Below are 115,343 nucleotides of genomic sequence, written 5' to 3' on the forward strand. Positions count from 1 at the left end.
GTACGCCTTTTTTCGAGAATTACTCGGAAAAGGCAGCTGAAATCGGCGGCGATAGGGCCGCTAACTTGGGATTATCCCACTTTATTATTTATTGGGATGATAAAAAACGTTATTAATCAGTGGTTCCTAAGGTCTTTTAAAGGTGCTCGTAGGCTGCTGACGAATGCCGAACTGTTATCTACGACAGAAAATTCTGGAGGTGCGGAATGAATGATATCGGGCAGGTTATCAACGCTATGATCCATTATTTTATGGGTGACGCGCGGCGCATCAACCATTTTATTAAGGTCTATGGCTTTGCCAAGACCATTGGCGTGCTGGAAGGGCTGGATGAAAGCACGCAGGAAATTCTTGAAATTGCGGCTGTCACTCATGACATTGGGATAAAAAACAGTGAAAAAAAATACAACAGTGCTTCCGGAAGTCATCAACAAGTCGAAGGACCTCCTGAAGCCAGAAAGCTATTGGAAGATTTAAACTTTCATCCTGCGGTCATTGGTAGGATTTGCTGGTTGATTGCGCATCACCATACCTATGATAAGATTGACGAACTTGATCACCAGATATTGATAGAGGCTGATTTTATTGTTAATGCTTTTGAAGATGACCTGTCAGAGATCGCCATTCAAAATGTTTCTGAGAAAATATTCAAGACTGAAACCGGACGAAGATTCCTGAACAAACTATATTTTTCAAAATAGCTTGATGATCATAGATGTACTGTAATTCTCATTCAGCTCGATAATATTTGAATGTCAATTAAGGGAAGAGTTAACGAACTCTTCCCTTCTAGCGCGAGCAAGGGCGAAAAAGAAATATCCGGGAATGATCTAGAATAACCAATCCTAGAAATATTCTAATGTGTTATAACTGTAAATCCCGTTTTAACCTGTTTAATATTCTTAGGTAATGATTAGCTTCTCTCAATACATGATCTGCTAAGAGTGGAATGATTATTGATTTTATCTTACACGTTAGTATCCCTTCTGTACCGGCTGCTTTAAAATCTCTAAACGCTCGGGTCGCCGTAATCGTTGACCGTGTTAAACCGCCAATATCTGTTTTAGTTAGGGATGCTTCCGGCACCTTTTGTTCAAGTGTATTGAATTGCTTGTCAAAGCCTTCTGCTTGAACAATTAGGCCAGATTCAGTTGGATCTAATAATTGACGAATAAACTGTGCGTGTTCCGCCATTTGCCTGTTCCAGAACTTTTCTTCTTCAATAGCCTCCTGAATAAAATCAACCGCCATGTGCCTTTGCAATCGCTCTAAATGATTTATGTAAAATAATGCTTCTCTTCGGATATGGATTATTAATAAAGGAAAATTAAAAGTGAACAATTTACATTGAAGCATTCCGTTAAGTATATTGGTTTTAAACTGGACCAAAGCATTGGTCAAACCAATGGCTTTCTGATTTAAGGCAGTGACTTGTGCCTCAAGTTGTGCTGGATTTACTCCGCCATTTGGGGTTAGTCCGAATTCTTCATTAGTAATAACTGATTCAATCGTGATCCCAGATAGCTCCTCAGTAACTTGTTCAGCTCGTAGCGTTTTATCTGTTATGGATTCCCCTGATCTTAATGTTTCTTCGCTGACAACCCCGTTTGCCAAAAATACAGCCTCCCTTAATACTTCAGCAAATTGGGTCTTAAACATATCCGCTTGTTGCGCAAATGCTGCATCCTTCGTCACAAAACCAGCTTCGAGGAATATAGAATGCTCCTTCATAATTCGTCCAAAAAACAGGTGTAATTCCAAGGACTCCCGAACAAAATCTCCAGGCAGTAATATTGCTTTCAATTAAATCCCTCCTTCGTTAACGCTTACGCTAAAACGTATTTTTAAAAGAACTCATTTATTCCATTATCTCTAGAAATCTACTCACGTCTCTATTAATGTTAGCCCTTCTTAACTACGGATGAGAGTTTAACCGGGTCATGTTCAGTTCGTTATAATATTCAGCGCCATTATTGCCAACGATATATTTTTAACGTCCAGCGGTGTTCTGACCGATATACCACAAAAATCAAAACCACTAAATGCTGTAACATAGCATTTAGTGGTTATTAAAATGGACAATCGGACAATGGGCAATAGCCGATCCTATGAGAATTCATCACTCGGATGGAAGAAGTCAATATCGCAGCGCTGCCTTGCTTTAATAAGGATTTATCGAGTATAAATACGAATATACTATCCAAATGATTGCAATAATAATCAATGCAATAACTGAAGACACTATTAGGGGTTTTTTCTTATTTATTATTCCGTAAATTAAACCTGTAAGCGAAGCTACAATAAGAATAATACCCAAGGCCATACCGTTACACCTCCGAAATTTAAATATCCCTCATAATTTTACCTCTTGAAGTTATAATATTCTACTACTACGAAGGAATAATACATCAATTCCTTTCACCCGCGATTGCCTATCAATAACATTAAAACACCAATAAGAAATACAATGCCAAGAGGTATTGATAGATAGACCAAAACAGAGTGTTCATTATGTTTTTTGACAGCTATTAGTCCAATGGCAGAAGCAATGATTATTGCTGAAAACATAAGATAAATGACCGTTCCCAGAAATGGACTATTAATAGGATTCGGATATTCGAGCGTGTTCCCCTGTGTTGAAGAAATTATACCCCCTGCTACTGCTAAAGCAATAAAAGCAATAAATAATCCTACTGACCATCTCCCAGCACGAGTTTCGGGCAAAAGTACCGTTTTCATGAGATACACCTTCTTTCAAATTTAGATTGCATTAGTTTGCAATTGTATACTAATGCGAAGAAATATCCGACTATTTTCGTCCGCACCAGGAGGGCGCGGTTGCGTCCCAACCGCATGCATATCGGCAAAGTCGAGGTAATGCCGTGTTAGACGACGTTCCGGTTCCCCAAAGCATCCTCTAGAGCAGACTTTAAATCAGGAAATTTAAACTCGAAACCAATATCACTAATTTTTTGGGGAATAGCCCTTTGACCATGTAATAACATTTCAGACATCTGGCCTAATGCGATTTTCAATACAAATTCGGGAACTGGAAACCATGATGGTCTCTTTAAGACTTCTCCTAAAATCTTTGAAAAGCCTTTCATTCTTACTGGTTCTGGTGCTGTTCCATTTACAGGACCAGTAACCTCATCATGTTCGATTATAAATCTAAACATCCTGATTAGATCTTGAATGTAAATCCACGGAAGCCACTGATTTCCTTTACCTAATGGACCACCGATGTAATATTTAAAGGGTATAACCATTCTTGTAAGAGCACCTTGACTACCCAATACTACCCCAATACGAATAGTAACGACTCGTGTAAATTCATTTTGGACCTTGTAAGCTTCATCTTCCCATTTCTTGCAAACTTCCGCAAGAAAATCCTGTCCAGGACCTTCACTCTCGGCTATCTTATCATCCTGACGAGGCCCATAGTATCCTACAGCTGAAGCATTTATTAGAACTTTTGGATTCATAGTCCCATCGTTTATAGCGTTAACAATGGAACGAGTAGTATTTATCCTACTATTCAATATCTCTTGCTTAACTAAATTGGACCAACGACGGTTACCGATTGATTCTCCTGCAAAATTAATAACTACATCAAATTCCTTAAAATCATAAATTGCAGATAGAGGAGAAATGTTATCCCACTCTATTAAATCAACATTACTTTCAACTTTGTCTGCTGTGAATTGCCGATTTCTTGTTATAACAGATACTTTATAACCACTAGACATTAACTCCTTGGTTAAGTTCCTTCCTAAAAAACCTGTTCCACCAATAATCAAAACATTCATATTTCATACCTCCGGAATGTCGTCTAATGTCCAGCCGTTCCCGAAGCGTCATATTACATTTATATATTCTAAGTTTTGGGAACGGCGTGTTATCTGCCGTGTGGCACCCTCAAGCTGGGTTGCCATGGACGGCAACCGACCGCAACAACTTCTTAATGCAATTGGCATATCCTCCATTTTATGTTACATTTTACCACGTCCTAGACAATAAATCATTATATTATGAATATTATCAGGTTAAGCCTTCCAGCCTCATAGACAGTTTGATCCGAAGCATTGTAAACAATATTGTTAAGGGTTCGCTGTTTGGTTAGCGGAGCGCCGGATGATGCTGAAACAACGGCCATTCCCATCATCCCCTTTCCCTTTTATTGGACAGCTTACGGCTGTCTTATACATACTATGCTTGGCTTGTCCAAAGGTTCCAAAAAAAAATCAGGAATTAACTCTAAGCGGCTTCTTGGGGGGCGGCCACTCTTTAATCGTCCCTGCCATATATTCAATCAGCCGGTTAGCCTCTTTTCTTTTCTCTTCTTTCAGCTTCGGATCGATATGGGTCAGATTGGTGAGTGCTGTTGTCAGATCGAAGAAGGTATCGGCGATCGTTTTGCAGCAAGCGTCGCATTTTTCTACATACTTGATGTGAGCGTCCGGGTCATGTTCGGTTTTAAGGTTGTGGGTCGGCAGGGCGGGTTGACCGGCAGAGAAGGCTTCTGCTTTGACATTCTCCGGATTTGTTGGCATTGACGGGGTCTTAGCCTGCTCCTTTTTTAATTCGGAGATGGTGCTGTCGATCGCCTTCAGTCCTTTTTTAAATGCTTGATTCTCCTGAAGCGCCTGTTCCTTTTCCTGATTGGCCTTGTCTCTGTCCTGAAGTGCCTGCTGCAGCTTCTTGGTGGTCATACCGCCGACATCATTCTGCTCGATGAATTCCTCCCGCTCCTCTGCCGGTAAACCCAGAAGGAGGAGGGCCTGGGTGTAAGTCATATTCGACATTGATGTCGATTTTGACGTGTCCAATCCGTCAGAGAAGTTTGGCCCGTACTCTTGGTAGAGCTTTATCAGTCTTTCGGCAGTTTTCTGGGAATAGCTCACAGACTCTGCCAGCCAATTACCCCATTCCCCGTGTTTGACCAAATCCTTGGCTTCCAGCAAACGACGGCCGATTTCAATGGCACCGGCAAGCAGGATTTTTTTGGTTTGGCAAGTTATCATATTTATTTCAGCCGCAATGATAAGCGGCGTGCGTTCGGTGACCGGATTATCCATACCGCCCATCCTTTTATTATTCGTCTAAATACAGCATACGCAGATAGGCTTCAGATGGTGAGGGCTTAGTTTCTACTTATTAATGAAGCAGAACCCCGGCCAATTTTGATATGCTCCTCCTTGCACTAAACAGTTTTTGTTATTTGAACTGTCTACTACGAAGGGAGCATATCAATTGGGACGGTCTTTTTATTGCAGGAAAATACTTCCTTTCATCGAATATTAACAGAACAAGGGAGGGATTTATCTTGTTGTGCGAAAAAGATTATTTTGACGCTGCCGCAGTAATCTTCGCAGGTATGCTAAAAAATGATGCTATCGAAATGGAGTTTGTGCAAAACCCAAATCATCAACTCGAGATAAGATTTAAGACTGAAGGTTCAAAAGATTTTGTTTCATCAAGCGGAATTATGTCGGCGATTATTCGAAGCATAAAAACAACTGAAACCTAAACGGAAAATAAGAGCTTTCGGGCTCTTATTTTTATTTCTCCAAAACAAACGAAGACCTCAGAGATACAGTATTAAATTATAAATATTAATATACTAACGAATGAAATCTTTTTGAATAAATCGAATGGTAATTAGTTTAATATCAAATCTATACCAATTATTTGATTATTTTTTTTGTTTTTAATTAAGATTATATCGTCGCATTTTTTAATAAAATACCTTATTGCAATTGATTCACGTAACTTGTCTGTGTATGTCCAACCATATGGAGTGAGGCAAATTTTTCGTTCTCTCGCATAACATCTCAGTAAAAGATCCCAAGTTGAATCAAAGGATGGGCAATTGATAGGTTTTATCATCTCAGGATTAACTTTATAACAAAGTGAGCCTTCGGTAGGCGGATCAGGATAGGCTGGATTATCCAGATACAAGTCCAAAATAGTCGGTTCTAAATTGCTATTTTTAAATAATAATTGCATTAATTGGGCAGAATCGGGCTTCACTTGCCGAAAAATTAAAGTTCTGATCTCTCCTTGTTTACTTTTTATTGCTTGAACCTTTTCATAATGAGGCGCCAATTCCGTCAAAACATACTGACAAATTTCCTCGTCAGGAACTGGGATAGACGTATATAAATTTAATATACCAGCTGCAGTTGGGCCGAGAAAAAATTGACAAAAAGGAGAGAAGGATTCTGGTACTTCATTTTGATTAATTGCTAAGTCAACTAGATCTCTGGAATCGCTAGTATTAATTACGTTTTTCATAAGAGTTTCTTTGTCTATCTCAACTGTCCAACTCATATAATTAAACCTCCGCAATCTGCCAGGCTAGGATATTAATCTAGCCTGGCAAAAATTATATCCACGTAGTATAAGTATATACTATTAATTGACGTAAACGGGACTTAAATCTACCAGTTGGATTAACTCATAATTAGCATACCTACCCATAGCTATACCACCAAATGTCGCTGTGTAATATCCTCCTGATGATACCGTGGTTGATACTTGGTCTAAAAATTGAGACACAGATGGATTAAACCATAAAGTATTAGCTCTTGTTACTAATGGTATTTCAAGTTCTAAGTTAGGATTTACATAATAGAAGGTAGCAGCCCATTCCGCGTAACTTACCATATCAATGAAAAAATGAGCTGTAATGTTACAATTCACGGTTCTGCCAGAGTGAGTCATGCCTCCGGTAACATATCCTCTTACTCCACTTAACGGTAGCGAGGCAAGAGATTTTACTGGATCGCTAGACTCTAACGAATTAGTTGATGTTGTTGTGTCTTTTTCAACAATAAGGGCTAACCCTTCGTTGGGATCTAGTCCATACTTCTTTAATACTTTACGGTCTTTTGTCTTGGAGTAATCTTCTACTAATTGAGTAACTTGATCTTGTGTTAAGACTGCATGTTTTGATGACGTATCAACAGTTTGTGCACTTGCAAAACAAGGTATAGAAAGTGTGAATATAAGAGTTAAAACTACAGCGATAAACTTTTGGGAAAACATTTTAGGCATAATGGAACCTCCTTAATTGGATAACTCATACTACGTTGATAATAGCATTAATTGGTGGTGAAGGTGTGGCAAAAGAAAAAAATCCTCTAAGAGGTAAAGCTCTTGAGATATTCCAAGAGTCTGAAGGAAATATAACCAATCGTGAGATTGCAAATATACTTGAGATACCCGAACGTACCGTCAGCGTATGGAAGCTACGGGACAAATGGAACGATCAAATAGGTTGTAGTACTTCAATTTCAAAAAACTGTAGTACTACAAAATGTAAGCACGGCGGCCAGCCGAAAAATAAAAACGCCAAAGGCCATGGGGCTCCGGTCAAAAACAAGAATGCGGAGACTCATGATTTTTTTAGTAAATACCTCCCGGATGAGACACTGGAGATCATGCAGGTGATCCAGGAGAAGCACCCGCTGGACATCCTTTGCCAATCTGGCCGATGCCAATAAACAAATTGAGGCCTTTAAGGGCATGGATATTGAGGGCATTAAGGGTGCAGCTGACGAGTGGAAAACCAAGTATGAGACTTCCAAGACAGAAGCAGACAAAGAGCTTAATAAGCTGAGGTTGGACGATGCGGTCGAACGAGCTCTAATGGCCGCAAAGACCAAGAATCCGAAGCTGGCCAAGGCGGCTCTGGACATGTCTCTTATTAAATTGGACGGGGAGACCATCCTCGGGCTGAATGAACAGCTTGAGAAGCTTAAAGCGAGTGACGGGTACCTCTTTGAAGAAGTCGGCAATGAAGACAAAGGCGGCTCATCCTTCAGGGTTGAAAGTGGCGGAAAGAGTACAGCTTTGGAACAGCCAGAGTAGAAGTAAAAAAAGCCTCGAGGGAGAGATCCTTCGGGGCTTTTTTGCGTTTATGGCTACATTTAGGGCTGTAATATCTTATTTTATGCTTTCAACATCTAATGAATAACCAATTACTTCTCCAACATCGGTAATAGTTCCAATCACGGTGACTTTTTGTTTGTTTGTAAATTTGGCTACTGTAGCTTTCTGTTCTTCAGTTATGTAACACATGACATTGAATAACGAATAACTATCATCCAAAGGGCCAATGGAAAAATATTTACCACTACTATCAATATTCGATAATTGACCGGTTATCTCAACATATTTTCCTTCCTGTCTAGTTCTCATCATACTAGACTTTACGCTCTGGGTGTACTGATCAATATCAAGGCCATGGTTGCCGGTTGCTCGAGTTGAGAATACCCTTCAAGCCTTGCCTGTATAACCGCGCGCTGTCGTTCCGGAAGCGTTGAAATGATCTCATGTAGTACAACCTTTAGCCGATTTCTGACCATTTCGTCACTGATTTCATCTTCGAAATTGGCTGTCGGGTCCGGAAGCGTATCAATAAGCAGAATTGTATTTCCGTCGTTCCTGTTTATGGGGGTGTCAAGGCTGATCATACCCTTTTCGTGTTGGCTTTGTGCGGTTCTGCGGCGGTCTTTATAACCCCATATAATTTGTTTAACGATGTATGTCGCCAGGCTGGCCGAACCTTCTTCACGGAATTTGTTTACCTTTTTTATCATCATAAAAAAGGCTTCCTGCATTTCATCATCAAAATCTTGTTCACGACCACGACATAAACGGCGGACAGTATAGCGAATCAGTCTATGATTTTGCAAATACAGAGCTTCCAGGGCGGAAGGATCGCCATCATGGTACAGCTTGACCAGTTCTTCGTTCGTCAGATAGTTTTCACGATCCCGACCCCCTTCCTGTTTATGGTGAAGCACCACCTGACCCCAGGAAGTCTTCGTCGTCGTCATAGTCCTTAAATATGGGAACGGCTGTCTTTGTTGCTTTATAGCCGCCGCGATCCCGTTCCTTTGACAGCCAGTTATTTACAAACCTAAGAATCCCGCTTCTGGTCTTTCTCTTTGAAGGATTGGCGTCCAGCCATCCCTTCATTTTCCGAAGCTCCTGTTGAACATCTACGGCAGGATACAGCTTCGACCATTCCGCGATTTTTGCTTCCGCGATCCCGTATTCGCTCTTATCATTTAAGATCAAGGAAATAACGTGATCAGGCGCCGGCCGGCATGAAGCGGCTTCCGCTCCGTGCAAACATTCTTCTTCTGGTTCGGAATCCTGATTTCTGGTTTCTGGTTCTTTATTCGGGAACCCTTTCGGGAATCGTTTCGAAACTATTTCAGTAAGGGTTTCTAAAGGCTTTTCAATGCTTGTATGCCTCTCAGAACATCCTTTTGGTACGGTTAAGTGGTACCATGGAGCCCATTATCTTTTATGCAAGGGTATAGAAAAAACCACAGGCGAGCTGGGGCTTAGTTTCCTTGCATATAATTTGAAAAGGGCAATTAATATGGTAGGAACAAAGAAATTAGTGGCAGCAATGAAGGCTTGATGGCCTTCTTTTTTTTGTATTTTTCTAACTATAAACAAAAAAACGGTCAGAAAACCGTTAAAAATTTGCTCCGGAAAATTTCAAACCCGCATGAATAGCGGGTTTTTGGACGAATTTTGGTGGAGGCGAGGGGACTTGCACCCCTGTATCGAAAGACAATACCAAAAGCATCTACGTGTGTAGCTCTCATTTTAATTCTCGCTTCGCGGGACTCCTGAAAGCGGGATTCCTTTGAAGCCAGTCTGGTTAATCCTTGTTTTGGCCTCAGACGGTGGCCGCACAAGTTTTCCTGCTAATTTGACACCCTGGCCCTTCCCCGCAGGTTAAGAAGGCAGGATGTAGCAGCTTAAGCTGCTAAAGCGTAATTTGTTTTGTCAGTTATTGTTTGTCCGCTGTTTAACGAGGTCAAGCGGGATCTCGACACGCGACTCTTGCCATTGCTCCCCCGAGCGAGTCTAAAACGCCCCCGAGAAAGTGTAGCGATATCATTATACCATATCTCAACATTTTGACTAGTACCAACTTGAAAATCTTATTTAATGTTTACAGAAAATACAAATATCTTTCTTAAGAAGCATGATTCAGCCTATAGAACTTTATTTTTAATTTTAATTTAATTCTCTACTTAACAATTAATTTAAAAAACGATCTTAATTGTTAGATTTTTATTTTTGTCATCTCATGCTATCTTAAGCATCTTATTTTAAGGTATAATATTAGATGGTAATTTAACCATAGAGACTATGAATTTGTATAAAATTACTCGAGCAAAAATTCTTAAAAACACATTTTGCTGAGCTTAACTGAGGTAATATGAAAAAGATCTTGAAAAGAAGAATTTTTCTGGCTGCTTCGACTCTGATTATTGTATTCGCATTTGTCTTTATCCTATCGGATCAGATGGTTGCCAATTATATGGTCGACACAACTCCGGAGCATATCGATGCGCCTGGGGCGGGCTCCCGGGTCCTGATCATTGCGCCGCACCCCGATGACGAGACGCTGGGGGCGGGTATGCTCATCAAAAAGACGCTGGCTAACGGAGGTAAAGTAAAAGTGGTCCTTATGACCAATGGTGATGGTTATAGGGTTGCAGCCCATTTAGACTATACAAAAATAACGCTTACACCAAAAGAATATATCAATTTTGGCTATACGCGCCAGCAGGAATCAGTGAAAGCTTTGGCATCATCGGGAGTTTCTGAAAGCGATATTATCTTCCTGGGTTATCCTGACGGCGGACTTGCCTCACTATGGTCTTCCAACTGGAATTCAACGAATCCGTACACCAGTCCCTATACCCAAGCAGACCGGTCACCCTATACCGACAGTTTTAAGAAAAACCGCCTGTATTGCGGGCAAAATGTTGTCGCTGATTTATCACAGATTATTCACGATTTTCAGCCAACCGATATTGTCATGCCGCACCCGAATGATAAACATCCGGATCATTGGGCTAGCAATGCTTTCACGAAATATACGCTGACTGTGCTGAACTATTCTCCGCAGAAAGAGTGGCTTTATCTAATTCACCGCGGTTTATGGCCTAGCCTGGAAGCCGGCTCACAGCATAAAAAGGATCTTGCGCCGCCGGCCAAACTGCTTAAAACCGGCACCAAGTGGTATGCACTCGACCTAACTGATCAGGAAATAAGATTAAAGACCGAAGCGATCAAGCTGTATCATTCGCAGCAAAAAACACTGGGATTCCAGATGTCCTGTTTTGAAAAGCAGAGCGAATTATTCGGTCAGTATACAGATGCTAAACTAATCAGCGGCATGCGTATGGATTCGGACATTACGCCAAATGCCGGCAATATATTGATTCAGGACCCGGTTCAGGATAAACTGCTTTTGGATGTAGACAAAGGAGGCGATATCTTAGCTGTCCATGCAGAAATCTCCAAGGAAGGCAATTTGCATCTTATTATACAAACAGATCAAAAAATGATTAAGGAATTAAATGAATATCGTTATAATCTGGTCTTTATTAATAAAGAAAAGTCCTCGCACCTGACCCTCATCGTCAAAGGAAATGAGGTCTATGCGCAGGACCCAACTACAAATACAATCACAAGGGAGACTGTAAATATTTGTGTTTCAAATCAGGGCGGTATGTCTCATCTTATTATTAATCAATCAGCATTTCAGCAATTAGAATTTGGCCATTATGATCATGTCTTTATGGATGCGGAGTCCGCGTTTAATAACCACCTGATAGACAAAACTGCCTGGCGGATGATCGATACACGCTAGCTGCCGCTGGATGCAGCCGTTGCGGCACACGCAGCGCCGATCATTGCTGCGTTTTGAGCTGCGATGAGTGCTTCAATCGTCACAAAAGCATTGGTATAGATCACATCATTGCTGTTTTTGAGGCTTTCCAACATCGTGCAAGAAACGAGCGACGCTGCTGTAAGAAAAATAGTCTCCTTGCCCAACCAGCGGATATTTCGGTCTTCTCGGAGAACTTCACTCATTCCGAGCACCTCACGCGCAGCTCTCTGGCTTTTATCTTCAAGCAAGGTAAGCAGACCGAGTGTTCCATAGTTATTGGCGTAGACTTTTAATTTATTTTGACCGAAGAAATCATACAGGATGCGGCATCTTGCAGCTTTTGCCTTACTGTTCTCCTCACTCAGACTTAAGATGTGCGACAAGAATTGGAGTCCGTTTCCACGGCTAAAACCACATTCATGAAGTTCTTTGTACAGCTCTTCCATTTTAGCTATGATACTCTGTACGGGTTTATCCGAAGCTGCAAGCAGGATTGAGACAGCATAGTCGTCACCGGAAGTCAGCCAAGGGTGATGTTTCTTCATTTCGGTGAAAATCTCATAGGCTTTGGCAATCCGAATATCGGCTTTGCGCGGTTCGCAATTCAAGAGCAGTGTATAGGCGGTCACAGGCCTGTATGTGTAACTGCGAAACCCGTTTTCTTTAAGTCTTTCATCATAAGCAAGAAGAATATCCAGTTTTGTTTCCGGATCGGGAGAATTGACGAGCAGCAAGGCTGAATACAGAATGGATCTTTGTCTGAAACTCGAAAAAGAACCCAAATTCTTTTTGATATAGTCATTGACCCTTTCGATTTCTTTCCTGTCATAAACCTTGTCTTTGGCTACATAAGACAAAGCAATCAGCGTATTGATACTGCTTGAATTTTTCCAGCGAAAGTCCTTGGCAACCTGCTGATAGATGCTGATCAGATTTTCAGCTTTTTTCCGAAGATTACTGTCCATTTCCCCATCCCCTTTCCCGCGAACTAACCCTTGTTTCTGTCTCTTAAATCCCGTTCCATTTGCCTTTTGGCATCCCGCTCAGCCAGATCATCCCGCTTGTCATAAGTTTTTTTGCCTTTACACAGCCCAAGTTCAATTTTGGCCATGCCGTGCTTGAGATAAATCTTTAACGGGACAAGGGTCATTCCCTGTAGTTTGACCTTATCCCCCATCTTAATAATCTCGGTGCGATTAAACAGCAGTTTTCTCTTCCGCAGCGGATCATGGTTGAACCTGTTCCCTTGTTCATACGGGCTGATATGCATCTGATTCAGCCAGACCTCACCCTTGATAATTTCAGCATAACTGTCTTTGAGATTCACACGGCCGGCCCGGATTGACTTTATCTCGGTCCCCGTTAAGATGATCCCGGCTTCATAACTGTCCTCGACAAAGAAATCGTGCCTGGCTTTTCTGTTTTCAGCGATGACCTTAATTCCCTCAGCCAATCTATTTCCACCTCGCTGCTTTATCTATTAATAATATTACCCGTTGTTGACCGCTCAGGCAATGGGTATTTCCTTTAGATTATTTTGAAAAAAATCAGTAAACCGACCTATGGGACCAGCAGCTGACGCTTTTCTATAAATTCCCGTATTTTTTGGGCCAATTCGTCCCGCGCTGCGCTCAACGGCAGATAGTGATCCTCATCTTTCCAGTAAACTGCATCGCAATAGCGGTCTCCGATGTTCTTCTGAATAAATTCACCGCTGGACGGATGGACTGTCCCGTCAGCCATGCTCTGGACCATAAGCGTCGGACAGCTGATTTGGGGCAATTTTCCTTTCATTCGTTCAATGGCTTGGTTTAAAGAAATAAAAGATATCACCGGTACCTGAATATAGGAAAAATGGGGGAGTCCCTCGCTGTTCAGGCTGATCTCAGCGGTTTTATGCGGTTTGCCAACATATTCTATTTTTCCTATCAAGCTTTCGGCCTGATGCAGCTTTTCATCAACATAAATAATCGGGGCATTGATGGAGACTGCACCGTCGATCCTGCCCTGAGCAGCCAGAGACAGTGCCAGCAATCCGCCCATGGAATGTCCGACGGCAAGGACTTTCTGATACGTTTTCTTTAATTGCTCAGCTGCTTCGGCAACAGCTCGCTCCCAATCCTGCCAGGATGTCTTCTTCAAGTCTTCTATTGAAGTTCCATGGCCGGGAAGAAGCGGGGCCTGGACTGTATATCCCCAATTTTTCAATCTCTCACCAAGTGGCTTCATATCAATCGGGCAGGCTGTAAAGCCGTGAATCAGAAGGATCGCCGTGCTTCCGCCTGAAAAGTAAAAAGGTTTGGCCAGCTCTTCTCGTGTAAACATGCTTCTCCCTTCCACTTGCCAACATCAGGCAATAATGTCCTTATCGGTTTATTTAAACAGATTTTTTTGCCGAATGCAATGTCTTTGATTTTATGATGGTAAATTAAGCTTTGATGATAGTCTTAAAGAATAAATAAAAAGATTTAAGATAAATAAAATTCATACAAAAATAGAAATGGAGATGCTTTAAAGGCATCTCCATATATTTCACTTGAAAACGATGTTTGACGGACCTAACCTCTTAGTGAAGGAAAGGAGCAATGATCAGGGAAATCGTTCCCATAACTTTAATCAAAGCATTCAGGGACGGACCGGCAGTATCTTTGAACGGATCGCCAACAGTGTCGCCGATAACAGCTGCAGCGTGAGCAGGAGTCCCCTTGCCGCCATGGTGTCCGGATTCAATATATTTCTTGGCATTGTCCCAGGCCCCGCCGGCGTTGGCCATGAATACGGCCATCAGGAAGCCGGCAAATGTACCGCCTGCGAGCATTCCACCCATGGCACTCTTGCCTAAAATAAATCCAACAAGTACCGGTGTGCATACGGCCAGTAAACCAGGAGCGATCATTTGTCTGATTGCCGCTTTGGTCGAAATATCAACGCAGGCCGCATAATCAGGTTTCGCTTTGCCTTCCATCAGTCCGGGGATTTCTCTGAACTGACGGCGGACTTCAGCAATCATGTCAAACGCAGCTCTTCCGACCGCCTGCATCGCAAAAGCGGAGAACAGGAACGGCAGGGCAGCACCAATAAATAGACCGATAATCGTCGTCGGCACAAGAATGTCAATGACCTGAAGGTCGGCAAGTTCAGCAAACGCGTTGAACAGAGCCAGCGCGGTAATTGCAGCTGATCCAATCGCGAAGCCTTTAGCTACGGCAGCTGTGGTATTTCCAACAGCGTCAAGTTTATCTGTTGTTTTACGCACACTCGGATCGAGTTCAGCCATTTCGGCAATACCGCCGGCATTGTCAGCCACCGGTCCGAAAGAGTCAATCGCAACGATGATTCCCGCTGTGGAAAGCATCGCCATTGCAGCCATCGCAATGCCATATATACCCGCAACCTGATAAGCCACCAGGATCGCAGCACAAATCGTAATGACCGGCAAAGCTGTACTTTTTAGACCGACAGCCAAACCCGTGATGATGTTCGTAGCTGCTCCGGTTTCGGAGGCCTTGGCAATCGACTGGGCCGGTTTCTTTTCATTGGATGTGTAGTACTCCGTGATCAAACCAATGATAATATTTACTGCAAGACCGCAGATAATGGCTAAAAATATCCTGTTTGGTGTGAGTACGAGTCCGGATTCTGTGACATAAGTTGCCGGCATCAGCAGATGGACTGCGGCAAAAGAACCAATAGCTGTAATCACATTTGTTCCCCAAAGGCCCATGTTCAGAGCCATCTGTGGATTGGCCTTTTCTCCTGTGCGCACAAAGAAGCTGGCAATAATCGAGGCAAGAATACCGATCGCACCGATAATCAGGAAGATAGACTCCCCAATGCCATGACCGCCGAAGACCGAAAAGCCGATCAGCATGCCGGAAATGGCGGTTGCAGCATAAGATTCAAACAAGTCGGCACCCATACCTGCTGTATCGCCAACGTTGTCACCGACATTATCAGCAATAACTGCCGGGTTACGCGGATCATCTTCTGGAATTCCGGCTTCAACCTTCCCTACAAGGTCAGCTCCAACGTCAGCAGCCTTGGTAAAGATACCTCCACCGACACGGGCAAACAGTGCAATCGCACTTGCGCCAAAAGCAAAGGAGTTGATTGTTTCAGCATCACCAAAGATCATAAACAGCCCGGCAACACCTAACAGACCCAGACCAGCCACCGAAAATCCCATAACTGCGCCTGCGCGGAATGACACGCCGAGTGCTTTGTTCAAACTGGTACGGGCAGCTTCTGTTGTACGGGCATTGGCTCTGGTCGTAATCCCCATGCCGACATAACCTGCAGCACCTGAAGCTACTGCACCAACCAAGAAGGACAGTGGTGCCGCAGCGTTACCTTTTAACGCAAATAAAGCAATAAAAATAATGATAACAATCGGAATAAGCGTTCTGTATTGACGGTTCAGATAAGCCATCGCGCCGACTTGAATCGCTTTGGAAATTTCTTTCATTTTGTCATTTCCGGCGCTCTCCTTAAGTACACTTTTTGCAAAAAACAATGCCGCGAGCAGTCCGATAATTCCTGCTCCTACACCCAATAAGGGTATCTGTGAGAAATCCATTCCTACTACCTCCTAATAAATAACCACACGAAGTATGTTCCACGCAGCCTGGTGTGTTGACCTTATTTCATACCGAATAATCCGCACAATTGCGGATAAATCTGCAGGGCACGGGATCTTGCTGTTATCTTATTTTAAAAACAAGGTCAGCCCTAGTGAACTTACAAGGAACAAAACGGCAAATACAACACCAAGTTTGGCGAATAAGCCTTCCTTTCCTTTGGCAGCCTTACCGAAAAATTGCTCACCCGCTCCGGTGATCGAACCGGAAAGACCAGCGCTTTTTCCTGGCTGCAGCAGAACTGTGGCGATTAACCCGAGAGAACTGATGATCAAAATTACAACGATTGCTATTGTCATATTTTCACCTCCCTCAAAGGTTTAAACCGTTATTTTACCCGGCTTTAACTATTTACAGCATATGTTTCCCTGGTCGGCATAAAATAGCATGTTTGTCTGATTATGGTCAGTATTGCTATTTTAGCACAGCCCCAGTGTTGACGCAAGGGAATACGGCCTGAATGGCCGATTATTGCGGATGGAATGCCCATAGCCGATTGTGGATGGACCCAGGACTGATTATTTCAGCACGGCTCTGCCTTTGTAGATAGCGGTTAACCCGAGTTCTTCCTCAATCCGGAGAAGTTCATTATATTTAACCAAACGGTCCGTACGAGCCGGCGCGCCTGTTTTCAGCTGTCCAGCATTGACTGCTACGGCAATATGGGCCAAAGAGACATCTTCTGTTTCTCCGGACCGATGGGAAATAACCGTGGTATAGCCGGCTCTTTTAGCTATCTCTATCGTATCGAGGGTTTCGGTCAGGGTGCCGATCTGATTCAGCTTGATTAAGATGGAATTCCCGCACTTCGCCTGAATTCCCCGGCTAAGCCGTGTTGGATTCGTAACAAACAAATCGTCCCCGACAAGCTGGATTCTGTTGCCGAGCCGTTGGGTGAGTTTAGCCCAGCCGTCCCAGTCTTCCTCTGACAGGCCGTCTTCTATCGAGACAATCGGAAATTTGCTGCATAAGTCTTCATAATAGGCGATCATTTCGTCCGCGGTTTTCGTCAATCCTTCGCCTTCCAGAACATATAGGCCGTTTTTATACATTTCGGTAGCTGCTGCATCAATCGCCAGTGTAACCTCTTCGCCCGGTTTGTAGCCGGCTTTTTGAATGGCATCGACAATGACTTCCAAAGCTTCGGCGTTGGAAGCAAGGTTCGGCGCAAAGCCGCCTTCATCTCCGATTGCGGTTACCAGACCTTTCCCCTTTAAGACGCTCTTAAGGGTATGGTATATTTCCGAGCCCATTCTCATCGCTTCGGCAAAGCTGGCTGCTCCGACCGGCATAATCATAAATTCCTGAATATCCACATTGTTGTCGGCATGTTTGCCTCCGTTCAGGATATTCATCATCGGCACGGGAAGCTCCTTGGCATTAATGCCGCCGATATACTGGTAGAACGGCAGGCCGAGATAAAGAGAAGCCGCTCTGGCTGCAGCCAACGATACGCCCAGAATGGCATTAGCTCCAAGCTTGCTCTTGGTTTCCGTTCCGTCGATCTCTTGAAGCGTCCGGTCGATCCCCGGCTGATCAAAGACATTGAGTCCTTCCATTTCCAGACCAATCACGTCATTGACATTGTCAACAGCCTGAAGAACGCCTTTGCCAAGATAACGGTTCTTGTCCCCGTCGCGCAGTTCCAGAGCCTCAAAAGCTCCGGTGGAAGCGCCGGACGGCACAGCAGCCCGCCCCATGGTGCCGTCTTCCAGCACAACATCTACTTCAACAGTCGGAAAACCTCTGGAATCAAGGATTTCCCGTGCAATTACCTGGTCAATAAAACTCATCATAGTCACTCCTTCATTTTTTTTGATTTTTTTGGGTATACGTTATTGCCAGTACCTTGGTAGTGGGTATACACCTGGGTTTGTTTGCCATGGATACTAGTATAAAAGCAAGGATTTACCAGTCATTTCCGCCGGAATATCAAGCTTCAGCAACTTCAGCATCGTCGGTGCAATATCGCAGAGACTTCCTCCCTCCCGGAGGGTGCGGTCTTTATACGTATCATTCACCAGAATGAACGGTACCTTATTGGTCGTATGCGCTGTAAACGGTGAATTTGTTTCCTGATCAATCATGCACTCGGCATTTCCATGGTCCGAAGTAATTAACACAGTCCCGCCTTTGGCCTGAACTGCATCAACGATCTTCCCGATACAAACATCGACAGCTTCCAAGGCCTTGACTGCCGCTAGAAGATATCCGGTATGCCCGACCATATCGGCGTTAGCAAAATTTAAAACAATTACATCATATTGATCGTCCCGCACTTTGCTAAGCAGGGCCTCGGTGATGCCATAGGCGCTCATTTCCGGCTGCAGGTTGTAGGTAGGCACTCCCGGTGACGGAATCAGACAGCGGTCTTCTCCATCTTCAGGTTCCTCTATCCCACCATTGAAAAAGAATGTTACATGCGCATATTTTTCTGTTTCAGCGATGCGAAGCTGCCTTAGACCTTTGGCTGCCAGAGCCTCGCCAAGTGTATTTTCGAGGTTTTGCGGCGGAAAAACCACCGGACAGTCAAAGCTGGCATCGTACTCGGTAAGGCAGACATAATGCACCCGGGGACGGTTTGTCCGTATAAAACCTTCAAAATTTTCTTCAATAAACGCCCGGGTAATTTCTCTGGCCCGGTCTGCCCGAAAATTAAAGAAAAGCACACTGTCGTCGTCTTCAATTACCGCCACTGGACGGCCTGATTCATCCGTGATTACGGTCGGGTCAACAAACTCATCGACAATCTTTTTGTCATAAGCATTCTCTACAGCTGCCAGAGCATTACAGGCCATCGGCCCCTCTCCGGCTACAAGGGCTTTATATGCTTTCTCGACTCTGTCCCAGCGCTTATCCCTGTCCATCACATAATAACGCCCACTAACTGTAGCAATTTTTCCTCTGCCAAGCTGTTTCAGTTTATTTTCCAGCTGCCGGATAAATTCCTTGGCGCTTTGGGGAAGAACATCTCTGCCGTCAAGAACCGGATGAATATAAAGCTTCTCTACACCGGCCTCAACCGCCATGTCCAGTAATGCAAACAAATGACGGATATGGGAATGGACACCACCGTCCGAAAGCAGCCCCAGCAAGTGAAAAGCTTTTCCGGAATCCCTGGCTCGGGTCATTGCTTCGTGCAGCACTTCATTCTTGACAAGGTCTCCTTCGTCCATTGCCTTGAAGATCCGTGTCAGTTCCTGATAGACGACCCGGCCGGCGCCAATGTTTAAGTGGCCGACCTCCGAATTGCCCATTTGTCCTTCCGGCAATCCCACTGCAGCACCCGAAGCGTTAAGCAGCGTATGTGGATAACTTTCCTGCAAACGGGAAAAATTCGGGATCTTTGCAAGCAGCGTTGCATTTCCATTCTTTTCTTTGCTACAGCCCCAACCGTCCAGGATCATCAGCAGGAGCGGCCTCCCTGTTGCCTCGGACATCAAAATCACCTCACGCTGCCAATCAGTTCAGTAAATCCAAGGAAGTCCAGACTTGCTCCACCGACCAGCGCGCCATCAATATCCGGCTGATCCATCAGTTCGGCGATATTGGAAGCCTTGACACTTCCACCGTATAAAATTCGTATTTCCTGAGCGGCTTCAGCGGCGAGCCTCGCCAGGGTGGCACGGATTGCGGCACACATTTCCTGGGCATCCTGCGGAGATGCTGTCCTGCCTGTTCCGATAGCCCAAATGGGTTCATATGCAACAACAATCTTTCTGATTTCTTCGGGACTCAACTCCCTGAGGGCATTCTCAACCTGCCCTTGTACAAAGACTAGGGCCTGACCTGCTTCTCTCAAAGCCAGGTTTTCACCAACACACAGAATTGGCGTCAGTCCAAAGTCCAGTGCGGTCTTGACTTTTTTTGCTATAAGCGCGTCATCTTCTTTAAAATATTCCCTGCGTTCCGAGTGGCCGATAATCACATAGGTACAGGCTAGCTCTGTCAGCATAAGTGGCGATATCTCCCCGGTATACGCACCCTGTGTCTCATAATACATATTTTGGGCGCCAATATGGATGATGCTCTCTTCAAGTTCATCCTTTAAGGCTGCCAGCGCAGTAAACGGCGCACAAATTACCATTTCCGCGTTTGTTCCATTTTCCAGTTTCTCCAAACTTTCCAACAGTCCCGCGGCAAAATCTTTGGCTTCCTGCACCGTCTTATACATCTTCCAATTACCTGCAATGATCGGCTTTCTTGTCATCAGAGACCCCTCCCATAGCTTTTTTATCTGTAATATATTCCTATGCCTGATATTTTTATATCTTATTTTGTGATATTCATATCTCGTAGACTGATTCTTTAAATTCCGCTAATACCTGAAATTGAGTCAATTTCAGTTTTCAGTTTTTTCTTTTAGTACTGCTACACCCGGCAGAATCTTTCCTTCCAGGAATTCGAGCGAAGCGCCCCCTCCGGTAGAAATATGCGTCATTTTTTCTGCCACACCTACTTTTTCCACAGCAGCAACAGAGTCCCCACCTCCGACAATCGTTGTTCCCTGGCATCCAGCCAGCGCCAGCGCGATTTGTTCCGTGCCCCGCGCAAAGTTTTCCATTTCAAATACGCCCATCGGGCCGTTCCATATGACAGTCTTCGCAGGCAAAATCGCCTCTGCAAATAATTCAGCACTTGCCGGGCCAATATCCAAAGCCATTTCTTCCGGAAGAATGTTGGAGACCTCTGTAACTCTGAACGGGGCGTCCGCTTTGAACTCCAGCGTAACGACTACATCCTGCGGGAGCATTAATTTTACGCCGGTACTTTCGGCCTGCCGGAGAAGTTCGGCGGCCAGTTCCACCTTGTCCTCTTCAATCAGTGATTTCCCGACTTCCAGCCCCTGGGCCTTCAGGAACGTATTGGCCATCCCGCCTCCGATGATCAGAACATCCACCTTTTTCAGCAGATTTTCTATGACACCGATTTTATCACTGACCTTCGCTCCACCAATAATCGCAGCAAATGCTCTGGTTGGCTGACCGAGCACCTGGCCAAGGATGTCCACTTCTTTTTTCATCAAGAATCCGGCATAAGCAGGTATATGTTGGGCTATCCCTTCAGTTGAGGCATGTGCCCGGTGCGCCGCTCCAAACGCGTCATTCACGTAGATATCGGCTAAGCCGGCCAGGCTGCGTGCAAAATCAGGGTCATTCTTTTCCTCTTCCTCATGAAATCTGACATTTTCCAGAAGCAAAACCTGCCCATCTTCCATATATTCAACCAGCGCTGCAACCTTGGGCCCGATACAATCAGGAGCGAGCTTCACTTCGGTGTCCAACAGAATGCTTAAATGGGCTGCTGCAGGTGCCAGTGAATATTTGGGATTGACTTTGCCTTTGGGTCTTCCGAGGTGGGAAGCCAAAATGACTTTAGCACCGTTTTCTTTCAGATAACGAATCGTCGGAAGTGCAGCCCTGATTCTGGTATCATCCGTAATATTTTGCTGATCGTCCATCGGCACATTAAAATCCACGCGTACGAAAACACGCTTTCCCTTTACGTCTATTTCATCGATTCCGATTTTATTCATCGTTATATCTCCCTCTTTTTCTTTCATATGTTTGGAGAACAGGTTTAGTTTCCCTTTTCCCTTATTTTCTTATTCGGTCGTATGCTCAGAATATCATTTCCCGGATTCCTTCTGTTCAAATGAACATATTTGTTTGTTTTTATGTTTTATTTTAACATGTTTTTGTTTGTTTGCGCATGTTTTTTTCATTAGGCAATTCATATTCACAGAATCTTCGTTCGGCATTAGGCCACCATCAAAAAAACTGGCCGTAGCCAGTTTTTTGAGATAAGCTTACCAGCTTTTTTTCGATTTCCAAAACTCCGGCGTTAGAAAGACCAGCAGGGTAAAGAGTTCCAGCCTGCCCAGCAGCATACACGCTGTCAAAACAATTTTCCCGAAAGGTTCGATCGGTGCATAGGTAAACATCGGTCCGACGGCGCCAAACCCTGGTCCAACGTTGCTGAGATTCGCAATAACTGCCGACATCGCATCAAAAGGCTCCAGACCTGTACCGGCCAAAAGAATAGACCCGATAGCAAATGTCAGGAAGTAAACGAAGAAAAACCGTCCCACATTACTCAGCACTGTCGTGTCAATTACTTTATCCTGAACAACAATATTGATTACCAGGCGTGGATGGATCGCTTGTCTGAGCTGAGCCAGACCCATTTTGACCAATAAGATCACTCTGGACACTTTTAAACCACCGGCAGTGGATCCGGCACTCGCGCCGATGAACATTAAAAAAAATAAAATCAATTTCGCCAGCCCCGACCACTGGTCAAAATCAGTAGATGCAAATCCGGTAGTCGTCATCAGCGTTACCACTTGAAAGACGGAATGTCTCAGAGCAGCAAGTGATCCCCAGCCCTGCTGGATGACAAGTGAACCGGTGATAATGAGCGTAGACACAACAACTATTAAAAAATAATATTTCAATTCCGTATCTTTGAGCGGACGCAAAGAACGTTTCCGCCAAGCCTGGACGAAAAGACTGAAGTTTGAACCTGCGATAAACATGAAAATGGTCACAACAAGCTCAATAGGGAAAGAATTGTAGGCAGCAATACTTGCCGAGCGCGTGGAGAAGCCACCTGTCGCCACAGTGGCAAAGGCATGGTTCACCGCATCAAAAAGGGACATCCCCGCGAACAACAGCAGCACAATCGTCGCCACTGTAAGCCCTGCGTAGATCCCCCAGAGAATCAGCGCAGTATCTTTGATTCTCGGAACAATCTTCTCGGAAATCGGTCCAGGGACTTCGGAGTTAAAGATGTGGACTGCCCCAATGCCAAGGTTCGGGAGGAGTACAATAAACATCACGATGATCCCCATCCCGCCCATCCAGTGGGTCAGGCTGCGCCAGAAAAGAATACTCCTGGGCAGAACCTCCAGATTACTCAATACGCTTGATCCCGTCGTTGTCAGGCCGGAAACCACTTCGAATAACGCATCAATATAGGTTGGAACGACGCCGGAAATAATAAAAGGCAGCGCCCCAAACAGCGACGCAAAAATCCAGGCTCCCCCGACAACTGCAAAGCCTTCCCGCACGCTAATTTTGCCTTCAACTTTTCCATGGAAGCGCATAACTGTTCCGACAATGACGGTAATGCAAAAAGAAATTAGAAAAGCCCAGCCGACCTTCTCTTGAAAGAACAGCGCAACAGCAATCGGAATAACCATGGCAAAACTGTAGGCAATCAAGAACCTTCCCAAGATATTTTCCAGCAGCGTAAAATTCATGATCCTGATTCTCCGTTAAAAGAATTTATTGACCTTAATGATCGTATCAGGCAGTGCAAAGATTATCACCTGGTCACCGGGCATCAGAACAGATTCACCGTTTGGCACGTAAACCCGACCTTGATGCAGGACTGCTCCAACCAGACAATTGTAGGGAAACCTGACCTCTTTCAGCTTCTTGCCGGCAACTTTGGACGTCGGAGATATGCCGATTTCCATAGCCTGCGCTTTGGCGCCTTCCAGCAGAGCCACGGAAATAAATTTACCCCTGCGGACCTGGCTCAGAATAAAACCGGCTGTGATCAATCTTGGCGATAAGACAGAATCCACGCCTACCTTTTCCATCAGGGGAATATACTCCGTTCTTCCTACCCGGCAAATTGTTTTCTGGGCGCCCAGATCTTTGGCCATCAGGGCCAGAAGCAGATTCAGCTTATCGTCATCTGTCAGACAGACTACGGCATCGGCATCTCCGACCCCTTCTTCCATCAGCAGATCGACATCGGTTCCCTCTCCGCAGTACACAGTTCCCTTTTTGAGGCTTTTGGCCAAAGCCTGACACCGTTCCGGATTCTTGTCGATCACCTTGACGATCATACCTGCCTTTTCGAGCAGAACGGCCAGATTGCGGCCAATTCGGCCGGCTCCAATGAGCATGACTTTCTTGACCGGGACCATCTTTTCGGTAAACTCATCCTGGATCTCATTTAAAGCTTGCGGATCGCCGACAAGAAAAACATTGTCGCTTGGCTTCAGCATCTCCGCGCCGTTCGGTATAATCATCCTGTTTTTACGCAGGATACCAACAATCAAAATATCTTTCGGAAGATCCAGTTCGGAAATCGGGATATTTGTATGCGGTGATTCTGGCCGGATCCTTACTTCCAACAACCTGACTTTACCATCGGCAAAGTCCTCGACCTCCAGTGCTGCCGGAATGAATAAGATCCTGCTTATTTCAACCGCGGTAACATGTTCAGGGTTAATCGTCAGATCGATCCCCAAAGAACGATGGAATTCGGCTTCCTCTTTACCAATATATTCGCTATTGCGGATTCGGGCGATTGTTTGATGTATTCCAGCCTGTTTCGCTGCCATACACGCCACCATGTTCACTTCATCACTGTCGGTGACAGCAATCATCAAGTCTGCCGACCGGACATCCGCGTTCATCAAGACCCTGGGGCTCGCTCCATTCCCTTGAATAGTCATGACGTCAAGGCTGTTCTGGATAATATTCCGGCGTGTTTCATCTTCCTCAATAACAATGACATCATGGTCTTCATCAACGAGGTACTGCGCCAGACTAAAACCAACCTTTCCAGCTCCCACAATGACTACCCGCACGTTAACCCCTCCGGTTCCTATTACTGTTTTAGAGCTACAATATAGCACAAACCAAAGATTTTCAACAGTGTTTTCTCATAATTTGTGAAATTAATTTGCATCTAATCCTGCAATATCTTGGCGATCCGGACAATATGCTCCCCAATTTTATACAGCCAGCTGTTCAATTCCTGCATACCTTGATCATCTTTGGAGATCCGGCAAGTCAGGCTGTTCTGAACTTGATTATAGATTTCGATAATACCCTGATGGGCTTCGATGATCAGCAAAGCAAGAGCCTGATCACCTCTTTCCAAATAGCGCAGCAGGGTTAAAAAATTGCTGGATACAGCGATGTATAATTCTCCGGCCTTTTCCTGATCAGTCTCTTCAGCCATTATCTGGGCAGCATGAATCCTGGTCCCCAGCCTGGCCATCACAATCAGGCTGTCGGCAATATATTCAAGTTCTTTAATGATCAACTGGTAGCTGTGGCTCTCGACAATTTGTTCCCGGGTCATATTCCGACGGAATAATTCCGTAAAGAATTTCGACAGTTCCTGATAGTGCCAGTCTACTTCCCGCTCCGTCCGTTCCAGCTCCTGAAGTATTTTTGTATCCCCGTAAAAGATGATACGCGGCAGTATTTGAACCATATTCTCAAGGATCTTATTCGCCACCCAGCGGATTTCCTGTCTTGCCTGGGTCAAGGCAACAGCCGGCAGTTCAGGAGCTGCCTTGGTAATATAAATAAGCCTTGGTTTTTTGCCTTCGTCCCTTCGCTGCGGGATCAGCTTAATCAGACATTTGCTTAAGATTTTGTTTAAAGGCAGAAATAGAATCACCATTAAGACTGCCGAAAAAAGATGCGTATTCGCTACCTGCCGGGGCAGGTCCGCAGCACTCCATTCGATAAACCGAGTAAAGTACGGAAAAAACGGCAGTAAGATTAACGCTGCAGCAAGACGATAAAGCGTGTTGGCTGCGGCTACCCTAACCGCATCGGCCCGTTCAGCGCTGAGAGAGGAAAACAAAGTCGTCAGCGTCCCCCCGATGTGAGCCCCCATGACCAGCGGGATGACCGATTCCACAGACAGCAGTCCGTGTGTGGAGAGGGAAATAAGAATTGCCAGAAACGCAGCACTGCTCTGCAGTAATGCTGTCACAACCATACTTATGGCTATACCGAGAATCGGGTTTGTCCCGAACTGGGAGAGGAACGCATCGACATCAGGCGAGCTTTTCAACGGTGAAAATGCTCCAGAAAGCAAAGACATGCCAACAAAAATACAGCCAAAACCGATCAGCGCTTGTCCGATGCTTTTGGCCAGCATGGTTCTGACAAGAAAAAACATGATAAATCCGATAAAAAGCAGCAAAAGTGCAAAATCCAGGATTGGGAAAGAGATTAATTGAATGACGATCGAGGTCCCGACCGCTGACCCCAGAACAACACCAAGCGCCTGGGTCAGCGTCATCAGGCCTGAATTGACAAATTCGACGATCATGACCGTTGTCGCGGTACTGCTTTGCAGCGCGACTGTCATCACAATTCCGAATAGGGTCGCTGCCCAAGGCTTTCTAGTTAAAGAGGCCAGGATGTTTTTCAACTTTTTCGCGGCAATTTTCTGCAGCCCTTCCGAAGTAACATTAACCCCGTACAGGAACAGTCCCAGTCCGCCTAGAAATTGCATTACCATCGTGATCGAAAACATTTGCTTTAACTCTTTCCTTTGCCAGGCTTTGGTTTGTTCTTATCCGTCTGAATCTTTTCGGCAATCTCTTCAATCTTGCGCAGTCTGTGATTGACGCCCGATTTACCGACTTTCGGGGTCAGAATTTCGCCCAGTTCTTTCAAGGTATAATCCGGAAATTCCAGACGCAGGCAAGCAATCTCCTGCAGATTTTCCGGCAGGGCTTTGAGTCCGATGGTCCTTTCAATCAGCCGAATGTTTTCTAACTGACGTACTGCGGCGTCCACCGTCTTATTCAGATTGGCAGTCTCACAATTAACGATCCGGTTAACTTGGTTGCGCATTTCTTTGATGATCCGGATATTTTCAAACTCAAATAACGCCTGGTGGGCACCAATCAGCGCAAGAAACTCGACGATATGTTCGCTCTCCTTTAAATAAACCACATGGAAATTCTTACGGGTACTGACCTTCGCCTTTAGATCAAATTTGTTCAAAAGTTCGCTCAGGTCTCCTGCCAGAACCGGATCATTCGTGATAATCTCCATATGATAATTCCCCTCAGGGTTACTGATCGAGCCTCCGGCCAGAAATGCCCCGCGGAGGTAAGCCTTCTGGTCACATTTTTTGGCAATAAGTTTCTTATCAATTCCGGCCTGGATTTCTCCCTCTTCATTAAACAATCCGAGTCTTTGCAGATCACTCATCTCTCTGGGGTAAATCTTCACCAGGTAAGAATTGTTTTTCTTCAGTCTTAATTTCCGCCTGACCACAATATCGGCTGGCAGATGCAGCGATTCTTTGGCCAGGTTATATATTTTTCGCGCCACAGGAGCGCTTTCAGTGATCACGTTCAGGGAATATTTCTGATTCGCGCTGATCTGCAGTGTTCCATCCATGCGGATAAGCGAAGCCAGCTCAGCCAGCTCACAACAATCCTTCTGCAACTCCAGTCTGGCTAGTTCCTCTTTGGTTATGGCACTAAACGACATACCATCAACTCCGGCCCTTCAAAATAATATCCTTTTTCATCAACAGCGGCTTATATTTATATCGACTTAATTTTCCGATTTAGCAGATACGAATCAACCATGGCGACTCTCTCATTCACGGGCTTGAGACGGAATAACAGACGCAAAATTTCTTTAGCCAGCTTATCCGGATTATGCCGGACAACTTCCCCGCCGGTGTAAAAACTGCCTTCAAAGTAACGAACACCCAGTTTTTCGACCTCAGCGGCATCACCGTCCACAACCTCAGCTCCTTCTGCCTGATAGCGTTCCCTGACTTGCTGAGATATATTTTCTCTGGCAGCCAGCACCGCATCAACCAGATCCTTCCCAACATGCTCGATAATCACCTTCAAATGGTCGGCGACCGCATAATGGTCAGTCTCTCCAGGTTCCGTCATAATGTTGCAGACATAAATGCACGGAGCCTTGGCCGAAGCAATCTTGTCGCGAAGCCCTTTCACCAATAGATTCGGAATGATACTGGTATAAAGACTCCCCGGCCCAAGAACAATCAGGTCGGCATCTTCAAGCGCCGCTAAAGCTCCGGGCAAGGGCCGACAGTCCTGGGGCATAATATTGAGAACTTTGATCTTGCCAGGTGTCGTCCGGATGGCTGTCTCGCCGTTAATGAATCTACCGTCTTCAAAATAAGCATTCAGGGTGATTTGAGAAAGCGTTGACGGATATACTTCCCCGCGCAAGGCGAATACTTTGCCAATTTGCTCGATGCCTTTCTGAAAATCACCGAATCTTCCGGCCAGACCTGCAAGAAACAAATTCCCGAGGCTGTGCCCGGCCAGCGTCCCGGTATCAAAGCGATAGGAAAAAAGTTCTTCCATGATATCTTCTTTTTCAGCCAGAGCAACCAGACAGTTACGGATATCCCCGGGCGGCAGAATCCCAAGCTCTCGACGCAGACGCCCCGAGCTTCCGCCATCATCCCCAACGGTAACGATAGCCGTCAGATTGCTGGTATATTCTTTTAGCCCTTTCAGCAACGCCGACAGCCCGGTACCTCCACCGATAACAACAATTTTAGGTCCTCGCTTCAATTGACGGCGGGAATAAATCACATCGAGAATTCTATCTTCATTTTCCGGAATCAGCACGGAAATGATCGAGCTGATCATTTTTTTAAACGCAATAAAAACGATAGCCATACCTGCCAGGCAGGTAACGACCCCCGCCGGACCCACCATTACGGTATCTTTGCCGGCCAGCTGATAGATGATCTCCCGAAACTGCACTTCAATAAATCCGAGGGTTTCCCCGGAGCTGATGACCGAAAGTCCGCCGGCGACAAGAAATAAACCGAGGATTGCCAACAGAAAATATCTTTTTACACCTAAATTTGGATAGAACCATTTGCACATTTCCAAATATTTTTTCGGAAGTTCCATCTCGTCAAACCATTCCTATCCTTTGATATCTCTGTGGTTTATAACACAGGAGTAATTGTTCATCTGCAGGAACTCCGCTGTTTTCTCGGCAATTGCCACGGAACGGTGCTGCCCCCCTGTACATCCTATGCCGATGACCAGGTGACTCTTGCCTTCCTTGAGATATAACGGCAAAATAAATTCCAGCATATGAAAAAACCTGCCGATAAAATCAGCCGTGGTAGGATTCAGCAAAACATAATCCCTGACCTCTTTATCTTTGCCGTTCAGCGGTTTAAGTTCCTTTAAATAATACGGATTAGGCAGAAAACGGACATCGATAATTGTATCGGCATCCAGCGGTATCCCAAATTTAAACCCAAAAGAAACAACCGATACGGACATCCTGGCCGGATCGTATTCCTTTCCAAACAGATTCCTGATTTTTTCCTTCATCTGTACGGTTGTCAGGTCTGAACTGTCAATGATCTTGCTTGCATCCCCGCGTAAATCGGCAAGATATTGCCGCTCTTTGTGAATGCCTTCCAGCACATTTCCCTTCGGAGATACGGGATGCCTTCTTCTTGATTCTTTATAACGGTTGACCAGAACATCGTCCGAAGCCTCTAGGAATAAAATTTCGTATTGATATCCCGCCTCCTGCAGATCCTCGAGCGCCTGGTTTAAAGAAGAAAAGAAATCTCCGCCGCGTAAGTCACAGACAATGGCAGCTTTGTCTATTTTTCCTTGGGATTGGGCACACAAGTCAACGAACTTTTCAATAAGGCTCGGCGGAAGATTGTCAACGCAAAAAAATCCAAGGTCTTCCATACTTTGCAGGGCTTGCGTTTTTCCAGCCCCGGACAAACCGGTAATAATCACCAGTTTCAATGCTTCACTTTTCATAGCCTTTTCCCCCACCTGAATTGTTCCTTTCCTGATTATTTCGTTTGCTTGCCAATATCCGACGCATCCTGCTGAATACGAGCGAGTTCACTTTCCATATTGGCCCCTCCTGCAATATTCTGCCAGCTGGAATTTAGGAGGTCCAAATACGTCCAGTCGTTCACTGAACCCTCCAAATACCAGGCAGACTGCAAAGACAAAGCAACCTCTGACTGAAAACGCTTCGTCGCCGATTCGTAATACGCACTGTTAACAGGCAGCCTGCCGCCGGCTTGAAACATCGCCTCTTCCGCCGCCGGCTTCAGCAGTTCTTCTTCAACCAGCCGAATGGCGCTTTCCATGACAGGAATGGTCTTTATGGATGAATTAGCGATTCCGATCGTATGCTCCAGCAAAACCTGTCCCTTGGCTCCCAGTAAAGAATAGAAGGACAGACAGTCCCAGTTTCCACCTATGTTCGTCAGTCTGGTACTGTCACTGGCCCAGGTCAGCAGGTAACCGGTCTCACCCCCGGCAAACCGGGCTAAGGCCGCACTGTCCAAAAGCACTTGATTTTGCTGACGAAGCGCTGCAAAATTGTTGATAAAAGCCCGATTCTTCTGCGAATCCAGGGCTGGAACACCGTTGGCACTTAACGTTCCTCCCTCAGCCCTCCACCACGGACTGAGCAGCGACGCATTCAGACCCGGAACTGCGATGACGGAATGTTTCTCCCAGATTTCCGCCAGACTTGCCGGGGGCACCAGTACTTTATCTTTGCGGTAGTAGAGCAGTGGCACATCCGTAAGCCAGGGTGCTGCAAATGCTTGTTTATTATACGTAAAAACCGCTCTCGCCGCCGGATAGGCTGAGTCGATATCCGCCAGAACAGGTGAGACCGCCCCTTTTTTATAGAGCGCATCGAGGATCTGTCTTCTAGCAATCACAATTTCCGGCCCCTCTGCTCCGGCTTGGTAGTTCCAGACCTGCTGGACAATATCTGCCTCAGCAATTTTTTCACCTTTAACCGATACTTCGGGATATTCCTTATTGATTCTGGCAAACTGCGCAAGTAAAGCCTGTTCTTCTTTGCCGTCCAACGAATACCAGACAGAGATTACCGCAGGGGCGTCTCCGCCGGGTTCCCCCGGAGAGGGTCCCTTGGAACAAGCTGTTAAAGCCGTTAAGCTCAATATAATTATCATAATACACAGAAGTGCTTCCAGCCTTTTTTCCATTCAGAGCGATTTCCTCTCCACATACCTGATACAATATTACTAAAATATTCAAAAACCATTAGGGTAAGTCTAAAGGCCATAATACCGTTTCTCGGCTGTTGCGCATCCATTACGGAGACTAACCCGAGCAAATATTCGTTTCTTCTCCCCTTATTCTAATCCGTCCGCTGGAAAGTTACAAATACTACTTTCTGAGACTGTTTTTGTCAATTGATTTTCTATATGCTTTTAGGAGCTTCAACTTTCAACTTTAAAATACTGGGTCGGCTTTCGACCGTAGTAGAACAAATACCAGCCGCCTTTTCCCGGGGAATGTTCTGTAGTCCCTGTTGGAATATCCCGCTCAAAATATTCGATAGCCGTAGCTCTGATCCATTGCCTTTTATCCATGCCCTCAGACTCAGGAATCCGGTTCTGCCAAATCGGGTCCTTCCTTATCTCTTCTTTCCAACTTTTATCCTGGACAGTCTCTTCTGCTCTCTGTAGAAAATCAGGGATTTGCCCGGGACGTTCAGCGACAAAATAATCAAAACGCAGTGCTTCGCGCCAAAGTTTCCGATTCAGTGCGGTCCGGCCGTCCGGCTGTTCCATCAGAAATTCCCAGATATTCTCGAAGAGTGACCTGGAACTCCATTCTCTTTGGAACCAGCCCTTACCGTGCCAGTATCTGGCCAGAGCATCAAAAAAATCAAACGGGCTTTGCCGGTCAGCAAGAACAACTTCGAGTGAAAACTTAAACCTTCCAGAATTATAGTACCTTTCCAGAGTTTCTTCTATTCGGGCCAGGTCCAAAACCTGTTCGTGGCTCAACTCCCGTGTTTTCAAGACCGTATAGGGCGGATCCGGGCAGTATTTCAGCCCGTATTGGGTGCATTGCCTGCGGATTCCCGAACCCTTCAATACCTTCAGAAAACCAAGCTGCAAATGATTCGGTCTGAGATTAAAAACTTCATCAAATGACTTGCGGAATTCTGCCCACCCCTCATGGGGCAAGCCTGCAATAAGATCCAAATGAACCGGTATCCCGCAATCGTGCTGCAAATAACGAACCTTATCTTTCCAGTCCGCAAAATTCTGGGATCGGCGGATCGCTTTCAAAGCAGGTGGATGGGTGGACTGGACTCCTATCTCTAATTGAATCATTCCTGTCGGATAGTTCTGCAAGTACTGCAGCCAGTCCTGATCCAGCAAATCTCCGGCTATCTCGCAATGAGCCCGTGGAATGTCCCCAGACAATCCATATGTGCCCTCCGGTCCTGTTTTCTCGTACTCCCGTTCAGCTTCCTCTTTAAATAGGTCAAGAACTTGAAACCCGTGTGTTTTGGATGCGTTGAATGTTCTGTCCACAAATTTAATCGTCCGTGCCCCGTTCGCAAAAAGCTGCCGCAAAATAGGACGAAAACGCTCCGGCTGCAAAAACCGGACACCCTTGAAAGTGGACGAAATACAAAATTCACAGTTATACGGACAGCCCCTGCTTGTCTCGACATAAACCAGTTTCCCGCGAAAATCCTCTTGCACCGCGTAGGGGTTTGGCAGAAAATTCAGATCCACGGTATCCGGTGTCGCTGCATTCGTCACTACCATGCCACATGCATCCGTGCTGGTCATTCCCTGGAAACCATCCGAGGCAGTCATGCTGTTCAGGCCCTGGGGACCGCCGGCCTCTCTCCGCAGTCGCCAGACAACACCGGCGACATCCCGGGGAAGGCTGCCTTCGGACCAACCTTTAAGCAGCACAGGCAGAACCCGTTCGGCTTCCCCGGCAACGACCGCATCGAGCTGGGGGACCTCATTCATAAGACGATCACAGTCAAAAGATACTTCCGGCCCCCCAGCCAGAATGAAGGTATCGGGCAAGACAGGCCTCAACCTGCGTACCAGGGCCTTAACGGAGACAATGTTCCAGATATAGCAGGAGAAACCAAGGACATCCGGTTTCTCTTCAAATATTTCTCCGGCAATTTTGTCCAGATGCTCATTAATCGAAAATTCGCGGATACAGATTTCCCATTCAGTGTTTCCCTGTGTCTTCAGGACTTCACGCAGACCGCGAATGGCCAGATTTGTATGTACATACCGGGTATTTATGCCAACGAGCAGGATCTTCACATTAAAACTCCTTACCTGAATTCTTAGGCTGGATTTTTTTTGATTTATGATGGACCTTACAGAACAAATTTCTCGAAAACTTTGGCTACTCCGTCTTCTTTATTTGAAGCTGTAATATAATCCGCAATTTCTTTAAGTTCCTGATGGGCATTGCCCATAGCCACACCGATACCGGCAAACATCAGCATTTCCCGGTCATTGAAATTATCCCCAATCGCGATAATTTCTTCCGGCAAGATGCCGAAATTCGCGGCTAACGCCCTAAGCGCGCTGCCTTTGTTGACCTCTTTATCGATCATATCCAGAAAAATTGGCTTGGAACGCGTAAAATGAAGCCTGTCGGCATAGATCTGCCGCAGTTCTGCCGTAGCAGTCTGGAGATAATCCTCCCCGGAAATGCACAATATTTTTTCAGCACCTTCCGGCTCAGTGTGCAAAATTTGCAGCACATCCGTTTCCTGGACCTTTATTCCGGTCATTTCCTCATAGGCTTTGGAATATTGATTCCATTTATTTGTAAAGACTTCATCTTTGATAAACACCTGTGTGTAGACTTCTTTCGACTGGAGATGCTGAATAATCTTCATAGCTAATCCTGACGGAATCACTTTATGGCAGATGATTTCCCTGCTCAGGGAGTGCTCGATCAAGGCTCCGTTGCATGTAATAATCGGAACATCCAGACCCAGCTGGCTGGCGTATTTTCTGGCAGATACAGCCATCCTTCCTGTAGCAAGCGTAACCATTACGCCTTTGGCCACTGCGCGGCGGATGGCCTTGATATTCCCTTCAGAAATTTGCCACGCATCGTTAAGCAGTGTTTCATCCAAATCTATGGCAACAAGTCGGATCAATCTATTTCACTCCTTTGGTAGATTACACGAACAAATCGATACTATTATACCATAGAACTTGAGGGCCGTAGCCTTTTCGATTTTTAGGCAAGGTAGTCAGACGTATACGTATAACATACCAGAATTAGGGTTGACATGGTCCCGGTAGAAAAACTATAGTAGGATTATATAGAGAATTTGGCTTACGGCAAGCCTTTTGGCACAGGCGTAGGCCTTAGTTGCCCATAGATATATCAAAAAGCACCTAGGTTTTTTCACCGAAATCTGATATGTGAAATAGGATGAACGAGGTAATCTGATGACCAGCTGGCTTTTGGGCACGAAATTAGTGATCATTCTATATAGTATTTTTTGCTATGTACTGACTGGGATGACCAATTTGCCCCTGGTGCTGTTACTTCTACTTATCTATATCATTATGAGCATGTTTCATATTATTTCCTCCAGGGAATCCGTAAAAAAAACATGGATGGTTTTGATATGTGTTTTTCTGATTCTCTCTGCTTTCTATGCCTCTAATCTCTTTGTTTTTCTTTTGCCGTTAAACTTGTTGGAATTGTTTCACCAGTTCGGGAAGAATCCATTATATGCCCTGATCTCTACAGCTCTTCCTCTTTTCTTGCTTGCGGGGAATATTATCCCGGAATATCTGCTGATCAGTCTTTTGAGTGCCATGATTTATGAACTGTCCCTAAAATCTTCGATGCGCATTGCCCGCCTGGCCGCGGACAACGATTTCTTAAGAGAAAAGAACCATTCTCTTTACGGTCGTTTGCACTCCGGTACCGAATATGAAAACCAGGTCAAGTATTTAAGCCAACTGGAAGAAAGAAATACGCTTGCGCAAAATATTCACGATAAAATTGGGCATGTCCTTGCCGGAAGCCTGATCCAGCTTGAAGCCGCCCGCCTGGTGATTGATCGGGACCAAAGCAGATCAAAGGAGATTATTATCAATGTTATCCATGTTCTGAAAGAAGGCATGGAGGATATCCGTTCTACACTCAGAACTATCAAACCAGCTCCTGAGCAGCTTGGCATTAATCGTTTGAAAGCGATTCTGGATGAACATTCATTTAACAGCCAAATGAAAACACATTTGAACTACCAGGGTGATCTGAACTGCATTACCCATTCACAATGGAGAATCATTCTGGAGAATGTCCGGGAAGCACTGACAAATACATTGAAATATTCATCCGCCGGAGAAGTGAAAATAAAACTTGAAATAATGAATAAACTTATTAAGGTCGAAATAAAAGATAATGGAGTCGGTGCCATATCGATTAAGAAGGGATTGGGGCTGGAAGGGATGGAAGAAAGAACGGAAAGCTGCGGGGGTAAACTTATTCTGGACAGTTCAGACGGTTTTTCCGTCATTACCTTACTGCCTGTGAAAGGAGCAGAAAATGCCGATTAAAGTACTTATTACCGATGACGATATCCTGATCCGGGAAGGGCTTAAAATCATACTTCAAAACGACGAACGTTTTGAAGTAACCGCCTGTGTGGAAAATGGCCTGCAGGCCATCCAATACTGCGAATCCCAGAAAGTCGATATCGCGCTGCTTGATGTCAGGATGCCTGTCATGGACGGCCTGCAGGCTTCCAGAGAAATATCTGAAAAAACGACCGTCAAGCCACTGATCCTGACCACATTTGACGACGATGATTTTATTCTGACGGCCGTAAAAAACGGCTCAAGAGGGTATTTGCTGAAGAACAGTTCCCCTGACCGGATCATGGACGCGATAAAAATGGTATATGAGGGCGGCATTGTGATGCAGGACAGTGTGATGAAAAAAATTCGGGAGGAGCTGGTCACGAATCCCAAAGTCAAAATTGCCGAAGATCTTTTTTCTGACAGGGAAATGGATATCATCAAACTTATTTCCAAAGGTCTGGCTAATCGCGAAATAGCAAAGAAGCTCTATGTCTCGGAAGGCACAGTTAAAAATTATATCACTTCCATCCTGAATAAAACGGGACTTGAACACCGAACCCAAATTGCGATTTATTACCTGACCGGTTCCAAATCATAAAAACGTTACATAACAAAAAGAATGCAACTCAATCATCATAAACAAATGACTTTTGTCATACAAACTGGTGACCTTTTCTACTAACGAAAGGTTCCTTTTTTTATTAGTATATAAGAAAGTATACGTTACTTTCTTATATATCTAAGTGCAGCTAAGGCTGCCGCCAGAAAACTTGGCGCCAGCCAAGTTTTCTTTGATGAATCAGAGGGATGGGTAGGAAAATGAAAGGGGCGATTCATTATGAGCATCCTGGTGATGGAAAATGTTACGAAAAAATTCGGTGATGTCATTGCTGTAGATAACATGAATATCAGCATTGCGAAGGGAGAAATATTTGGACTTTTAGGACCGAACGGTGCAGGTAAGAGCACCGCTATTAACATGATTATTGGCTTATTATCCATCGATAAAGGGAGTATCTCTATACTGAATAAAGATACGAAAAGAAACAAAGCCTTTTCGAAGAAAAATACAGGCATAGTTCCCCAGGATATTGCCATTTATGAAGATCTGACCACGCTGGAAAATGTCAAATTTTTTGCGGGACTTTACGGTCTGCGAGGGGATGAGCTGAATAAAGCAGCGGCTGAGGCGCTTGAATTTACCGGATTAAGCGATAAAGCAAACAGTTATCCAAAAAGCTTTTCCGGGGGCATGAAAAGACGGCTGAATATCGCCTGTGCGATTACCCACAAACCGAAATTGATTATCATGGATGAGCCTACCGTAGGTATCGATCCTCAATCCCGGAATCATATCCTGCAATCTGTTAAGAAATTAAATCAGATGGGCTGTACAATCATTTATACCAGTCATTACATGGAAGAAGTCGAAGAAATCTGTTCCCGAATCGCGATCATGGATCACGGCAAAGTGATCGCCCTGGGCAGCAAAGAAGAGTTGAAAGCGCTGTTAACCGACTCCAATATTGTCTGGATTACCGTTAACGACTCGATCACGAAAGCTGTCGAAGACAAGATCAGGGAAATACCCGGGGTTCTTCAGATGGACATTGAAGAAAATACGCTAAAAATAAGCACTGCCAAAGAAGTCCACAACCTTGATAAAATTATCTGTTACTTTACCGAAAACAAGTTCTCAATCAAAAGTGTTGAGAGCAGAACACCGGACCTGGAAACTGTATTTCTGTCGCTGACCGGCCGCAGTCTAAGGGATTAGGTGGCTACCATGAGAATTATCCATATTATTTTAAAGGAATTCAAACAGAACATTCGGGATTTCAAAGCGAATATTATGATGGTCCTTTTCCCGATTGTCTTGATTGTCATTCTGGGTACGGCCTTTTCCGGTGTATTTTCCAATGATATTGTATTGGACGATATACGTGTCCTTTATTCTGTTCAAGGAGATCCGGCACTTACCGAAAGTTTTCATTCCTTTCAGGATGAGCTGCAGAAACAGCTGGGAATTACTTTTACCGAAACGACAGACCCAGAGGAAGGTCTAAGCAGTATTAAAAATGACCAGTATTCCTGTTTTATTTTGCTGACGAGCGCCCCTCCGGAAATTCGCGTCTATAAAAATGCGCGTTTTAACTTTGAGGCCAATCTTGTTGAATCATCCGTTAAAGTGTTTGCCGCCAGATACGATGCCGTTAAGCTGATTGCCCAAATAAATCCTTCCGCATTAGCGGGCATTATGGCTAGTCCTGAAGAAGATTATGTTCAGTCCGAATCCATAGACAAAAAAAGAGAACCCGGTTCACTGGATTACTACGCGGTAACCATGCTGACACTTTTTTTACTGTACGCTTCGCTGACCGGATTCTGGTCTGTTAAAAATGAACAGAATTTTAAAACCGGAAACAGGATACTTTGCAGTCCTGTCACCAAAATTGAACTACTCACAGGCAAAACGCTCGGCGGCCTCCTGGTAACCATCGTGCAGGCAGCGGTCGTTCTTCTGTTCAGCTCGCTTTTCTTTAAAGTGTACTGGGGATCAGATCTGCTATCGGTCCTGCTGATCATTTTCTCTGAAGCTGTTCTGGCAATCAGTCTAGGCACAGGAATTGCTTACCTGATTCGCAATGACGGTACAGGTGCCGCTTGTCTAAATGTTTTGATCCCAATTATTGCTTTCCTCGGCGGCGGGTATGTCCCGTTATCCTCGCTGAATGGTCCACTCACTGCCATCACTGCGCTATCTCCGCTTAAGTGGACAAATGAGGCAATTTTCAGATTGATCTATGATCAGGACTATACGATCATGCTTCCTGCTATTCTGATCAATCTGGCTGTCGCCGCGACATTTCTAATGGTCTCAGCATTCCTGTCCAGAAAGGAGGCGGTCTGAATGAAAAACATTCTATTTTTAGTCCAGAACACCTTAAAGGTCACCTTTAGAAAAAAGGGGAATTATATTGTCTATCTGCTTCTTCCACTGCTCGGTATTGTCTTTGCACTGGCGATCTACAGCGGGGCCAAGTCAGAACCCGTCCAAATCGGGCTGATTGACAAAGACCAAACTGCCCTTTCCGCCTACCTTGTCCAGGAAACTGCTAAAGCGGGAAACTATACGCTTACTCCCCTCCAAGAAACAGAAATAAAAAACAACCTTCTGGATCAAACCCTGGAGGCAGCTGTCATCATCCCCGGTGGATATGAAAAAAGTATTGTTGCCAGCTCTCCGGCAGCAATCAAAATCATCTCGTTAAAGGGACAGGATACAACGGCCTGGCTGGAGCAGTTTTTCAATCTGCAGACCCGGAATCTGAAAGATCTGGCTGCCGCTGCCGGCGGGGACGAGACAGCTTTCCGGGGACTGTTTCAGGAATACAGCAGCCATCCGCTCCAGGTATCTGCTGTCGAACTGCAGGACGAAAGTGTCAGCAAGGATATTACCCTGACAAGCTTCGGCTTCCTGCTGATGTTTGTTATGCTCGGAGCAGGCTTGACATCCCATGCTATCCTGAATGAAAAAAAAACCAGGACCTATCACAGAATTTGTGCGAGTCCCGTATCGCCAAAGGAATATCTCAGTGCAAATGCGCTAAGCAGCCTGATCATCGTTACCGTTCAAACACTCTTTATCATCGTGGCTTTACAATATCTGTTCCGTATTGAAACCTATGTGCCTGCAATCCTTCTGTTCTTTATCCTTCTGCTGTTCGGCCTTGTTTCGATCGGGATTGGACTTATTACAACAGCGTTTTCCAGTTCGTCCTACATGGCAGGCACGCTTTCTACGCTTATCCTGACACCGACCTGCATGCTGGGAGGATGTTTCTGGCCGGTTAGCCTGATGCCCGAAACCATGCAGAAAATCGCCCATTTTATGCCGCAATGGTGGGCTTTGGATGCGATTCGAAAAATGCAGTCCGGCAGCAGTCTGTCAGAAATCCTGATGAATATTGCTATCTTGATTGCTTTTGCCGTGGCTTTCTTCCTAATTGCAGTGTACCGGTTCGCCCGGGAAAACAATATCCAGAAATTCGTGTAATTCATTTGTTTGTACTGAATAAGAAACAAAAATACTGCCAACAACGGTCAGCAGTATCTAATATTAAACCTTCATATTCCTGTATGATTTTTATGCTTGCCTGAGAAGCTTTTCCAATTCCCCATTCATAAAGTTATAATTATGTCCGTCTTCCGGGTACTGTTCCCCAACTACATCATTCTTGTAGCTTTCCAAAGCATCCAAAATGATCGAATTCAGATTCACATACTTCTTGACAAATTTGGGGGTGAAAGCGTCAAAGAAACCCAGCGCATCGTGGACAATCATCAGCTGTCCATGAACATATGGACCTGCTCCGATTCCAATAACCGGGATATTTGCTCTTTCAGTAACAATCTTGCCGACTTCAGGCGGAATAGCTTCCAGCAGCAACAGGCTAATACCGGCTTCCTCAAGAATTCTGGCATCTTCAATAATCTTTAAGGCGCCTGCACAATCGCGTCCCTGGGATTTGAATCCACCTAATTGAGCCATCGATTGCGGAGTTAAGCCAAGATGTCCCATGACAGGAATGGTCGCTTTGACCATAGCTTCGACGGTATCCGCCATATTGGATCCGCCTTCCAGCTTGACAGCATCGCAGCCAGCCTCTGCCATAAAACGGCTTGCATTGCGAATGGCTTCTTTTTTGCTGATCTGATAGGTCATATAAGGCATATCGCCGACTAAGTACGCCGTAGGTGCACCTTTACGGACTGCCTTGGCATGTGTGACCATGGTATCCAGGTCCATGCCCAGGGTTGTCTCTTCTCCCAGAACGGTCATTGCCATAGAATCTCCGACAAGTATAATATCGATACCAGCCTTCTCTTCGAGAAGGGCCATTGGATAGTCATAACACGTGAGCATGGTAATTTTTTCACTTAAATTCACTTTGTTCTGCAACGCATTGATGTTGACTTTCGATCGCATTTTTCTCTTTCCCTCCAAAAATATAGGAACGATTCCTTAAAATTATTTACAATATAATATATACCATCTGCCTTCAATTGTCTACCCCCTGCCGACACTTTTCCACAAGGGGAGTACACCAATTAATGACATTGTCGAAAAATCAGAAAAGCTGACACCGTATAAAACGACGCCAGCTTGTAAAAATTAATGAATTTAACCCATTGTCCTAAATTCCCAAATGTTTTCCTAAAAACTGTCCAGTATACGAGGCGGGAACCGCGGCGATTTCCTCTGGTGTACCGACTGCGACAATCTCGCCTCCCCGGCTGCCGCCTTCTGGACCGAGGTCGATGATATAATCGGCGGTTTTAATCACGTCCAGATTGTGCTCAATGATCAGAACGGAATCGCCCGCCTCAACAAGGCGCTGTAAGACCTTTAACAGCTTATCCACATCGGCGACGTGCAAACCGGTCGTCGGTTCATCCAAAATATACAGCGTTTTCCCCGTACTGCGGCGGCTGAGCTCCGTAGCCAACTTAACGCGCTGGGCCTCTCCCCCGGAAAGGGTCGTAGCCGGCTGCCCAAGCTTGATGTAGCCTAAGCCAACATCCTGCAGGGTCTGCAGTTTCCGAGCAATCCGAGGTACAGCCGCGAAAAATTCAACCGCTTCAGCAACCGTCATGTTGAGGATCTCCGCAATATTTTTTCCTTTAAAGCTTACCTCCAGGGTCTCACGGTTGTAACGCTGCCCGCGGCATACCTCACACGGGACATAGACATCCGGAAGAAAATGCATTTCAATTTTTATGATTCCGTCTCCCCGGCATGCCTCACAGCGTCCGCCTTTGACATTGAAGCTGAACCGGCCTTGTTTATAGCCTCTGATTTTCGCTTCCGGCGTCTGGGAAAAAAGGTCCCGGATAAAATCAAATAGCCCGGTGTACGTGGCTGGATTGGATCGCGGTGTACGCCCGATCGGAGACTGATCAATGTCGATAACCTTGTCGACATACTCCAGTCCTTTGAGCTCCCGGTAAACCCCGGGACGGACTTTACTGCTGATTTTGAGTTCCATCTGAAGCCCTTTAAATAATATTTCGTTGACCAGCGTGCTTTTGCCCGATCCGGACACTCCTGTTACACAAGTCATCACACCCAAAGGGAATTTGGCATGGAGCTGTTTCAGGTTGTTCTGGGCTGCGCCGACTACTTCAAGCCATTTTCCGTTCGGCTGGCGACGTTGAGCAGGGACTTCAATCTTTTTACGACCGGTCTGATACTGCCCGGTAATCGAAGCTTCACACGCCTTGATCGCTTCCAGATCTCCCTGCGCCACAATATGCCCGCCATGGGTTCCGGCGCCAGGGCCGATATCAATGATATGGTCGGCCTCCAAAAGAGTATCCTCATCATGTTCCACGACCAAAAGCGTGTTCCCCAAGTCCCGCAGTTTTTTCAACGTGTCCAGCAGTTTAGCGTTATCGCGCTGGTGCAGACCGATGCTTGGCTCATCCAGCACATAAAGCACGCCGGTGAGACTCGAGCCAATCTGCGTGGCCAGACGGATCCGCTGGGCCTCCCCGCCTGAAAGTGTCCCGGCGGCACGATCCAGAGTCAGGTAGTCCAGCCCGACATTAACAAGAAAACCAAGCCTTTCTTTGATTTCTTTCAAAACCTGACGCGCAATCATCTGTTCCTTTTCACTTAGAACCATCTTTTTAAAAAAGTCCAGGGACTCCATCACGGTAAGCCGGGTCAGCTCATAGATGGATAAACGATTAATCTTCACAGCCAGCGCTTCGGGTTTCAGCCTCTTGCCCTGACAGACCGGGCACGGTCTCTCTGTCATCAGACCTTCTATTTCATTCCGGACATAGTCCGAGGTCGATTCCTTATATCGGCGGTTAAAATACGGCACCAGTCCTTCAAAAGGCGCTTTCCAATATTTTAATTCATCAAAGATATTGTAGTAACTGAATTTAATCGGTGAATCAGAGCCATAGACCAGGACCTGCCACTGCTCCGGTGTCAGATTTTTCACCGGGCAGTCCAGACTGAACCCGAATTTTTCGGCCAGCCCCTGCAGCAAGGCAGGATAATAGCTCAAATTCGATTTCGCCCACGGCACGATTGCACCTTCATTGATCGACTTGCCGCGGTCGGAGATAATCAGATCGATATCTGCTTCCAGATTCGCCCCGAGTCCGGTACACGACGGACAGGCCCCGAATGGGCTGTTGAAGGAAAACAGTCTTGGAGCAATCTCGTCGATTGCAATTCCGCAGTCCGGGCACGCAAAATTTTCGCTGAATAGAATCTCTTCCTGACCCGCGATGTCGACCAGGACCGTGCCTTCGGCGAGCTTCAGCGCAGTCTCGATTGAGTCGGCGAGCCGAGCGGTGCTGTCGGGCTTCAGGGAAATTCTGTCGACAACCACATCAATGGAGTGTTTTTTGTTTTTTTCAAGAAGTATTTCCTCACTGAGATCTCTGACTTCTCCATCCACCCTCACCCGGACGTAGCCGCTTTTTCTGACCTGTTCGAGTGTCCGGACGTGCTCTCCTTTTTTTCCTTTGATCACCGGTGCTAGAATCTGTAAACGGGTTTTCTCCGGATAGGTCAGTAATTGATCCACCATCTGCTGGACGGTCTGCTGGCTGATCTCCTTGCCGCAGTTCGGACAATGCGGATGACCGACCCTTGCATAAAGCAGTCTGAGATAATCATAGATTTCCGTTACCGTTCCTACGGTTGATCGTGGATTGCGATTTGTCGTCTTCTGATCAATGGAGATTGCGGGTGATAGCCCTTCAATATAATCGACATCCGGTTTGTCCATCTGCCCCAGGAACTGGCGGGCATAAGCTGAGAGGGACTCAACATAGCGTCTTTGGCCTTCAGCGTAAATGGTGTCAAAAGCTAGAGATGATTTTCCTGAACCGGACAGGCCGGTAATAACAACGAGCTTATCCCGCGGAATATCGACATCAATGTTTTTGAGGTTATGGACACGGGCGCCCCGTACCTTGATATAATCCTGGGTCATACATTTCCTCCATAAGGCTTCTAAAGATGATAAGGCTATATTTTTGCTTGATTCTATTCCTTATTTAACATCTATTCTTCCATAATTGCCACGATCTTATCTTACACCAAAAAACAGTAAAAGGGAACATTTGTTCGCATTTATTTACCTTCTTTTTTTACGGGATCTGTTCTGTTTCTCGGAAGAATAGTTTTTGCCGGATTTAGAGCGGCTGCTCCGTGTCATACCAGCATATTCTCCCTTCAGTTCAATGATCGCATCCCTTAAATCAGCTGCGCGTTCAAAATCCAGTTCCCTGGCAGCCTTAAGCATCTCTTCTTCCAGGACCTGAATGGTTTTTTCCTGTTCCTCAGGTGTCAACTTGCCGCCTTTTTCCCCATAAGCCGTCTTTTTCTCCGCAACTTTCGTCGCTTCAGGCACTTCATAGATCTGCTTGCGAATGGTCTGCGGGATAATCCCGTGTGCTCTGTTATATTCTTCCTGGATCGCTCGGCGACGGTTGGTCTCACCAATCGCGGCTTTCATGGATTCCGTCATATTGTCCGCATACATGATGACTTTTCCGTTGACATTTCGGGCCGCCCGGCCCACAGTCTGGATCAAAGACCTTTCCGATCTTAAGAATCCTTCCTTGTCAGCATCAAGGATCGCCACCAGCGATACCTCAGGCAAATCAAGGCCTTCTCTTAAAAGGTTAATCCCGACAATCACATCTATTTCTCCAAGACGGAGTTCTCTTAAGATTTCCAGCCTCTCAAGGGTCTGAATATCAGAATGAAGATATCTGACACTAATATTCAGCTGTTTCAGATAGTCTGTCAGGTCTTCGGACATTCTCTTGGTCAGTGTGGTCACGAGGATTCTTTCGTCCCTGGCAATCCGCTGCCGGATCTCGCCGATCAGGTCATCAATCTGTCCCTGGGTGGGCTTCACAATGATCTCCGGGTCAATCAAACCTGTGGGCCGGATAATCTGTTCGACAACCTCGCGGCAGTGCTCCATTTCGTATGGTCCGGGAGTCGCACTGACATAGACCCTTTGGGGTACAACTATTTCAAATTCAGAAAAACGCAGCGGCCGGTTATCCATGGCAGAGGGCAGGCGGAAACCATGCTCCACCAGCGTGCTTTTCCTGGAACGGTCTCCCTCAAACATGCCTCTGACCTGCGGCAGAGTCTGATGTGATTCATCAATGAACATCAGGAAATCCTTCGGGAAAAAGTGCAGCAAAGTATAGGGTGTTTCTCCTGGTTTGCGGAAGGTAAGATGCCTGGAATAATTTTCAATACCGTTGCAAAATTCCATCTCCCGAAGCATTTCAATATCGTAGCGGGTTCTCTGTTCGAGGCGCTGAGCCTCCAGTAGCTTTTCCCTTGAACGGAAATATTCCAGACGCTCTTCAAGCTCCTGCTCAATATTTTCAGCAGCCAGCATTAATTTATCACGTTCGGTCACATAGTGGGAGTTTGGAAAAATCGAGATATGTTTTCGTTCTCCCAGGATTTCACCGGTCAGAAGATTCACCTCATAAAGATGTTCGATTTCATCGCCGAACATTTCAATCCGAACTGCCTTTTCATCCGTAGAAGCAGGACATACCTCGACGACATCCCCTCTTACCCGGAAAGTTCCGCGATAAAAGGCGGTATCATTCCGGTCGTACTGGATTTCAACCAGCTTGCGCAGCATCTGATTGCGTTCTATTTCCTGGCCCTGCCTTAAAGACAGAACCATATCCCGGTACTCATCGGGAGATCCCATACCATAGATACAGGAAACACTTGCGATAACAATGACATCTCTTCTTTCAAACAACGCAGCTGTGGCCGAGTGCCGCAATTTTTCTATTTCCTCATTGATGGAAGCGTCTTTTTCAATGTAGAGGTCATTGGATGGAACATAAGCTTCCGGCTGATAATAATCATAATAACTGACAAAATATTCAACCGCATTCTCCGGAAAAAATTCCTTAAACTCGCAATACAGCTGTCCGGCCAGCGTCTTATTGTGTGCAAAGACCAGGGTCGGTTTTTGAATGCGTTCAATGATGCTGGCCATTGTAAATGTTTTACCCGATCCGGTAACACCCAGCAGCGTTTGGTGCTTATTACCGGCTAGAATGCCTTCAGTAAGCTTGTCCACTGCCTGGGGCTGATCTCCAGAAAGACTATAAGGAGCCCGTAGTCGAAATTCCATAGAATATCCCTCCATCAAAGACAGTATATTTATTATATCATTTTGTTCTCATTCCCGCATTTTTGTTTCATCCTTGATGGAGGTCCGTCAAAATACTGCTCAGGAGCTCGCTGCGGAAATGGTCCAATCCCCTGAAATTCACGGAGTCATTAATTAGATTTTTTAATTCGAGGCGGTTTTTTCTGTATTGTTCGAGAATAGCTATCAGCTCCGTACTGTGACCCATCCGGAAACCCTGCTCTTCAATCCGGCAGGGATTGCCTTTCCAGACCGCCAGGTTCTTTTCCGGAAAGAGCAAACCGACGATTGTGTACGGTTTTAGCGGATGAACAATAATTTCCATGGCCTGCCCCAGGCATTTAACCTCTTCGAGCAGTACCCGCAGAAGGTGAGCAGACTCTTCACCGTCCAGGCAAATCCGGTCAAAATCCCGAATATATCTTGGAGCAAGATTTAGCCACCCTTCTAATTGAAGGCTATGGAGAAAATAAAACGACAGATTATTTGCTTTTATTCTAGAAAGGATTCGCGTGATCTCATCAATATGCGGCGAATCATCACCTTGCTGATCGCCTTCCCAGGCCAAAGACAGGACAGCGTCCAGATTCCTGGTTTTGTTTTGACAGGCGTGCCCATCTTCCTCAGATTCCTCTTGTTTTTTCGGCATATAGTCTTTTCTGAGCTGGGCAATGATGTCCTGCTCAATGTCAGCAAGACTTGCTCCGAGCTGACTGATTTTAGGGCTGTGTTCTTCCAGTCTGCTCTGGCGGCAGAAGGAAGAAAAATCAATTTCACGGTGGTACGGGCCGCAGAAATTTATTTGCCAGTTAAATTCATCCTTATCGAGTAAGCATATTTTATGCTTGGGCAGGTACAGACCGGCAACTGAATCGGCTTCCCTGATCGACCTGATATAATCAACATCATTCCCACGATCAATCATCTGGATGCCGATGAGCTTCATCATGGTTGATTTTCCGGTACCCGGGCCGCCCGTGAGAAGATATGTATATTTAATTTCTTTCAGCAGTTCAGGCAGCAGCGATACGTAACCGTAAGGCGTGAATGCCTCAATATAATAATGACGAATCCCACTTGTATTCCCCATGATGATTCCTCCAGTTCAATAATGTCTGTGGGATATTCTATGCAAATGGAACAGCCGGCGTTCTCCCGTCAAAACAGAAATGTAATGTCCATTACAATACTCCGCTCACAGCGAAACTGTGTCCCTTAGACTGATCATAGGGATAATAAGAAGATCTTCTTATCAGGAATTAACTCTCGATGTGTATGTCTATTCTAAGAATGTAGTACTAGGATGAGATTGCTCATTAAATAAATCCGCAGCAGAATGGGTTTAATCATTCGTTCCGCTGCGGATTCTATTTAGAGAAAGACGTCTTCCATTTGACTGAATAAAGATACTGTATCCTTTTCTATCCTACTGGATTTTCTGCAGCAGGACTTCAACCGCCTTGCTCAGCTGACTGTCGAAGACAGGCTCGGTCGGAAGGATGGTAGGCTTTTCTCCTTCTTTAAGTTCGACTTCAACATCGGGCTTGATTCCCAATTTATTAATATCATTTTTCTTCGGTGTAAGATATTTGTCCGTCGTCAGCTTTACGCTGGTGTTGCCATCAAGGGTAAACACGGTCTGCACGACACCCTTGCCATACGTCTTCGTCCCGACCAGGGCCCCGCTTCCGTAATCCTTGACTGCCCCCGATACGATTTCTGCTGCTGAGGCCGTATATTCGTTGGTTAAAATGACAATGGGCATGTCGATATATTCAGCAGTCGATTCTTTTGTATCTACGACGCCGTTCCTATTCACAATGTGAACGATCGACCCTTCCGGCACCAAAAAACTTGCTACTTTAATCGCGGCATTGACTTCTCCTCCGTAATTATAACGAAGATCAATAATCAGACCCTTATATTTGGTCAGATCCATCTCCCGTAAAACCTTCTCAAGTTCATCCCCGGTATTAATGTTAAAACTGGAAATATCAATCAGCCCAATATCTGACCTTCCCGGCAGGGAGATCCCTTCAACCGTCGGAACATTGATATAGTCACGAATAAGACTTACGGTAAATTCTGTCTTCGTCTTCGGCCGGTAAATTTTAACCGTCACCTTGCTCCCGGGCTCTCCTCTTAAGATCGCGACTGCTTCATCCTGGCTGATCGTGGAGACATCGGTCTCGTCAATTTTTGTGATAATATCCCCCGCTTCGAGTCCTGCCCTTTCAGCCGGAGAACCTTTGATTGGACGCATAACAACCAATTTTTCCGGATCTGCCGTACTTAAATGTACACCGATCCCTCCAAAGGTGCCCTGAATCGAATTCATCAGCACTTTGTTTTCCTCAGCATCCTGGAAGGATGAATACGGGTCCAGCGAACCCACCATCCCGTCGATTGCCCCATCAACGAGTCCAGCACGGGATGTTCCATTTAAATACTGGGTGTCAATAAGATAGACCACCCGCATAAATCTTCCAAGGTGATCATAATTGACCAGTACAAACCCGCCAACAACAAGTGCCAGCCCCAGACAAAATATCAGGCCGACTGCGGCGGCCTGTATAAAAGCTTTTTTCCAATTCACACGGTTGAACAAACGTCCACTTCCCTATCAAACTCATTATTCTCTGTTAGTATATGCAGACTTGTACAAGTTAAGTCCAATTGATTAAAAATAGGCCATCGGGTTCGTCGGGGTGCCGTCTTTACGCACTTCAAAGTGCAGGTGGGCCCCGGTGCTCCATCCCGTTGATCCGACATAACCGATCGTTTGGCCGGCTGCCACTGTTGTATTGACTGCAACCGCCCTTGAAGACATATGGCCGTAAAGCGTTGAAATTTTATTGCCATGGTCGATAATAATGGCATTTCCATAGGCGCCGTACCAACCGGAAAAGACCACCGTACCGGATCCTGCTGCTACAATCTTCGCCCCATATGGTGCACCGATATCGACTCCGGTGTGCAGTTTATACTGTTTTGTTATCGGATGAACCCTGTATCCGAAAGTACTGGTAATATACTTGTATCCTGGAGCAGGCCAGACACTAACTGTCCCAGTAACTCCTCCGGTGTTGTTCTTCTGCAATTCACGGATTTTTGACTCAAGTGCTTTAGAGTCTCTCTCCAGCTTGTCAATTTGTTCGAGCAGCGCTTCCTGATCCTCTTTATTCTCAGCGAGTGCTACTTCTTTTTTTGACTTGCTGCTGTCCAAATAATTCTTAGCTGCTTCCGCCTGTTGTTTTAAGCTCTCCGCCTCATCCATTTTAGCGACTAGGAGTTCCTTTTTTTTATCTAAATCCTGTTTTTGAACACGGATATCACTTAAAATGGTTTGATCATTTTCAACTAGGCAGCTTAGATATTCTACTCTGGAAATGAAGTCGGATAAATCAGTGGATTGGAATAGAACTTCCAGATAGTTTACCTGACCTTCTTCATAGATCGCGCGTACCCGACTGCGCAGAGTATCCTGTCTCCCTTTCAGTTCCTGCTGTTTGGCTGTCACTTCCGTTTGAATCGCCGTTACTTCTTCCTGGGCCTTCGCATGGGCGTTTTCTTTCTGATCCAGATCCACCTCAGCGTCAGAAATTTGCGTCGTCAGTTGCCGGATCTGTTTCTCCATCTGTTGCGCTTTTGTCGTCAGGCTATTCAGGTTTCCTTCCGCGTTTTTCTGCTGATTCAGGATCTTTTCCTGCTGCTTAAGCGCCTCAGACAGTTCATCCGCGGTCACAGGAAAATTGAAGGTAACCATTAGAGTTAAAACAATCAGCAAAACAACCGGTCTTGTCATTTTAATCATATTTTACGCCATTCCCCCCCAATAGAACTCAAAGTTCGTTAACCTCGACGTCTAAAATCATAAAAAACTGATTTTAAAGGTTCAAAAATTTTCGTACAGAGAACGCACTTGCCAGAAATCCCATGGCAACCCCGCCCAGAACCATCAGCAGAAGCACATTGATAATGAACTGTTGACTGCTGACAACAGGCAGGAAACTCAAGGTCGAGATAATATACTGCAGGAGCCAGGTATAGGTAGCCCCAACCAGCGCAACAGCCAGGATTGCCCCGACCATACCGATGACGATCCCTTCGATGATAAATGGCCAACGGACAAAGGATTTGCTGGCGCCAACCAGGCGCATGATTTGAATCTCTTTCTCTCTGGAATTTACATTGGTTTTAATATTTAAAACAATTAAGAGGAAAGAGGCACAAGCAAATGCGGCAACAACGCCAATCCCGACCCAGCGAAGCCACTGAGTAAAGACAATCAGTTTCTCAACAAAGCCCTGCCCATAACGGACTTTCTCGACTCCGGTCAGCCCGCTTACCTGGGAAGTAATCTCTTCGACGAGACGGGCATCGGTCGTTGTAATTGTAATCTTATCCGGAAATGGGTTCACTCCGCCCAAATCCTCCAGAAGAGAGTCGGAACCCATGGATTCCTGAAACTCTATAATAGCCTGATCTTTAGTGGTAACGGCAACGGTTGCGACACCTTCAAGTTTTTGAATCTGACTTTTCAAATCGGTAATTTGTGATGTCTCCAGATGATCATTTAAAAACACGGCAATTTCTACCTGAGATTCAAAGGTCTCGGCAATGTTCGATGTGTTGACTAAAAAGAAAACCGAATAACCAACGATTGTTAAAGAAATCATCACCGTTAAAATGGATGCGGCACTGAGCCAGAAGTTTCTTTTCAATGATACCAGAGACTGGGTTAGAACATATTTTGCTGAGTTAAGTGACAATTCTGTATGCCCCCTCTATGCTGTCATCAACAATCTTGCCTTCTTCAATCCTTATTACCCTCTTATTCATTTGTTCAATAATGTACCTGGCATGTGTTGCCATCACGACCGTGGTACCCAGCTTGTTGACGTGGTTAAGCAGTTCCATGATACTCCAGGAAGTATCAACATCAAGATTCCCTGTAGGTTCGTCCGCAACCAGCAAAGCGGGTTTGTTGACCAGCGCCCTGGCAATGCAGGCGCGCTGTTGTTCGCCTCCTGAAAGCTCGGAAGGAAAGGCATTCTTTTTCTTAGCAAGTCCAACCAAATCCAAAATCGTATTCGTATTCTCTCTGGTTTCTTTCATACTTTTACCAATAACCTGCTGGGCAAAAGCGACGTTTTCAAATACGGTCTTTGCCGGAAGCAGCTTGAAATCCTGAAAAATAACACCAATTTTTCTTCTGACCAATGGCACATGGCTGGAAGACATTCTGACAAGATTGACATTATCGATGAGTACCTGTCCCCTCGTAGCAATTTCTTCCCGGTAGAGCAGTTTGATCAGTGTCGATTTGCCGGCCCCGCTGGCCCCAACCAGAAATACAAAATCTCCCTTAGCGACATCAAGGTTGACGCCGAACAGAGCGCGGGCACCGTTCGGATATATTTTGGAAACATTCTTTAGTTTAATCATTCATTGTCCTCCGGAAGACCTATTAACATTTATCTCTTCGACATTTTGTGTTATTTTCCTGTCTAAGACAGCTAAAAAAATTAAACATTTCCTGAAAAATGGCAAGATCTCAGGAATGCATTCCACAATTATTAAACGATAGTGTAAAAAATAAATATATTGACAAATAACAACAGAAATATATTTGATTTCTTTAGGCTATTTTCTGATCCAAATCTTCTTACTATTTTATCGGTAATTAAAAGAACAAATTGAGCAAAAGTAAAAAGCAGAATACTCTTTTGGGGAATATCCTGCTTTTATTTATCCTGCAACTCTTTATTTTTTGGCAATCACTCGTCTTACAGCTTCAACAATGTCTTTCGCTGTAAGATGATACTTCACCAGCAGTTCATCCGGGCGTCCGGACTCTCCGAAAACATCATTGATCCCAACCCGGCAGAGCGGGACAGGACAATTTTCGCTTAATACTTCTGCCACTGCACTTCCGAGTCCGCCAATAATGCTGTGTTCCTCCGCCGTGACAACTGCTCCTGTTTGTTGCGCGATCTGAATAATGGTCTGTTTGTCCAGTGGTTTAACAGAGGCACAATTGACAACCGCGACATCGCAGCCCTGCCCGCTGAGTTCATTCACAGCCTTCAGCGCTTCCGCTACCATGAGCCCGTTTGCGATAATGACAGCATCTTTGCCGTCTTTCAGGACATTGGCCTTGCCAATCTCAAACTGATAGGAAGATGAATCAAAGAGCACGGGCAGTGCCAGTCTTCCGAGCCGGATATAGACAGGTCCCTGGTATGCTGCAGCAGCTTTGATGACCTGACTTGTTTCCTCCGCATCAGCAGGAACCAATACCGTCATATTTGGCACGGAACGCATCAGCGCCACATCCTCCACAGCCTGGTGGGAGGCACCGTCTTCACCTACACTGATCCCCGCATGGGTAGCCGCAATCTTCACATTGAGCTTCGGATATGCAATGGAATTCCGGATCTGTTCAAAAGCTCTTCCTGTTGCAAAGATTGCAAAAGTGCTCGCAAAGGGAATTTTGCCCGCTGCTGCCAGCCCGGCCGAGACTCCCATTAAATTTTGTTCGGCAATGCCTATATTGATGAAACGTTTCGGAAATACCTTGGCAAAATCGGCTGTTTTAGTTGACTTGGACAAGTCGGCATCCAGAACCACAATATCCTTGTTTTCTCCGCCAAGCTGCACGAGTGTTTTGCCATAGGCATCTCTCGTCGCTATTTTTTCCGCTTTAATCAGATCAAACATCTCAGCCATTAGTTTTCACCTCTCAGTTCAGCCAGGGCAGCTTCCGCTTGTTCAGGGCTGGGTGCATTTCCATGCCACCCCGCCTGGTTTTCCATAAAAGATACCCCTTTCCCTTTAATGGTTTTGGCGATAATCATCGTCGGTTTGCCCTGGACCTGCTTCGCTGCTTCCAGGGTATCCGTCAATGCTGAAATGTCGTGGCCGTCAACCTCCAGGACATTCCATCCAAAGGCTCCCCATTTGTCGGAGAGCGGAGAAGAATTCATGACTTTCTCCGTCTCCCCGTCAATTTGAAGACCGTTAAAGTCCAGGATGCCAATCAGATTATCGAGCTTATAATGGGCTGCTGCCATTGCCGCTTCCCAAACCAGGCCCTCATTCATTTCCCCATCACCTACGAGACAATATACTTTGTATGTTTTTTGATCAATCTTGCCGGCAAGCGCCATCCCAACTGCAGCTGAAATGCCCTGTCCCAAAGAACCGGTGGACATATCAACTCCCGGAACCTTTTTCATATCCGGATGCCCCTGAAGAAAGTGTCCGGTCTGCCGTAAGTGCTGCAGCTCCTCGCGCAGGAAATATCCCTTTTCAGCCAGAGCTGCATAAAGTACAGGGGCAGCATGCCCCTTACTGAGCACAAAGCGGTCCCGCTCAGGCCATCCAGGATTGGCCGGATCAATATTCATGATCCGGAAGTATAAGACGGCAAGGATATCTGCGGCCGAAAGGCTGCCGCCTGGATGCCCTGATTTAGCTTTTTCCAGCATTTCGATGATGTCCTGACGTATCCTGCAGGCGATTTCTTTTAAATCTGACATGGTATAAAGCTTCCTCCTTTGCTTGGTCACAATTTATTTATTCTGTCCGACAATTTGCTGAAGATAAGCCGAAATATACGGATCAATTTCCCCATCCATCACCGCATTGACATTCCCTGTTTCATAGCTGGTCCGATGGTCTTTAACCATGCTGTAAGGATGAAAGACATAGGACCGGATCTGGCTCCCCCAGGCGATATCATTTTGCTCCCCACGAACCTCAGATATTTCCTCTTCCTGTTGTTTTCGCTTTAATTCTAAAAGCTTGGCCTGAAGAACCCGCATGCAATAAGCCCTGTTCTGAATCTGTGAGCGCTCGCTCTGACATTGAACAATAATTCCGGTAGGCAGGTGTGTGATCCGTACAGCAGAATCCGTCTTATTGACATGCTGTCCGCCGGCTCCTCCTGAACGGTACGTGTCAACCTTTAAATCTTCCGCATCAATGGTTATCTCTGCATCATCAGTGACTTCAGGAATCACATCGACAGAGGCAAAGGAAGTATGCCGCCGTCCGGAGGCATCAAAAGGAGAGATACGAACCAGACGGTGTACCCCTTTCTCACATTTGGCGTAGCCGTAGGCATTCTCCCCGACCAAGGAAAATGTTACACTTTTAATTCCTGCTTCTTCTCCCGGGAGAAGATCGAGTGTCTCGACTTTAAATCCCCGGCGTTCACCCCAGCGTACATACATCCTGTACAGCATTTGCACCCAATCCTGGGATTCGGTTCCGCCTGCGCCGGAGTGCAGGGTAATGATCGCATTATTACGGTCATAAGGTCCGCTGAGCAAAATCTCTAGTTCCAAATCAGCAAACTGGTTTTTCAATTTAACAATGGTGTTTTCAATTTCCGATTCCAAAGAAATATCGTCTTCCTCCACAGCCAACTCCCAAAGTGCAGCGATGTCCTCGATCTGATCCTGGAGCTGTTGATGGACCGTCACCTTATCCTTCTCACGGGTCAATTCCTGCATGACTTTTTGCGCTGAAGAAGGATCATCCCAGAAACCGGGTTTGTTGAGTTCGTCCTCAAGCTTGGCAATCTTTATCTGACGGCCAGCAACGTCAAAGGGAAACCCTCAAATCTGCTAAACGCATTTTTAGATTCTCAATTTCTTTTTTCCAATCGGCAAGCATTTTTCCACCCCTAGATTATTTTTTCCACTGCTTATTAAAGTAAAACAAATCTGTTTTGTCAACATTTTATTTAGCTGTTGATTCCGCAACATTTCTTATATTTCTTCCCACTTCCGCACGGGCAGGGATCATTGCGGCCAATATGTTCCCCAATTTTGCGGGGCTTCTTGGCCTGTTCCTGTTCTTCCTCATAACGGTTCTCGGAGACTTTTTGCGCCTGTTCCGGAACTTGCGTCGTAATCCGAGGTGTTACTCTTAAGATATAAGTCGAAACGTCCTCCTGGATGGATTCTACCATACCCTGGAACATATCAAAGGCTTCATTCTTGTATTCAAGGAGCGGATCGCGCTGTCCGTAAGCTCTTAAGCCAATCCCTTCCCGGAGGCTGTCCATCGCGTCAAGATGTTCCTTCCAACGGGTATCTACAACCTGCAGAGCCACTGCTCTTTCAATTTGGCGCATCAGGTCCGAACCGAACTGGGATTCCCTGATCTCGTACAGTTCATGCACCCTGTCGGTCAATAGTTCTTCAACTTCTTCTTTGGCTAAATTGCTAATCTGTTCGGGGGTAAAGTCATGATCAGGAAGAATGACATTGTCGACATAGTCCAGAAAACTGACCAGATCCCATTCTTCCGGATACGGGCTATTTCCGCTGTAACGCGCTGTGGTGTCGGCTATGACTTTTTCGATCATATCCATTACCTGTTCTTTCAGGTTTTCTCCTGTCAGAACGGATCTGCGCTGCGAGTAAATAATCTCACGCTGCTTGTTCATAACATCGTCATAATTCAGCACGTGTTTGCGGATGTCAAAGTTTCTGCCCTCGACTCTCTTCTGGGCTGTTTCAATACTGCGGCTGACAATTTTGGATTCGACAGGAACACTGTCGTCCATACCCAGTTTGTCCATTAGCCCGGCAATATTGTCACCGCCGAAAAGCCGCATCAAATCATCATCAAGTGAAATATAGAACTGGGAAGACCCCGGGTCGCCTTGACGGCCGGAACGTCCTCTCAGCTGATTGTCAATCCGGCGAGATTCATGTCTTTCCGTGCCAATGATATGCAGTCCGCCAAGTTCCTTTACGCCTTCCCCAAGAACAATATCTGTTCCTCTGCCTGCCATATTGGTTGCAATGGTTACCATACCCTGTTCCCCCGCCTTGGCGACGATCTGGGCTTCAAGTTCATGAAACTTCGCGTTCAGCACCTGATGTGGAACACCTTTCTTTTTCAGCATGTCGCTGAGCTTCTCGGATTTTTCAATCGAAATCGTTCCAACAAGTACTGGCTGGCCTTTGGCATTCTTTTCCGAAATATCGTTGACTACGGCGTCAAACTTGCCTTCTTCCGTCCTATAGATAACATCAGGCAGATCCTGTCTGACCATCGGAAGATTCGTGGGGACTTCTACGACGTCCAACCTGTAAATATTAATAAATTCCTGTTCTTCCGTCTTCGCGGTACCGGTCATGCCACCAAGTTTCTTAAACATCCGGAAAAAGTTTTGAAACGTAATTGTTGCCAGCGTCTGAGATTCCCGCTCAATCTTGACATTTTCCTTGGCTTCAATCGCCTGGTGGAGCCCCTCGCTGTACCTGCGCCCGAACATTAAGCGGCCCGTAAATTCATCGACAATAATGACCTGACCGTCTTTCACCACATAGTCGCGGTCAAGCTTGAACAGGGTATGCGCTTTCAAAGCCTGATTGACGTGATGCGCAACTTCATTGTGCAGATCATCGTATAAGTTATCCACCCCGAGCATTGTTTCAACCCTAGATACCCCATTCTCCGTCAGCGTTACAACTCTGTCCTTTTCATTGACATGATAGTCTTCCTCCGGCTTAAGGCGGGGGACAACCTTCGCAACCCGGAAGTACAGTTCAGTGGGCTTATCAGCTTCTCCGGAAATGATTAATGGCGTCCTCGCTTCATCGATCAGAATCGAGTCTACTTCGTCCACGATCGCATAATGGAGCTCCCGCTGGACGACAGCGGCAGGATTGACGGACATATTGTCTCTCAGATAGTCAAATCCGAATTCATTGTTCGTGCCGTACGTAATGTCGGCGTTATAGCTTGTCCGCCGCTGTTCGTGTGTCAGACCATGAACAATCAACCCGACGGACAAACCGAGAAAATCATACACCTGGCCCATCCAGTTGGCGTCACGGGTGGCAAGATAATCGTTAACCGTCACAACATGGACGCCCAAGCCGGTTAAGGCATTTAAATACGTAGGCAAGGTTGCAACCAGCGTTTTGCCTTCCCCGGTCTTCATTTCGGCGATCCTTCCATCGTGTAGGACCATTCCGCCTATAAGCTGAACATCATAGTGCCGCTGTCCGAGAACTCTTTTCGAAGCCTCCCTGACGACAGCAAAGGCTTCCGGCAAAAGATCATCCAGCGTCTCACCCTGTTCCAGTCTTTCTTTGAATTCCACTGTCTTTGCTCTGAGTTCGTCATCAGAGAGTACCTGTATGGAAGGTTCCAACTGATTAATTTTTTCAACTTTCTTTTGGTACTTTTTTATATCTCTGGCGTTGTCATCAATCAAATCCTTTAAAAAACCCATTTTGGTCCACCTTTCACCTTGCGCGGTGTGCTTAATATGATTATTTTATCACTGTCTTACTGAAGGTTCAATCTAAGCAAAAAGATGTCCCGCTTAGGCGGGACACTTTTTTGCTCAGGATATGCGATTAATAAACCTGAGTCGTTCAGCCGTTTTAGTATTCTGGCTCCAGTAGGCCGTAGCCACCGTGTTTACGCCGGTAAACAACATTTATCTGCCCCGTATCTGCATTGGCAAATACAAAAAAATTATGCCCGATCAGGTCCATCTGCATCGCTGCCTCGTCAACCGACATAAGCTTAGCTGAAAACTTTTTTGTTTTAACGATGCTGTTATTGTCAAAGATTTCTTCATCATCCTCGAGGATATAGCTCGGCTCCTCCTTCGTGGATTTTATTCTTTTTTTCCCAATACGCTTGCGGTATTTTTCCATTTGGCGTTCCAACTTATCCACTACCAGGTCGATGGAGGAATACATATCATCTGTTTCTTCCTCACCTCTGAGAAGAAATCCGTTTAGCGGGGCAGTAACTTCAACTCTCTGACGTTCTTTTTCTACGGACAGCATGACTTGAATATCGAGAAAATCATCGGAGTACTTCTCCAGCTTACGGACTCTTTTTTCTACATAATCCTTTAACGCGTCCGTCATTTTCATTTGTTTGCCTCGAACATTGATATTCATAGTCTCAACCCCTTTCGCCTGATATAGTATTATAATTCATCTTTTCTTATTAAATTCCTGCCAAATTTTATCTTTGTTTAGTGATATTATTACCTCAACGAACTGAAAACATCCTGAGAAGCAGTATCTTGTTAACCTTAAAATTTTATATGACGGCGAGCAGATTTTCTGCAAGACAACGCAGTATTGCGAAAAATCTGCTGTCAGGATATATGAGATTTAGGGTTAACATGATACTAGCGTTTCGGTTTGTTGAAGTTATACACAACAAATTGTGGATAATGTTGATAACTTTACTTTTTGGCGTATATTTTCATTTTTATTGGTGGATAAAATTGTGAGCAGTCCATCGATTAGTACGAAGGTCCTATTTTTGTCTTCATTCTGCAATTTTCTGCAAAAAATAATTCTTATGCGGCAAATTGTCTCATTCTTCTTTTCCCGCGCCAAGACAAAAAGCATAGACTTTCTTTACCCCATTCTTTTTCAGTACCCCGGCACATTCTTCTAGCGTCGAGCCTGTCGTCACAACATCATCAACCAGCCAGACAATTTCCCTGAGATCACTGTAACCAGGTTTGACTGAGAAGGCATCCCGGAGATTCCGCAGCCTTTGCCTGCGTCCCAGGGTAGTCTGAGGAATTGTATCCTTTATTCGGTCAAGCAAATTCTGATAAGGAATTGCCAGCTGCCTGCTGATGATTGAGGCCAGCACCTCTGCTTGATTGAATCCTCTTTGGGCCAGCCTGTCCGGATGCATCGGCACCGGAACTACTGCGTCAGGAGGAGGCAACCAGCGGATAACCCATGGAATGATCACTTCTGCCAGAGACGTTATCAAATATGGCTGTCCCTTATATTTAATTTGCTGAACCAATTCTTTCCAGGCACCTTTGTAATAACCCAGACAGGTTACCTTATCCAATCCTTCCGGCCCCTTTCCTGTTTCACAATTTCGGCAACGTGTTTTGGTCTCTGCAAGAATTTTGCCGCAGGAACCACAGCGAGGCAGATTCGGAAAGAAATACGCCTGCTGACAAATCAGACAGACCGGTTCTTCTGATACATTGCCGCAAAGCAGACAATACGTTGTCTTCTCATACCACAAAAGCACTGCGTTTTCTTTAAGTCTCAAGAATAAATCAACCATTCAGACATCCCCATTCTTCAGCCAGCCTGTTCTGGTCCTGAATCCAGCGGTTGGCCTGGATCATGGCCTGGGTTTGTTCGGCATAAATAAAGACGGCTCTTCCAAACGGACATTCTGCGCTCCGGCCTGTTCTGCCGGCCATCTGGACCAAAGCCCTCGCATCATAGAGCGTATGATCCGCAAATAAAACTGCAACCTGTACACCTTTAATGGTTATGCCTCTTTCTAAAATGGATGTACAGACAAAAATATTAATATCGCCCTGCCTGAAAAGTACGATCTTTTCTCTCCTCGCAGCATCCGAGCTCCAGCTTCCCTCCACGCGCAGATCACTAAAAGCCATTTTCAGCACACCCGTCCATTCTTTAACCAACGCAACTGTGGGGACAAAGACCAGAATCGGACCGTCCGCAATCAATTTCAGCAATACTTTTTTCAATTCAACCAGTGAACGATCCCTGGTCAGTTTATTTTTTTGCCATTCGGGGACCGGAACAGGAAATCCATGATGTCTTACAGGGAGTCTGACGATCGCACATTTCTGGCTCTTGACCCGTAACAGGATTTCTGCTGACGGTGTCGCTGTAAGACAGATAATTTGTCCATCTGGTCTCAAAGCCTGTCTGATCCCATATTCCAGGACGCTGCTTCCTTCATACGGATAGGCGTCAGTCTCATCAAGGATAATCAGGTGAAAAGCCCGATAAAATCTCAGAACTTGATGCGTTGTTGCGACGGTTAGCTTTGAGGGCTCCATATCCTGCGGCAGCGCTCCGCTTAAAATTTTGATATTGTATTCCGGAAAATTTTTCTGCAAACGAGGCTGAACATCGTGCACAACGTCCTGTCTGGGTGCCGCAAAAAGAACCTTTTTATTCTGACGCAAAAAACTGTCGATCAAAGGGAAACAAACCTCTGTTTTTCCAGCACCGCAGGCAGCCCAAAGCAGCGTTTCTTGTGCTTTTTGCCGGTGCACCTGCTGCCAAAGCTCTTCGGCTGCCTTTTCCTGCGCAAAAGTAAATTCCAGGCTATAACTCCGGACAGTTTGATCTGGTTTACACTTATCCGTATCCACCTGTGTTTGACCCGGAACATCGACGGAATGGAGCCTAAAAAGAATTTGCAGAGAATTGAGCGGTCCAATTTCCCGACAGTCAAGGCAGGTATATGTATCGCCATACAGTGATGGCCATTCTTCATAATGACTGCTTCCGCAGCGCCGGCAGAAATACCTGGATCGAACCTGTTCAAAAATCGGCAGCCACTCTGCATTTCCGCTCTGCACAGCTTTTTGCATGAAGCCCAGAAGTTCCTTCGTACTAACGCCGAGCTTCTTCTCCACAATCCGAAACTCATTTTCGGCGAGTTGCCTGCCCTCCGCTATTCTCAGGAATTTTTGGTACACGGTTTCATTCTGCAGCACTTCGATATTGAATGCCTCCGGCAAGGCCTCCCGGCTGATATCCTGCCACCGAACCTTTTCTTGAACGCCCATATTTTCTTTTTTCATTCGATTTGTTAGCTTTTGGGCAAGCCTGTTTTCAAAGTCCCTGTCTATAACTGGTGCTGATGGCAGAGCTGGTGAAAATGGCTGCGTGGCTGGTTGTGTCGTTGGTTTTTTATCAGGCAGCCCTGCAGTGACGGCCAGCAGCTTTCCTAGCGGTAACCCCGGGCTCAAATACCTCGTCCACCCTCCCAGGATTAGGCCCGCAGAAGGCAGCGGAGAAAAACAGAATTCTCCATTGTCTTTGGCTAATATGTAAAAAAGCACGCTTTTGTCCTTATCCTTTCTGAGTATATTGAACCGTCAGGCCAGGAAAACGTCTTTCCAGACGGGTCTTGGTTCTTTCCTGCTCGTCTTTAGGAAGATTGGCATTCTCCTGCGACAAATCTATGCTGACAATTATTCCCTCCTGCCTGTTTCGTGTTTTTCTGACCATATAAATTTCTTTTTCAATATCCTCATGGTCAAATTCCTTGGCCTCAATAGCCAAAACCGCATTGTCAGTGATTGTCTTCACCTGCCGCGTGTTGTTTGTTCTAAAGGCCTCAATCCGTTCAGACAGGGCATCCGGAAGCTCCCACTCATATTGTCCTGCCCATAACCAAAGAATAATCAAACCTACCGCCAATACACCATAAATAAGCATCATGTGCCTGACCTGCCTTTGCCGTATAATCATTAATTCTTCTGATTATTTCTATCATATGCTTCAGCTAAGCAAGGCGGTTCTGATCTTGTCCTGATTTTCTGTTTTTTCCCCGGTATTGAGCCCGACCAGCAGCCAGAATAAGATGCCGATAATCCCAAAAGACATATCCACATCAATCAGGCTGTGCAGTCCCAAAAATAGAGCTGCTGCTTTCGTACAGATCGTTCCAAGGTCATCTCCATTCCAAAGGTCCTGGACAAAACTCCTGAATCCTTGCCGTGCCCAAAGCATTAATAACAAAAGAGCAATGATCCCCTGATTTAAAAGCACCCGGCAAAATGAAGAATGGGTATCCAATGTCCAATAAGGGGTGGTCTGAATAAAGGGAAAACCGAGCCATCCTCCCGCCCGCGGCAGAAAATATGCATCTCTGGCAAGCCGGATACTATCAGCATAATACGTAATTCTTTCCGCCATGCTGGTATACGTCCAGGAACTTAAATGGCTGAATGGCACCTGTATACTCGAAACTGCAGGGTATAGGACAATGATCAAACAAGCAAGAAGTATTATTCTGACTGACGCCTGAGAACGCTTTTCGGTTACAGTTCTGATGCTATCCATATTTATAATATTTTTTTGAGTTAAAGCTCTTTTTTTTAGCAATAGAATCGGGATAAACAACAAAAGCAGCAGTATCGAAGCCCTTGATCCAGTGGATAGGATACTTATTCCCAGCAGCAGCAAGAAAAATGGGTTAAATCCCCTTTTTATCAATATTACCATTAATTGGCACCCAAGAAAAGCTGCAGCAGAATTCGGATATCCGAAACAGAAGGCATAGCGCCCTTCTTCCGGCGGGCCAGGCGGCAGCCAGATATTCTCACTTCCGGGCAGCCAGGACAGTACCACCGCCAAAATTGTCAACCATATCATTCTGTTTAAAAACCTATTTGCCCCCCCGGCAGCCGCCAGCTGTATTCCCCACAAATAGGCAGATAAATATACCAGCCAGCGGAACGCTTCCAGCCAGCCATCAATTGCCCTGACTGGACTGAATAGTCCCACCAGCGAAAAAAGGCTCAGCAGCAAAAAAATGCTCACCGGATTCCGAAATTTTTTTTTGGCGGCGATAGTTGTAAGACAAACTTGTTTCCAGTGAGCAATCGTGTAGAATATCAAGACAGCACCCAGGACAAGCCACTCTCGGATAAAAAAAATCCCGTGGCATATCATACCCAAAAACATAAACACACTTAGGAAATTTTCTGTCCTCCCATAATTCACCTTAATCCTCCGCAGGACTTGCAAGTCCAATCATATTTCTCTATCATATTTATAACAGCAGAGAAATATTATGCCAAAGGCTTTGGAGGAGGCAATCTATGTCGATTAATGTTCTTCATCTGATTGGAGGCGGCGAGATCGGAGGGGCTGAGCAGAACGTTCTGAATCTCCTGAAAAATCTGGACAGGCAAAGCGTAAATCCTTTTCTGGGTTGTCTGACCAAGGGCTCCGCGCTGGCACCATGCGCACAGTCTTTCGGCATCCCGTCTGAAATATTCCCCATGCAGTTCCCTTTTGACCTCTCCCCTTTGCCTACCATTATTGCTTTCTGCCGCAAACATAAGATTGCGTTAATCCATGCCCATGGCACAAGGGCTAACCTTCTGGGGCGGACCGTCGCGAGACTCACCAAGATCCCCTGCATTTCAACCATCCACAGCCTGCCGGAATACGATTATCCGTCTTCCCTCAAAGGCAGGATTTCTCTCTGGGTCGATAATCTCACCCTGCACTGGTCTGCCGGCATTATTGCGGTATCCGTCAGTCTCAGCCAATCCGCTGCCATCCGACTGAACAGGAAAGGATTAACTTTGCCGGTGAACGTGATCTATAACGGTAGTGAAATATTTTCATTCACTCAACCAGACCAAATGCTCAAAGCCTTCCGTGAACAATGGTCAATCCCGGATCATTGTCTTGTCATCGGAACGATTGGTCGTCTGCACCCGGTGAAAGGGCAGTTTTACCTGATTGAAGCGATGAAACTGCTTACTGCGGAAATCCCTGACCTTCATCTGCTCATCATTGGTGAAGGTCCTCTTCATAATCAACTGACCGAACAACTGAAGCTTTCCGGACTTTCATTTACGCTGACCGGCTACCTGCCTTCAGCCTGGCAGGCCCTGCCGGCAATGGATTTGTTTGTATTTCCTTCTCTGAGCGAAGGAATGGGACTAGTTTTACTGGAAGCCGCTCAAGCCGGAATCCCGATTATAGCTTCCAAGGTCGGCGGGATCCCTGAACTTCTGGAAGACCACAAGGAAGCCCTGCTCGTTCCGCCGGCTGACCCTGCGGCGATGGCGCTGGCCTGCAGCAAGGTGCTCAAGGACAGGGCTTTTTCTGCCGAAATGACTGCCAGGGCTAGGCAAAAGGCCAGCCTGTTTTCCATTGAAAAAATGGTTCAGGATACAATAACTTTTTATGAAAAAATAATAAGCTAAGTGCGCTGTAAACGGTCACTTAGCTTTCGTATATTATCTGAGTGAGTTATTTTCCTAATCGATTAGAATCATATTTATTCCCTATTAGAATCATCCGGTCAAGATTAACCGATATGAACCGTTTTTATTTATCAGATTCCGGGAAATATTTCTGTTTCAGAACCCTTAGAAGGTACAGTGGAAGTACAACTTGCCTTTTTATCCGGCCCGGTTCGCTGATCAGCCGGTAAAGCCATTCCAGTCCGGATTCCCGAAATACCCCGGGGGCACGTTTCACTTCTCCGGACAGTACGTCGAATGACCCCCCGATACCCATACTTACTTTAGCCAGCCCTGCGTGTTCATGATTCCAGTATTCCTGTTTGGGGGCACCCAAGCCAACCAAAAGAATATCCGGTGCAAAGTGACGGATCTGCCGGATGACCTCCGGCTCTTCTGCCTGCGTAAAAAAACCATGATGACACGCCAACGCTATCCCCGGGTACCGCAGGCTCTGCTGCCGAATAACTTTTTCTGTAATGCCCGGCTTCGCGCCCAACAGAAATACTCTCCATCCGTGACGGTTGCTTTCCCTTAATATCCCTGCTGTCAGGTCGATGCCGGTTACTCTTTCTTTGACTGGAAGGCCAAGTTTCCGGGCAGCCCAAACTACGCCGACCCCATCCGGTACGACAAGACCGGCTGAATTGATGACTGCTAGGAGATTGGCGTCATGTTCAGCTTTGTAAATTAATTCGGGATTTGCGGTCACAATCCGGAGTTGCTGCCCCAGCAAAATCGTATTTTTGATAGTTTCAAGGCAGTCCTGCAAACTAGCCGGATCAATACGCGTTCCCAATATTTCCAATTGTTTCATTTTTGTCCCCGGGATTCTCACTTGAAACTGTTTTTAAGGACTTTGCCCGTCCCTAAAGCGACACAGGAAATCGGATGATCGGCAAGGGTCACAATGAGTCCCGTCTCCTTAGAAATCCTCAGATCCAGGGAATTTACCATCGATCCTCCGCCGGTAAGTACGATTCCCCTGTTCATAATATCCGCAGCAAGTTCCGGCGGTGTACGCTCTAAAACATCTTTAACTCCGGCTACAATCACTTCCAGCGATTCTTCCATCGCTTTATACGTCATTTTTGAATCTACCATGATGGTCTTCGGGAGTCCGGTGATGAGATCTCTTCCTCTGACATCGATCTCCGTGTTGTCTGCTTTTCCTTCCTGAACGGCGCAGCCGACTTTGATCTTGATATCTTCCGCCGTTCTTTCTCCGATCATCAAATTGAATTCTCTGCGAATAAACCTGATAATCGATTCATCCAGTTTATCCCCGCCCATGCGGATGCTTTTTTTGGTTACGACCCCTCCCAGGCTGATTACTGCAATATCTGTCGTTCCACCGCCGATATCGACGACCATGTTTCCTTCGGGGCCGTATATGTCCATACCGGCCCCCAGGGCAGCTGCATAAGGTTCCTCAATTACTTTGACCTGTCCGGCACCGGCTTTCATAGCGGCTTGTTTTACAGCCCTTTCTTCAACTTCGGTGACTCCGGACGGTATACAGACAACAACTCTATTTTTAATAAAAGGCCAGTTTTTTATTCCCGCTTTTTTGAGTAAATATTTCAGCATGATTTCGGTGGTCTGATAATCTGCAATGACGCCATCCCTCATCGGCCTGATGACCATAATGCTTCCGGGAGTCCTGCCAAGCATCATTCTGGCCTCTTCGCCGACCGCAATTCTTCTACCTGTGTTCTTATCAATCGCAACGACCGAAGGCTCGTGCAAAACGATACCCCTGCCTTGTGCATAGACCAGAACACTCGCCGTGCCTAAATCGATCCCAAGATCAGTCCCAAACATCAGGTGCTGCCCCTTTCACTTCACGATTCTATTGGCTTGTCCCATGAAAATAAGAAAAACCTGGCAGACGCCAAGCATTTACATGCCGGGCGGCAGCCAAAATTGAATCTCCCTGGAGGGGAGATTCTTTTTATAACTTTGCTCATATTATTCGATGTAATTTTATGTTTTCCTCTTTCTTTCCGTTTTTTGCGACCTATTTTTCTGTCTGTCTTTTAGGAGCTAATCCTCCGTATGCATATATTTTTTCTTGGTTGCTTCTCCTCCCCGAATATGCCTCTCGGCTTTATTGCTTTCAAGGACATGCTTGACCTGAGAGGAAAGTCGTTTGTTAATCAACGGCAATCTTTCCGTTACATCTTTATGTACCGTCGACTTGGATACCCCAAATATTTGCGCGGTCTGCCGCACTGTACAGCTCGATTCTATAATATAGTTGCCAATGTCCAAAGCTCTTCTTTTGATATGTTCCTGCACTCTCCCTCTCCCCTTTGTACCTGCAATGTTTTAGTTCATTTATATGCTGGTACAAATGAAAAAGACATCCTAAAGAGGATGTCCCTTACTGGTAAATAATGTACACTGATTTGCAGGCAGGCCGCCTTTTTCCTAAATCAAACCCGCTATGGCCTTTCAGTATGGTCTTCCCCTGTTTCTGATCTTTGAGAAAAGCATTAAACAAGAAGGTATTTATGCCTTTGGTATTGCCCCATTTACTATTTTGACCTGAGATTCCGAGGCAACCGACCCCATAGAATCTTTTTCATATTCAAACATATCATCAATTGACTTAAGAAATTTGGCAGAAGCCTCGCCATGGCTTCCAATATAAATTCCTGCTTCGTGGAACCAGGAATCCTCTTTCGAGTTCCACGGATAGACCTTCATGCAACGCCCGCAGAAAACACCATCTTCGTTGGTTGCCCTGAATATAGTACACTTCTTCATATCACTATTCCAGCGAAGGTAACCGTTATGCTCGATTGATCCGCGTCCAGGGTAATTGCTTGGGCTTGGGCAATTTTCAGCACATTTTTTGCAGATCCTGCAGAAGTCCAGAAGCTCGAGATCTATTGGTTTATCCGGAGCTAGCAGCAAATCGGTAGTGACGGCATCCACTTTGTGTCTGAATCCCAAACGGGGATGAACTGTGCAGTCTCCGGTCCGGTATCAGTAAATCTTTTCAAGTTTTGTCCCTTGATAATAATGTCCCAGGATTTCCATGTACGATTCGCCTTTTAGAGCCAGGTCATTGGCCCCGTATTGTGACATTCCGACTCCGTGTCCTTTGCCGTACGTAACAAACTCAATTTCTGTTCCGCGGGTCTCCCATTCAAAATCGGTTGAGGAAAGCTGAAGCTTGCTCCGCAGTTCCGTTCCCTTGAAAACTTTGTTTCTGACAGCCAGTGTCTTTACCCGTCCGGCTTTCGTCCTTTCAATCAAGATGACATCGCTGTCCGAAAACTTTTCCGGGATCTGGGTGAAACCAAGAAGCTGATAAAATTCAGCACACTGAAAGATCTGATGTTTGACGAACCGTAGTGAATCACTTTCCCCGGACGGCACATTTTTGAGATAATCCAGATCAGTACTCCAAACGTCTCCAGCCTGCTCAGTCTTTTTCCGGCCGCAGCTGCTGTAGAAAAACGCATTAATCATTTTTCCCTGATACGTAACAACCTTCCCCCGTGTAGCTTTAACCGCATCTGCAATTTTGCGCTGGTATTTCCAGTAGTTGATGATTCCCCATTTTGTCCGCATTTCTTCATTGGTATTCCAGGCCTGCGTATTGACAGTGGTGTCCACATCAAAGTCGCTGCCCGCAGCGGATTCCATCCTTTTCAGTACATAGGTCCTGGCGGCAACAGCCTGGGCCTTTAACGCCTCTGCTTCAAACTGGGCAGGCATTTCGGCTGCAACTACCCCGACCAGGTATTCCTCTATGGGTATTGCTCTGATCTGGCCGTCTGCCAGTTTAACCCTTACCGGTATTCCCGGATCGTCCTGGTCTCCACCCCCAAACCAACTGATAAGCACGGGCAGTATTCCTACAAAAAAGATAACGGCCATGACAGCGGCCGTTATTGTTTTCATTCTTTTACTCACGTTTTGGCCTCCTGCGCAGTACAAGCATATCCTATTTGTATGCACAGGAGGGCAGCGATATGATACAAACGAAGTCGGTTATTCTTCTTTCGTGATATTGGCACCAATACCCCTTAATTTAACTTCAAGGTATTCATAACCTCTTTCAATATGATGGATCTCTCTGATTTCCGAGGTGCCATTGGCCGTCAGTGCTGCCAGAACAAGGCCCGCTCCGGCCCGCAAATCACTCGCACTTACGGTAGCGGGATGAAGGTTTTCCACTCCCTGGACAATCGCACTTCTGCCCTCAATCCGGATATCTGCGCCCATTCTTTTCAGTTCTTCGACATGCATGAATCTGTTTTCAAAAACGGTCTCTGTAACCATTGAAGTTCCATGGGCCCGTGTAAGCATCGCCATGATCGGCGCCTGCAAATCGGTTGAAAACCCCGGATGCACTTGGGTCTTAATGTCTACGGCATGATAGTTCCCTTTGCCAATGACTCTTATGCCGTCATCTTCCTCTTTATATACCACGCCGGCTTCATCAAGTTTGGCCAAAAGCGAAGTCAAGTGGACAGGGATGACGTTCCGCACCAAGACTTCCCCGCCGCAGGCCGCAGCCATCAAGATGTATGTTCCTGCTTCGATCCTGTCCGGTATAATCGTATGCGTGGTTCCATGAAGTTCTTTGACCCCTTCAATGTTAATGATATTTGTGCCTGCGCCGCGGATTTTACCACCCATTTCATTGATAAAATTGGCGAGATCAACAATTTCGGGTTCCTGAGCAGCATTCTCAACAATGGTCGTACCCTCAGCGTTTACTGCAGCCATCATGATATTCTCGGTTGCTCCAACGCTCGGAAAATCCAGATATATTCTTGCCGCTTTCAGTCTGGAGGCCGAAACGTCCAAAAAACCATTATCCATACGGACCTGGGCTCCCAGCAGCTCCAAACCTTTAATATGCCAGTTGATCGGTCTGGACCCGATTGCGCATCCACCGGGATGAGAAATCCTGATTCTGCCCTTGCGAGCAAGCAAAGGACCCATAATAAATATGGATGCTCGCATTTTGGATATAAGATCGTAAGGAGCCTCTATGTTTTCGATATCCCTGTTTTCAATATGTAATTTCTTGTTCTTTCTTTTAACCTTTCCCCCCAGAGATTCGATAACCTGCCCCATGACTTGAACGTCGAGCAGATCGGGGGCTTCCTCCAAAATAATCTTATCTGAAGTCAGCAGACTTGCTGCAATGATCGGTAATATGGCGTTCTTTGCCCCGCTGACATCCACTTTCCCTTCCAGTTCTCTTCCGCCTGTCACAACAAATTTGCTCAAATTATTGTCATCTCCTGACCTATTTCTAAACTACGATTATATCATGATCCGGTCCAAACAATCCAGTATTAATCATCCCATATCCGGTTTTCCATTTCAACAGTAATAGTTCTTTTCTACCGGTCTGTTTTCCTGCAAGCAGGAAAGAAAACTTATTCGTACTATGTCAACCTTAAAGTTATTGTATACTATACTTCCTCGAGGAGTGCCGGCAGCGCAAGTACAGTCCTTCCACCATTATCTCCGGATTTTCTGGTCACCGCCTGTATATTGATTGTATCCTTCCCGGCTTTAATACCCTGGCCTGATCCCCAGGTATAACCGGACAGAGCATACAGCGATGGAATATCCGTTTGTTGAATAATGCTGACAATGTTCATTTTAAAATAACGTTGGATATCAATTTCCTGATCAACGCTTTCTTCAAGGTATACTTTTGTTTCCCGGCTGGATAATCGAAGGTTCAGTACTTCATACGTGTTGAGAACATCACCTTCCTGGTCTTGATTAATTTCCAGCTCTGCGCTGTACTGATAGGCCGTTCTGTTGGCAAAGTCGCTCAGGACAGCTTTATTCCACAGCAAGCCGCTTGACTGCAAAACATTTTCTATTTCCTTCTGACTGCTGCTATCTTCCGTCCAGATAATATATTTTACCCGGGCATTTTGGCAAGATGCAAGTCCCGAATGAAGAAGCAGCACAAGATTTCTGTCAGGATTGCTTTGGGCTTTAATGCTACTGGCAATCCCGGCTGCTGATCCTGATAAGACGATAATGGTCAGGGATATGAACAAACAAAGCAAGGTCTTTTTTCCAGACACGCTCTCTCACTCCAGCTTACTGATTTTTAGTTGTCATTCCTGTCTTTAATTCAAATGTCATCAACTATTAATAGTTTGACCAAAGTGGAGATTCCCAAAACATAAGAGATTTTTTTAGATTTTTTAGATTCTTCTAGCTATGTTGCCAGAAGCCTTTTCATGGTAAAATGTTATATATCAATTTTCTTACAGGTACTCATCAGAAGGGAGCCACTTTAATGGAAAACAACAGCCTTGAGCATAAGCATCTCCATGCCCATTCCCATCCAAACAAGAAAAATGTCTTAAATCGCTTGGCCAGAGTAATCGGCCATCTGGAAGGTATAAAAAGAATGGTTGACGATGAAGTAGACTGCAGTGAAATACTGATACAACTGTCGGCTGTCCGCTCCGCACTTAACAATACCGGTAAAGTCATCTTGAGTGACCATATCAATCACTGTTTGGTTCATGCTTATGAGGAAAACAATACCGAAGTCATCGACAAACTGAATGATGCTATTGACAAATTTCTAAAATAAATGCGGAATAGATTATGACCAGGCAAGACAAGATAAGAAAAGGATGCAGCAATATGATCGCTGCATCCTTTTTACTTTTGAACCCAAGGCTATTTTTCTGTCGCTCTGAGCCTAGCGACAGCTCTTTTCAAGGCAACCTCCGCTCGGATGATGTCCGTCTCGGCCTGTTTTTCACCGAGGCGTTTTTCAGCGCGCTCTTTGGCCGCCTCTGCTCTCGCGACGTCGATAGATTCCGCAAGCTCGGCGGTGTCGGCCAGGATCGTTGCCTTGTTCTGGACAACTTCCAAAAATCCGCCGCCAATTGCCATTTTTTCCACTTTGCCGTTTTGCGTATAGCGGACGACCCCGATTACCAGGTTGGCAATGAGTGGAGAATGGTTGGCTAAGATACCGAGTTCTCCTTCCGCTCCGGGTGCCAGGATAAATTCAACTTCCGTATTCAGAACTTCGCCGGCAGGTGCCACGACAACAAAGTTAAACGTTCCAGCCATGGTTATACAGCTCCCAACTGTTTCGCTTTTTCAACCGCCTCTTCGATCGTTCCGACATACCGGAACGCTTCTTCAGGCAGACTATCGTGCTTACCTTCGCAGATTTCTTTAAAGCTCCGAATCGTATCTTTGACCGGTACGTATTTGCCTTTCATGCCGGTGAAGGCCTCGGCTACACTAAACGGCTGGGAAAGGAAAATCTGAATGCGGCGGGCTCGGTTAACAAGAAGTTTGTCATCTTCGCTGAGCTCGTCCATACCAAGAATCGCAATAATATCCTGAAGCTCTTTATAACGCTGCAGGATCTTCTGCACTTCGCGGGCAACTTCGTAATGCTCCTGGCCAACGATGTCCGGGGTCATGATCTGGGAACTGGAATCCAGCGGGTCCACCGCCGGGTAAATACCCATTTCAGAAATCGAACGGGAAAGAACCGTTTTGGCATCCAAATGCGCAAAGGCCGTAGCCGGTGCGGGGTCCGTCAAGTCATCCGCCGGCACATAAATAGCCTGAACGGAGGTGATGGAACCTTTCTTCGTTGAAGTGATGCGTTCCTGCAGGTTGCCCATTTCCGTAGCCAGGGTCGGCTGATAGCCTACCGCCGACGGCATACGGCCCAAGAGTGCGGACACCTCAGATCCGGCTTGGGTAAAGCGGAAAATGTTATCGACGAAGAGGAGCACGTCCTGTCCCTGTTCATCACGGAAAAATTCAGCCTGGGTAAGACCGGTCAGTCCTACTCTTAAGCGGGCACCGGGGGGTTCGTTCATCTGACCGAACACCATGGTCATCTTGTTAATAACGCCGGATTCCTTCATTTCATTCCAGAGGTCATTCCCTTCACGGGTACGTTCACCAACGCCGGCAAATACGGAAATACCGCCGTGCTGGGTTGCGATATTATTAATGAGCTCCTGGATCAGAACGGTCTTGCCTACGCCAGCACCGCCGAACAGACCAATCTTACCGCCTTTAGCATATGGTGCCAGCAGATCGACTACTTTAATCCCTGTTTCCAGCATCGTATCTGTGGTTTCCTGATCGACAAACGGTGGTGCTTTACGATGAATCGGGAATTTTAGTTCCGTGTTCACATCGGGTAGATTGTCGATCGGTTCTCCCAAGACATTGAACATTCTCCCCAATGTTTCAGTACCGACGCTGACAGTGATCGGTGCACCGGTGTTCACGGCTTCTACACCCCTGGTCAGACCGTCGGTGGACGACATCGCAATACAACGCACGGTGTCGTTGCCTAGATGCTGGGCAACTTCCAAAGTCAGTTTGGAGTTCTTTACTTCGTTTTGAATGACAATCGCACTATAAATTTCCGGCAGGGCATCGGAATCAAATTCGATGTCTACAACCGGACCCATGACTTGAATTACTTTACCTATTTTTGACACAAGCTTGCAACCTCCTTTGATAAGGTACGAAAAGCAGCTACTCCAGAGCCGCAGCTCCCCCTACAATTTCAGAAATTTCCTTGGTAATCGCTGCCTGACGGGCTCTGTTCATCATTAAAGTCAACTTGCCAATCATTTCTTTGGCATTTTCCGTTGCTGAATCCATCGCCGTCATTTTTGCCCCCATTTCACTCGCCTTGCTTTCCAGGAGGGCGCTGAAAATCTGACTTTCAACATAGCTGGGGAGTAATTTATCCAACATTTGCTGGGGTTCAGGCTCGAAGATATAGCTGCCACTGGCCTTTTCTGCGGATGGTTCAATCGGCAGTAATTTGATAGCGGTTGGTTCCTGAGACAGAACCGAAATGAATTTGGAATAAACGAGGTAAACCTCATCTAATTCGCCGCGGGTATATAACCCAATGACATCTTTAGCAATGCCTTTGGCTTGGCTATAATTGGGGCTATCGCCCAATCCAGTAAACTGTGTAATGATTTCAATATTACGTCTGGTAAAAAAATCAATGCCTTTCCGGCCTACTGCTACCAAACCGGCTTGAACGTCCGTCTTTTCATCAAGCAGACTCCTGGTCATACGATTCAAGTTGGTATTAAACCCTCCGCACAGACCTCGGTCTGACGTTACGAGGATATATCCCACTTTCTCCACTGGACGTTTTTCCAGAAGCGGATGCCTTGCCTCCGCCTGGTTCTGAACAAGACGGGCTAGGACACTCTGAAGCTGTTTGGCATATGGGCGGGAAGCGATGACTTTTTCCTGAGACTTCCGTAATTTGGCGGCAGCTACCATCTTCATGGCTTTGGTAATCTGCTGCATATTGGCTACACTACGGATCCGTCTGCGAATATCGCGTACTCCTGCCACTTCATTCACCTACTCTTTCTAAGCTAAAAAGCCTTGCTTGAACTCATTGATGGCATCGCCGATTTCTTTCATGAGCTCGTTGGAAAGAGCTTTCTCCGTACGGATTTTCTCAGGGATCTGAGTCGTACGCATGAAGCGGAGAAGTTCCTGTTCGAATTCTTTCATTCTTTCCATTGGGACATCATCGATATAACCTTTAGTCGCCGCGAAGATGACGATGATCTGCTCTTCGACCGGCATCGGCTGATATTGTCCCTGCTTCAGGATCTCCATGGTTTTTTGGCCGCGGTTAAGTCTGGCTTGAGTCGCTTTGTCCAGATCAGATCCAAATTGGGCAAAAGCCGCTAATTCGCGATAAGCTGCCAGATCCAGACGGAGCTGACCGGCTACCTGTTTCATGGCCTTGATCTGAGCGTCTCCTCCAACGCGCGATACCGAGATACCGACGTTAATGGCAGGACGGAAACCGGAAAAGAACAGGTCTGATTCCAAGAATATCTGACCGTCGGTGATGGAAATAACGTTCGTCGGGATATACGCGGAAACGTCACCGGCCTGAGTCTCAATGATCGGCAGCGCTGTCAGTGAGCCGCTTCCCTTTTCTGGGGACAGCTTAGCCGCACGTTCCAGCAAACGGGAATGGAGATAGAAAACGTCGCCGGGATAAGCTTCACGTCCGGGCGGACGTTTCAACAAGAGCGACAGTTCGCGATAAGCAACCGCCTGTTTGGAGAGATCATCATAGACCACCAGAACATGCTGACCTTTGTCCCGAAAATACTCGCCAATCGCACAACCAGAATACGGTGCAATATAAAGCATCGGAGCCGGGTCGGAAGCTGTCGCCATGACAACGATCGAATATTCCATCGCGCCATGCTCTTCCAGCTTCTTCACAACACTGGCTACGGTCGACTGTTTCTGACCGATAGCCACATAAATACAGATACAATTCTGTCCTTTTTGATTAATAATGGTGTCTACGGCCAGCGCGGTCTTACCTGTCTGGCGGTCACCAATAATCAGCTCACGTTGTCCGCGGCCGATTGGCACCATGGAGTCAATCGACTTCAGACCGGTCTGCAGCGGTTCATTTACTCTTTTTCTGTCGACTACACCGGGAGCATCTGATTCTATCGGACGATATCCGGCTGGAATGATCTCCCCTTTGCCATCGACAGGTTGTCCAAGAACGTTGACAACGCGGCCAATTAAGCTTTCTCCTACCGGTACTTCCACGATCCTGCCGGTACGCTTGACCTGGTCGCCTTCTTTAATCGCAGCATAAGGTCCCAGGATAACGCAGCCGATGTTGTCCTCTTCCAGGTTCATGGCCATCCCATATATACCGCCAGGGAACTCCAGAAGCTCACCGGACATTGCCTTCTCCAAGCCATAAACACGCGCAATACCATCACCTACCTGGATAACGGTACCAACATCAACGACTTCGAGGGCTGATTCATAACGCTCGATTTGCTGTTTAATAATAGAACTAATTTCTTCGGGACGTAAATTCATCCTTTTAGTTCACCCCTACTTCCTGCTGAGGTTTTAACGATGTTTTTTTCAATTCATCACGTATTTTAGACAATGCGGTTGTAATTGAGCCATCCATCACACGATCTCCCACTTGAAGTTTGGCTCCACCGATCAATGTCGGATTTACTTCGGAAAGTAAACGAACATTCTTGCCAGTAGATCTGGCAATCATTTCTTTGAGTTTTTCCTCTTGCGCCGGAGTCAGTGCTGTGGCACTGGTAACTTTTGCTTCGATTAAGTTGCGTGCTTCATTGGCCAGACGTGCAAATTCACGCTGAACCAGGCTGAGGAGATTCTGTCTCCTGCGATCAATCAACAGATAAACAAAATGACTGGTCATGTCAGAAACAGTGTCATCAAGTATCTTCGCCAGGACCTTCTTTTTGGTTTCTGCTTCAATATTGGGATGGTTCAGCAAAACTTTCAGCTCATTATTTTGGGCTACAATTTCCGCCAAATCATGCAGCTCTTTATCGATTTGATCGAGGACAGACATCTCAATAGCTAATTCAAAAAGAGCCTGCGCATAGCGATGTGCGAGAGCGCCGTTTAACATGGCCGATCCCCTACCTCTTGAATAAATTGTTCAATGAGAGCTTCCTGACCCGTGATATCCAGTTTGTGGCGAATGATTTTTTCAGCAACGGCTACGGACATATCGGCTACCTGAGCTTTAACATCGGCAATTGCCCTGTCGCGTTCCCGTCCAATGTCGGCCAAGGCCGACTGTTTGAGCTTTTCGGTTTCCTTACGGGCTTCCAGGATAATTTCTTCCGCACGCAGCTCGCTGCTCTTGGTAGCCTTCTCAATAATTTCCTGAGCTTGCTGACGGGCTTGACGCATTTCCTGTTGGTATTCCAGCCGGATTCTTTCAGCTTCTTTTCTCTCCTGTTCGGCTTGGGCCAGGTTATTTTCAATACCCTGACGGCGTTTTTCCATCATATTCATGATTGGTGTCCAAGCAAACTTTTTCAGGATCCAAACTAAAAGCAAAAATGAAAGAAGCTGAACAAAATATGTGTAGTCAAAATGTAACGGGCTATTTGTCGTAGGACCAGCAGCCGCTGAGGCAATCGAATTGGTAAAACCTATTACGAAGGGATTCAAGCGATATTCCCCCTCCTCTCTATTTTGAGCAGTAGATTAATACAGTAACGTCATTCAATTGTTGCATTTTACTGAAGTACACCTCAGGACTTCGTAAAGAACATTAACAGAGCCATGATGATGGACAAGAGGGGAAGAATCTCAACCAGCGCAATACCAATAAACATGGTGCTCATTAAAGTTCCTCTGGCTTCAGGTTGACGTGCAATTCCATCAATTGTGCTGGCAACAACGTTTCCATTACCCATAGCAGCTCCAATGGCCGCACCCGCGGCAGCAATACCAGTACCTATCAACGCAGCAGCAGTGATATCCATATTAAATTTCCTCCTTAAATTAATTCATTTTGTATTTATTGATTTCAGATTGCTTCTTTTTAGCTCTGAAATAATACCGTTGTTAGTGAGACTCTTCGATAGCTTGGCCGACATAGGCCACCGTTAATATTGTAAAAACATAGGATTGGATTACTGCGATAAATACGCAGAAAACAAGCCAGAATGGCATCGGAATAACTCCGCCAAAGGCAAATATACCCGGGATCATGAGAATGACTGCAATCAGGATTTCTCCAGCATAAATATTGCCGAATAGCCGGAAAGCTAAGGTCAAAGGCTTGGCGACAAAGTCAATAATATGAAGGATCGCAAAAGGCGGATAGGGTTCAAGAAAGTGTTTGAAATAGTGCGCACCTTTATATTTGAGTCCATAGACCAATACTAAAACAATCGTTATTGTAGACAACGCAAAGGTCGTATTAACATCTGCTGTCGGCGACGAAAACGTTGTTGTTCGCGCACTGAAAATTGCTCCGCCAAACATCTCATTGATTCTAGCAAAGTGTACGTGATCGAGTAAGGGTGCAAATATATTGGGAATCAAGCCAATCATGTTCGCAAAAAATACAAACAAAATAAGTGAAAGAAGATACCCGAGCAATGACGATCCTTTTTTATAGTTCATATTATCAGAGATAAGGCCCCTGACAAAATCAATGATCCATTCCAAAAGATTTTGAAGTTTTCCGGGCGTTCCACTTGTCAGATTGCGCTTACAAAGAAAGACAAAACCCAAAAGAAGTATCATCGTGACCCAAGTCATAATCAGTGTCTTCGCATGCACAGTGCCATTTCCCAATACCCATAGTACGGTATCATGCATTTAATTTTCACCACCTTTCATTTTCCTTAGTTGATGTCTTGCTACAATTATAGGGATAACAATACCAATCATCATTCCTATAGCCACATAATAAAGCCATTCCGGTTGGAACCTTGCGGTAATAGCAAATACCAATGTAATGATTACCAACCTGAATACTAAGCTTTTGTAGTATGTTTTTAGGGCTGCTTTCTTATCTTTGTCCATTGCTTTTCGAGCATCCCTAAGTAGCCACTTAACATTAATTATGCCCGTATAATAGCCGATCAATAAACCGACAAGGGGATAAAATTCTGTTCGCCATATTACGATTAAAACAGTGATGCAAAGAATAACCGTCAAGATCTGAATAAACCTGCTATTTTCCATCCGTTTTACCTAACTTTAAATAAATTAATATTAGAGATAATATACTGAACAAAATGCCTAGAATCATCAAAACTGCCTTAAATAAAGGGTCAGTGCCAAAACGAGTGTCCAAATAATTTCCGAAAAAATATCCTCCTACTTCCAAGCCAACAAGAGCAGAGGCACTTGATGATCCCCATAGCATATACTTGACAACATCACCTGCAAATTTGTCAGCCATCTGGTTCCCTCAAATCTTTTGGTTTTTCGTAGACAACATAATATGACATCCTAATATGTATTGCAAGATTTATGCCAATTGCACTTGCCGTCAAATACCGCGTAGAATCAGGATTGATCGTTCCTTCACATAATCATGAGTTTTCATTTTGCATTTTTTTTAATTATTTTTCATTTTATTAAGAAATTCTTGTGATCGTGATCAGATGCTGAAAATCTTTTGATCAGAAAATTTTTCAATAATAATTTGGGTGATTCTTGCGCTTGATCTGCCGTCCCCGTATGGATTTGTCGCTTGAGACATTTTTTCATAAGCATCCTGGTCGGTTAACAGCTGCTGAATGCTCTCAACGACTTTATTGTATTGTGTCCCAACCAGCAATACGGTTCCTGAATCGACAGCTTCAGGCCGTTCAGTCGTATCCCTGACCACTAAAACGGGCTTGCCCAGTGAAGGAGCCTCTTCTTGGATTCCCCCGGAGTCTGACAGGATCAGATAGGCCTTCGCCATTAGATTTACAAACGGTTCGTAATCCAAAGGTTCAATTAAATGGACCTTTTCATTGCCGCCTAAGACCTCCGTGACTACTTTCCTGACCGTAGGGTTCTTATGCATCGGGAATATAACATAGGTATCCGGAAATTCCCGCAGGACTGTTTCCAGCGCCTGATAGATCTGCCGCATGGGTTCTCCCCAATTCTCCCGGCGGTGCGTTGTCATTAGGATCATTCGTTTATCTTTATTTGCTTCTAGAATCCTGTTTAAGTCTATATCCGCAAACTGATATTCCGGCTTAACGGTACTTAATAAGGCATCGATTACTGTGTTGCCTGTAACAAATATATTCTCCGGGTCGATCCCTTCGCGCAACAGATTACTTCTCGATACTTCGGTGGGTGCAAAATGCAGGTCTGCTAAACCGCTGGTAAGTTTCCGATTGATTTCCTCCGGCCAGGGAGAATATTTCTGGCCAGTTCGCAAACCAGCCTCGATATGGCCGATCGGGATCTTATGATAAAAAGCTGTTAGGGCTGATGCAAAAGTAGTTGTAGTATCCCCTTGTACCAAGATCAAATTCGGTTTTTCCTTGATCAATATCTCATCTATTCCTGTCAGCACTCCAGTGGTAAGGGTGGCAAGAGTCTGTCCATGCTTCATTAAATCAAGATCATAATCAGGTACAATATCAAAGAGTTTAACAACCTGATCCAGCATCTCACGATGCTGGGCAGTAACAACAACCAGGCTGTCAACGTCGTCCCGCTTTTCTAATGCTTTTACGACAGGTGCCATCTTAATAGCCTCAGGTCTGGTTCCAAATACAGTCATGACCTTATAATTTCTTTGCTTCAATTCCACAATATTTCCCCCACTGTTGGGCAATGCCTGAAGGCGTTGACCGCAAAGACCTTTAATCTTAAATATTATACACGCCCAAGGCATTTTTCGCAAATATATACAATTATATACAGCTCCATCATCCCATGGTTTATTACTCGCTTGTTTCGAAGCGAATATTCTTTTTTTTACCGTTTTCATCAAGATAAGCAACCCGTTTGATCATTGCATTTTTAATCATTCTCCGGCACAGCAGACAGGGTTCCCCCGATGCTTGTTCCCCATCAAATTCATAGCCGGATATGTAAATTGTGGCTCCCTGCATTTTTACGGGATCACCGGCAATAATCGCATTTTGTTCAGCGTGAACCGCCATACACAACTCATATCTTTCCCCTTTGGGAACATTATACCGTTCCCTGACACATTCCCCGATGTCAATGCAGTTGGGTTCCCCTCTGGCAGCGCCGTTGTAACCTGTGCTAACAATAATATTGTCTTTGACAATCACTGCGCCATAATTGCGCCTTAAGCAGGTTGACCGCCTGGCCACCAGCTGGGCAAGATCAAGGAAATATTCGTCCCACGCTGGCCTGGTTTGATTTTTCATCACACTACTCCCCGCATTCCGCTTTCCTTCGCCAAAAAGTACATTGAATTTTTGTCTGCTAAGATAATTCTCTATTTTTAGTATACTCGTGCCAGACTCTGCTGTCATTATATCTATTAGGATCTTTTTCTGTTCATTTTCTGTTTCTTCTCTGTTGTTTATTCTTTTGTTCCAAACAGTCTGTCCCCAGCATCTCCGACTCTTGGAACGATATAGGCGGATTCGTTTAAGCATTGATCAATAGCCGTAACGTAGGTTAGGTTACTTATACAAAGGAAATCTTCCGCAAATATCTTTGACAATCGCTTCGGCCCGGGCAATTCTTGAAGCATCACTGCCGGCAGTCAGCGTCAGGTCAATCGCCTCAGTGATCAGATCCATCTCGGCTTCCTTCAACCCTCTGGTCGTGACCGCAGGCGAACCGATCCGTATACCGCTCGTTACATTGGCCCCCTGAGGATCAAACGGGATCGTATTTTTATTCACGGTAATGCCGACACTGTCCAGCCGTGTTTCAGCTTCTTTGCCTGTCAGCCCCTTGCGTCTGACATCCAGCAGCAGCAAATGGTTGTCCGTACCGCCTGAAACCAAACGAAATCCTCTTGCCAGAAATCCTTTGGCTAATGCCCGGGCATTTTGCAAAATCTGCTGCTGGTATTCAACAAATCCCGGCTGAAGAGCTTCACCGAAAGCAACGGCCTTGGCTGCAATCACATGCATCAGCGGGCCACCCTGAATTCCGGGGAATATCGCTTTATCGATCTTTGGCCCGAATTCCTCTTTACAGAGAATAAGCCCGCCTCTTGGCCCCCTTAAGGTCTTATGGGTTGTGCTGGTTACAAAATGCGCATAGGGAATGGGGCTCGGATGAAGACCGACTGCTACCAGACCTGCAATATGCGCCATATCAATCATCACGTAAGCGCCAACTTCATCGGCGATTTCTCTGATCCGTTTAAAATCAATCTGGCGAGGGTAAGCACTCGCTCCGCCGACAATCATCTTTGGTTTATGGGCAAGCGCCAGTTTATGCAGATTGTCGTAATCGATCCGTTCTGTTTCCTTATCAACGCCATATTCAATAAAATTGAAATATTTTCCCGAGATGTTGACCTGACTCCCGTGTGTAAGATGCCCTCCATGCGACAAGTTCATGCCCAGAACCGTGTCCCCAGGATTCAGCATGGCAAAATAAACTGCTGTATTGGCCTGTGCTCCTGAATGGGGCTGAACATTAGCGTGTTCTGCATTAAACAGTTTTTTGACCCTTTCCCTGGCCAGATTTTCAACAATATCAACATACTCGCATCCACCGTAATAACGTTTTCCCGGATATCCTTCAGCGTATTTGTTTGTCAGGACCGAACCCTGAGCAGCCATAACTGCCCTGCTGACAAAGTTTTCCGAAGCAATGAGTTCAATTTTATTTTCCTGTCTGTTTTCTTCCAGCTCTATGGCTTTTGCTGCCTCAGGGTCCTGGGACGCTAAATATTTCCGAATGTAATCCATCTGAATATCCACCTCTATCATAAATAACTAGGATATCGTTTCCTTTTCTGGTATCTTGTCAACCTTAGAATTATTCTGTTTAGCATATGCTGCCATATAAACTTCTGTCCTGGCCTCCTCAGTCGCAGGGATAAGAAGCTCTCGGGCCGCCGACATATTTCGGCCGCGTTTTGGCAAGGTTAAGATGAGCCGCACCGAGGTTTCGGACACCAATCCTTAGCGGAACGGCGACCGGACGAAGATGCATACCAATCAACGTGTCTCCGATATCGATCCCGGCATCAGCCCTAACCTGTTCGACAGCAACGGGATCGGAAAAATTCCCCCAGGCAGTCAGGGACATTGCCCCGCCTGCTGAAAGCGACGGTATCACCACGACGGGTTCAAAATTCAGCCTGTCCGCCACCTTTCTTTCCACGATGAGCACCCGGTTTAAATGCTCACAGCATTGAATCGCCAGAAAAATCCCAAGCTTGTCCGCCCATCTCCGAAGTGGTTCGAACAGAATATCAGCCACTTCTTTGCTACCGGCTTTGCCAATCTTCTCCCCGATAATCTCACTCGTGCTGCAGCCTACAACCAGCAGCTGTCCAGGCGTTAGTCCAGCTGTATCCTCAAATGCCTGAAGAATATGCTCCCACTCATCTTTGATTTGCCGAAGCATTTCCTTCTTATCTGCCATAGTACCCTCACGCCTTTCTTATTTTTTGGGCCAGTATCCTCAGCCTAAAAAATTAAGATCGCTGTTCAAGATCGCTGTTCAAAATCGCTGATCATATCTACTCTTCTGGCATGTTTCCACCCGCTGAAGGATGTCGTCAAAAAAGTCTCGACAATATCCAGCGCAACGCCCTGACCAATTACTCTTGCTCCGAGTGCTAAGATATTGGCGTTATTATGCTGCCTCGCCATCTTGGCCATATAACTGTCGGTACAAAGGGCAGCCCGGATTCCCTTGACTTTATTGGCTGCAATGGAAATCCCTATTCCGGTGCCGCAGACCACGATTCCTGAATCCGCTTTATTTTCGATCACTGCTTTCCCGACATTGAAGCCATACTCCGGATAATCAACGGAAATGTCGCTGTCTGTACCGCAATCTAGAATCTCGTGGCCTTTTTCCGCAAGAAATTCTTTGATGCACTCCTTAAGCTGATATCCTGCATGATCTGCACCCAATGCAATTTTCATTTCTGCCTCCTGAACTCCGTAGTTTTTATCATCATTTTTTTATCTAGCATTTACAGGCGCTAACTATTCCCTCGATACCGCCGTACTCCAGCTTTGATCATTTCTTCAATTTCTTCCGCACAGAACCTGTATGTTTCCAGAGATCCCAGCCATGGGTCGGAAATTTCTTTATCCAAACCAGCCCATTCTCCGAGTTGCATGATTTTATCCTGATATTCCGGATAAATACCGAACAATACTTTTTTCTGAGCTTTGGTCATTGTCAGGATCAGATCAGCAGCAGCGAGCGTATCTTTTTGCAGCCTGACCGCCCGATGCCGCCGGGCATCAATTCCCTTTTTCTGGAGAATCTCCCCTGCATACGGACTGACGGGATCACCATCCAAAGCCTGAATACCAGCCGAAAAAAGCTCATACCCTTCCGGAAAATATAAGCGGGCAAGACCTTCTGCCATCGGACTGCGGCATGTATTTCCTGTACAAACAAACAAGATTTTCATAGATATCATTATACCCTCTTTTCCGGACTAGTAAATTAAAATTCAATTAACTTAGAAAACAAGACCGAAGGCCATTCTCAGGCCAATCAGAAACAAGATGCCGCCACCGACGGCTTCCGCTTTGCTGCCGGCCCAGGTGCCGATTCTTCGACCAAGAAGAATTCCGCCTCCTGTCATGATGCCTGCGGTAAAACCCATGATCAGGGTTGCCGGCAGGATCATACTGACAAACGTACCCAGAGAAAATCCGACACTCAGCGCGTCAAGGCTGACGCTTCCTGCCAAAACAAAAATTCCGAATCCTTTTAAACTCGGGATGCTTTTTTCTCCCGATCCCCGAATGGCTCCCAGAATCATTTTACTGCCAAGCCAGAGTAAAATGACAGCTCCGATCCCAACTGCAACATTGCCAAACAGCAATCCAAGTTTCTGTCCAATCCACAAACCCAAAAGCGGCATGAAAACATGAAACACTGCCACGACAACACTCAATCTCAGCGCTATTTTATTGTCGATCCCAATCATTCCTAAAGCAAGCGAGAAGGAAAAGGCATCCATCCCTAGTGCTATCGATACCGCTATGATCCATATTAATTCCAAGTGTTTTCCTCCTTAGTTTCGGTCAGATTGGGATACCTGCTCCCTGGACCAAAATTTTTTTTGCCAGCTGCTTTCTTCAAACGGTTCATAAATGCAAGCCCTATTCCTTCTTCTGCAATCTCCTCCGCCAGAATGGTGTCGATGTTTTGCTCGTCACACAGTCTCAGTCCTTCAAACAGACGGCTGGCAGCTGAGTCAAGATTATTCCTGGAACCAAGTGTAAATATCATATCGGCCTTGCCGGCCGTATCTCCGGTCAGTCTGGCGACCGTTTCTTCCAAACACAGTACTGCAGTCCTTACCGCGTTGTTTTTGTTCCTCAGATATTTCGTCATTTTTTCAGCTTTTTCAGAGGTACTACCACTGAATAAAATGATTTCACCTTCCGGTGCGTAATGTCTATATTTCATACCAGGCGACCTGGGCTCTACGGTCGGTTGTCCTTGATCAGCACTGCGGTCCAGTTCGACCTTCCCCAGCACTGCCCGAAGCTGTTCAAGCGTAATTCCTCCTGGGCGCAAAATCGTTGGTAGTTCCCCGGTCAAATCAAGCACAGTCGATTCAAGACCCACTGTACAAGATCCGGCATCAATCAGCAACGGAATCTTCCCTTTCAGATCCCGCCAAACATGCTCCGCATTGGTCGGACTGGGCTTTCCCGATATATTCGCACTCGGCGCGGCCAATGGACAACCCGCTGCTTCAATCAGGGCCAGGGCAACAGGGTGACTCGGCATTCTGACCGCCACCGTGTCCAGTCCTCCGCTGACGATTTCCGGAATATGCGCTCTCTTGGGCAGTACCAGCGTTAAAGGTCCTGGCCAGAAATTCCGCGCGCAGACTTCAGCCTGCGGCGGCCAAACACGGACAAGCTGCTGTGCTTCGTCCAAGGCAGCAACATGAACAATCAGCGGATTATCCGAAGGTCGTCCTTTTACCGCATATATTTTAGCACAGGCTTCGCTGTCCAGCGCATTGGCGCCAAGCCCATAAACGGTCTCGGTAGGAAATGCCACGACTTCACCCTGTCGGAGCAAAGCTGCTGCTTCCTGCAATTCTTTATCCTGTATGATGCTGTCCGACCTCAGCCGAATTCTTTTTGTCTCCATGACAGCTCCTTCGTGGCCTTATACAAACGGCGGTTTCCAACCGGTTATTAACGAAATACTATTCCTTGCGGGCCAGGACTATTCTATCCAGACCAGCGTAATCAGAAAACAATTCGGTTTGATATCCGGCGGCCGTAAATAATTCCCGAACCCGAGTTCCCTGGGAATACCCGATTTCCACCAGGATTATTCCCTCATGGCTCAAGAATTCTGTTGCGTTCATAGCAATCCTCCGGTAGAAATCCAGGCCATCTTTTCCAGCCAGCAGAGCTAAGACAGGCTCTTTCCTAACTTCTGGCGGACACTTCAGAATTTCATGTTCTGAGACGTACGGAGGATTGGAAACAATCAGGCTAAATTTTTCTCCCTGCACCGGTGCAAAGAGATCTCCCTGACGAAAATCAATATTCACGTTCATATTGGCCGCATTAATTTTGGCGACAGTCAACGCTTCAGAAGACACATCAACAGCGACAACGGCCGCCTGCTTCCAATGATAGGCCACAGCAACGGCAATTGCCCCACTGCCTGTGCAAAGATCAAGAACCTTCGAAGGAATTTCCGAATTTTCTCGTTCTCTACCCATATTCTTGCCCAATTCCAGGACTTTCTCAACTAGAAGTTCCGTTTCTGGTCTCGGGATCAGAACGCTTGGGTCCACAAAGAAATCAAGACCCATAAATTCACGGGTCTTAAGCAGATAAGCAAGCGGTTCCCTCTGACCACGTCGTTTCAGAAAATCATTATAGATCTCTCTTTCCGGAGAAGCGACTACCCTGTCACACTCGGCATATAGTTTGTCTCTGGTCGTTTTAAGCACAAAGGCCAGGATAAGATCCGCCTCCGCCCGGGCGTCAGGTACCCCGCACTGCGCTAAATACTGCGCACCTTGCCGCAGCAGCTCCATTGGCTGATGAGCATCAAGTCTATCTGTCATACCTGGTAAACTCCTGGTTTCATCCTTTTCCATTAGACCGAAGCTTTGAGTTTTTCGGCATGATCGGCTGAAATCAATGCCGTAATAATTTCTTCGATGTCACCCAACAAAATGCTGTCCAGTTTATGCAGCGTAAGCCCGATACGATGATCGGAAACCCTGCCCTGAGGATAGTTGTAGGTTCGGATGCGCTCACTGCGGTCACCTGTCCCTACCTGGCTTTTACGTTCTTGGGCAATCTCGCCGGCTGCTGCTTCCTGGGCTTTCTCTAAGAGCCTGGCTCTGAGCACTTTTAAAGCTTTATCCTTATTCTTGTGCTGGGATTTTTCATCCTGGCAGGAGACCACGATTCCCGTCGGCAAGTGGGTAATGCGGACTGCCGACTGTGTCGTATTTACAGATTGACCGCCAGGACCGCTGGAACAAAAAATATCGATCCTGATATCGTTCGGGTTAATCGCAACATCGACTTCCTCGGCCTCAGGCAGTACGGCAACCGTCACGGTCGACGTATGGATCCTGCCGCCGGATTCGGTCGCAGGAATCCGCTGAACACGGTGAACACCGCTTTCATATTTAAGTCTGCTATAAGCACCCTGTCCTTCGATCATAAAAATAATTTCTTTAAAGCCGCCAATATCCGTGAAACTGGCACTTAAGGGTTCGGTCTTCCAGTTCTGACTTTCGGCATATTTTGTATACATCTTGTATAAATCACCTGCAAACAAAGCCGCTTCATCTCCACCAGCACCGGCTCTGATCTCCATAATGACGTTTTTCTCATCATTCGCATCCTTCGGCAAGAGCAAGATTTTCAAATCCTCCTCCAGCTTCTTTTTACTCTTTGTTAATTCATCCTGTTCGGCCTCGGCCATCTCTCTCATTTCCGGATCGCGTTCCTCGGCAAGCAGAACTTTAAGATCCTCGATCTGCCGGTTTATTTCTTTATATTCCCGAAATACTGCGACTGTATCTGTAAGCGCTGACTGGCTTTTGGCATATTTCTGAAAATCAGCCTGATTGGCGATGATCTCCGGCTTGGCCAGGAGCTCTGTCAGGTCGTCATATTTTTTTTCAATCTCTTCGAGCCTGTTTAGCATGTTTTAACCTCTCCCAAATGAATTTTATTATGAAAGTTCCTGTCCAGTCGCGAGTACCCCGTTAAGCGCAGCAATCGCAACCTCAAGTTGGGAGTCGTCCGGTTCCCTGGTCGTAAGTTTCTGCAGCAGAAGGCCGGGAACAATGATCCACTTTAAAAATACCGATTTGGAAAATCTCCCTGACAGCTTTAAAAGCTCGTACGAAATTCCGGCTACCAGCGGCATCAGGATGATTCGGGAAACGATACGCCACCACAGAGGATCCACGCCCAAAAAGGCAAAAACAAAGATACTGACGACAACAACAATAAGCAAGAAGCTCGTCCCGCACCGGGGATGCAGTCTGGAGTATTTCCGGATGTTTTCCGGATTCAGTTCCACGCCAGCTTCATGCGCAAATATTGCTTTATGTTCTGCCCCATGGTATTGAAATACCCTCTGAATATCCTTTAATCTAGATATCAGAAGGATATATAGAAATAACACAATAAGACGAATGAGGCCTTCGACAATATTTTGCAGTACGGTACCCGGAAAAATATCTGTTAATAAATGAGCGGAAGCTGTCGGTATTCCGACAAATAACAGGAGTCCGGCAGCAAAGGCAATAACGATTGTTAACACCATCGCCCAAAAGCCAAGCTCCTCTCCTTCTTCTTCGCCGACAGCGCGGTCGGCGGAAAACATCAAAGCTTTGGTTCCGATTACCAAAGATTCAAGCAGTGCAACAAAACCCCGAATGATCGGCAATTTAAGAACTGGCTTCTGAGACCAGGGATGAATATCTTGGGTCGTTACTTCAATTTCTCCGTTCTGCAAGCGAACGGCCATCGCAATCGCCCGCGGCCCGCGCATCATTACGCCTTCAATCAGCGCTTGCCCTCCATATTGAACAGGTTTCTCCATAATTTCAAACCTCCAAGGCCTAATAACCGAAAAGCAGAGCTTACGCTCTGCTCCTTGTTTTCTACAGGCAACGGTTTCATACCGTTGTTATTGCAAACCGTATTTCTTTTTGAAACGATCGACTCGTCCACCAGCGTCAACAAATCGCTGAACTCCAGTGTAAAAAGGATGACACTTGGAACAAATTTCGACCTTGATATCCTTCTTCGTACTACCTGTTTCTATAATATTGCCGCAAGCGCAGCTAATGGTAGTTTGTTCATATTTCGGATGAATTTTCTCTTTCATGACCCGTCACCTTCCTTCCCAATCAGATCCGTCTCAATCAAAAACAGTCAACTCTGAATATTTTAGCACATTCTTTGCCTTTCGGTCAAGAAAAAAACAATTCAGAAGGCTTCTCTTCGCAGCGTTTTAGCAGGCTCCTTTAATTGCATATTTAGGCTTTTTGGCAAAACAATGTTTGGCTTCAATAAAACGGACCGTACCGGTCTTGCCTCTCATCACCACAGTGTGCGTCGTGGCACCCTCACTGCTGTATATCACGCCTTTAAGCAGCGGTCCTTCTGTAATTCCGGTTGCCGCAAAAAAGATGTCATCCGTATTGACCAGATCATCGAGTGTCAGCAGTTTATTGATATCCATTATACCCAGTTTCCGCGCTCTTTCAACATCTTCTTCATTCTCCGGCCAAAGTCTCCCCTGCATTTCCCCGCCCATACAGCGCAGGGCAGCAGCGGCAAGCACTCCCTCAGGAGCTCCGCCGACCCCCATCATCACATCAACTCCGCTGCCTTCCAGCCCGCAGGCGACAGCCGGAGCGACATCACCGTCGGTAATCAGGCGTATTCTGGAGCCGCATTCTCTTACCTGACGGATGATCTCACTGTGGCGGGGCCTGTCGAGAATAACCACCGTAAGTTCCTGAATTTTCTTATTGAGTCCCTTGGCTATGTTCTCGAGATTTTCCGCAACCGGAGCATCCAGATGGATACGTCCTGCAGCCTTGGGACCAACAGCAATTTTATCCATATACATATCCGGGGCATGCAGAAGTCCATATCTTTTGGTCACAGCTAAAACCGCTATGGCTCCTGGCATTCCTTTGGCAACAAGATTTGTTCCCTCGAGGGGATCAACGGCAACATCAACCTCGGGCTTTTCGCCCGTGCCAAGTTTCTCCCCAATGTAAAGCATCGGGGCTTCGTCCATTTCTCCTTCGCCGATCACGACCGTCCCATCCATGTGTACGGTATCAAACAAAGATCTCATAGCTTCCACTGCCGCATCATCGGCTTCATTCTTCTGTCCCATTCCTACCCAGCGAGCTGAAGCAAGTGCTGCCGCTTCCGTCACCCGGGCAAATTCCATGGTTAATTCTCTTTCCATCTCTTTTTCACCCTTCTTAACTTAACTTCTTCCAGTCATCCAAAAATTTATTAATTCCTGCACTTGTCAAGGGATGCTCGGATAATTTGCTCAAAACGCCAAAAGGTATTGTCGCAAAATCCGCGCCGATCTTAGCCGCTTCAAGGACGTGAACAGGATGACGGATACTGGCGGCAATCACCCCGCAGTCCAGATCATGGACCTCAAAAATTTCGCAGATATCGGCCAGGACATTCATGCCAATCTCCCCGATATCGTCAAGTCTTCCTAAAAAAGGGCTGACATAAGCGGCTCCCGCCCTTGCTGCCATCAGTGCCTGAACAGGGCTGAATACCAATGTAACGTTCGTCTGGATATCTTCTTCCCGCAGCGTCTTGACGGCTTTCAAACCGTCAAGCGTCATTGGAATTTTGACGACAATATTTGGATGAATATCTGAGAGCCGCCGGGCTTCCTGAAGCATACCCTCATAATCGAGCGCTATGACTTCCGCACTGATCGGGCCATCGACAATCCCGGCAATTTTATGAATCAGAGTATGAAAGTCCTCTTTTTCTCTGGCTACCAAAGAAGGATTCGTCGTAACACCGGCGATGACTCCCATGTCCCATGCCCGGGAAATCTCTTCTGTATTGGCTGAATCAAGGAAAAAACGCATAGGTCAAATTCCTCCTTCAATAATATCCGGCCATAGTAAAAACCTACTCGACCTCCGTAATGATATTCTTTCTATGATTTCCCTTCAGAGAATCGTTGATGATCCACATCTCGTTTTCCTCTAAAGTAATTGCTCCCATTTGTTCTAGTATGCGCAAAATGTCTTTATTATCCGTATAAATAATACCCATTGCCTTGCATAAATCGCAAATCAATTCTACACTTTCAGGTAATATTTCTACAGTTAGGTTATGATTTCCGCATTTGCAGCCAAGCTTTTTCCGTTCAACCAGCCTGCCAAGTATCTCTATAACGCCATAGACAACAAAAAAATCATCTGTCATTACATCAAGATCTTCCTGATCGCTTGTTAACTCCGAAGCCAGTCGGACAAAGTTCTTTTTAATTTCTGTGCACAATTCCATGACACGTGATTCAGGCCCGATATAGCCTACTGGTAGTTCCTTGTCGCTGCATCCCAGACGCAAAGGTTGTTCTCCCCAGATCAACTCCCTTCTGGTAACCAAGTGATGTGGCGTCCCGCAGTAAATACAAGAATATTCTATGCCGATTTTCTTGCTCTCAAAACTGATGAGCGTCAATAATGGAGTACCACACGTACAAATGAAACTGTTCTTTCCCAAGTGAACAAAAGAAAACACTGATAATGTTTTAAGCTGAAGTTTCCCGCAGTGGGAACAAAGCATCCCAATGGTTGAGACTGCCTGAATAATCATTCTTTAGGCTCACCTCCCACACTGTCAGCTATTGGGTCTTTCCGCTCCATGAAATCACGGTATTAGGCTCCGTGGCCGTCTCAAGTCAGCGGATCACATCGGTTTACATATGCCGTATAGTTTATAGTTCTCCAAGTAAAATATTATTCCTGCCTTAGATTTTTTAGAATATTAGAATTGCCGCTTCTTACCATTCATGGCACCGCGGAATTAGATCCTACATGGCCGCCAAAAAGCCAGACTTTCGTTAAAGTCTGGCCGGTTAATCTGTTGATCATTCAAGCCATTATTTTAAGCCACCATTTCAATCCTCAGAAACATGATCCACACTGATAATTTCTCCAACCTGTTTTTTTAATTCATTTAAGTCAAAAGGTTTAACAACAAAGCCGGATACTCCTAATTCCTCAGCCTGTTTATAAAAAATCTGATCGCCATATGCTGTCATCATGATGACCCGGCTTTTACAATTTGTCTCCCTGAGTTTCGTTAGAACCTCAATTCCACTCATTCCAGGCATCTTGACATCCATGATTATCAGATCCGGCTGAAATTCCGGAATAATCTCAAGCGCTTTTATTCCGCTGCCGCACGATTCAATCTCATAACCATATTCTAAAAAAACCTCGGTTAGAAGTCTTCTGATCCCATTTTGGTCATCCACAATCAACATCTTCAGCATCAAAGCCCCCCTTTTTATAGCTAGATTTGCAGTTGTCAATAGATTTTAAAAACATCTATCGCGCTAAAAGGCAATATGATTTTACAAAGATCGCCATACTACCTTTTATTTGACAATTGTTCTTCGCTGGGAGACAAAAATCCTTCATTAATTATCCTTATTCTCATTATTTCTCCATTTTTTTTATACATCCGCAGAATCCTGGGATTGGCCTGAGTCCTTCGTAAAGGAATCACAATCTCGTCACCGGCTGAGCAAGGCGCGCTGCCGACATCGAGTACCGTAAGCTGCATCCCAATTTTCCCTGCAATCCTGACGGGTTGCCCGTTGCAAAGCAGTTTTTCCCGGCCCAGCTGAATGCCCATCAGAGCTCCCATATTTTTGACAATTATTTTCGCGAGATCCACAATGTTTTGAGGCACAAGTCGGGGCTCAATCCCAAAGCCATCGGCATAACCTACCGGCACCACTGCCAGAGTCGTGTCTTTTTTAGCCTTGTAAATACTCTGGTAGCCGACAAAGGTACCTTTTGCCGCCTTTTGCAGGTGAACAATTCTTGCTTTGACCAGCCAAGGGTCTTTTAATCGCAGCCTGCCTTCAAATGCCGGCGCAGGACAATGACCAATCAGGAGTGTCCCGACTCTGACCATATTGTAATGATACTCCGGAAAATCCAAATAGGCGGCGCTGTTGCAGACGTGCTTCAGCGGGATCCGAATGCCTGCCTGTTCCAACGTTTGAACATAAGCCAGATATTTTTCATTCTGCGCTCTGGTATAGGCACGATCACGTTGAGCTCCCCGGGCAAAGTGCGTGTACACCCCGGTTATTTCCAACTGAGGAGCTTCTCGCAACGCTGCAGCTAATTCCTGCAGCTGATCGCCCGTAAAACCGGTACGTCCCATACCCGTTTCCAGCTTCAGCTGAATCCCGGCTTTAGTTCCCAACGTTTCGGCGAGTTTGTTCAGTGTCGGTATCCAGTCCAGCTGTGATACCGTTAGTTCAATATGGGCCTGGATTGCCGCCTGCCAGTATTCCGGGCTCGACGGACCGAGCACCAGGATTGTACCGTCAACACCTTGGTTTCGCAGCAGCAACGCTTCAGAGATGGTGGTGACAGCAAATGCCGTACATCCTTCTCCCTGCAAAGCTCCTGCTACTTCCGCAGCCCCGAGGCCGTAGGCATCTGCCTTAACGACCGCCATGAGCCGGCATCCGGCAGAAAGCCCGGCCATGATTTGTCGGTAATTATGGATAATGGCATCCATATCTACTTCGATCCATAGATCTGACATGACAAGCCCCTCTTTAACAAATGATTTTAAAAATTATTTAAGAGATCATTTAAGAAATTACAAGGAATGAATTATTTATTCCGCGGCCTGCGCATCCGGGCAAGCATTCCTTTCAGTTTCCCGGAGTAAGCTTTTTCAGCAATCTGCCAAATCACATACAGGACAGGCCTGTAAACATAGTCCCATTCCCCGATGAATTCTGTAAACTCGCCATTAAAACCTTTTTTAAATTTATACAGTCCATACAGCGGGTTACTCTCGTCCAAATCCCCGGATACTCCTCTGAAATCATAGAGCGTACAACCATTTGCTTTGGCCCAGCAAATCATTTCCCACTGAATCAAATAGTTGGGCATGACATTGCGATAAGAATTTGATGATGCCCCATAGATATACCAGGCTTTGTCCCCTGTGATGAAAGCCAGCGTTCCTGCAACAATCTTTCCTTCATATTCGGCAACAAAAAGTTCGGCAAAACCTGCCGGCACCAGCGTATCATACAGATCTTCAAAATAGGTATAAGACCTCACCAGGAAATTATCCCGCTCGGTCGTTTCCTTGAGTACACGGAAAAATTCCGATAGATCCTCTCTTAATCCTTTCCGGATCACGACACCTTTTTTAGAGGAAAGGCGGATATTATAGCGGGTTTTTTGATGCATATTCGCGAGCAAGGTCTCTTCATCCGGCGAAATGTCCAGACGAAATACAAACTTCGGCTGAACACCTTCAAAATTCTTTCCTGTATCCATTTTATTAAAGCCCTGGGCTTTCAAAATACCTGCCAGAACCTGATCGGTTGAAGATACATCAGGATCAATCTTTAAGAGAATCGCCTTGCGTTTTTGCGCCAGCTTCCTGATTGCTTCCAGGACGGCTGCCATTTTTTCGCTGTCGTGCATATCAACGACCGGACCGCGCGGACAGTAAAAAATGGGGGTCCCCAGTAACGGTAGTTTTCTTTCGAGAATTGTTGCAGCAGCAAAAATCTCACCATCTTTTTCCACTGCAAGCCTCCAGGGTTTCCAGCCCGTTCTTCCTTTAATGTCTCCCCATTCCCATAATTGCATCGCATGCCCTTTGGGATGCTTACAAATAAAGGAATTAAACTTTGCTTTATCTTCAATTGCGAGCCACCTTGCCGTAAATTCCATTTTTTCACTCCTCCCAAAGACATTCCATTCTATCATCTGCGGAAATACAATTCATAGAAATACCAATCACCCTGTTCGACGTGAACCGGTTGACTGGCAATAAACGTTTTTTCTTCATCCTGTTATCCTATTAATTTTAAACGTAATCATATGATCTTAAACATCTGTTGTTTGCTGTCTTATATTTCCTTCAGTGTTGCTGTGACAAAGTTTTTGAAGAGTGGATGCGGCCGGTTCGGTCTGGACTTAAATTCAGGATGAAACTGAGAAGCCACAAACCAGGGATGATCCGGATATTCCGATATTTCAACGAGTCTGTCGTCCGGGGATGTGCCCGAGAATACCATGCCGTTCTTCTCGAGGATTTCCCGGTAATAATTGTTCACTTCATAGCGGTGACGATGCCGCTCATAAATCACTTCACTGGAATACGCCGAGTTGGCAAGGGTATTCGGTTTGACCCTGACCGGAGAAATCCCCAAACGCATCGTCCCGCCCATATCTTCAATATCTTTTTGTTCCGGCAGCAAATCGATCACGGGATACTCCGTATCAGGGTTAAATTCTGTACTATTCGCGCCTTTTAGCCCACAGACGTTTCTGGCAAATTCAATGATGGCACACTGCATCCCGAGACAAATGCCTAAATACGGTACTTTGTTCTCTCTGGCATACTGGATCGCCTTGAGCTTCCCTTCAATCCCTCTGTTTCCGAATCCTCCCGGTACCAGGATGCCTTTAATTCCGGTAAATATCTGCCCCAAATCTGCCCCTGGAACCTCAAGCTCCTCAGAATTAATCCAGCGGATTTTTACACCGGCCCCCTGATCGATACCGGCATGGCGCAAGGCTTCTGCTACGCTGAGGTAGGCGTCGGGTAAAGTGACATATTTACCGACAATCGCAATTTCTGTATACCTGCATGGAGACTTAATCTTCAAGACCATTTTTTCCCACGTTGACATATCCGCTTTGGGGGCTTTAATACCCAAACAGCACAGAACGATATCATCCATACCTTCTTCCTGAAGACGAAGCGGAACCTCATAAATCGTCGGAGCTGTGGTATTAGTTATGATAGCTTCTTTGTCAATATCACATAATAAAGCTAGTTTTTCTTTGAGATCATCGTCAATTGCTTTGTCAGCCCGGCAAACCAAAATATTGGGCTGAATTCCGATACCTCTGAGTTCCTTGACCGAATGCTGCGTCGGTTTGGTCTTAACCTCACCGGAAGCCGACAGATAAGGAAGAAGGGTGACGTGGATATAACAGACATTCTCTTTGCCCATATCTCCACGGACCTGACGAATGGCTTCCAAAAACGGCAGTGACTCCATATCGCCGACAGTCCCGCCAATTTCAGTAATCACAACATCGGGATTACTCTCTCTGGCAACCCGGTAAATACGTTCTTTAATCTCATTCGTAATATGAGGAATCACTTGAACCGTGCCGCCAAGATAGTCGCCTTTGCGTTCCTTGGTGATGACCGACCAGTAAATCTTTCCTGCAGTCACATTGCTGTTTTTGGATAACGGAACATCAATAAATCTTTCGTAGTGCCCGAGGTCAAGATCGGTTTCCGCTCCGTCATCGGTAACAAACACTTCTCCATGCTGGTAAGGGCTCATTGTTCCAGGATCGACATTAATATAGGGGTCAAATTTTTGGATTGCGACCTTGAGTCCCCTTTTCTTCAATAAACATCCCAAAGAAGCGGCTGTTATTCCTTTACCCAGGGAACTTACTACGCCTCCGGTAACAAATATAAATTTCGTCATCCTTTTCTACCCTTTCCTTATCTCATAAAATTCTAAAGTCTAGAGTCCTGTGCTACGTTGTATGTCAAATTAATTAACTTCCAAAGATAAGTTTACATTCTTTCCGGGGCTGATACACCCAGTATCTTCAAGACATTCGCCAATACCTGTCTGGTTGAGCGAATCAGTCCCAGCCGGGCTGTCCGCAAATCGGGATCCTCAATCAGAACACGCTGACTATTGTAAAAAGTATGGAATAGCGCCGCCAAGTCAAGCACATACCTTGCAAGCCTGTGCGGTTCGGTTAGCTTTGCTGCCAGCACAATTTCCCCAGGCAGATCCGCCAATTTCTTCAATAGATCTCTTTCCTCCGCAGAAACAAGAAGCGCCAGCTGATATTCACCAGGAATCAGCTGCGATTCGAAACCCTGTTCTTCCGCCTGTCTTAAGATACTGCACAACCGAGCATGCGCATACTGCACATAGTAAACCGGGTTATCGGCGGACTGGGATTTTGCCAGGTCAAGGTCAAACTCAACCGTAGAATCCGGGTCACGCAGCAGGAAGAAGAACCTGGCTGCATCTTTGCCAACTTCATCAATCAGTTCCCTCAGCGTGATATACTGACCGGAACGCTTTGACATCTTGACGATATCACCGTCCTGAATCAGCCTTACGAGCTGCATGAGGATGACCTGAAGAGAATCAGGGCTGTATCCCAGAGCCTGCATTGCGCCTTTCATGCGGGCGACATGTCCATGGTGGTCTGCTCCCCAGATATTGATAACCTTTTTAAAACCCCGTTCGAACTTATTGCGGTGATACGCAATATCCGCTGCAAAATAGGTCGGAACCCCATTGCCGCGCACAATGACTTCGTCTTTTTCATCTCCCGGAAGGATTGCTTTCAGCCAGAGAGCACCTTCCTTTTCATAAATATATTCTTTGTCTTCCAGCCGCTTCATCGTCTCACGAATATAGCCGGACTCATGCAAAGACTTTTCACTGAACCATACATCATAGAAAACGCCAAAATCCGCCAGCGTTTCTTTGATATCATTGATTTTTTCTTTAAGAGCATAACTGACAAGAATATCCCGGCGGGTCTGTTCTTCCATCCGGACATATTGATCTCCGTCTTTTTCAATGATATTTTTGACAGTATAAATCAAATCTTCACCATGATACCCGGCCTCCGGGAAAGGTACTTCAACCCCCATAAGCTGGAGATATCTGGCTTCCAGCGATAGCGCAAAATTATGAATCTGATTGCCTGCATCATTGATATAAAATTCCCTGCTGACCTCGTACCCGGCCATCGCCAGCAGTGAGGCCAAACTGTCCCCCAAAGCAGCTCCTCTGGCATTCCCCATATGCAAAAGGCCTGTCGGATTCGCACTGACAAACTCAACCTGAATTTTTTCACCCTGGCCGATGTTGACAAACCCGTATTTTTCACCCTGGGCAGATATTTCAGGAATTACGCCTGTCAGCCAGGCAGGATCCAGGCGGAAATTAATAAATCCGGGTCCGGCTATTTCACTTGAGGTAATCCAGGTATCTGCCGTATCCAGATTATCAATAATGATTGCTGCTATATCCCGCGGAGCTCTTTTTGCCTGTTTGGTTAACAGCATAGCAAGGTTGGTCGCCAAATCACCATGCTCACGTTCTCTTGGTTCTTCTAAAACGTAAGAAGGTATTTCCTGAAAAGCCAACGCTCCTTTTTCGCGTGCACAGAGGATCGCCTGTTCTAATTTTTTACTGACATTTTCCCTGATTTTCTCATAAACGCTCAAACCTGAAGCTCCTCCTTCATAGGACCGCTGGAAATGTACATAACTATAATAAATTTTAATACATTTTCAGTAAAAATACCAGCGCCCAAATAATTAAGCAGAAAAAGAAGGTCTTTCTCTGCTTAATTATTTTACATTTACCAATTATATTGGAAATGCATTTTTTTTCAATACTTATTTTGTTAATTCTTATCTTAATCCTTACTGGATTAATTTTCCGGCAGGCGTATTGACAACCCTGCTAATTTTTTCTTCCGTCCCATTCAGCGCATTGATATAAACCATATACTCCTCCCCAAATGCCGTCCCTCTGAATTCATAACAAAAGGCTTCATTTGTCCCTAATTTTGAGATCACCGCCATTTTTGTTTCGATGATCTTAAATTCTTTCTTGAGTTTTGCCTTGGCCTGCTCCAGTGTAAGCACGCGATTCAGATTTCGTTGATGATGATACGCATAGTAGGGGTTAGCGTCGAAGCCAATGATCTGACCGTTATCTGTCGCTATGGTCAGCCTGATCTTGTCAGGATACAGCAGTGTCCCGTTCTCCCGCGGAACTGCATCAACCAAAACATAGGACCCGAGATCCTCGGAAGAAGTTACGACCAGATCCCATCCTATCCTGGCCAGAGAGGCATAGGTACTATCCAAGGTTTTTTTGACATCGAGCTGGCGATCGTTTAATTCACGCTGGTCCCGGTAAAACGTGACGACACCGCCTTTTTTGCTGACCTCCAAATAGCTGTCCTTATACGTAAGATTAAATCCTCCGAGGAGGTTGTCGCTTAAACCGCTTAATTGTGGAGCCGCACCTGTCTGCCCCAAATCTTCAAGAAAACGCTTGCCAACCTCCACGGCTTTGCTTTCATTAATTTCTCCTTCCGGTAAACCAAGCGGCTTATCCACATAATGCTTGTCCAGTTCTCCCTGATATGTGAATGGAGGATATTTCTGAAGGCTGACATCAAGCTGCTTCAATCCGCCTCTGACAGAAGTTGGCGTTTGGGCAGCTGCCTGTTGATTTTGCTGATTGGTCTTTCCGCTGTTTTCATCACCCTGAGCAGCGGTCTGAATGGATTTTCCGAAACCGATTTTTTGCAGCAATCCTTTGGGTTTGTCCACCCAGGCGAGGTTCTCGGAATTAAACTGATTGTAAACTTGCTGAACTGAGCGGTTGATTTCTATCACTCTTTCATGCATTTTGTTTAATGTAGCCTGCTCCTCAGCACTCATCACGGCGGCAGCAGCCATCTTGCGAGTCATGGCCTTGCTGAAATCACCGACCTGGTTGATAAACGTGTCAACATAGCTAATCCCGACCTCGTCTGCCGGCAGCTGGCCAAGGCGGCTGACCGCACTTTCGCTTCCCTTCCAAGTTTCTCCGAGATAAAGCACCCTTTGGGCCGTGCTACCCGCAACCTTGGCTTTGGCTATACTTGTTTCCACTTCGTTTAACGACGTCACAAGATCCGTAAAAGCCCTCGAATACTGGTTTTCTGTTTCCGTCTTATACTCTTTGAGTTCCCTGAACTCATAATAACCCCAGCCCAGAGAGAAAATCAGCGCAATCCCTAACGTCAAGGACAGCCAGGAAAGCAGCCTTTTTTTTGATTCAGCGTTCATCGGTACCCCCCCCTAACGTGTAAAAATATGTTTGCCAATTTTTTTGATCTGCGGTCTTGACCAGACAAATTTATTGGTGGTCTTGTCGGGATTAAAATAATAGACCGCTCCATTGGTCGGATCAGATCCGTTCATCGCTTCCCTGGCTGCCTTAATGGCGGTTTCATCAGGTTGAAGGTTGATCTGACCGTCATCTACTGCCGAAAAGGCCTTTGGCTCGTAAATGACACCGGCGATGGTTTTCGGGAAGGAGGAACTTTTAATCCTATTCATGATACAGGCCCCGATCGCGACCTGACCAATATACGGTTCACCGCGGCCTTCCGCATAAACACACCGAGCCAGCAGCTGAAAATCGGCGTTCTTAAAACCGACCTGTTTCCCGGAAGAGGTAGTACTTTCACCTGTCAGTCTTTTTAACTCCCGAATCGTTTTGTCTCCGGCTATGCCGTCAGCTTTTAATCCTCTGCTTTTTTGAAATCTTTTGACGGCAGCCACGGTTGACTTTCCATAAATACCGTCAACTTTTCCGACCTGATACCCGAGTTGGACCAGTTTGTTCTGCAAGGCTTTGACTTCAGAACCTCTGGAACCCTTGGACAGTGTCCGGTCTCCAAGAGCAGCCTGACTGGCAGCAGAAAGAATCAGACACAGAATAAGACTTACCGTTATAATACTGAATATTTTTTTTTGTTTTTTTTCATTGGAATTCTGATCCATGCTTTCACCTCACCCGAAGTTATTTCTATTGCACCGCATTTCTTTGCTGTTTTTCATGCCAGCTCCGATTCAGCTTTCTTCTTATTCTGGCTTGGTTAGCAGCGGTTTATCCGCTAAAAATCATCTGTTCTGCCAGTCCAAATTTTTACAGCCAGCTTATTAATAAATTTCTATGATTATTACAAAGAATATAAGGATATTACTTTCTCAAACTCTTATAAATATTTCTATATTTGGCTTGTTTAGAGAGGTAAATCTCTAAAAATGAAGAACATTCTGACACAGTGGGATATTACAAAAGAACCTGACGCTGGCGTTATACCCGACAAGTGCTCCTTCTTCGACGGTCGGTGGATGGCTTGCGCAGGGCGGTGCTGGAATCGGCAGTTATGAATTCGGCTACTTCCGAGACAATGTACTGTCTGCCAGAGTTGTCTTGCCAGATGGCTCTGTCAAATTCATGCAGGGTTCGGGTCTGGATCTGGTTTCGGACGTTAATGGAATCACTGGTTTAATCAGCGAGATCAGCATCCGGGTTAAAATGCTGAAACCAATGCATGTCAAAGCCATCGCTTTTGGCAATCCGGACCATCTTGCAGGATTGATGAAAGATCTGTTTTCCCGCAAAGTGCCTTTATGGTCGGTATCATTTATCAACCCAGATGCTGCGAGGTTAAAGAATAATCTGCCGCCGCATTATCATCACGGGGAGCCAGTCACGGATGAGCACAGACCGATTCTGCCCGAAAAATATATAGCGATTCTGTCTTGTACCAACGACCGTTGCGATCTTGTTCAGGCCGATGTGATGGAAATCGCCCAAAAAAACAACGGAGAATTTCTCTCCGCCGAAATCGCCCGGCATGAATGGGATGCCCGTTTTGAACCCGTCAGGGCCAAGAGGATTGCCCCTTCCCTGATTCCAAGCGAGATTATTATCCCGCTGGAAAACCTCGATAAAGTCATTCAAGAGATTACGGCCGAAGTTAAGCACCCATTTATTCTGGAGGGCTTCGCGACAAATTCCCAGGAATTTGTTCTGCTGGGTTTCATCCTGCATGATGAAAGGCAGTTTAACTTCAATCTTGCTTATGCGCTTTCTCTGTCTATTCTGAACACCGCTCAGAAATACCAGGGCAGACCGTATGCGTCCGGCTTATATTTTATCGGGTTCGTCGAAAAGATCTTAGGCAAGGACAGGGTCAAAAAACTGACCGCATTCAAAAAGCAGGTTGACCCGAATAAAATGATGAATCCGGGCAAAGTCCTGGACAACAGTTTTTTGTCCAGGGGAATTGAACTTGCAGGTACGTTTGACCCGATCCTCAAAATATTCGGTAATTTGGCCAAAACCAAAGATCCCGGTGAAGTATTCAAGGAGAGAAAAGGCATTCCAGGTGACATTGTCTGGTATGCCTACGCCTGTTCGCAATGTGGCTACTGTGTTGATCAATGTGATCAATATTACGGCCGGGGTTGGGAGTCCCAATCCCCGCGCGGCAAATGGACGTTTTTAAAACTTCTTCTGGAAGGGGAAGTCGAATTTACCCAGCGTGTTGTTGACACTTTCTTGGCCTGCACGACGTGTGAATTATGCAACAGGACCTGTCAGCTGGATTTGCCGAATGAATCTTCCTGGCTAAAACTGCGGGGGCTGCTGGTAGACGGACTCGGGTACAGGACATTTCCTCCTTTTGAAATCATGGCCAATACGATGCGCCAGCAGGGCAATATTTGGGGCGGATACGCTAAGGACAGGGATAAATGGATCATTGACGAGGTTCGGGACAGTATCCAGGAAAAAGCCGAATACGCCTTTTTTCCTGGCTGTACCTCATCCTTCGTCGAACAGGATATTGCCCAGTCTACTGCTTTGCTGTTAAAGGAAGCAGGGATCAAATATGCTTATCTCGGCAACAAAGAACAGTGCTGCGGCATACCGATGCTCGTATCCGGACGCTGGGAAGTCTTCAATGAAACAGCAGCTAAAAATATTGCCGCGATGAAACAGACCGGGGCCAAGACCGTTATTACAACCTGTCCGGCCTGCTGGCTGGTCGGGGAAATCTATTACCGCCATTGGGCCAAAGACAACAATATTGAATATGATCTGCATGCCAAACATTATGCGGATGTTTTGGCCGAAAAGATTGAAGCGGGAGAGTTTAAGCTTGCCAAAGAACTTAACCTTCAGGCAACCTACCATGATCCTTGTCATATGGGACGGGCCGGAGCCAGGTTTGAAGGTCCACGTACGCTGATCAACGCAATCCCCGGCTCAAACTTCAGGGAAATGCGTTTTCACCATTATGATGCGCACTGCTGCGGCGCCGTGATCTCCCTAGTGGCTGATCCGAAGGTCGCCTCTGAGATTGGTGCTTCCCGGATTGAGGAAGCGATAGAGTGCGGTGCAGATACGATTATTACCGCCTGTCCCTGCTGCAGGGTCCAGTTAAAAATCTCGGCCAAGGGTAATCATCTGCCAATTAAGATCCGCGATTTATCTACGCTGGCAGCCGAAAGCCTTGGCTATGACATTCCGTGCTCAGATCCGGTCATCGATGAGAAGTGGGCTGTCTTTGACGGGATGATCCGAATGATGACCCCCTGGGGAATGGCCGATATGATGGCCGGTCTAATTCCGGAGATGATTGAAGCCATGCCGGACACATACAGGAACATGATGAAAATGGTGATGAACGCGCCGGAAGTGTTCAAAGAGCCGATGATCTCCATGATGAAAAGCGTGATACCTTCCTTATTCCCCGGATTGCTCCCGGGCATCATGGATAAAGTTATGCCGCGAATGCTTGAGAAAGTAAGCGAAGCCATCCCGATGCCGGAGTACCTCGAAGAACAGATGCCAAACCTGATGCCCAAAACGATGGAGGTACTCATGCCTAAAATGCTAGACGAGATCATCCCGTACTTCATGCCGAAAATGGCGGATTATTTGAGAGGGAAATAAAGCCTAGGTAACCTTAATCCAAGAAAAAGCGGACTGTCTTGTAACTTGTCTCTGAGGGACGTCTCAAATCATTTAAGACGTCTTTTTCTTATTCTTATTCTTAGGCAATGTAGCCTTACACAGATATTCCGCTCGCACGTTTTCGTGGCTACTCGCTCAAATCCTTGCTAACATGCTAGAACCACTGGGTTTTTCAGCATGTGAACCATTAGCATGTCTTGCCGCTGCGGTTTGGGGCATTCAGTAGAATAAACAGCCGAAAAGCGGATGGCACCATGTCGTCAACCTTAGCTTAGCTCAAAAAAAAATGCTGATAACAGTCAAAAACTATTATCAGCATCATATCGGTTTAGAGTTACTCTTGTTTAGGGGTTCACCCGAACCTTTTTACATAGAGCCTCAAATCTCTTACTTTTGAGCAATTTAGTGGTTTATTTATTATTCTCAGTAAAAACGTCCTTGAACACCTGGACGGCTTTCGCGCTGTCCACCGGGAATCCCATTTCTCCGAGTGTTTCACCAATGATTTCGAGCGCTTTGCAGAAAATATCATTCGTGGTGTTCCCCATATGTCCCAATCTGAAGCCTTTTCCGGCTAGAGAAGCGAGTAATCCGGCTACGATCAGCCCTTTCTTCGCGAGTACGGCTCTGAATTCGGCATCGTTGACTCCTTCTGGATAAAGAATGCAGCTTAAAGTCGGAGCAGCGACTTCTTCCGCAGCAAAAATATTCATGCCCATGGATCTGACCGCCGCACGGATTGCTTTGCCAATCGCTGCATGCCGACGATAACGCGCTGCCGTTCCTTCTGCCGCAATGATTTTCATAGCTTCTGCATAGCCATAGATCATATTGATCGGGTGGGTCGCAAAATATTTCTGGGGCTCTTTCATGACCGGGCTCCAGTTGTTGATATCCATATAGTAACTGTTGACACCATCCATTTTCGCTCTGGATTCTAGGGCTTTCGGTCCAAAGGCCACAATCGCAAGTCCAGGAGGAACCCCGATCGCTTTCTGAGATGCGGTCAAAACAACGTCAATCTTATAATCGTCAGTACCATAGGCTTTGCCCATATCTTCTTCAAGTCCGCCGGAAGCACATACACCGTCTAAAATAAAGAGCGCGCCATACTTTTTGACTGTCGGAACAACTTTGTCCAGATTAGCAGCTACTCCCGTTGATGTATCCGCGTGGGTTACCGTAACAGCTTTATATCCGCCTTGCTGCAGCTTTTCTTCGATCTGACTCGGTTCAATTTGTTTGCCCCACTCAGCAGCCAGTACTTCAGCTTCAATCCCTAAAGCTTTCGCAACTCCGATAAAGCGGTCTCCAAAATAGCCATGGCTTACGATGAGCAGCTTCTCACCGCGGGCAACCGTATTGGCCAGTGCCATTTCCATGGCTAGTGTTCCGGATCCGGCGATAACAAAAACTTCGCCATCCGTATTGAACATTTTTCTGGTCTGAGCGAGAGCTTCGCTGAAAATACCTGCAAAACGCATATCCGTATGGGACATTGTTTCCCGGGAAAGCGCCTCATAAATTTCGTCGACTACAGGTGTCGGGCCGGGAATTAAGAGCATTTCTTTATTGGGCATTGGGAATTTCCTCCTTGAAAATAGAACATTAAAAAAATTGTACTCCAATTAGGGATTATATCATTAATTTAGTCTCTACGGCTAATTCTGTCAGAATATTTTCCATTAATGCCGCAATAATTATTATTTTAGGACTAGTAAATCTGTATGTCTCATTTGGATAAATATTTAAAAATAATTTTTGCTAGAAATCTGCGGACTTTACGGTTCTCGGGAACGGGATGACATCACGGATATTGGAAATCCCGCTTAAATACATGATCAGGCGCTCAAAGCCGAGGCCGAAGCCTGCATGTTTTACCCCGCCATATTTTCTGAGTTCAAGGTACCAGCCATAATGCTCCGCACTCATTCCAAGCTGAGCAATTCGTTTTGTCAGCAAATCTGTTCTTTCTTCTCTCTGACTGCCGCCAATGATTTCACCGACACCCGGAACAAGCAGGTCCATCGCAGCCACCGTCTGCTGATCATCGTTTTGCCTCATGTAAAAAGCCTTAATCTCCTTGGGGTAATCTGTAATGAAAAGTGGTTTTCCAAATACCTTTTCGGTTAAAAAACGTTCGTGCTCAGTTTGGAGGTCTAATCCCCATTCCACAGGATAAGCAAAATCCGTATTGGCTTTCTTTAAAATCTCGATGGCGTCGCTGTAGGACAGACGGCCAAATTCCGAATCTAAAACATTGTTCAGCCGGGCCAGCAGTTCTTTATCGATAAACTTACTAAAAAACGCCATTTCGTCCGGGCAGTGTTCCAGCGCATAAGCAATCAGATACTTCATCATTTCCTCGGCGAGATTTTGGATATCGTTTAACTCTGCAAAGGCAATTTCCGGCTCAATCATCCAAAATTCGGCTGCATGCCTGGCCGTATTGGAGTTTTCTGCCCTGAAAGTCGGTCCAAATGTGTAGACATCTTTAAACGCAAGGCAAAAACTTTCGGCATTCAGCTGTCCGCTTACCGTAAGATTTGTCTCCTTACCAAAAAAATCCTGACGGTAATCCACTACTCCCCGGTCATCACGCGGCAGATGATCAAGCTTGAGTGTGGATATCCGAAACATTTCTCCCGCTCCCTCGGCATCACTTCCCGTGATGATTGGCGTATGCACATAGACAAAGCCTTTATCCTGAAAAAACTGATGCACGGCCATTGAAATGACAGACCTGAGTCTGAATACAGCCGAGAATGTATTGGTCCGGGGACGGAGGTGCGCAATCGTTCTAAGAAATTCCAGACTATGCTTTTTCTTCTGCAGCGGATAATCAGCCGGACAGGCATTTTCGATTTGGATCTTCTCGGCTTTTAGCTCAAAAGCCTGGTTTGTCCCCGGAGAGGAAACCAGTACCCCTTCCGCAGTTATGGCGGAACCGGCTCCGAGTCGGCTGACTTCTGAAAAATTTAGCAGATCCTGACCATAGACGATTTGTAGGTTTCTGAAGCAACTGCCGTCATTGAATTCGATAAAACCAAATTCTTTGGATGCTCTGACCGTCCTTACCCAGCCTGAGATTTGCAGACGCTCCCCAATCTTTGCCTCTGTTGCCTCATAAATTTGCTTTACAGCTATACTGTTCATGATTAACTCCTGTTATAATTGATACACCCTTCAGTTATTCTGATTTTACGTTTGGCTGTATTTGCTGTTTGTTCTTGCTCTCTCGATATTCCTGGACAGCTTCGCTCCACTGATTTCTGGCCATATTGACATATTTCATGTACCGGCTTTTGTCAGGATGTTCACTGACTGTAGAAAAATATTTGACAGCTTCATTGTATTTTCCTAGTCTGCGGTTCAATTCACCGATCAAATATAAAATCTGGATTTCCGGAGTCAATTCCGGATTGAAATCCGTATAAAGAAAAGATTGTTCATATTCGGTACAGGCCAGGTTCATAAATCTCATCTCTTCTTCAGCAATTCCGGCTCCGCGGTAAATCCACGCCAGGCGGTGACAGATCCTTGCCAGCACAACATGTTTTTCTTTAATCAGCTGGGCAAAGTAGATCGCTAGCTTAAACGTTCTGACTGCCATCTGATAATCCCGCTCTCCGCAGAAGTCTTTACTGTGATCCATCTTGCCGGAGATCTCCTCGAGGGTTTTTTTGCGAACATTTTGTGCCATGATTTTGGAAAAATCCTCTGTGAAAGAAAAACCACAATGAGGGCAGACCATGACATAGTAGAATAACGGACTATTGTCATCTTGCTCAAATATCTGACCAAAATCGCTGTCGACCTTGCGCGGCTTAATGAACCTTGACCGGATTTTCTTGGTCACGAATTCCTGACCGCATAAAAGGCATTCGACCTTTTTGTCGTAGAGAGGCTCGAGCTTTTCAGTTATATCCTTTTTATCCATCATAATCCTTATATTTCCTTCTCATCTTTAAAATTATCCTATCCATATTTTATTCTTTTTTTAGAAATAATCTATAGGTTATTTTTCGCGTCTTTTGGAGGTTTGGGCCCAAAAAACTGATAATAATGGCACTCAATTCTTCCATTATATAATTTCCGGCTTTTATCCCACCTTTTTTTAATGAACCTTTCTGGTTTTGGCAGCGAAGTGAGCATATGCAGGGACCAATCTTCGAGTCTCTCCAGAACCTCGCCAAGTTCCCGATAAGCAGTTTCAGCTTCTTCTGCTGTTCCAAGCCTTTGCCCGTATGGAGGATTCGTAATGATACAGCCATATTTAAATCTGGAGCGGACTTCTTTGACCGACAGCCTTTGAAAAAATATTTTTCCTTCCAGACCTGCTTCTCTGGTGTGTTCCCTGGCTAAGCGTAAAGCAGCTGGATCAATATCCGAACCATAGATTGCAAGTTCCTCATTTCTTTGCCAGAGATCTTCTGCTTCTTCTCTTGCTTTTCGCCAATGTTTTTCCGCAATGTTCGTCCATCGCTCAGCCGAAAATGCCCTGGCCAGACCAGGTGCCCGGTTCTGCCCGATAAAAGCCGCTTCAATCGGAATCGTTCCTGTTCCGCAAAAAGGATCCAGAAGAACACGGTCGGGGTTCCAGTAGCTAAGATAGGCCATTGCGGCAGCAAGTGTTTCTTTTAATGGAGCCTCCCCGGCCATTTGCCTATAGCCACGTTTGTTTAATCCCTTACCGGAAGTATCGATGGTCAGCGTAACAGTATCTTTCAGAATAGAGACCTGTACGGCATAGAGGGCTCCTGTCTCTTCAAACCAGCTGACGCCATAGGTATCCTTCAGTCTCTCCACAATCGCTTTCTTAACGATCGCCTGGCAGTCTGGAACACTATGCAGCTGAGATTTAACCGATTTTCCGGTCACCGGAAAACAGGCGTCCACCGGCAACCATTCCTCCCAGGGCAATGCTTTCGTTTGCTGGAATAATTCCTCAAAGCTCCGGGCTTCAAACTCACCCATCTTCAAACTGATACGGTCCGCACACCTCAGCCACAGATTGGCCCGGCAAATCCCTTCTTCATTTGTTGTCCATGATATCTTACCGTTCTGAACCTCTGTATTTTCATACCCCAGATTTTTAAGTTCCCGCGCAACGACAGCTTCAAGCCCAAATGCCGTTACTGCGACCAGTTCAACCCTTGCCATGCAAACACTCCAGTAAAGCTAAATTTTACGCATAATCTACACATCAAAAAAATTACAATATTTACTAACTTTTTTACGATAAATGACATTTCTTTCTGTAACCAAAATAAATGACAGGCTTTAAAACCATTGGAAATAAACGATTTTCTTCTAAAAAACAGTCAAATTATTTTTTTTCGGCCTTTGACAGGCATCAACATTTTTCTTCCTTATTGTAGTGTATACTGATAAAGGTTGCAAAATAAGAAAATTTTAGAAGGAGGAACGACAGTTGAGGCCTGTTGTAATGGTCATCGACGACGACACAAGTATAGCCAATCTTCTGTCAACAATGCTAATTAGCAACGGCTATACTCCAATTATCGCGTCAAATGGATATTCAGCTCTTACTATGCTGAAGAGCTGCCCTCACCCAACCTTGATTCTCACAGACTATTCCATGCCTATACTTAATGGCTGCGAATTTATTGAGAAGGTTTCAGTTCAAAAAAATCTGAAAGATATCCCGGTAATTATGATTTCCGGTTCAGATATTGAAGAAAGGAAGCTGCCGAAAACCACAAATTTCAAGGGGATTATCCAGAAACCGTTTAAAATCAATACGGTTCTTGACGTTATCAAGCATCACGCAATCAATCATTGCGATTCTTCACTCTATCCTGCTTAAATTCCAAACAGAGTTTGCACATTCATTGATATATCGGAAAAGGTATCAAGTCAATAATAACCATAATACGCAAAAAAGGCAAAATTAATGCCTTTTTTCTTTATCTTTAAGCAGCTGCTGTCTCAGCAGTGTTAAAAGTCTTTGTTTTTATAGATTCGGACAGAAACCTTGAACGAAAGTACCAACAGAACCATCCCAACAACAAGCATCATAAGGTAAATGACCGGACCGGCATACCCATTCAGTACCGCAGTAAGCTGCTCCAATCCCTGATTTGTGGTTTCCAATTCACCGGCAGGTATTTTTATCAACTGACCCATCGCGCCAATAAGCCCAAAAATAACAAACATAGAGATGAAATTGGCCCACCTGGAACGCATATAACCTAAACGGTAATAGAGCGGCAGGTAAATCGAAATATATATGCTCAGCAGCAGCACGACAATTCCAAGAAAACTTACAATGGCCTGGATACTGCCCGTCAGGCCGGGGAAATTAAATAGATAAAGAATCATACTTTCCGGAATGATGATAACCATGATAATCAGCGCATAGACAATTGCAGACAGATATTTGGCTAGAACAATTTCTTTTCTGTTAATCGGAAGACTGTTGATCATAATTTCCCCATTATACTTAAAATCATAACTATTTGCATAAATCAGCATGAAATATACACCTAACAAAAGTTGCACTCCCGCTATTCCCGGGCTTCTGTACATCGTGCCCGAGATCGAGATACACAAGAAGATAATAATGAAAATATTGCTTTTTTGGACCATTAAATCTTTTAGTATGATCCGCCACACTTTTACCTTACCCCCATTCTTGTTCTGTTAACTAGGTAAATCATAATTTCATCCAGCGTGGGCCTCTCGACAATCATCTTTTCTTTCAGTGCTGGCGAGATAACCTCTAAATCAGCTGTCAGCCCTTCAAAGCCGACACTACTTTTGCGCAGACCGATGAATTGTTTTTCCAGGGAGGAATCCAGCAGGTAATTGGGGCCTTTAACCAGAGAAAATCGCTCCAGAACCTGATCTTTTTCATTTGTAAATACAACGCTGCCCTGATTAATAAACGTTATATAATCTGCAATCCTCTCCAAATCTGAAGTAATATGCGTAGAAAAGAGTATGGCTTTATTTTCATCCTGCATCAGAAAGTAAAGAATTTCGAGCAATTCGTTTCTGAACACGGGATCCAGACCGGATGTCGGTTCATCCAGGATGATCAGCTCCGCCTGATGAGAAAGCGCCATGGCCAAAGAAAACTTTGTTTTCATTCCTTTGGACAACTTGTCAATTTTCTGTTTTGGGTTTAAGTCAAATTCTTTCAGGTACTTTTGAAATAAATGTTCATCCCAGTATTGATACATCGGTGCCACAATCTTTTTCATTTGCTCGATCGTCAATACGCCATAATAATGATTTTCATCGTAAACAAATCCGATTTTGTTTTTGATTTCTTTTTCACCTTTTACATGATCCAGACCAAATACTTTGATCTCCCCCCTATCTTTTTTCAGGAGATTCATGATCAGTTTAATCGTTGTGGTCTTGCCTGAGCCATTTGGCCCGATAAGCCCCATTACATAACCTTTTTCCAAACTGAATGTAACATCTGAAAGCTCAAACTCCGAAAAATATTTCCCTAATCCCTGGATTTCCAGGATCAGACTGCTGCTGTTCCTTCTGACAGGGTCTGTTTCGTTCACTTTATTATCCTCCTTATCTTACTTTGCCGGGGTCATATCGTCATAGACGTTCTTTAATATTTCTGTGATTTCAGCAAGGCTTAAATTCAGAAGCCTGCTTTCCTTGACAACGTCTTTCAACATTTCTTCAATTTGTTTTCGTTTATTTTTGATCCTTGCCTCACAGTTTTGCAGAGCAACAAAAGACCCTTTTCCCGGAACAGAGTAAATAAACTTCTCCCGTTCCAATTCCTCATAGACTCTTTTGGTTGTAATGACACTGATACGCAAATCCTTCCCAAGCTGCCTGATCGAAGGAAGCATTTCCCCCTCGGTCAGATCTCCCGCCAGGATCAATGTTTTGATCTGATTGATGATTTGCTGATAGATCGGTTCTCCGCTCATGTGTGAAATAATGATATTCATGCATCATCCTCATTTATTTAAAGCTAAACCCGGACAAGAGAGAGCATACTGTATATATATAATATATACAGTATGCTCTCTCTTGTCAACGATTCTTTATTGTCCGTTTCTTTCATAAAATTTAATAACCGTTTCAAAAGGCACTAATAAAAAGATATGTAAGACTATGTCGGAAAGGAGTAGCTATGCAGATAAAAACATTATTAAAGACCGCATGCGCCGTGGTTGTTGCCTTGCTAATCCAATATCTATATCTGGAAGGACCGGCAATTGCATCCTTCCAAAACGACCGGACGTATGAATATCAGGTGGATAATTATGCAGTCAAAGCACAATTTCCAGCTACAACTGAAGTGCATTTGACTCCCGACAAAGGAGAGGAAATGCGTCTGAACATCTATTTTACGGACAGTAAACTCAGCTTCAGGGGATATCTCCAGATCTGGCGGGCAGCCGACCTTGAGCATTTCCTTCAAGACAGCAAAGCCAGAAGTACTTATAACTTTATAAGTTATGTTCTAAAACGTACGTCCTTAAATCATTGGAACGGATTTGAAGAAAGCTGGTCAGCTGATTTTGGCGAAAATGTTATAAGCTCGCAGGAATACTGGCTGGAATTGAACGACAACAACGAAGTTGTCAGAATCTCCTTTTTTACCGATCAGGCTTTTTTCCCGGACAGCACGAGCAGCGCCATTCGTTCGATCCTGGATTCTATATCTGTCAAAAATCACTGATTTGTTTACTGCTCATCTTGTTAACTCACTCGTACCACGTCAACTCACTAGTTTCACCAGCACAATTTCTGGTCTGCTGCAGAACCTGAATGGGAAATGGGTACTTTCCCCTAAGCCGCAATTGATGATCATACTTGTGTTTTTATACCGAAACTCTCCATAATCATACTTTGGAAACAACGCTTGTCCCGGAACATAAATAGCCCCGAGCAGCGGCAGCCTAATTTCTCCACCGTGCGTATGCCCGACAAGCACCAATTCTATGTCATCCCCGGCTGCTTTCGTTAAAATATCAGGAGCATGAGCCAGCAGTATTTTCGGGGCCTGATCGGATATCCGGCCTGTGGCCTTACTTAAGTCATCCCTGTGCGTATACGGATCATTGACCCCGACGATCCAGATATGGGAATTTCCGATGCTGTACGTATACGCCTCGTTTTGAAGAACATGCACTCCCTCATTAATCAGAGGCTCCTGGATATGAAAATGATACCGCCATTCGTGATTGCCCGACACAAAGAAAATCGGTTTGGGACGAAGCCCTTGAATCAATTCCCGGCCATATCTTTTGCTATGCAAATCCGTCAGATGCAGAATTGTGAATCCCTCAAATTCTTTGGGTAAGTTGGCAATCGAAACGCGGTACTTGGTTACAGCAACTGAATGCCGCTCATAATATAGAAAAAAGGTGGTTCCGATTATCCCGATTCCACCTGCAATGAACTGACGGCGAGTCAAATGATATTTACACAGAAGATGACCTCCCTCCACCCCGGCCGTTTCTCTGATCTTTTAGGGAATGACTGGATTCAGTGATATAATACTGTTATTATACATGATCAATGTCTTCTTTCCTAATCTTACCACAGGGAGGAATTGCCTTTGCTACAGGTTAACGGTGAAATAGAAGGTATAAAAAACAGTATTCTTGAAAAATTAAACAGTTTCTATACTTACCAAATCCCTAGAGACCATTTGTGGACACAGGAACTCATTGAACAACTTGCCGAAATCTCTTCGCAGGTGAACAAGGAAATTGCCGTGTATGCCGACCGCAAAGGCCGGATCACCGATGTCAGCATAGGAAATCACAGTACCGTGAAGCTGGCTGAAGTGGAGCAGAAACGCAGCCTGCAGCGCCTTTCAGGCACCCGTTGTATTCACACCCATCCGAAGAGCAGCGGTTTATTATCTTCCATGGACATCAGTTCTCTAAAGCAGTTGAATCTCGATGCAATGATCGCCATCGGGATCCGGAATAACCGGGCTGAAGATCTTTATGTTGGCATTCTGTCACCCACGAACATTGAGGAGGTCAATATTTTCGGACCCCTTGCGGCTGATATAGATGACTTTGCGTTGCTCTTTCAAAATATCGAAGATGCCGACAATGTACTCAGGAAATTGCCTGCAGAAAAAGCCAAAACAAGTGAACGTACCATACTGGTTGGACTGCAGACACGGTACAGCAGAGACCTATACGGAATCAGTGAAGCGGAAGTCTCGTTTGCTGAACTCGAAGAACTGGCCAAAACAGCCGACGCCTTGATTGTTGGCCATTTAATGCAAAAAAAAGAAACCCGCGATTCCTCAACGATCATCGGCCCGGGCAAGCTCGAGGAACTTCAGCAAATGATTCAGACACGCCAGGCTGATCTGGTTATCTTCGACGAAGAATTAACCGGCACCCAGCAGCGCATCCTGGAAGAAAAGCTGGGGTTGAAAGTTCTGTCCCGTACAGGCCTGATTCTGGATATATTCGCCCAGCATGCCCGTTCCAGGGAAGGAATCCTGCAAGTAGAGCTAGCCCAGCTCGAATATAGACTTCCCCGCCTGACAGGAACCGGGGTGGCGCTTTCCCGTCTGGGAGGCGGCATCGGAACAAGGGGACCGGGTGAAACAAAACTGGAAACCGACCGTCGTCATATTCGCTCCCGGATCGCTCATCTGAGAGAACGCCTTGACGACATCCGTAGACAACGCGGCATTCTCCGCGGAAACCGCCAAAAAAACAATATCCCGGTTCTGTCCATTGTCGGTTATACCAATGCCGGGAAATCTACCCTTTTAAATGCGTTGTGCGGCTCGGATGTCTTGGCCGAGGACAAACTGTTTGCTACGCTTGATCCGACAACCCGCAAGCTTCCCTTAAATAACGGCAGTACGGTCCTGCTTTCCGATACGGTAGGCTTTATTCGAAGACTTCCGCCTAATTTGCTCGATGCCTTTAAATCAACCCTGGAGGAAGTCGTATTATCCGACCAGATTTTGATTGTGGCTGATGCTGCTGATCCTCAGGTCGAAGACCACATCCGGATTGTCGATGAAATCCTGGCAGAACTTGGTGCAGGCAGTAAACCGACCCTGATTGTCCTCAACAAAGTTGACCGTTTGCATCCGGACAACCGGATCAGCTTGTGGCGCGAAACTCGGCCTGTTGTAGAAATTTCTGCTTTGCAGAGGAGCGGGTTGGAAGAACTGAAGCAGGCCATCGAGAAAGAACTGTTCAGTGACCTCATTCGGGTTAGTCTGGAAATTTCTGTTTCCGATGGAGCCGCATTGGCCTGGCTATATGCGAATACGAAAGTTCTTGAAGTCGTCTATGACGAACAAGTTACCCACGTCGAAGCGGAACTCGCCGCTTCCTTACTGAGCACTGTGGAGAGGTATAGAGTCTCTGCTCCATGATAGCACTGTTATGCCTCTGAACCAGTACCACTGCCTTTCGCTTTTCGTTCTATTACAGTTGACTTACGCCTACTTCAATTAACAAACCAATGGTAAGCAAAATCCCAAAAAGTGTATTGGTCTGAGCCACACTTTTCATTCCCGGCATCATTTCAGCCGGGAATTTTTTATTGCGGAATCCGTTCAAGGCCTGAAGAGCATTCGGAATACTCAGCAGGACCAATAGTGCCCAGACAGGCAGAACACCTGCCAGGGTAAGTACCACTACCCAAAGATTGGCCACCAGGAACATTCCCGCCATGAATTGTACAGCTCTGCGGTGTCCCAACAGAATGGCGAGTGTATGACGCCCGTTCAGCTGATCCCCTTCCCGGTCTCGTATGTTGTTGGACATCATGATTGCTCCGATTAGAATCAGATTCGGAACAGAAATTAAAAAGACGTCCCAGTTAATGCTGCCGGTCTGAACAAAATAGGCAATCAAAATAATTCCTGATCCCATAAAGAGCCCGGCCAGCAATTCTCCAAAAGGAGTATAGGCAATCGGGTAAGGCCCACCTGTGTACAAATAACCGACAGCCATACAGCCCAAGCCAATCAGGGCCAGCCACCAACTGCTGCTACTGCAGATGTAAATACCCAGCAGTGATGCAATTAGCAAACAAACCAAAGCCAGACTCAGAACTGTCCCTGCTTTTATTCCGTCCCTGGTTATCGCACCGGCGATGCCAACGGATTCCGCTGTATCCAGTCCCCGGATAAAATCGTAATACTCATTAAACATATTCGTGGCTGCCTGGATTAAGATTGAAGCAATCAGCATTGCCGCTACCAGTCCCCAGTTTAAGCCGTTTCTAATCTGCCAAGCCAGTACCGAACCAATCAGAACCGGTATGAATGAGGCCGTAAGGGTGTGCGGACGAAACAGCCGCCATAAAACCTCCCTGCGGTTTGATTGCATCTTGGCCCCCGAAGAGGATGATTTCGTTTCCATTATGATTGCTCCTTTGATTTAGTCTATGATTATTCAGTTCCTCATCATTCATTCGAAGTTCGTGTTTTATCTTGTGCTGGTCAGAAGCTTAAAGCCGAGTGCTCCGAAGATGGTTGCCGAGACAATATTCATAACCTTGGAAAACCCGGGCTTCTTTAAAATCCAATTTCCTAGAGAGCCGGCCGAGTAACCGATAAATCCAAAAATCAGCGCAACAAGCCCCATAAAGATAAGCCCTAAGAATATCATCTGCAAAGGAACGCTGCCAAATTCAGAATTGACAAACTGCGGCAGGAATGCCAGGAAAAAAAAGGCAACTTTCGGATTGAAAACATTCATATAGAAACCTCGCAGCAGCAGGCCGCGGTGATGGGGCCCTTGTTTGTCAACACCGGCAGTCAGTGGGTCATTCCGATGTTTGATCGCTTTATATGCCAAATAAAAAAGATAAAGTACCCCGCAGGTTTTAAACAGAACAAAGGCGACTTCTGACGTCTTGAATATGACAGATAGCCCCAGCGCCGCGGCCAACGTATGAACCGAATTGCCCAACGTCAGCCCGATTGAAGTAAAAATACCTGCCTTCTTTCCCTTGGCTATACCCTGGGTTATCAAAAATACAATGTCCGGACCGGGTGCCAGGATCAGTACAATGGACGAGGTAATAAACAGCAGGACCGCAGATAATGAAAACACGTTCAGTTCTTCCTCTCTTGATCTAAAGTTCCGGATCGATTGCCTTTGGGCAGCAGCCTGTAAACTTCGGCATAGATTTCGCTTAAGGGAAGGTTATGCTCCCTGGCAAGTCTTTTACAGTCTTCATATTCAGGTTTCGATTTGATTCTTTCCGCATCCAAATAAGAACATTTTACATTGACCGGACCGTACCGGGTCTGCACCAGCATATTCTCCCGGCAGAGCATCGTTTTTTCAACCGGATAACTGCGCAAGCCAATCGCCGATGTTTCCCGCAAAATAACT

At 45.7% G+C, this 115,343-nt stretch carries 109 protein-coding genes, 1 other RNA gene and 4 pseudogenes (1 of these 114 running past the window's edge); 18 read left to right on the forward strand and 96 right to left on the reverse strand.

Annotated features, from left to right (window positions below; all coding sequences use genetic code 11):
• Positions 1 to 206 precede the first annotated feature (206 nt).
• Positions 207 to 701, forward strand: a complete 495-nt coding sequence (locus OKX56_RS04495) for an HD domain-containing protein (RefSeq protein ID WP_019226921.1) — start codon at positions 207 to 209, stop codon at positions 699 to 701.
• Between the two features lie 163 nt (positions 702 to 864).
• Here the strand turns inward: OKX56_RS04495 and OKX56_RS04500 are convergent, their stop codons facing one another.
• The 4 genes from OKX56_RS04500 to OKX56_RS04520 all read right to left on the reverse strand — a co-directional run bounded on the left by OKX56_RS04500 (position 865) and on the right by OKX56_RS04520 (position 5,078).
• Entirely contained in the window at positions 865 to 1,803 is a 939-nt protein-coding gene (locus OKX56_RS04500) for a DUF2935 domain-containing protein (protein ID WP_019226920.1), read from the reverse strand.
• A 615-nt stretch (positions 1,804 to 2,418) separates the two neighbouring features.
• Positions 2,419 to 2,739, reverse strand: coding sequence for a hypothetical protein (locus tag OKX56_RS04505; RefSeq protein ID WP_019226918.1), 321 nt, complete (start codon positions 2,737 to 2,739; stop codon positions 2,419 to 2,421).
• 146 nt (positions 2,740 to 2,885) lie between these two features.
• Positions 2,886 to 3,809 (reverse strand): TIGR01777 family oxidoreductase, encoded by a 924-nt coding sequence (locus OKX56_RS04510; RefSeq protein WP_019226917.1) that lies wholly within the window; start codon positions 3,807 to 3,809, stop codon positions 2,886 to 2,888.
• Between the two features lie 435 nt (positions 3,810 to 4,244).
• Positions 4,245 to 5,078: a DUF3102 domain-containing protein gene (locus tag OKX56_RS04520; protein WP_025206214.1), complete on the reverse strand. Its 834-nt coding sequence runs from the start codon at positions 5,076 to 5,078 to the stop codon at positions 4,245 to 4,247.
• 248 nt (positions 5,079 to 5,326) lie between these two features.
• Between OKX56_RS04520 and OKX56_RS04525 the strand changes: the two genes are divergently transcribed.
• Entirely contained in the window at positions 5,327 to 5,530 is a 204-nt protein-coding gene (locus tag OKX56_RS04525; protein ID WP_019224928.1) for a hypothetical protein, read from the forward strand.
• A gap of 131 nt (positions 5,531 to 5,661) precedes the next feature.
• Here the strand turns inward: OKX56_RS04525 and OKX56_RS04530 are convergent, their stop codons facing one another.
• The gene (locus tag OKX56_RS04530; RefSeq protein ID WP_019224929.1) at positions 5,662 to 6,333 is read right to left on the reverse strand and encodes a hypothetical protein; all 672 of its coding nucleotides are present in this window, start codon (positions 6,331 to 6,333) and stop codon (positions 5,662 to 5,664) included.
• Between the two features lie 84 nt (positions 6,334 to 6,417).
• Entirely contained in the window at positions 6,418 to 7,059 is a 642-nt protein-coding gene (locus tag OKX56_RS04535; protein ID WP_019224930.1) for a hypothetical protein, read from the reverse strand.
• Between the two features lie 65 nt (positions 7,060 to 7,124).
• On the opposite strand from OKX56_RS04535, the gene terS reads away from it, so the two are divergent.
• Positions 7,125 to 7,508: a phage terminase small subunit gene (gene terS / locus OKX56_RS04540; protein ID WP_019224931.1), complete on the forward strand. Its 384-nt coding sequence runs from the start codon at positions 7,125 to 7,127 to the stop codon at positions 7,506 to 7,508.
• Between the two features lie 22 nt (positions 7,509 to 7,530).
• Entirely contained in the window at positions 7,531 to 7,875 is a 345-nt protein-coding gene (locus OKX56_RS04545) for a phage scaffolding protein (protein WP_019224932.1), read from the forward strand.
• Positions 7,876 to 7,950: 75 nt separating this feature from the next.
• Here OKX56_RS04545 and OKX56_RS04550 read toward each other — a convergent pair whose 3' ends face one another.
• The 3 genes from OKX56_RS04550 to OKX56_RS04560 are packed head-to-tail and all read right to left on the reverse strand — an operon-like array spanning position 7,951 to position 9,144.
• Positions 7,951 to 8,208, reverse strand: coding sequence for an OB-fold protein (locus OKX56_RS04550; protein ID WP_019224933.1), 258 nt, complete (start codon positions 8,206 to 8,208; stop codon positions 7,951 to 7,953).
• A gap of 8 nt (positions 8,209 to 8,216) precedes the next feature.
• Positions 8,217 to 8,813: an RNA polymerase sigma factor gene (locus OKX56_RS04555; RefSeq protein ID WP_019224934.1), complete on the reverse strand. Its 597-nt coding sequence runs from the start codon at positions 8,811 to 8,813 to the stop codon at positions 8,217 to 8,219.
• Complete coding sequence (locus OKX56_RS04560; RefSeq protein WP_019224935.1) at positions 8,800 to 9,144, reverse strand: hypothetical protein; 345 nt, start codon at positions 9,142 to 9,144, stop codon at positions 8,800 to 8,802. Before OKX56_RS04560 ends, OKX56_RS04555 begins: the two co-directional genes overlap by 14 nt.
• 118 nt (positions 9,145 to 9,262) lie before the next feature.
• On the opposite strand from OKX56_RS04560, the pseudogene OKX56_RS15025 reads away from it, so the two are divergent.
• Positions 9,263 to 9,442, forward strand: a pseudogene (locus tag OKX56_RS15025) (transposase); the annotation flags it as partial.
• Positions 9,443 to 9,559: 117 nt separating this feature from the next.
• Here the strand turns inward: OKX56_RS15025 and ssrA are convergent.
• Positions 9,560 to 9,910, reverse strand: a transfer-messenger RNA (tmRNA) gene (ssrA, locus tag OKX56_RS04565).
• 345 nt (positions 9,911 to 10,255) lie between these two features.
• Between ssrA and OKX56_RS04570 the strand changes: the two genes are divergently transcribed.
• Positions 10,256 to 11,698 (forward strand): PIG-L deacetylase family protein, encoded by a 1,443-nt coding sequence (locus OKX56_RS04570; protein WP_019224938.1) that lies wholly within the window; start codon positions 10,256 to 10,258, stop codon positions 11,696 to 11,698.
• Here the strand turns inward: OKX56_RS04570 and OKX56_RS04575 are convergent.
• The 18 genes from OKX56_RS04575 to OKX56_RS04660 all read right to left on the reverse strand — a co-directional run bounded on the left by OKX56_RS04575 (position 11,695) and on the right by OKX56_RS04660 (position 34,121).
• Positions 11,695 to 12,684, reverse strand: a complete 990-nt coding sequence (locus OKX56_RS04575; RefSeq protein WP_019224939.1) for a DUF4003 domain-containing protein — start codon at positions 12,682 to 12,684, stop codon at positions 11,695 to 11,697. The genes OKX56_RS04570 and OKX56_RS04575 overlap by 4 nt on opposite strands.
• A gap of 23 nt (positions 12,685 to 12,707) precedes the next feature.
• Positions 12,708 to 13,172, reverse strand: coding sequence for an SsrA-binding protein SmpB (gene smpB, locus OKX56_RS04580; protein WP_019224940.1), 465 nt, complete (start codon positions 13,170 to 13,172; stop codon positions 12,708 to 12,710).
• A 107-nt stretch (positions 13,173 to 13,279) separates the two neighbouring features.
• Positions 13,280 to 14,044 carry an alpha/beta hydrolase gene (locus OKX56_RS04585; RefSeq protein ID WP_019224941.1) on the reverse strand — a complete coding sequence of 255 codons (765 nt, stop codon included), beginning with the start codon at positions 14,042 to 14,044 and terminating at the stop codon, positions 13,280 to 13,282.
• A 241-nt stretch (positions 14,045 to 14,285) separates the two neighbouring features.
• Positions 14,286 to 16,295 (reverse strand): sodium-translocating pyrophosphatase, encoded by a 2,010-nt coding sequence (locus OKX56_RS04590; RefSeq protein ID WP_019224942.1) that lies wholly within the window; start codon positions 16,293 to 16,295, stop codon positions 14,286 to 14,288.
• A 129-nt stretch (positions 16,296 to 16,424) separates the two neighbouring features.
• A complete protein-coding gene (gene secG, locus OKX56_RS04595) occupies positions 16,425 to 16,655 on the reverse strand; it encodes a preprotein translocase subunit SecG (protein ID WP_019224943.1) in 231 nt (76 codons plus the stop codon).
• A 219-nt stretch (positions 16,656 to 16,874) separates the two neighbouring features.
• On the reverse strand, positions 16,875 to 18,149 hold the full coding sequence (gene eno, locus OKX56_RS04600) for a phosphopyruvate hydratase (RefSeq protein ID WP_025206215.1): 1,275 nt from the start codon (positions 18,147 to 18,149) through the stop codon (positions 16,875 to 16,877).
• A gap of 96 nt (positions 18,150 to 18,245) precedes the next feature.
• Positions 18,246 to 19,796: a 2,3-bisphosphoglycerate-independent phosphoglycerate mutase gene (gpmI, locus tag OKX56_RS04605; RefSeq protein WP_019224944.1), complete on the reverse strand. Its 1,551-nt coding sequence runs from the start codon at positions 19,794 to 19,796 to the stop codon at positions 18,246 to 18,248.
• A 5-nt stretch (positions 19,797 to 19,801) separates the two neighbouring features.
• Positions 19,802 to 20,566: a triose-phosphate isomerase gene (gene tpiA, locus OKX56_RS04610; RefSeq protein ID WP_019224945.1), complete on the reverse strand. Its 765-nt coding sequence runs from the start codon at positions 20,564 to 20,566 to the stop codon at positions 19,802 to 19,804.
• A gap of 132 nt (positions 20,567 to 20,698) precedes the next feature.
• On the reverse strand, positions 20,699 to 21,892 hold the full coding sequence (locus OKX56_RS04615) for a phosphoglycerate kinase (RefSeq protein WP_019224946.1): 1,194 nt from the start codon (positions 21,890 to 21,892) through the stop codon (positions 20,699 to 20,701).
• 273 nt (positions 21,893 to 22,165) lie between these two features.
• Positions 22,166 to 23,620 (reverse strand): TrkH family potassium uptake protein, encoded by a 1,455-nt coding sequence (locus tag OKX56_RS04620; protein WP_019224948.1) that lies wholly within the window; start codon positions 23,618 to 23,620, stop codon positions 22,166 to 22,168.
• 15 nt (positions 23,621 to 23,635) lie between these two features.
• Positions 23,636 to 24,967: a Trk system potassium transporter TrkA gene (gene trkA, locus OKX56_RS04625; protein WP_019224949.1), complete on the reverse strand. Its 1,332-nt coding sequence runs from the start codon at positions 24,965 to 24,967 to the stop codon at positions 23,636 to 23,638.
• Positions 24,968 to 25,068: 101 nt separating this feature from the next.
• The gene (locus OKX56_RS04630) at positions 25,069 to 26,661 is read right to left on the reverse strand and encodes a Na/Pi cotransporter family protein (RefSeq protein ID WP_019224950.1); all 1,593 of its coding nucleotides are present in this window, start codon (positions 26,659 to 26,661) and stop codon (positions 25,069 to 25,071) included.
• Between the two features lie 5 nt (positions 26,662 to 26,666).
• Positions 26,667 to 27,632: a DNA-binding protein WhiA gene (gene whiA / locus OKX56_RS04635; RefSeq protein WP_019224951.1), complete on the reverse strand. Its 966-nt coding sequence runs from the start codon at positions 27,630 to 27,632 to the stop codon at positions 26,667 to 26,669.
• A 56-nt stretch (positions 27,633 to 27,688) separates the two neighbouring features.
• A complete protein-coding gene (locus OKX56_RS04640; protein ID WP_019224952.1) occupies positions 27,689 to 29,053 on the reverse strand; it encodes a gluconeogenesis factor YvcK family protein in 1,365 nt (454 codons plus the stop codon).
• A gap of 15 nt (positions 29,054 to 29,068) precedes the next feature.
• The gene (rapZ, locus tag OKX56_RS04645) at positions 29,069 to 29,938 is read right to left on the reverse strand and encodes an RNase adapter RapZ (protein WP_019224953.1); all 870 of its coding nucleotides are present in this window, start codon (positions 29,936 to 29,938) and stop codon (positions 29,069 to 29,071) included.
• A 35-nt stretch (positions 29,939 to 29,973) separates the two neighbouring features.
• Positions 29,974 to 31,155 (reverse strand): ABC transporter substrate-binding protein, encoded by a 1,182-nt coding sequence (locus tag OKX56_RS04650; RefSeq protein WP_019224954.1) that lies wholly within the window; start codon positions 31,153 to 31,155, stop codon positions 29,974 to 29,976.
• A gap of 237 nt (positions 31,156 to 31,392) precedes the next feature.
• The gene (locus OKX56_RS04655) at positions 31,393 to 33,267 is read right to left on the reverse strand and encodes a B12-binding domain-containing radical SAM protein (RefSeq protein WP_019224955.1); all 1,875 of its coding nucleotides are present in this window, start codon (positions 33,265 to 33,267) and stop codon (positions 31,393 to 31,395) included.
• A gap of 56 nt (positions 33,268 to 33,323) precedes the next feature.
• A complete protein-coding gene (locus OKX56_RS04660) occupies positions 33,324 to 34,121 on the reverse strand; it encodes a Cof-type HAD-IIB family hydrolase (protein ID WP_019224956.1) in 798 nt (265 codons plus the stop codon).
• Positions 34,122 to 34,419: 298 nt separating this feature from the next.
• Between OKX56_RS04660 and OKX56_RS04665 the strand changes: the two genes are divergently transcribed.
• From OKX56_RS04665 to OKX56_RS04685, 5 genes are all read left to right on the forward strand, one after another.
• Positions 34,420 to 35,541, forward strand: a complete 1,122-nt coding sequence (locus tag OKX56_RS04665) for a sensor histidine kinase (protein ID WP_019224957.1) — start codon at positions 34,420 to 34,422, stop codon at positions 35,539 to 35,541.
• A complete protein-coding gene (locus tag OKX56_RS04670) occupies positions 35,531 to 36,163 on the forward strand; it encodes a response regulator transcription factor (protein WP_019224958.1) in 633 nt (210 codons plus the stop codon). The genes OKX56_RS04665 and OKX56_RS04670 overlap by 11 nt, the downstream gene beginning before the upstream one ends.
• Before the next feature lie 240 nt (positions 36,164 to 36,403).
• On the forward strand, positions 36,404 to 37,342 hold the full coding sequence (locus OKX56_RS04675; protein WP_019224959.1) for an ABC transporter ATP-binding protein: 939 nt from the start codon (positions 36,404 to 36,406) through the stop codon (positions 37,340 to 37,342).
• A gap of 9 nt (positions 37,343 to 37,351) precedes the next feature.
• Positions 37,352 to 38,476 (forward strand): ABC transporter permease, encoded by a 1,125-nt coding sequence (locus OKX56_RS04680; RefSeq protein WP_019224960.1) that lies wholly within the window; start codon positions 37,352 to 37,354, stop codon positions 38,474 to 38,476.
• On the forward strand, positions 38,477 to 39,622 hold the full coding sequence (locus OKX56_RS04685; RefSeq protein ID WP_019224961.1) for an ABC transporter permease: 1,146 nt from the start codon (positions 38,477 to 38,479) through the stop codon (positions 39,620 to 39,622). It begins immediately after the preceding gene.
• 90 nt (positions 39,623 to 39,712) lie between these two features.
• Here OKX56_RS04685 and panB read toward each other — a convergent pair whose 3' ends face one another.
• From panB to OKX56_RS04770, 17 genes are all read right to left on the reverse strand, one after another.
• Complete coding sequence (gene panB, locus OKX56_RS04690) at positions 39,713 to 40,555, reverse strand: 3-methyl-2-oxobutanoate hydroxymethyltransferase (protein ID WP_015044879.1); 843 nt, start codon at positions 40,553 to 40,555, stop codon at positions 39,713 to 39,715.
• A 208-nt stretch (positions 40,556 to 40,763) separates the two neighbouring features.
• Positions 40,764 to 43,586: an excinuclease ABC subunit UvrA gene (gene uvrA, locus OKX56_RS04695; RefSeq protein ID WP_019224962.1), complete on the reverse strand. Its 2,823-nt coding sequence runs from the start codon at positions 43,584 to 43,586 to the stop codon at positions 40,764 to 40,766.
• A 144-nt stretch (positions 43,587 to 43,730) separates the two neighbouring features.
• Entirely contained in the window at positions 43,731 to 45,782 is a 2,052-nt protein-coding gene (gene uvrB / locus OKX56_RS04700) for an excinuclease ABC subunit UvrB (protein ID WP_019224963.1), read from the reverse strand.
• 67 nt (positions 45,783 to 45,849) lie between these two features.
• Positions 45,850 to 46,890: a hypothetical protein gene (locus OKX56_RS04705; RefSeq protein ID WP_019224964.1), complete on the reverse strand. Its 1,041-nt coding sequence runs from the start codon at positions 46,888 to 46,890 to the stop codon at positions 45,850 to 45,852.
• Positions 46,891 to 47,226: 336 nt separating this feature from the next.
• Positions 47,227 to 48,408 carry a S41 family peptidase gene (locus tag OKX56_RS04710; RefSeq protein ID WP_019224965.1) on the reverse strand — a complete coding sequence of 394 codons (1,182 nt, stop codon included), beginning with the start codon at positions 48,406 to 48,408 and terminating at the stop codon, positions 47,227 to 47,229.
• Positions 48,409 to 48,480: 72 nt separating this feature from the next.
• On the reverse strand, positions 48,481 to 49,614 hold the full coding sequence (locus tag OKX56_RS04715) for a murein hydrolase activator EnvC family protein (RefSeq protein WP_019224966.1): 1,134 nt from the start codon (positions 49,612 to 49,614) through the stop codon (positions 48,481 to 48,483).
• A 73-nt stretch (positions 49,615 to 49,687) separates the two neighbouring features.
• Positions 49,688 to 50,572, reverse strand: coding sequence for a permease-like cell division protein FtsX (gene ftsX / locus OKX56_RS04720; protein ID WP_019224967.1), 885 nt, complete (start codon positions 50,570 to 50,572; stop codon positions 49,688 to 49,690).
• Positions 50,562 to 51,248 (reverse strand): cell division ATP-binding protein FtsE, encoded by a 687-nt coding sequence (gene ftsE / locus OKX56_RS04725; RefSeq protein ID WP_019224968.1) that lies wholly within the window; start codon positions 51,246 to 51,248, stop codon positions 50,562 to 50,564. The genes ftsX and ftsE overlap by 11 nt, the downstream gene beginning before the upstream one ends.
• 318 nt (positions 51,249 to 51,566) lie before the next feature.
• The gene (locus OKX56_RS04730; protein ID WP_019224969.1) at positions 51,567 to 52,532 is read right to left on the reverse strand and encodes a transketolase family protein; all 966 of its coding nucleotides are present in this window, start codon (positions 52,530 to 52,532) and stop codon (positions 51,567 to 51,569) included.
• On the reverse strand, positions 52,532 to 53,344 hold the full coding sequence (locus OKX56_RS04735) for a transketolase (RefSeq protein ID WP_019224970.1): 813 nt from the start codon (positions 53,342 to 53,344) through the stop codon (positions 52,532 to 52,534). Before OKX56_RS04735 ends, OKX56_RS04730 begins: the two co-directional genes overlap by 1 nt.
• A 33-nt stretch (positions 53,345 to 53,377) precedes the next feature.
• A protein-coding gene (gene prfB / locus OKX56_RS04740) for a peptide chain release factor 2 (protein ID WP_141690633.1) occupies positions 53,378 to 54,485 on the reverse strand; the annotation gives its coding sequence in 2 pieces (ribosomal slippage) (positions 53,378 to 54,415 and positions 54,417 to 54,485; 1,107 coding nt in all).
• A 70-nt stretch (positions 54,486 to 54,555) separates the two neighbouring features.
• Complete coding sequence (secA, locus tag OKX56_RS04745) at positions 54,556 to 57,066, reverse strand: preprotein translocase subunit SecA (protein ID WP_019224972.1); 2,511 nt, start codon at positions 57,064 to 57,066, stop codon at positions 54,556 to 54,558.
• Between the two features lie 154 nt (positions 57,067 to 57,220).
• Complete coding sequence (hpf, locus tag OKX56_RS04750) at positions 57,221 to 57,751, reverse strand: ribosome hibernation-promoting factor, HPF/YfiA family (protein ID WP_015044892.1); 531 nt, start codon at positions 57,749 to 57,751, stop codon at positions 57,221 to 57,223.
• Positions 57,752 to 58,178: 427 nt separating this feature from the next.
• Positions 58,179 to 58,901 (reverse strand): ComF family protein, encoded by a 723-nt coding sequence (locus OKX56_RS04755; RefSeq protein WP_019224973.1) that lies wholly within the window; start codon positions 58,899 to 58,901, stop codon positions 58,179 to 58,181.
• Positions 58,894 to 60,579 carry a DEAD/DEAH box helicase family protein gene (locus tag OKX56_RS04760; protein ID WP_242836979.1) on the reverse strand — a complete coding sequence of 562 codons (1,686 nt, stop codon included), beginning with the start codon at positions 60,577 to 60,579 and terminating at the stop codon, positions 58,894 to 58,896. The genes OKX56_RS04755 and OKX56_RS04760 overlap by 8 nt, the downstream gene beginning before the upstream one ends.
• A 103-nt stretch (positions 60,580 to 60,682) precedes the next feature.
• Positions 60,683 to 61,054 carry a hypothetical protein gene (locus OKX56_RS04765; protein ID WP_019224975.1) on the reverse strand — a complete coding sequence of 124 codons (372 nt, stop codon included), beginning with the start codon at positions 61,052 to 61,054 and terminating at the stop codon, positions 60,683 to 60,685.
• Positions 61,055 to 61,114: 60 nt separating this feature from the next.
• Complete coding sequence (locus OKX56_RS04770; RefSeq protein WP_025206217.1) at positions 61,115 to 62,341, reverse strand: O-antigen ligase family protein; 1,227 nt, start codon at positions 62,339 to 62,341, stop codon at positions 61,115 to 61,117.
• A gap of 98 nt (positions 62,342 to 62,439) precedes the next feature.
• Between OKX56_RS04770 and OKX56_RS04775 the strand changes: the two genes are divergently transcribed.
• Complete coding sequence (locus tag OKX56_RS04775; RefSeq protein ID WP_019224977.1) at positions 62,440 to 63,561, forward strand: glycosyltransferase; 1,122 nt, start codon at positions 62,440 to 62,442, stop codon at positions 63,559 to 63,561.
• A gap of 124 nt (positions 63,562 to 63,685) precedes the next feature.
• Here OKX56_RS04775 and OKX56_RS04780 read toward each other — a convergent pair whose 3' ends face one another.
• The 7 genes and pseudogenes from OKX56_RS04780 to OKX56_RS04810 form a co-directional block, all read right to left on the reverse strand.
• The gene (locus OKX56_RS04780; protein WP_019224978.1) at positions 63,686 to 64,417 is read right to left on the reverse strand and encodes a WecB/TagA/CpsF family glycosyltransferase; all 732 of its coding nucleotides are present in this window, start codon (positions 64,415 to 64,417) and stop codon (positions 63,686 to 63,688) included.
• Positions 64,418 to 64,434: 17 nt separating this feature from the next.
• Complete coding sequence (gene mreB, locus OKX56_RS04785) at positions 64,435 to 65,424, reverse strand: rod shape-determining protein MreB (protein WP_019224979.1); 990 nt, start codon at positions 65,422 to 65,424, stop codon at positions 64,435 to 64,437.
• Between the two features lie 222 nt (positions 65,425 to 65,646).
• Positions 65,647 to 65,901 (reverse strand): sporulation transcriptional regulator SpoIIID, encoded by a 255-nt coding sequence (spoIIID, locus tag OKX56_RS04790; RefSeq protein ID WP_015044900.1) that lies wholly within the window; start codon positions 65,899 to 65,901, stop codon positions 65,647 to 65,649.
• Positions 65,902 to 66,114: 213 nt separating this feature from the next.
• Positions 66,115 to 66,591: pseudogene (locus OKX56_RS04795) on the reverse strand (hypothetical protein); the annotation flags it as partial.
• A gap of 3 nt (positions 66,592 to 66,594) precedes the next feature.
• Entirely contained in the window at positions 66,595 to 67,530 is a 936-nt protein-coding gene (gene spoIID, locus OKX56_RS04800; RefSeq protein ID WP_019224981.1) for a stage II sporulation protein D, read from the reverse strand.
• Positions 67,531 to 67,608: 78 nt separating this feature from the next.
• Positions 67,609 to 68,859, reverse strand: coding sequence for a UDP-N-acetylglucosamine 1-carboxyvinyltransferase (gene murA / locus OKX56_RS04805; protein WP_019224982.1), 1,251 nt, complete (start codon positions 68,857 to 68,859; stop codon positions 67,609 to 67,611).
• A 188-nt stretch (positions 68,860 to 69,047) separates the two neighbouring features.
• Positions 69,048 to 69,680, reverse strand: coding sequence for a hypothetical protein (locus OKX56_RS04810; protein WP_019224983.1), 633 nt, complete (start codon positions 69,678 to 69,680; stop codon positions 69,048 to 69,050).
• A gap of 218 nt (positions 69,681 to 69,898) precedes the next feature.
• On the opposite strand from OKX56_RS04810, the gene OKX56_RS04815 reads away from it, so the two are divergent.
• Positions 69,899 to 70,201, forward strand: coding sequence for a metal-sensing transcriptional repressor (locus OKX56_RS04815; RefSeq protein WP_019224984.1), 303 nt, complete (start codon positions 69,899 to 69,901; stop codon positions 70,199 to 70,201).
• 89 nt (positions 70,202 to 70,290) lie between these two features.
• On the opposite strand, the gene OKX56_RS04820 is transcribed toward OKX56_RS04815, so the two are convergent.
• From OKX56_RS04820 to sleB, 33 genes and pseudogenes are all read right to left on the reverse strand, one after another.
• Entirely contained in the window at positions 70,291 to 70,692 is a 402-nt protein-coding gene (locus OKX56_RS04820; protein ID WP_019224985.1) for a F0F1 ATP synthase subunit epsilon, read from the reverse strand.
• 2 nt (positions 70,693 to 70,694) lie between these two features.
• Positions 70,695 to 72,098, reverse strand: coding sequence for a F0F1 ATP synthase subunit beta (gene atpD / locus OKX56_RS04825; protein ID WP_019224986.1), 1,404 nt, complete (start codon positions 72,096 to 72,098; stop codon positions 70,695 to 70,697).
• Between the two features lie 37 nt (positions 72,099 to 72,135).
• Entirely contained in the window at positions 72,136 to 72,984 is an 849-nt protein-coding gene (gene atpG / locus OKX56_RS04830) for an ATP synthase F1 subunit gamma (protein ID WP_019224987.1), read from the reverse strand.
• Positions 72,985 to 73,002: 18 nt separating this feature from the next.
• Complete coding sequence (gene atpA, locus OKX56_RS04835) at positions 73,003 to 74,505, reverse strand: F0F1 ATP synthase subunit alpha (protein ID WP_019224988.1); 1,503 nt, start codon at positions 74,503 to 74,505, stop codon at positions 73,003 to 73,005.
• A 4-nt stretch (positions 74,506 to 74,509) separates the two neighbouring features.
• Positions 74,510 to 75,082 (reverse strand): F0F1 ATP synthase subunit delta, encoded by a 573-nt coding sequence (locus tag OKX56_RS04840; protein WP_019224989.1) that lies wholly within the window; start codon positions 75,080 to 75,082, stop codon positions 74,510 to 74,512.
• The gene (gene atpF / locus OKX56_RS04845; RefSeq protein WP_019224990.1) at positions 75,076 to 75,633 is read right to left on the reverse strand and encodes a F0F1 ATP synthase subunit B; all 558 of its coding nucleotides are present in this window, start codon (positions 75,631 to 75,633) and stop codon (positions 75,076 to 75,078) included. Before atpF ends, OKX56_RS04840 begins: the two co-directional genes overlap by 7 nt.
• 83 nt (positions 75,634 to 75,716) lie before the next feature.
• Positions 75,717 to 75,950, reverse strand: coding sequence for a F0F1 ATP synthase subunit C (gene atpE, locus OKX56_RS04850; protein WP_015044915.1), 234 nt, complete (start codon positions 75,948 to 75,950; stop codon positions 75,717 to 75,719).
• 82 nt (positions 75,951 to 76,032) lie between these two features.
• Entirely contained in the window at positions 76,033 to 76,794 is a 762-nt protein-coding gene (gene atpB, locus OKX56_RS04855) for a F0F1 ATP synthase subunit A (RefSeq protein WP_019224991.1), read from the reverse strand.
• Positions 76,795 to 77,136, reverse strand: a complete 342-nt coding sequence (locus OKX56_RS04860; protein ID WP_242836980.1) for an ATP synthase subunit I — start codon at positions 77,134 to 77,136, stop codon at positions 76,795 to 76,797.
• 16 nt (positions 77,137 to 77,152) lie between these two features.
• On the reverse strand, positions 77,153 to 77,383 hold the full coding sequence (locus tag OKX56_RS04865) for an AtpZ/AtpI family protein (protein WP_019224993.1): 231 nt from the start codon (positions 77,381 to 77,383) through the stop codon (positions 77,153 to 77,155).
• A 201-nt stretch (positions 77,384 to 77,584) separates the two neighbouring features.
• Positions 77,585 to 78,742 (reverse strand): non-hydrolyzing UDP-N-acetylglucosamine 2-epimerase, encoded by a 1,158-nt coding sequence (gene wecB, locus OKX56_RS04870; protein ID WP_287895777.1) that lies wholly within the window; start codon positions 78,740 to 78,742, stop codon positions 77,585 to 77,587.
• A 133-nt stretch (positions 78,743 to 78,875) separates the two neighbouring features.
• Positions 78,876 to 79,331 (reverse strand): deoxycytidylate deaminase, encoded by a 456-nt coding sequence (locus OKX56_RS04875; RefSeq protein WP_019224995.1) that lies wholly within the window; start codon positions 79,329 to 79,331, stop codon positions 78,876 to 78,878.
• Between the two features lie 158 nt (positions 79,332 to 79,489).
• Positions 79,490 to 79,585: pseudogene (locus tag OKX56_RS04880) on the reverse strand (uracil phosphoribosyltransferase); the annotation flags it as partial.
• A 7-nt stretch (positions 79,586 to 79,592) separates the two neighbouring features.
• The gene (gene glyA / locus OKX56_RS04885) at positions 79,593 to 80,840 is read right to left on the reverse strand and encodes a serine hydroxymethyltransferase (RefSeq protein WP_019224996.1); all 1,248 of its coding nucleotides are present in this window, start codon (positions 80,838 to 80,840) and stop codon (positions 79,593 to 79,595) included.
• A 118-nt stretch (positions 80,841 to 80,958) separates the two neighbouring features.
• Positions 80,959 to 81,522 (reverse strand): TIGR01440 family protein, encoded by a 564-nt coding sequence (locus tag OKX56_RS04890; RefSeq protein WP_019224997.1) that lies wholly within the window; start codon positions 81,520 to 81,522, stop codon positions 80,959 to 80,961.
• 65 nt (positions 81,523 to 81,587) lie between these two features.
• A complete protein-coding gene (rpiB, locus tag OKX56_RS04895; RefSeq protein ID WP_015044923.1) occupies positions 81,588 to 82,031 on the reverse strand; it encodes a ribose 5-phosphate isomerase B in 444 nt (147 codons plus the stop codon).
• A gap of 59 nt (positions 82,032 to 82,090) precedes the next feature.
• On the reverse strand, positions 82,091 to 82,540 hold the full coding sequence (locus OKX56_RS04900) for a low molecular weight protein arginine phosphatase (protein ID WP_019224998.1): 450 nt from the start codon (positions 82,538 to 82,540) through the stop codon (positions 82,091 to 82,093).
• Between the two features lie 42 nt (positions 82,541 to 82,582).
• Positions 82,583 to 83,131 (reverse strand): manganese efflux pump MntP, encoded by a 549-nt coding sequence (locus OKX56_RS04905; RefSeq protein ID WP_019224999.1) that lies wholly within the window; start codon positions 83,129 to 83,131, stop codon positions 82,583 to 82,585.
• Complete coding sequence (locus OKX56_RS04910; protein WP_019225000.1) at positions 83,122 to 84,240, reverse strand: L-threonylcarbamoyladenylate synthase; 1,119 nt, start codon at positions 84,238 to 84,240, stop codon at positions 83,122 to 83,124. The genes OKX56_RS04905 and OKX56_RS04910 overlap by 10 nt, the downstream gene beginning before the upstream one ends.
• 58 nt (positions 84,241 to 84,298) lie before the next feature.
• On the reverse strand, positions 84,299 to 85,177 hold the full coding sequence (prmC, locus tag OKX56_RS04915; RefSeq protein WP_019225001.1) for a peptide chain release factor N(5)-glutamine methyltransferase: 879 nt from the start codon (positions 85,175 to 85,177) through the stop codon (positions 84,299 to 84,301).
• A gap of 32 nt (positions 85,178 to 85,209) precedes the next feature.
• A complete protein-coding gene (gene prfA, locus OKX56_RS04920; RefSeq protein ID WP_019225002.1) occupies positions 85,210 to 86,277 on the reverse strand; it encodes a peptide chain release factor 1 in 1,068 nt (355 codons plus the stop codon).
• 27 nt (positions 86,278 to 86,304) lie between these two features.
• The gene (locus OKX56_RS04925) at positions 86,305 to 87,183 is read right to left on the reverse strand and encodes a DUF1385 domain-containing protein (RefSeq protein WP_019225003.1); all 879 of its coding nucleotides are present in this window, start codon (positions 87,181 to 87,183) and stop codon (positions 86,305 to 86,307) included.
• Positions 87,184 to 87,270: 87 nt separating this feature from the next.
• Positions 87,271 to 87,471 carry a 50S ribosomal protein L31 gene (rpmE, locus tag OKX56_RS04930; RefSeq protein WP_019225004.1) on the reverse strand — a complete coding sequence of 67 codons (201 nt, stop codon included), beginning with the start codon at positions 87,469 to 87,471 and terminating at the stop codon, positions 87,271 to 87,273.
• 126 nt (positions 87,472 to 87,597) lie between these two features.
• Positions 87,598 to 88,572, reverse strand: a complete 975-nt coding sequence (glpX, locus tag OKX56_RS04935; protein WP_019225005.1) for a class II fructose-bisphosphatase — start codon at positions 88,570 to 88,572, stop codon at positions 87,598 to 87,600.
• Positions 88,573 to 88,588: 16 nt separating this feature from the next.
• On the reverse strand, positions 88,589 to 89,230 hold the full coding sequence (gene fsa / locus OKX56_RS04940; RefSeq protein ID WP_019225006.1) for a fructose-6-phosphate aldolase: 642 nt from the start codon (positions 89,228 to 89,230) through the stop codon (positions 88,589 to 88,591).
• Positions 89,231 to 89,273: 43 nt separating this feature from the next.
• On the reverse strand, positions 89,274 to 89,966 hold the full coding sequence (locus OKX56_RS04945) for a hypothetical protein (protein WP_019225007.1): 693 nt from the start codon (positions 89,964 to 89,966) through the stop codon (positions 89,274 to 89,276).
• Between the two features lie 304 nt (positions 89,967 to 90,270).
• Positions 90,271 to 90,648, reverse strand: coding sequence for a response regulator (locus OKX56_RS04950; RefSeq protein WP_019225008.1), 378 nt, complete (start codon positions 90,646 to 90,648; stop codon positions 90,271 to 90,273).
• Positions 90,649 to 90,746: 98 nt separating this feature from the next.
• The gene (alr, locus tag OKX56_RS04955) at positions 90,747 to 91,943 is read right to left on the reverse strand and encodes an alanine racemase (RefSeq protein WP_019225009.1); all 1,197 of its coding nucleotides are present in this window, start codon (positions 91,941 to 91,943) and stop codon (positions 90,747 to 90,749) included.
• A 71-nt stretch (positions 91,944 to 92,014) separates the two neighbouring features.
• The gene (locus tag OKX56_RS04960) at positions 92,015 to 93,097 is read right to left on the reverse strand and encodes a lipid II:glycine glycyltransferase FemX (RefSeq protein ID WP_019225010.1); all 1,083 of its coding nucleotides are present in this window, start codon (positions 93,095 to 93,097) and stop codon (positions 92,015 to 92,017) included.
• Between the two features lie 179 nt (positions 93,098 to 93,276).
• On the reverse strand, positions 93,277 to 94,881 hold the full coding sequence (pyrG, locus tag OKX56_RS04965; RefSeq protein ID WP_025206222.1) for a CTP synthase: 1,605 nt from the start codon (positions 94,879 to 94,881) through the stop codon (positions 93,277 to 93,279).
• A gap of 92 nt (positions 94,882 to 94,973) precedes the next feature.
• Positions 94,974 to 96,659: an arginine--tRNA ligase gene (gene argS / locus OKX56_RS04970; RefSeq protein ID WP_019225012.1), complete on the reverse strand. Its 1,686-nt coding sequence runs from the start codon at positions 96,657 to 96,659 to the stop codon at positions 94,974 to 94,976.
• Between the two features lie 201 nt (positions 96,660 to 96,860).
• Positions 96,861 to 98,282: a PepSY1/2 domain-containing protein gene (locus OKX56_RS04975; protein WP_019225013.1), complete on the reverse strand. Its 1,422-nt coding sequence runs from the start codon at positions 98,280 to 98,282 to the stop codon at positions 96,861 to 96,863.
• A gap of 12 nt (positions 98,283 to 98,294) precedes the next feature.
• Positions 98,295 to 99,002, reverse strand: coding sequence for a spore cortex-lytic enzyme (sleB, locus tag OKX56_RS04980; RefSeq protein ID WP_068883187.1), 708 nt, complete (start codon positions 99,000 to 99,002; stop codon positions 98,295 to 98,297).
• Between the two features lie 304 nt (positions 99,003 to 99,306).
• Between sleB and OKX56_RS04985 the strand changes: the two are divergent.
• Both OKX56_RS04985 and OKX56_RS04990 read left to right on the forward strand, forming a co-directional pair.
• Positions 99,307 to 99,444 (forward strand): annotated as a pseudogene (locus OKX56_RS04985) (FAD-binding protein); the annotation flags it as partial.
• An 18-nt stretch (positions 99,445 to 99,462) separates the two neighbouring features.
• Positions 99,463 to 101,970, forward strand: a complete 2,508-nt coding sequence (locus tag OKX56_RS04990; protein ID WP_019225015.1) for a heterodisulfide reductase-related iron-sulfur binding cluster — start codon at positions 99,463 to 99,465, stop codon at positions 101,968 to 101,970.
• Positions 101,971 to 102,401: 431 nt separating this feature from the next.
• Here OKX56_RS04990 and OKX56_RS04995 read toward each other — a convergent pair whose 3' ends face one another.
• The 4 genes from OKX56_RS04995 to OKX56_RS05010 form a co-directional block, all read right to left on the reverse strand.
• Positions 102,402 to 103,571 (reverse strand): pyridoxal-phosphate-dependent aminotransferase family protein, encoded by a 1,170-nt coding sequence (locus OKX56_RS04995; protein WP_019225016.1) that lies wholly within the window; start codon positions 103,569 to 103,571, stop codon positions 102,402 to 102,404.
• A gap of 184 nt (positions 103,572 to 103,755) precedes the next feature.
• The gene (gene asnS, locus OKX56_RS05000) at positions 103,756 to 105,147 is read right to left on the reverse strand and encodes an asparagine--tRNA ligase (protein ID WP_019225017.1); all 1,392 of its coding nucleotides are present in this window, start codon (positions 105,145 to 105,147) and stop codon (positions 103,756 to 103,758) included.
• 34 nt (positions 105,148 to 105,181) lie between these two features.
• Positions 105,182 to 105,934, reverse strand: coding sequence for a DUF2225 domain-containing protein (locus OKX56_RS05005; protein ID WP_019225018.1), 753 nt, complete (start codon positions 105,932 to 105,934; stop codon positions 105,182 to 105,184).
• A 68-nt stretch (positions 105,935 to 106,002) separates the two neighbouring features.
• Entirely contained in the window at positions 106,003 to 107,154 is a 1,152-nt protein-coding gene (locus tag OKX56_RS05010) for a THUMP domain-containing class I SAM-dependent RNA methyltransferase (protein WP_019225019.1), read from the reverse strand.
• Positions 107,155 to 107,425: 271 nt separating this feature from the next.
• Between OKX56_RS05010 and OKX56_RS05015 the strand changes: the two genes are divergently transcribed.
• Complete coding sequence (locus OKX56_RS05015) at positions 107,426 to 107,821, forward strand: response regulator (RefSeq protein ID WP_019225020.1); 396 nt, start codon at positions 107,426 to 107,428, stop codon at positions 107,819 to 107,821.
• A gap of 131 nt (positions 107,822 to 107,952) precedes the next feature.
• Here the strand turns inward: OKX56_RS05015 and OKX56_RS05020 are convergent, their stop codons facing one another.
• Genes OKX56_RS05020 through OKX56_RS05030 form a run of 3 tightly spaced genes read right to left on the reverse strand, consistent with a single transcriptional unit; the run spans position 107,953 to position 109,943 of the window.
• The gene (locus OKX56_RS05020) at positions 107,953 to 108,630 is read right to left on the reverse strand and encodes an ABC-2 transporter permease (RefSeq protein WP_019225021.1); all 678 of its coding nucleotides are present in this window, start codon (positions 108,628 to 108,630) and stop codon (positions 107,953 to 107,955) included.
• A gap of 2 nt (positions 108,631 to 108,632) precedes the next feature.
• Positions 108,633 to 109,538: an ABC transporter ATP-binding protein gene (locus OKX56_RS05025; RefSeq protein ID WP_019225022.1), complete on the reverse strand. Its 906-nt coding sequence runs from the start codon at positions 109,536 to 109,538 to the stop codon at positions 108,633 to 108,635.
• Positions 109,539 to 109,556: 18 nt separating this feature from the next.
• Entirely contained in the window at positions 109,557 to 109,943 is a 387-nt protein-coding gene (locus tag OKX56_RS05030; protein WP_019225023.1) for a GntR family transcriptional regulator, read from the reverse strand.
• A gap of 185 nt (positions 109,944 to 110,128) precedes the next feature.
• Between OKX56_RS05030 and OKX56_RS05035 the strand changes: the two genes are divergently transcribed.
• Entirely contained in the window at positions 110,129 to 110,680 is a 552-nt protein-coding gene (locus tag OKX56_RS05035) for a hypothetical protein (RefSeq protein WP_019225024.1), read from the forward strand.
• 39 nt (positions 110,681 to 110,719) lie between these two features.
• On the opposite strand, the gene OKX56_RS05040 is transcribed toward OKX56_RS05035, so the two are convergent.
• On the reverse strand, positions 110,720 to 111,451 hold the full coding sequence (locus tag OKX56_RS05040; protein WP_287895781.1) for a metallophosphoesterase: 732 nt from the start codon (positions 111,449 to 111,451) through the stop codon (positions 110,720 to 110,722).
• A gap of 111 nt (positions 111,452 to 111,562) precedes the next feature.
• Between OKX56_RS05040 and hflX the strand changes: the two genes are divergently transcribed.
• Positions 111,563 to 113,368: a GTPase HflX gene (hflX, locus tag OKX56_RS05045; RefSeq protein WP_019225025.1), complete on the forward strand. Its 1,806-nt coding sequence runs from the start codon at positions 111,563 to 111,565 to the stop codon at positions 113,366 to 113,368.
• A 52-nt stretch (positions 113,369 to 113,420) separates the two neighbouring features.
• On the opposite strand, the gene OKX56_RS05050 is transcribed toward hflX, so the two are convergent.
• The 3 genes from OKX56_RS05050 to larC form a co-directional block, all read right to left on the reverse strand.
• Positions 113,421 to 114,362 (reverse strand): 1,4-dihydroxy-2-naphthoate polyprenyltransferase, encoded by a 942-nt coding sequence (locus OKX56_RS05050; protein WP_019225026.1) that lies wholly within the window; start codon positions 114,360 to 114,362, stop codon positions 113,421 to 113,423.
• A gap of 66 nt (positions 114,363 to 114,428) precedes the next feature.
• Positions 114,429 to 115,058, reverse strand: coding sequence for a LysE family translocator (locus OKX56_RS05055; RefSeq protein ID WP_287895786.1), 630 nt, complete (start codon positions 115,056 to 115,058; stop codon positions 114,429 to 114,431).
• 2 nt (positions 115,059 to 115,060) lie between these two features.
• A protein-coding gene (gene larC, locus OKX56_RS05060) for a nickel pincer cofactor biosynthesis protein LarC (protein WP_019225028.1) crosses the window boundary here: on the reverse strand, positions 115,061 to 115,343 show its end. The gene runs 953 nt beyond the window's last position; the window shows 283 of its 1,236 coding nt (coding positions 954-1,236); the start codon falls outside the window, past its right edge; the stop codon is at positions 115,061 to 115,063.

This window comes from Dehalobacter sp. (assembly GCF_030063005.1).
Lineage (GTDB): Bacteria > Bacillota > Desulfitobacteriia > Desulfitobacteriales > Syntrophobotulaceae > Dehalobacter > Dehalobacter restrictus.

Excerpts from the sequence above, each read along its gene's own strand:
- OKX56_RS04495 (WP_019226921.1), top strand. The coding sequence starts at position 207 with ATGAATGATATCGGGCAGGTTATCAACGCTATGATCCATTATTTTATG.
- OKX56_RS04505 (WP_019226918.1), bottom strand. The coding sequence starts at position 2,739 with ATGAAAACGGTACTTTTGCCCGAAACTCGTGCTGGGAGATGGTCAGTA.
- OKX56_RS04510 (WP_019226917.1), bottom strand. The coding sequence starts at position 3,809 with ATGAATGTTTTGATTATTGGTGGAACAGGTTTTTTAGGAAGGAACTTA.
- OKX56_RS04520 (WP_025206214.1), bottom strand. The coding sequence starts at position 5,078 with ATGGATAATCCGGTCACCGAACGCACGCCGCTTATCATTGCGGCTGAA.
- OKX56_RS04530 (WP_019224929.1), bottom strand. The coding sequence starts at position 6,333 with ATGAGTTGGACAGTTGAGATAGACAAAGAAACTCTTATGAAAAACGTA.
- OKX56_RS04535 (WP_019224930.1), bottom strand. The coding sequence starts at position 7,059 with ATGCCTAAAATGTTTTCCCAAAAGTTTATCGCTGTAGTTTTAACTCTT.
- OKX56_RS04545 (WP_019224932.1), top strand. The coding sequence starts at position 7,531 with ATGGATATTGAGGGCATTAAGGGTGCAGCTGACGAGTGGAAAACCAAG.
- OKX56_RS04550 (WP_019224933.1), bottom strand. The coding sequence starts at position 8,208 with ATGATGAGAACTAGACAGGAAGGAAAATATGTTGAGATAACCGGTCAA.
- OKX56_RS04570 (WP_019224938.1), top strand. The coding sequence starts at position 10,256 with ATGAAAAAGATCTTGAAAAGAAGAATTTTTCTGGCTGCTTCGACTCTG.
- OKX56_RS04575 (WP_019224939.1), bottom strand. The coding sequence starts at position 12,684 with ATGGACAGTAATCTTCGGAAAAAAGCTGAAAATCTGATCAGCATCTAT.
- OKX56_RS04585 (WP_019224941.1), bottom strand. The coding sequence starts at position 14,044 with ATGTTTACACGAGAAGAGCTGGCCAAACCTTTTTACTTTTCAGGCGGA.
- OKX56_RS04590 (WP_019224942.1), bottom strand. The coding sequence starts at position 16,295 with ATGGATTTCTCACAGATACCCTTATTGGGTGTAGGAGCAGGAATTATC.
- secG (WP_019224943.1), bottom strand. The coding sequence starts at position 16,655 with ATGACAATAGCAATCGTTGTAATTTTGATCATCAGTTCTCTCGGGTTA.
- eno (WP_025206215.1), bottom strand. The coding sequence starts at position 18,149 with ATGAGTTTTATTGACCAGGTAATTGCACGGGAAATCCTTGATTCCAGA.
- gpmI (WP_019224944.1), bottom strand. The coding sequence starts at position 19,796 with ATGTCCGAGGCAACAGGGAGGCCGCTCCTGCTGATGATCCTGGACGGT.
- tpiA (WP_019224945.1), bottom strand. The coding sequence starts at position 20,566 with ATGACAAGAAAGCCGATCATTGCAGGTAATTGGAAGATGTATAAGACG.
- OKX56_RS04615 (WP_019224946.1), bottom strand. The coding sequence starts at position 21,892 with ATGAATAAAATCGGAATCGATGAAATAGACGTAAAGGGAAAGCGTGTT.
- OKX56_RS04620 (WP_019224948.1), bottom strand. The coding sequence starts at position 23,620 with ATGAATTTTACGCTGCTGGAAAATATCTTGGGAAGGTTCTTGATTGCC.
- OKX56_RS04630 (WP_019224950.1), bottom strand. The coding sequence starts at position 26,661 with ATGTTTTCGATCACGATGGTAATGCAATTTCTAGGCGGACTGGGACTG.
- whiA (WP_019224951.1), bottom strand. The coding sequence starts at position 27,632 with ATGTCGTTTAGTGCCATAACCAAAGAGGAACTAGCCAGACTGGAGTTG.
- OKX56_RS04640 (WP_019224952.1), bottom strand. The coding sequence starts at position 29,053 with ATGGAACTTCCGAAAAAATATTTGGAAATGTGCAAATGGTTCTATCCA.
- rapZ (WP_019224953.1), bottom strand. The coding sequence starts at position 29,938 with ATGAAAAGTGAAGCATTGAAACTGGTGATTATTACCGGTTTGTCCGGG.
- OKX56_RS04650 (WP_019224954.1), bottom strand. The coding sequence starts at position 31,155 with ATGGAAAAAAGGCTGGAAGCACTTCTGTGTATTATGATAATTATATTG.
- OKX56_RS04665 (WP_019224957.1), top strand. The coding sequence starts at position 34,420 with ATGACCAGCTGGCTTTTGGGCACGAAATTAGTGATCATTCTATATAGT.
- OKX56_RS04670 (WP_019224958.1), top strand. The coding sequence starts at position 35,531 with ATGCCGATTAAAGTACTTATTACCGATGACGATATCCTGATCCGGGAA.
- OKX56_RS04675 (WP_019224959.1), top strand. The coding sequence starts at position 36,404 with ATGAGCATCCTGGTGATGGAAAATGTTACGAAAAAATTCGGTGATGTC.
- OKX56_RS04680 (WP_019224960.1), top strand. The coding sequence starts at position 37,352 with ATGAGAATTATCCATATTATTTTAAAGGAATTCAAACAGAACATTCGG.
- OKX56_RS04685 (WP_019224961.1), top strand. The coding sequence starts at position 38,477 with ATGAAAAACATTCTATTTTTAGTCCAGAACACCTTAAAGGTCACCTTT.
- panB (WP_015044879.1), bottom strand. The coding sequence starts at position 40,555 with ATGCGATCGAAAGTCAACATCAATGCGTTGCAGAACAAAGTGAATTTA.
- uvrA (WP_019224962.1), bottom strand. The coding sequence starts at position 43,586 with ATGACCCAGGATTATATCAAGGTACGGGGCGCCCGTGTCCATAACCTC.
- uvrB (WP_019224963.1), bottom strand. The coding sequence starts at position 45,782 with ATGGAATTTCGACTACGGGCTCCTTATAGTCTTTCTGGAGATCAGCCC.
- OKX56_RS04705 (WP_019224964.1), bottom strand. The coding sequence starts at position 46,890 with ATGGGGAATACAAGTGGGATTCGTCATTATTATATTGAGGCATTCACG.
- OKX56_RS04715 (WP_019224966.1), bottom strand. The coding sequence starts at position 49,614 with ATGATTAAAATGACAAGACCGGTTGTTTTGCTGATTGTTTTAACTCTA.
- ftsE (WP_019224968.1), bottom strand. The coding sequence starts at position 51,248 with ATGATTAAACTAAAGAATGTTTCCAAAATATATCCGAACGGTGCCCGC.
- OKX56_RS04730 (WP_019224969.1), bottom strand. The coding sequence starts at position 52,532 with ATGGCTGAGATGTTTGATCTGATTAAAGCGGAAAAAATAGCGACGAGA.
- OKX56_RS04735 (WP_019224970.1), bottom strand. The coding sequence starts at position 53,344 with ATGTCAGATTTAAAAGAAATCGCCTGCAGGATACGTCAGGACATCATC.
- secA (WP_019224972.1), bottom strand. The coding sequence starts at position 57,066 with ATGGGTTTTTTAAAGGATTTGATTGATGACAACGCCAGAGATATAAAA.
- hpf (WP_015044892.1), bottom strand. The coding sequence starts at position 57,751 with ATGAATATCAATGTTCGAGGCAAACAAATGAAAATGACGGACGCGTTA.
- OKX56_RS04755 (WP_019224973.1), bottom strand. The coding sequence starts at position 58,901 with ATGGTTGATTTATTCTTGAGACTTAAAGAAAACGCAGTGCTTTTGTGG.
- OKX56_RS04765 (WP_019224975.1), bottom strand. The coding sequence starts at position 61,054 with ATGATGCTTATTTATGGTGTATTGGCGGTAGGTTTGATTATTCTTTGG.
- OKX56_RS04775 (WP_019224977.1), top strand. The coding sequence starts at position 62,440 with ATGTCGATTAATGTTCTTCATCTGATTGGAGGCGGCGAGATCGGAGGG.
- OKX56_RS04780 (WP_019224978.1), bottom strand. The coding sequence starts at position 64,417 with ATGAAACAATTGGAAATATTGGGAACGCGTATTGATCCGGCTAGTTTG.
- mreB (WP_019224979.1), bottom strand. The coding sequence starts at position 65,424 with ATGTTTGGGACTGATCTTGGGATCGATTTAGGCACGGCGAGTGTTCTG.
- OKX56_RS04815 (WP_019224984.1), top strand. The coding sequence starts at position 69,899 with ATGGAAAACAACAGCCTTGAGCATAAGCATCTCCATGCCCATTCCCAT.
- OKX56_RS04820 (WP_019224985.1), bottom strand. The coding sequence starts at position 70,692 with ATGGCTGGAACGTTTAACTTTGTTGTCGTGGCACCTGCCGGCGAAGTT.
- atpA (WP_019224988.1), bottom strand. The coding sequence starts at position 74,505 with ATGAATTTACGTCCCGAAGAAATTAGTTCTATTATTAAACAGCAAATC.
- OKX56_RS04840 (WP_019224989.1), bottom strand. The coding sequence starts at position 75,082 with ATGTTAAACGGCGCTCTCGCACATCGCTATGCGCAGGCTCTTTTTGAA.
- atpE (WP_015044915.1), bottom strand. The coding sequence starts at position 75,950 with ATGGATATCACTGCTGCTGCGTTGATAGGTACTGGTATTGCTGCCGCG.
- atpB (WP_019224991.1), bottom strand. The coding sequence starts at position 76,794 with ATGCATGATACCGTACTATGGGTATTGGGAAATGGCACTGTGCATGCG.
- OKX56_RS04865 (WP_019224993.1), bottom strand. The coding sequence starts at position 77,383 with ATGGCTGACAAATTTGCAGGTGATGTTGTCAAGTATATGCTATGGGGA.
- OKX56_RS04875 (WP_019224995.1), bottom strand. The coding sequence starts at position 79,331 with ATGAAAAATCAAACCAGGCCAGCGTGGGACGAATATTTCCTTGATCTT.
- glyA (WP_019224996.1), bottom strand. The coding sequence starts at position 80,840 with ATGGATTACATTCGGAAATATTTAGCGTCCCAGGACCCTGAGGCAGCA.
- OKX56_RS04890 (WP_019224997.1), bottom strand. The coding sequence starts at position 81,522 with ATGGCAGATAAGAAGGAAATGCTTCGGCAAATCAAAGATGAGTGGGAG.
- rpiB (WP_015044923.1), bottom strand. The coding sequence starts at position 82,031 with ATGAAAATTGCATTGGGTGCAGATCATGCAGGATATCAGCTTAAGGAG.
- OKX56_RS04900 (WP_019224998.1), bottom strand. The coding sequence starts at position 82,540 with ATGATATCTATGAAAATCTTGTTTGTTTGTACAGGAAATACATGCCGC.
- OKX56_RS04910 (WP_019225000.1), bottom strand. The coding sequence starts at position 84,240 with ATGGAGACAAAAAGAATTCGGCTGAGGTCGGACAGCATCATACAGGAT.
- prmC (WP_019225001.1), bottom strand. The coding sequence starts at position 85,177 with ATGACAGATAGACTTGATGCTCATCAGCCAATGGAGCTGCTGCGGCAA.
- prfA (WP_019225002.1), bottom strand. The coding sequence starts at position 86,277 with ATGCTAAACAGGCTCGAAGAGATTGAAAAAAAATATGACGACCTGACA.
- OKX56_RS04925 (WP_019225003.1), bottom strand. The coding sequence starts at position 87,183 with ATGGAGAAACCTGTTCAATATGGAGGGCAAGCGCTGATTGAAGGCGTA.
- rpmE (WP_019225004.1), bottom strand. The coding sequence starts at position 87,471 with ATGAAAGAGAAAATTCATCCGAAATATGAACAAACTACCATTAGCTGC.
- glpX (WP_019225005.1), bottom strand. The coding sequence starts at position 88,572 with ATGGAAAGAGAATTAACCATGGAATTTGCCCGGGTGACGGAAGCGGCA.
- fsa (WP_019225006.1), bottom strand. The coding sequence starts at position 89,230 with ATGCGTTTTTTCCTTGATTCAGCCAATACAGAAGAGATTTCCCGGGCA.
- OKX56_RS04945 (WP_019225007.1), bottom strand. The coding sequence starts at position 89,966 with ATGATTATTCAGGCAGTCTCAACCATTGGGATGCTTTGTTCCCACTGC.
- OKX56_RS04950 (WP_019225008.1), bottom strand. The coding sequence starts at position 90,648 with ATGCTGAAGATGTTGATTGTGGATGACCAAAATGGGATCAGAAGACTT.
- alr (WP_019225009.1), bottom strand. The coding sequence starts at position 91,943 with ATGTCAGATCTATGGATCGAAGTAGATATGGATGCCATTATCCATAAT.
- OKX56_RS04960 (WP_019225010.1), bottom strand. The coding sequence starts at position 93,097 with ATGGAATTTACGGCAAGGTGGCTCGCAATTGAAGATAAAGCAAAGTTT.
- pyrG (WP_025206222.1), bottom strand. The coding sequence starts at position 94,881 with ATGACGAAATTTATATTTGTTACCGGAGGCGTAGTAAGTTCCCTGGGT.
- OKX56_RS04975 (WP_019225013.1), bottom strand. The coding sequence starts at position 98,282 with ATGAACGCTGAATCAAAAAAAAGGCTGCTTTCCTGGCTGTCCTTGACG.
- sleB (WP_068883187.1), bottom strand. The coding sequence starts at position 99,002 with ATGGATCAGAATTCCAATGAAAAAAAACAAAAAAAAATATTCAGTATT.
- OKX56_RS04990 (WP_019225015.1), top strand. The coding sequence starts at position 99,463 with ATGCAGGGTTCGGGTCTGGATCTGGTTTCGGACGTTAATGGAATCACT.
- OKX56_RS04995 (WP_019225016.1), bottom strand. The coding sequence starts at position 103,571 with ATGCCCAATAAAGAAATGCTCTTAATTCCCGGCCCGACACCTGTAGTC.
- asnS (WP_019225017.1), bottom strand. The coding sequence starts at position 105,147 with ATGAACAGTATAGCTGTAAAGCAAATTTATGAGGCAACAGAGGCAAAG.
- OKX56_RS05005 (WP_019225018.1), bottom strand. The coding sequence starts at position 105,934 with ATGATGGATAAAAAGGATATAACTGAAAAGCTCGAGCCTCTCTACGAC.
- OKX56_RS05010 (WP_019225019.1), bottom strand. The coding sequence starts at position 107,154 with ATGGCAAGGGTTGAACTGGTCGCAGTAACGGCATTTGGGCTTGAAGCT.
- OKX56_RS05030 (WP_019225023.1), bottom strand. The coding sequence starts at position 109,943 with ATGAATATCATTATTTCACACATGAGCGGAGAACCGATCTATCAGCAA.
- OKX56_RS05035 (WP_019225024.1), top strand. The coding sequence starts at position 110,129 with ATGCAGATAAAAACATTATTAAAGACCGCATGCGCCGTGGTTGTTGCC.
- OKX56_RS05050 (WP_019225026.1), bottom strand. The coding sequence starts at position 114,362 with ATGGAAACGAAATCATCCTCTTCGGGGGCCAAGATGCAATCAAACCGC.